The organism is Buchananella hordeovulneris (genome assembly GCF_001907235.1).
Lineage (GTDB): Bacteria > Actinomycetota > Actinomycetes > Actinomycetales > Actinomycetaceae > Buchananella > Buchananella hordeovulneris.
In genome coordinates this window covers 1-114,462 of sequence record NZ_MQVS01000009.1, presented here as the reverse complement: position 1 = coordinate 114,462, position 114,462 = coordinate 1, and the positions used below count along the sequence as shown (strand labels likewise).

The following is a 114,462-nucleotide window of genomic DNA, read 5'->3' as shown; positions in this document are numbered from 1 at the left end:
TGCAGGATGGCGCTGTTGTAGGAGCTGCCGTCGACGGGGTCGGCGTTGTAGTCGCCGAGGATCACGAAGTTGGCGTCCGACGGCAGGGTACCGGTGTTGCCGTTGTCGTCGTACAAGTAGGTTCCGGCCCCCGAAATGTAGTCGGCCCACAGGCGGATCTCGTCGTGGTTGCGTTTCTGGTTGCGGATCTCGGGCCCGTCGAAGGCGGGCGGGGTGGGGTGGGCAGCCAGCACGTGCACGATGGTGCCGTTGATGTCCACGGGAATGTCGGCGTGGGTCTTCGACGACAGCGGGAACTTGGCGATCTCTTCGGGCGCATACCAGGGGCTGCCGTCGGCCTGCTGCGGCAGTAGCGCCCCCGGCATGTCCTGCCAACGGAAGTTCTGGAACGTGCGCACCTGGTCGGCCTGGATCGGATACTTCGAGTAGACGACGAAGCCGTACTGGCCCGGGAAGAGCCCGAAGCCCCACGCGTCGTCACCGGGCTTGATTTCGCCGTCGTTGTTCAGGTCGAAACCGGAGGGCACGCCCGTGTTTACCGGCCCGGTCCACACGTAGGGGTATTCGACGGGGGCGGCACCGTTCTGGCTGACCTCCAGGTAGTTCTTCCGGAAGAGGTCGGCGGCCCGGTGGTCTGCGTCGTAGTCGAATTCGTTGACGAGAATGATGTCGGGGTTGATGCGCTGGATGGTTTCGGCGGCGTTGCGGGCCTGCTGGTTGTCGCCGGTGGCGAGGTGTTCCAACAGCTCACCGGCGCGTCCGCGGTTGAGGCTGGCGTTGAACGTGGCCACTGTGAGGGTGTCGGTGGTGGGGCCGGGGGCGGGCTCGTCCGCTGTCGCCGGGACGACGGCGGCCAGCGTCAGGCCCGCGGCCAGGGCCGCGCTCACCGTCAACTTGCGAAACTGCATCTAATTGTCCTTTCGCTCTTTGGCTGTTGGCCGCCGGGCGGGCCCGGCACTTGCCGCCGTGTGCGGCTGCGCCCTGCGGCAGCCCAGCGCGGGCGGGACCTCCGATTTGCAAAGCCCGTGGCGGCCACCGGCCAGGCGACTGTATCACCGCCCGGCCGCCGCTCGGGCGGGCACCCCGGGGTGGCTGGCGTGTTCCCGCGGCCCCGCCCCGGGCGGCCTCCCGGCGGTGCCCCCGCTCACCACCGTTCCAGGTTGCGGGCGTGCTTGGCAAGGTAGGCCTGGGTGAACTCCTGCGGACTGACGTCGTAGCACAGCAAAACATCGGTGAAGTACATGAGCACATCGCACATCTCCTCCACGAAGTGGGCGCGCGCGGGCCCGGCTTCCGTGATGGCGGCGTCGCCTTGTTTCTTCATCACGTCGGCGACCTCGCCTGCTTCGGCGAGCATCCACAGCAGCTGCTGTTTGCCCACTTCCGGGCGCAGTCCGCCCCACAGGTGGTCATATTTCGCGTGGATTTCCCGCTGGATTTCGTATAGGCGTGCCAGCCCGAGCTCGGCCATGCTTTCCCCTTCGTGTCGACGGTGCGGCCTCCACTGTAGGCCGCCCGCCCGCTAGCCGCGGGTGACCAGGAGGGTTCACCCCAAGCCCGGCCCCCATCAGGTCGCGCCTCAACCGCGGGTGACCTCGGTGAAGCGCTGGGCCGCCCCGCGCGGAATCTCGGGCGCGACCGCCGGGCCGGGGGTGGGGAACTGCGCAGCCACCTGGTAGTGACCGTCGGCGCGCTGCAACAGCCCATAGTCGACCAGTTCGCGGCGCAGGGAGGCGAAATCGTCGTGCACCTGCGCCAGGAGCTGGCTGACCTCCCGCTCGGAATAGACGACACCGGGGTTAAACAGGTCCAGCAGTTCGATCAGCACGACGACGCGGGCCCGCCGTTTAGCGGGCAGGTGCGGCAGGCGGTCGTCCCGGAGGAAGGTGGCCACGGTTTTGTCCCAAAACGCGGCCGCGGCGGCGGAATCTGCCCGCAGGGCGGCGCGGGCGGTGGTGTAGTTTTCCCCGGTTTGCAGCATGCGGGCGCGCACGAGCTTCTTGAAGTCTTTGTCGCTGGTCATCTTGCACCATCTCCGGCAGTGTCGACCCCAGTCATCGCTGCCAGTTGGTGATGTGGCTGCCCCAGAGAATGCGCTCCCCTTCGCGCTGAGTGCCGCCGGGACTGGGCCGGGGCGCGCTGGGCGGTGGGTCCGCCTGCCGGGCAGCCTAGCAGACCGGCCCGCCGCCCTGGTGGCCCCGCCTGACAGTCGGCCCGCCGCCCCGCGCCCCCTGCTCAGTCCGCTGGTTCGGTCGCGCCGGGGCTGGTCAGAACCCGCCGGGCCAAGGCGTGGGCGGCCCGCACGTGCCCCGCCAGGTCCGTGTTGGCGGCCACCAGGCTGACCAGGAATCCGGCGTTGAAGGCGTCCCCGGCCCCGGTGAGATCCTTGATCTCGGCCAGCGGCTCGACAGGCACGGTGCAGACCAGCCCGGCGGCCGTGAGCACCCGGGTGGGTTGTGCCCCGTGGCGGGCCAGCAGCGTCGTGCCGGGTAGTTGCGCGAGAAGTGGGCCGGGGCCGTCGCCCGCCACCAGCGCCAGGCGCGCGGTCTCGTCGGCGTTGGCGGACAGGTAGTCGGGGGCGATGGCCCGCACCGTGTCGCAATACAGCGCCAAGCCGACCTTGTCGATGGTGTAGAGGCTGGAGGCGTCGAGGCTGACCTGGCCGCCGTGGGCGTGCACCTGGGCGGCGGCGTCCACGACGGCCTGCCGCGTGCCCGGCGTCTCGAACGAGTAGGCGGTCAGGTGCAGCACCCGCAGGTCCCGCAGCCAGGCCGCCTCGATCGGCCCGAGCGCGCCGCTGGCCCCCCGCGAGGGGAACATGTGCCGCTCCCCCGTCGGGTCGATCTGCACCACGATCGTGCCGGTGGCCAGGTCGGGGCGCACCTGATTGCGCACCTCGACTCCCCGCCGCTGGAGATCTTGCGTCAGGGCGTAGCCTGCGATGTCGTCGCCGACGCAGCCAATGAACCGGGTGGGGGTGCGCGGCCCGGCGAACGCGGCGACGTTGGCGGCCGAGCCGCCCCGCTGCAGATAGATGTCCGAGGCGGTGTCGGTGGCGGGCCGCACCGGCTCGCGCTGCCAGACCACGACATCCTGCACGATGTCGCCGACGACTCCCAGCATTACCGCTGCCGCTCGGCCAGGGCGCGGGAGACCTGCGCGGCCAGCGCGATGTTGTTGCGGTACAGGGCGACGTTGGCGTCCAGGCTGCGCCCGTCGGTGGCCACCCGCAGGTAATCCAGCAGGTAGGGCGTGATGGCCTGGCCGCTGATGCCGTCGCGGTCGGCGTCGGCCCAGGCGCGCTCCAGGATCTCGTCGAAGCCTTCGGTGTCGAGCTGGTCTTCCAGAGGCACCGGGTTGGCGAGGTTGATGCCGGCGGGCACGCCCAGGGCCCGCTGGGTGAGCAGGAGGTCGGCGGCCTGTTCGGGGGTGTCGACGCGCTGGTTGAGGGTGTAGCCGGAGTCCGCCACGTAGAAGCCCGGGTATTGCAGGGTGCGGTAGCCGACGACGGGCACGCTCAGGGTTTCGAAACGCTCCAGGGTGGCGCCGATGTCGAGGATGGCCTTGGCCCCGGAGGACACGAGAATGAAGGAGGTGCGGGCCAGCGCGATGAGGTCGGCTGATTCGTCGAAGGTGGTGGCGGCGCCGTGGTGGACCCCGCCCAGCCCGCCGGTGGCGAAGACGTCGATGCCTGCCCGGTGGGCGAGGAAGGCGGTGGCGGCGATGGTGGTGCCGGCGCTCAGGCCGTGCACGTGGGCGTAGGCCAGTTCGCGGATGGAGGCCTTCAGCAGGCCGTCCGTGCGGGACAGTTCCGCGATCTCGTCCGGGGAGAGCCCGACGACGAGTTCGCCGCGGAAGACCCCGATGGTGGCGGGCACGGCGCCGTGGGCGCGGGCCACTTCTTCGCCCGCGAGCGCGACCTCCAGGTTGCGGGGCCGCGGCAGGCCGTGGGTGAAGATGGTTGATTCGAGGGCGACGACTGGCTCGCCTGCCGCCAGGGCGGCCTGGACGGTGTCGCTGATCCGGATGGGGCTGTTGGTCATGACTGCACCTTCTGCTTGGAGAGTTTGTTTCCACCCTAGTGAGCGGCGCATGCGGGAACAATATGCATTGTGGCATCGTTCGATAGCCTTTTGTTATGGGTGAGGTGCTGACGAGTCGGGTAACGCTCCGCCAGTTGGAGGCGTTCGCAGCCGTCGCTGACGCGGGCAGTTTCACGGCGGGGGCCGCGCGGCTAGGACGTTCCCAGCCGACGGTGAGCAAAGAGGTGCAGGCCCTGGAGCGGACGCTGCGCCGCCAGCTGGTGGACCGCTCACCGCGGCGCACTGGCCTGACGGCGGCGGGCAGGCAGCTGCTGGCGCAGGTGCGCCGAGTGCTGGCCGAGGCCGCCGAGCTGGAGCGAGTCGCCGCCGCCCCCACCGCTCGCCAGGCGGTCCGGGTTCGCCTGGCCTGCACCCCGAGTGTTTCCAACCGGCTCTTGCCGGTTTTGTTGCAGCGGGTCGAGGGCGGCCTGCCGGGGCATGAGATTGTCGTCAAGGAGGTCGAGACCGGCGAGGTGGAGGACCTAGTGGAGCAGGGCCGGGTGGATTTGGGGTTGTGTCACTATCCCCGTCACACGCCGGCCACCCGCATCGACGTGCTCGGCGACGACGAGCTCGTGCTGGTGGGGCAACGCCCGGTCTTGGCCGCCATCACCGACCCGGGCGACCTGCGCGCCCTCAGCGCCACCCCGCTGCTGCTATGGCCGCGGGAAAATCATCCGGAGTACTTCGACTCGTTGGTCTCCGTGTGTCGCGCGCGGGGCTTGTCTCCCCTCATTCTGATCGGTGCGGACCGCCTGTCGGGCGCCCGCAGCTACCTGCTGACCCAGGGGCGCGCCGTGAGCATCGTGCCGCGGGACGCCGCGCCCGCCCTGGACTCGGCCCTGGCGAGCCTGCCGCTGGGGCCCGACGCGCGGGCACCGCTGGGAGCGATCCTGCCGACCGCGCCGCGCCGGGCGGCGCTCGCCATCGTCGAGCTGGTGCGCCAACTGCGTGCCCAGCCCAGTTAGCACCGGGCGGCAGCGCGCCGGGCTCACTAGCGCGGCGGTGCCCCGCGTGCCGCCGCGGCCAGAGCCGCCGCCCGGCCGTCGCGGCGACCTTCCCGCAGGGCACGCACCAGAGCCGCCGCCCGACCTTCGCACCATATCTACCGCAGGGCGCGCACCGCCTGTTCGAGGCGGCGAGCGTCACGCACGCGGGCTTCGTAGGTGGTGGCCACGGTAACCAGAATCACCCCGGCGATGGACAGCCACACCCACCACGGCACCACGAGGTCGGGCAGCGCGGTGTGCACCGCGAAGATGGCGTGCCCTAGGCCGACGAAGGTGCCGAGCAGCAGGGGTGCCTGCAGGCGCCGCCAGGCCCCGACCACGATCGCGCTCACCACGGCCCCGGTCACTAGCGCGATGCGCCACCCGGCGGGCTCCGCCATCTCGCACAGCCACGGCGCCACCAGCACGGTGACCAGGCCGAGGCTGAGCGGGGTCCAGCTGCGCAGCTGGGGATCGAGGTGCAGGAAGCGGGCGCCGAGGGCCACGGCGACCAGCCCAAAGGGCAGGAGGAAGGTTTCGGGCGGGGCGGTCAGCTGGAGGGAGACCAGGCGTCCGTACACCAGGAGGTTGGCCCCGACCGCGAGTCCCACCAGCAGGAGGCTGGCGGGCCACTGCTGCCATATCCGCTCCAGCCCGCTATGGACGGCCGACGACTCCGGCGCGGCGACCGCGGGGGCAGGCAGACCCGCCGCCGCGCTCGCTCCGTTCGGGCGGGCCCAACCGGGCGCAGAGGCGGGCGCTGGTCCCGCCAGCGCCTCACCGCCCCCGGCAACCGCCGGGTGGGTCGGCGACGGCAGCGGGCTGCCGGGACGCGGCAGACGGACCCTGTGGGCGTCGGCGAGCGCCAGGGCGGGCAGGCTGATGAGGGTCAAACCAACAAGCAGCTGGGCGGCGCGCAGCCCGACGGGGTGGATGGCACCGAGCGCGTGCGCCGCCGAGGCGGTGCCGAGCAGCACCACACAGCAGCCGAGCAGGACGCGGTGGACGAGCCCGCGGCGGAGCCGCACTCCCAGGTGGGGCTGCCACGCGAGTACGAGGAAGAGCAGCGCCAGCGGGATGGTGACCGCCAGGGCGGCCCACGGCAGCGCCTGCCCGCCCGCCAACCGTGGGGTGAGGGGGAACAGCAGCAACTCCAGCGGGTCGGTCGCGTGGTTCCAGTCGGCTCCCTGGTGCACGCTCAGCAGGCCACAGCCACTCAGCGTCGTCAGCACGGCCGTGCCCGCGGCCCCGGCACTCAGGCTCCGCTGGGCCGCGCCGTCGGCGGACCCGGGGCGCCAGAGACCCGCCCCCACCACTAGCCCGCCGACGACGACAATGCCGAGCAACCAGGAAACCGGCACGTCCCGCCCGCTGAGCGTCAGGAGCGCCAAGCAGCTAAGGGGCGCGGCCGCGGCGTAGCGGGGCGCGTCACGTCTGACGGCGGCGGGGGCGCCCCGGTCAGCCAGGAGTCCGAGCGTCAAGGCGAGCAGCAGGCCAGCGGCCGCCATCCCGAGGAGGGGGAAAGTGGCGGCGGGCAGCTGCCAGGTCAGCAGGAGCGCCCCGCCCAGGCCGAGTAGCACCAAGACGAGGCGGAGGCCGCGCACTGCTTGACCTGCCCAGCGCGGCCCAGCAAAGAGCACCAGGTTGCCGACAACCGCCAGCAGTAGCAGGGCCGTGCCCACGTGGTCTTCGCGCACCTGCCCGAGCGCCAGGGCGAGGGCGGGCAGGCAGGCGGTGGTGGCGGCCGCGACGGGCAGCAGGGGCGGGCGGGTGGCCCGGAACCGGACCGCGAGTGCCCCCAGGACCAGGGCCAGCCCTCCGGCGAGTCCCAGCGGCCACCACAGGCTGCGGCCCCCGACGGGGAGCACGGCTAGGGCTGTCCAAGCGGCGGGCGGCACCGTGGCGGCCAGGAACAGCTGGTCGCGGCCGCTGGCGCGCCACAGCCCGACGGCGAGCAGGGCGGCGGCCAGCAACAGGAGCCCCACCAACAGCCCAGTGGGAGAGGTCAGGCTCCGCCACTGGCCGACCGTCACGCCCAGGGCGAGCGTCAGGGAGAGGCCCGGCAGGATGGTGCGGAGTCCACCCCAAGCGGCGGGCGTCGTCGAACGCGGTGGCCTGGCCGCGGCCAGGGTTTGCGACCGGGAGGTGAGCAGGCCGACGAGGGCCAGGCCGCAGGCGGCCCCCGCCGCGAGGACGGGGTGGGACGCGGCGGGCACAGTGGTGAGCACTGCCCCGGCCCAGACCAGTGCGAGCGTCAGCTCCAGGATTGGGCGGCTGGCGCCGGGCAGGCGCCGCAGGGGCGCAAACGCGGCCGCCGTCGCGCCTGCTAGCAGCGCTGCAACAACCCCGGCAGGCAGCTCCAGGACGGCGAGGAGGCGGGCGCTACTCACGCTAGTCAGGACGCTGCCGGTCAAGCTGAGGGCCAGGCAGGTGACCAGCGCCCGCCCGCGGACATTCACCCAGCTGCCGACGAGCGCGGCCAGGACGGAGGCGAGGGTGGCGGCCGCGGTCAGCGCGGGGGTGGCCCGCCAACCGGTGCTGCCCAGGGCGCTGCCCACCAGCAGGGCGAAAGCACCGCTGGTGAGCGCCGCGAGGGTGAGGCTGCCGGGCAGGGTGCGGGACCAGGCCCGGGTGGTCAGCGCCCCGGCCCCGATCAGGCCCGCCAGCACTGTGGGCAACGTGAGCAGCAGGGGCCACGGCTCGTTTACGTGGGTGTAGAGCAGCTGTCCGCCGCCCCAGCCCGCCACTATCCCGGCAAGCCAGGCGGTGGGGGCGCCGACGGGCAGGGCGGGCAGCAGGGTCAGGCCCAGCAGGCACAGGGTGGCGACGAGCGCCAGCAGGCTGGCGGTGTGCAGCCCCAACAGGTGGGGGCGCGTGGCGGCGACCGTGAACGCCAGGAGGCTGCCTGCCACCAGGGCCAGGGTCAAGCAGTTGGCCAGCAGCAGGACGGGGGCCGGGGCGCGGCGCACGCCCACCAGGACAACGGCCGCCACTAGGGCCGCCAGGGCCGCCACTAGTGTCAGCCGGTCGGCCTGCGGCACCGGGGCGTGGGCCCAGACATCGGACAAGCCGACGAGGTCAAAGGCGTGGCTGACGGTCAGCAGCGCGGCCGCGGGCACGTTCGCCAGGTGCAGGGCCCGCAGGGCGGGGCCTGCCGACGACCGGGTGGCCTGGCGGCGCGCGGCCAACGTCAGCCCGAGCAGGCCCAGCAGGGCCAGCCCGCCGGTGGCCAACAGCGCGGGGGCGTCGCCGGTGCTCGGCGGCAGGGCCCGCAGCCCGAGCAGGGCCGTCAGGTAGGTCAGGACGGTGCCGCCCGCCGCCAGGGCGAGCCTGTCTTGCGGGTGGGCGGTCTGCAGGCGGGCGGGTGCGTAGGCCGCCAGGACAATGAAGCCACTAACCGCCACCGCCAGCAGGTTCTCCCAGTAGCTGGGGGCAGACTGTGCCGCCACGACATGGATCGCCACCAGCAGCGTCGCCACCGCCGCGCCCACCAGGCCGAACGGGCAGCGGTGCCCATACGCCGTCGAGATCCGCCAAACCGCGAGCAGCAGCAGGCAGGCGGCCAAGACCAGGCCGGTCGCCGAACCGAAGGGGGCGCTCACGGCGAGGACGAGACCGACCGCCGCCAAGGCAATATCACTCGCCAGGACCCGGGCGGCCGGGCCGCCGCTCCGGCGCGCCCGGGCACCGAGCGCCAGGGCCAGCAGCGCGCAGGCCAACAGCGTCAGGCGGGCGGCGAGGCCGGGCAGAGCGTAGACGGCCAGGATCAGCCCACCGAGCGCCAGCCCGTAGGCGAACCAGCCACGCCACACCGGGGCCGGGCGGCCCCACCACCGGTCGACGGCGACCAGGGCGGCGGCGATCCCCACCAGGGTCAGCCCGTAACCAATCGTCCCCCAGTGGGCGGCGCCCAGGCCCGCCAGCCGCCCATCCACCAGCTTGACTAAGCCCGGCAGAGGACCGACCAGGAAGAAGCCAGCGCTGCCCAGGGCGAGCAGCAGGTGGCCGACCTCGCTCACCCCCCAGCCTGGCTCTGCCCCCGCAGGCGCGGCGCCGCGTGCGCGCTGCACCGTGGACCCCGGCAAGATCAACCCGCTGACAGGCAAGGCCAGGACGACTCCCCCGAGCCAATCGGGCAGTTCCGGCAGACGGGCCAGCCACGCCCAGCCGCTCAGCCACAGCAGCGCTGCCAACCCCACCCCGGTGAAGGAGAGCACGGTCCGCCCGTCGAACTGCACGGTGCCCTCAGTCTCCCGGTCGGCCAACACCCGCGCCAGGTACCAGTGGGCGGCGCCCAACAACAGCAGCCCCGGCCCGAAGACGACGGCGTCGGCGGGCACCCGCCCCCAGGCGGTCACGGCCAGCAACGCGGTGCTCAGTTGCGCCGAGACGCTCAAAAGTGGCGCCGCCAGAGACGCGGACGTGGCGGGCACCCGCCACGCAACCCCGGCCACTACCAGCGCGGCAACGGTGGGGGTGAGGGACGGCAGGTCCGCGCCCACCCCGACCAGCCCAATACCGAACAACACCAGGCCCGCGGGCAGCAGCGCCGGGGCAACCAACCGCGGGGTGCGCAGCTGGGAGCGGCGCGCCCAGCCGTAGCATCCCCCGGCGACGACGAGCAGGGCGGCACCCCAGTAGACCGCGCGGATCACGGCACCCAGCCCCAGGAGGTTAAGGGTCCGCACCGCCCAGGCGTCTAACCCCACCAGGATGAGCCCCAACACCGCCAGGCCCTCCCCGGAAGCTGCCAACCGGCGCCGCTGCAGCGCCTCGGCTCCCGCGAGGGTGCCCACCGTGACGGTTGCAGTGATGAGCGCCTTAATGGGCAACGTGTAAGTGACGAACGCGAAGGTTAAGAAGACCACGGCGGCCACCGCCAGGAAGGTGATCCCCGTGATCAGCAGCAGGTTTTGCGGACTGAAGTGCCGCGGCGCCGCACCAGACGCTGCCTGGCCCGCCGGAACCTCGACGCCCGTCGGTTCCGGGATCCCGGCCGCCACCGACGCCGAGTCCGTCGGCAACGGCCAGTCCGCCCCACTGCCGATGGCATCCGCCGGCTCCGCGGGCAGCAGCAGGGCCTCGCCATCGGCGGGTGGGGCGGGCAGTTCCTGCAGCTCCCACGGCTCGTCCGGCCCTGCCTGCGAGACGGGGGTCTGCGCGGGCAGCACGGGAGCCGCCACCGGCAGACCGGCAGGTGGGGTCAGCCACTCGGGCGGGGTCGCTGCGCCCGGCGGGACGGCCGCCTCCGCCGCGAGACGTTCCCGGTTGGCTTGCTGATGCAGGCGCTGCAGGATCCCGGAGCGCTCGTCGAGGAGGTCGGCAGCCTGGAGCGACAGACGCAGCACCTGGTGCAACTGCTGGTCGTGCAGGTTAATGCCGCAGACGGAACAGGTGGCGATATCAACGGCCGTGGCGAAACAGTATGGGCACTGCGTGCGCGAACGCAGAGCGGCAGTATCGCTGGGAAACTTGGCGCGCACCGTCGCCGGATTGTGATCCATGCTCTTCCTTCCGTCCTCGCCGACCCCCACCCTAGCTAGTTCCTGCTAGTTCATAGCAGTTATCCACAGTTCAGGCGGCAGACCGGACCGCTAGCTTGAAGTTACCTGAACCCCCGCGGGGAGAAGCGCCCCAACCCGCCCCGGAATTTCCCCGACCAGCACCCCACTCGCGGGCCCGCCACGCCCCCTCCCCCCGGGTCGGCGAGCAAAGCAGCCCAGCCCCCACCACCCCGACCGCGCCCCCTCCCCCGGGCCGGCGGGCAAAGTTGGCGAGCGGGAGAACCCCGCGCCAGGATGGGGCCGTGACTTTCCTGGCTTCCCCGACGCATGAGATCCCCGCCCGCCCCCCGCTACCACCGCCCGGGCCGGTGTGGTTCCCCAGCGTCATGGGCACCGGCATCCTGGCGACGCTGCTGCAGCTGCACGCCGGGCGCCTGCCGGGGGCGGGCGGCGCGGCCGTGGTCGCCCTGGCGGTGGCCTGGGGCCTGCTGCTGTTCCTCACCACCGCCTTCGCCGCCCGCAGCGTGGCGCGGCCGTCGTCGTTCGTCGCGACGCTGCGGCAGCCCGCCCTCGTGCCCTTCTGGGGCACGGTAGCGATGGGGATCCTCGCGGTTGGCTCCGCCACCGCCACCGTCCTGCCCGCCCACTTTCCCGCGCTCGCGGACTGGGCGTGGCGGGTCGACCGCGCCCTGTGGCTGACCGGCACCGCCATCGGGGTGGTGGCCGCCCTCGGGTTCGGGGTGCGGTTGGTGGGCACCGAGCTGGGGCGGCCGACGACGGGCTGGGGCCTAGCCGTCGTCGGCCCCATGGTCTCGGCCACCACCGGCGCCCTGCTGGTCCCCCACGTGCCCGCCTCCCAAGCCCCGTACTTCTGGTGCGCGGCGGCACTGTGCTTTTGCCTGTCCCTGTTCCTGGGGCTGGTGGTTTTCGCGTACGCCTACCACCACCATTGGCGGGTGGCGCCCGTGCCGCTGGTGGCGGCGTGCTCGTCCTGGATTCCGCTCGGCATGGTGGGCCAGTCCACCGCCGCCGTCCAGGCGCTCGCGGGCCAGGGCGCGGCCCTGACGACCCCGCCGCTCGGGGCGGCGCTGGCCCACCTGGCCAACTGGTACGGCTGGGGCATGTTCGCCCTCAGCATCCCGCTGGTGGCGTGGGCCAGCCTGGTGACGGTGCGCGGTTTTGCCCGCGGCATGCCGTTCACGCCCGGGTGGTGGGCGCTCACGTTCCCCATCGGCACGCTCGCGCTCGGCGCCACATTCCTCGCGGTCGGCACCGGCCTGCCGGCCCTCACGTGGCTGGGGGCGGCCGTGACGGTGGTGTTGACGGGCACCGTTTCCTTCTGCTTGGTGGCCAGCGGGATGGCGATCTGGCGCGCCTGGCACCGCTAGGGCGAAACACGGCCACCCACCACAGCTCGACGTCCTGCGTGTGGCACCCCTGGCGCCGCTAGGCGAAACCGGGAGCTGATTTGCGGGGCGCGGGCGCGGCCAGTGGCGTAGATTGGCCGCCAGGAGGCTAGCCACATGGACGACAAGCAGTGTCTCGCCCTCGATACCGAGGAACTGCAGCGGATGTTCAACTACAGCTCGGCCGGGTTCAACTAAATACCGGGGCGGGGAATGGGCATCTTGACAGCGGCATTGGTTGCGGTGCCGGGCGACGCCGATGCCGTGCTGGCGTTGGCCGCGCAGCTGCGGGAGCGGGCAAGGGAAAGCGCTGGGGCCGGGACAGACATTTATCAGGCCGTGCGGACAGCGCCGACATGGCAGGGGCAGTCGCAGTGGGCTTTCGCCGACGCTGCCGATCTGGCAATCAAGGATGTCAACGAGCTGACCGACGGCCTGGAGAGTGGAGCGCAGGCCCTGGAATCCTTCGGGTGGGAGATTCGGGCGGCCAAGAACCGAGTCGCCGACCTGAGACTGAGTGCCGAAAAGGCGGAGGCTTCGTATTGGGAGCACGGCCTGCAGCTCCGGGCCGGGCTGGTGGCGCAAATGTTTCAATCCGCCAACCTGCTGCGAAACGCCTCGGCCGAGATTGTCGAGACGCTGGCGCAGCGTGGCCGCGAGTGCGCGGCGGTGCTCTGCCAGGCCCTACACACCGAGCCGGTGGTGACGCGAGACGGCGAGAACATTGCCGAGCTCAGGCCGCTGGATGACAGACTCATTAAGCAGGCGCTGGCCGAGCTGGACCACATCGATTACCGCCGGATGAAGCAGCAGGACATCGGGGATTGCTACTTTCTGGCCGCCGTGATGGCGGTGGCGTCCACCGAGAACGGCCAGCAGTTGCTACGCGACAGCGTGCGCCCCCGCTACGACGCCGACGGGCGAGTTACGGGCTTCTACGTGCGGCTCTTTACGAACCCGCTGGCCCCCAACCCGGAGGGCAGCCGCGAGGTGTACGTCGAGTCGGTCTACACGCACGGGGCGAGCGCGGACACCTCCGCCCTCTTCGCGATCCTGGAGTCCGCCTACGGGCAGAGCGATCCCTACGGCGTGGCGAGCACCCTCCTCGGCGGGATCGAGGAAGGCACTACCGGCCAGGGATTGGAGATAATCACCGGACATGGCGGCACCTCGCTGCGTGGACACAACGGCATTGTCGACTGGGGCCCGGCCTACGATCCCGCGGAACGCGCCCAGATCATCCACGCACTGCGCTCTGGACAACCGGTGGTCACCGAGACCTACAGCGGCAACTGGTTAGAGTACGACGCAGGAAAAGCGGTAGCACAGGCTCAATTCGCCCACGGCGGCGAGAAGGTCGAGATCGCCCAAAAACACGTCTACATGGTGGAAGCCGCAGATGAAAAAGGAATCACACTGCGAAATCCCTGGGGATACAATATTCACCCCTCAACCCAAACAAAAACAGCTGCCTCATTTACTTTGACCTGGGAAGAATACTCGCGCCTATTCGCGAGTACACAAATAGGAACAATGCAACCATGAGAAAAATAACAGCTCTTAGCTTACTTATCACTGCAACAGTCTTCCTAAGTTCATGTGCCGCCGAAGAGTTCGCTGACGAAGAGATCGTCGCTTGCAAAAACGGCGATACCTTCCCCGCATCACCCAACACCGTAACCACCATATATAAATCAATACAACTAAACTGCAGCGGGGTTTATGACACTGATAGAGGTCTGGCATCAAAGATTAGCGTACACCCAGAACATGGTGAGTCGGCATGGGCAGAGCTGGCCGTCGGCGAGAGTTTCACCGTGGAGAATATCGGGAAGTTCACCTTGATTCGCGCCCGGGAAGAACCGAATCTCCCCTTCTTCCTCTCCTCGTCGGATAGCGTCGGCATCTGCTTCGAACCCGACCCCGACTTCACCTACGAACCTTAACTAAAAAGTCAGAAACTCGGCACGATGACAGGCACAATCCTCGCGCAGTCGAACAAGTTACCATCGCCCCAGCCGAAAGCTTTCTTCCTAGCCGCAGCAATCACTCTGCTGCTCACCTTGATAGGCTGCGCCGCCGAAGAGTTCGCCAACAAGGAGACAGCCTCCTGTGAACAGGGTGACATAATCTCAATCACCCCAAATACGCAGGCCAGACTCGCACCGGACGTCCACCTGAGATGTAGCGGGGTACGCGAAACTGCAGGCGGCCCAACCTCGAAAATACGGGTAGTCCCGAGCAGCGGACAGGGAGCACTATCAGAGCTGGCCGTGGGCGAGAGTTTCACCGTGGAGAATATCGGGAAGTTCACCTTGATTCGCGCCCGGGAAGAACCGGATCTTCCTTTCTTCCTCTCCTCGTCGGATAGCGTCGGCATCTGCTTCGAACCCGCCCCTGGCTTCACCTCCGAACCGTAACCAAACGAGCCATCACCCCGACACAATGATAGACACAATCCTCGCGCAGTCGAACAAGTTGCCATCGCCCCAGCCGAAAGCCTTCTTCCTAGCCGCAGCAATCACTCTGCTACTCACCTTGACAGCCTGTGCCGCCGAAGAGTTCGCTGACGAAGAAAAAGCAGCCTGCAATGACGGACACATATTCTCAGTCTCGTCCAATGATCCACCCGAGAACATATTTAACAAGCTGCAACTGAAATGCAGAGAGGTTCAAGATGCCGAGAAAGGCCTAACTTCCACAATTACCATATTTGCAGAAGGCAGCGATCTAAGCCAACAGGCGGAACTGGCAGTCGGGGAGAGCTTCACCATGGAGAACATCGGGAGATTCACCCTGATTCGCGCCCGGGAAGAACCGGACTTCGTATTCTTCCGCTCGCCATCGGACAACGTGTCTGTCTGCTTCGAACCCGCCCCCGACTTCACCTACGAGCCTTAAGGCTGCGGCACCAGGAGGGGAGACGTCGTGCGGCCGGAGGGCAACGTCGTCGTCCACCGGGACAGCTAAAGTAGCTACTCACACCCACTCAAACCAGCAGGGATACCACCGTGAGTTCTACCTGGCAGATAGACCCCACCACGTTGCAGCCGGTGATTCTGGACCCGGCGGGATTCCGGGCGGAGTTTCGCGCCGATCCGTACCTGCCCGTTATTGAAGCCCTGTGGGGCGGCCGGGCCGCGGAGGCACTAGCCCACCTAGAGCCGCAGGACGCGTCCTTCCGCGCGCGGGTGTTGCGGGCGGAATGCCTGGCGGCGAGCGGTAACACTCCGCAAGCCGAGCAAATGCTGCTCGCTCTGCTGCGGGAGGAGGCGGGCAGCCCGCGCGAAGCCGTACTCCGCCAGCACTACGGCAAGCTCTTGTTTCGTGCCGCCCGCTACCGGCAGGCACTCACCGAGTTCCGCCACGCCCTGCGGTTGCGGCAGCAAGCCCAGGCGCCACCCGACCAGCTCGCCTCCTCCCGCCTGGCGGTGGAGCGCACCACCGAGCTGCTGGCCACCGCCCGCCCCACCGACTAGCCAGCCCTCAGCCTTTTGCTGCGCCAGCAACTGGCCTTGCCCGCGACCGCCCAGGCGTGGCGTCCTGGCGGGACAACAACAGGAAGGACTCCCATGCTGGGCACAAAACAGGTATTCCAGGCGGCGGCAATCGGCGTCGGCGCCACCGCAGTCATGGACGGTGCGGCGGCGGTGCTGCGGCGCACCGTCGGTTGGCGTTCGCTCGACTACGCGCTGGTCGGCCGGTGGCTTGGGCACCTGCCCGCCGGACGCTGGTACCACCGCGACATTCGCGCCGCCGAACCGGTGACACGAGAGCGCGAACTCGGCTGGGCCGCCCACTACGCCATCGGCGCGGGCTTCGCTGTAGCCTTCGCGGCGGCCCGGCCCAGCTGGCTGACGCGCCCAAGTCTGGGGCCCGCCGTCGCCTACGGCGCGGCCACCGTGGCGGCCCCCTGGCTAGTTATGCAGCCGGCGTTCGGTATGGGGGTGGCGGCCGCCCGCACACCCCAGCCGACGCAGGCCCGCCTGCACAGCCTGCGCACCCACGCTACCTACGGGGTCGGCTTGTGGCTCGCGGCGCGCGCCGCAGCCGCCTGGCGGGCGCGGAGGCGCTAACTATTCCGAGCCGATCGGCGGGGGACTTGTCCGCAGCCGCCTGGCGGGCGCGCTGCTGTGGGCGGCCTGCCCGCACCACACACTGACATCGTCACGGGCCGACGGGCGGCGGGACGTCGTCGGCGGCCGCCGGGGAAGCCAAGTGGATGCGCTGCCCGGACCGCGACAGCAGACTCAACACCTCCACCGTCCCGGCCCCCGTCGACCCAAACCAGTGCGGGATGGCCGTGTTGAACTCTGCCGCCTGCCCCGCCGCCAGGCGCAGGTCCTGCTCGCCCAGGACCAGCCGCAACGTCCCGGCCAGCACATACAACCATTCGAAACCCGGGTGGCTGCGGGGACGCGGGCGGCAGTGCGCGGCCGGAATGACGAGCTTGATGGCCTGCTGCGGCCGCTGGACGGCCGACAGCGGAATAACCACCACCCCGTTGCGCAACCGCGGCTTGGGGAAAACTCGCGGGTCTGCCACGGGTGGGGCCGCCACTAGTTCGTCCAGGGGCAGGCGGTAGCAGCGTGACAGGGACAGCAGCAGTTCCAGGGTCGGCCGCCGTCGGCCCGCCTCCAGCCGCGACAGGGTCGACACGTTAACTCCGGTCGCGGCGCTGACGGCCGCCAAGGTCATGCCCCGCTCCTGCCTGATCAAGCGCAGGTGCGGCCCCACGTGGGTCAGGTCTTCCATGGCTGCAGTCTGCCCAGAAAACCTGGACGCTCGGCCTGCTAGCCTGAGCCCATGCTACCCCCGGACGAGGTCGCGGCCCTACCGCGCGGCGAATACGCACTGCCCGGCCCGCTGCGTGACCGCCTGGTCGCCGCGATCCTGACCGGTAAGAAGACCACCACCTCGTCCCTGGCGGCGGAGTACTCACTTACGCACACTCCCTTGCCGCGTCCCGGCGACCGGGAGGTTGTCGTCGATTCGGCAGGCCAGCCGGTGTGCGTCACCGAGAACGAACAGGTCGAGATCCGCCCCCTGGGGCAGGTCACGACCGCGCACGCGCTCGGCGAGGGCGAGGGCTTCGCGAACGTGGCCGAGTGGCGCGCCGCCCACGTGGAGTTCTGGCAGTCACTGGCCACCGAGCCCGTGCCGCTGGACGACGACACCGACGTGGTGTGCGTCCGTTTCCGCGTCGTGCAACGCCTGTAGCGGCGGGCCGGGCCTCGCCCGGCCGAGCTCACCAGCGGAGTGGCTGGCGGTGCTGGTAGGCGGCGGCCGCGCCCGCCACCAGCTCAGACACCGGGATTTCCTGCCGCCGCTGCCCGCTGACCTGGACGGTGCCAGCGTCCACCTCCCGCTGGCCCACCACCACCTGCAGGCTGGCGCGCCGCTGCCGCCCGGCCCGGATGCGCCCGCCCAGGGTGCCAACGAAGCTACCCTCCGCGCGCAGCCCCGCGGCCCGCAGCTGCTCGACGATGCTACGCGCCGCGGCGTCCTGCTCCTCACTCACCGGCAACACCAGCACCTGGAGGGGCGCCAGCCAGAACGGCAAACGTCCCTGATAGCGCTCCAGCAAGGCAGCAACGACGCGTTCCATCGCCCCGACGGTGCCCCGATGAATCATGACGACGCGCTGGCGCGAACCGTCGGCGGCCTGGTAGCCCAAGTCGAATCGCTCGGGCTGATTGAAATCGAGCTGGATGGTGGCGATGGTGCTCTCCCGCCCGGCCGCGTCCCGCACCTGCAAATCGAGCTTCGGGCCATAGAAGGCGGCCTCACCGGACGCGCGGCGCAACGCTAGCCCCGCCCCCGGCAAGACCTCCGCGGCAGCCGCCGCGAGCGCCGCCTGACTCGCCTCCCACTGGTTGGCGCTGCCGAGCCAGGCGCCGGAGTCGTCGCGCAGGGACAGGCGCACGTAGTCAACGTCCAGCCCCAACACCCGCTGCGCGTGCAGCGCTGACCGCAGGGCCCGCGCGGCCTCCTGCTGCACCTGGTCTGGACGGCAGAACACGTGGGTGTCGTCGAGACTGATCTGACGCACCCGCCCGAGCCCGCCGACAACCCCGGACCGCTCGGCCCGAAACATGGGGGCCAACTCGTTGAGCCGCACCGGCAGGTCACGGTAGGAGTGCTGCCGGGCCGCGTACACCAAGGCGTGGTGGGGGCAGTTGGCGGGCCGCAAGACCAGTTGCTCCCCGCCGAGTTCTAGGGGCGGGAACATGTCAGCGGCGAATTTGGCCCAGTGCCCGGAGCGCTCATACAGCTCCCGCTTGCCGAGAGCCGGGGTGTAGACGTCCTCGCAGCCGTCGGCGTGCGCGATTTCCTTAGCCAGGCGCTGCAGTTCGGTGCGGATCGCCGCCCCCGCTGGCAGCCACAGTGGCAGGCCCGCGCCCACGAGCGGGTGGGAGGCGAAGACGGCGAGGTCGTGGTTGAGGTCTTGGTGCGAGAGCGGGTTTTCCATGGGTTTGTCCAATGTGTGGGGAGCGAGACGGGCCCAGAAAAACGTGTGGCCCCGGATCGCTCCGGGGCCGATAAGAAATGCGCGCAGCCTATGCCACGCGGGCGCCGGAGGGCTCCGGCGGCGTCGTGAACTGGGGGCTGCGCATGGGGGCAGGCTACCAGCTCAGTTGTCGTCCCGCAGGCGTGCGAGCTTCACCGAGTCCCAGCGGCGGCCATCCCACAGGCGGGCCTGCGGGATGCGGGCGCACTCGGTGAAGCCGACCCGCTGGGCGCTGCGCACCATGCGCTCGTTGCCGCCCCACGTGGTCAGGGTCAACACGTGGGCGTTCGTTTGCGCGAACGTCTCCTGCGCCCACTGCGCCAGGGCCTGCCCGCCCAGGCCCTGCCCCCACCAGGCCGGGTCGTAGATAACGATGCCCAACTCCCACCAGCCGCCCCCGACGGGGTCTTCCTCGTAGCGACTAACCATGCCGATGGGCTGATCATCGACCACGATGAGACGTTGGTTTTCCCGCGGCAGGCTGTCGACGAACTGGGCGACGTACTCGTCGCGGGCGATGGGCTGGCCGTGATCGAAGTAGGGACCGTCCCACCGGCGCCACTGCGCCTGCGGGCTGCCGTGAATCCAGTGCCACAGGAAGTCGGCGTCAGCGGCGGTCAGGGGGCGCAGGCTCACGGAGGCGGGGGTCGGCATTGGCCCATGCTAACGGCTGCGGCGTGCAAGTGGCCGCCCGGGGCGGGCCACGCGACGAGCCAGACATGGGGTCGCGGTCCGTGTTGTTCCCAGTTGTCACCAGTGCGGTCTCATCTCGGCTGGAGCCGAGATGGCCCCGGCCTGGTGACAACTGGCGACAGGAAGGCCGGAGCCGGGGCCCCGTCAGGACCAGAGTGGCGGATCGTGGTAGCGGGCCGGGCCTGCGCGCTGCCCCGTGTTGTTCCCAGTTGTCACCAGCGCGGTCTCATCTCGGCTGGAGCCGAGATGGCCCCGGCCTGGTGACAACTGGCGACGGACGGGCACGGTATGGGTTGTGCGGACGTCAGGCAGGCGTCAGGCAGGCGTCAGGCGGGCACGGTGCGGGCCGATCCGCGCGGTACCCTCCGCCCGGAAGACTCCAGCCACTTGCCTCGCCAATCGGTCCCACGCCGAGCTTTCCCGGCGTCGCCCCCGGTGCCACAATCGCCAACATGGACCTGCAGGCCACCGAGATTCCCGTCGCCGCCCCCACGCTGTGCTGGTTGGGCAACCGCCTCTTCAGCGTCAACCCGTGGCGGCAGTTGTGGCCGTCCCTCGCCCCGGCCCCGAGTCGGCAAGGCAACGCACCCGGTGGCGACTGGGCGGTGTCTTCCCCGCAGGGCGACTGGGTGGCGGTCGTGGAATCGGTAGGCACGCGCGGCTGGCTGCTGGACGCCGACGGCAACGTGCACCGCGAGCTGACCCGCGACAGTTATCACGCCGAGGCCTACCGCTACCCGATCACCCTTTTCACACTCCCCGACGGCCGCACCGGCCTGGCCCACTGCCCCGAACTGTATTGCCGTCTGGAGATCGAGGTCGCGCAGACCGGCGAACGGTTGACCGCCTCATCGGAGCGGGCGCCTCGGGACATCTTCCACTCGCGATTGAGCGTGGATCCCTCGGGCCGCTGGCTGGTCTCGGCAGGCTGGCTGTGGCATCCCTGGAATGTGGTGTTTCTCTACGACATCGCTACCGCCCTGGCTGACCCGCGCCACCTGGACGGGTTTGGGCTCGCAGATGATTCGACTCGCTCGATGCTGCAGGCCGAACAGTCGGCGGCGTGCATCGTTGGCAACGACCTGTTTGTGGCCACCTCCAACGAGGAGCCCGACGCGGAGGAAGAAACCCCGGTCCTGCAGGCGCGTTCTCTGAACGCTTGCTCCCTGCATGACCACACGTGGCGCTGGCACCGCCAGTTGCCGCTGCTCGCCGGGGACCTCCTACCGTTCGCGGGCGGGGTGCTGGCCCTCTACGATCATCCTCGCCTGTACTCGGCCACCGGCGAGCTGCTGCACGACTGGCCAGACCTACCGACAGGCGAGGCGGTGTTCTCGATCGTGTGGCACAGACACTTCTCTGGCTTGGCCCGCGTAACAGTCAACCCCACAGGCGACAAGTTCGCCTACACCGACGGCCACCGAGTGGTCGTAGTGCAGACCACGAACTGACGCGGCGCCTCCGTCTAGTCAGTCGGACGCCCTGCCCAGCACCCAGACAGTTACCAGGCCCAGGCAGCAGCCGCTGGGATGAGAGATGGGTCCAAGGGACGCACGGCGGGCCCAGTAGCCGCAGGCACGGCCACTATGGCCGTCCACTTATCCCTTGGATCCGGGGATTTGCCAGGAAGGCCCGCCACCACCGTGCTTTCGTTCCGTTCGGTGACGTGGGAGTCGATCAGCAGAATGCTGCCGAGCGGCGAGGTGGCGTAGACGTGCGCCAGGCAGGCACGCAGATCACCATCCGCCGTGGTCCCCTCATAGGGCAGCGCCAGGAAGCTGACTTCTTGGCCATTTTCATCTGTTTCTTCGACAGGCCATACCAACGCTGCCGCCACGATCTGGCCTGCACGCCGCATGAGGCAGGAGCGGGATGGGTCGTAGCTGCCTGGTTGGTCGGCGGCAAAGTCTGGCTCCCACTGGTGCCGTAGGCTTGCGGAATCCGCCGGAGACCAGGCCGCGTGTTGGGCGCAGTAGTACTCAACGGCTGCCTCAAGGATTGCTTCCCTATCGATAGCGTAGATGGATTCAGTTGCGGCGGCGTGCCTGCGACCCCAAGCCTGCCCAGCCGCATCTACGACGTGCCGCCACGGCGGCATAAGTTGTTCGATGACGGCCCCGCACTGTCGCGCCGCTGCCAGTCCGACAGTGTCGTCTGCAGTGAGTTTCAAATGTAGTGGTCTTGTCGAAACCTGGGCTTGGGCAGCCAGCAGGGCCCGCCGGAGCGCCAACTCGTCACTTGGTTCCAGACCAGTGTTCACCTCAAGCACACAAGTTCGTGACAGGGGATGGACCGAGTTGTCGATACCCCGGCAGTGACCGAGCACCTGACCGGTGGGAGTGACAGCGACCAGCGAGCGCCGGTTTCCTCCGGAGTGCCACTGGTCAACCAGTACATCCAGACCGCAGGCTCGTTGCTTGTCGTCCGCGCGGGCCGACCGCACCGTAAAAGTGATCACAGTTGCCGCATCTTAGTCCGCCTCCACGTCGGGCAAGCCACCGACCTCACCTACCGGCGCAGGTACTGAGTCAGCAGCGGGGCCGCGTCGGCGGCCAGGTAGGACTCCACCAGCTGCGCGACCGGTAGGTCCGCCAGGTGCGAGTACTTCACGATGCGCATGCTGCGCCCACCCGATTCGCGCATCTGTAGCGGGATGACGCTGCCGTCGGGGCGGCGCAGCGAATACTCCCGCGTCCCCAACTCCTCCAGCGCGTAACCGGAGCGCACCTGGTCGCGCAGATAAGGGATCAGCAGCTCCGGCAGGCGGCGGGCCATCCGGTAGTTGCCGCCAACGAGGTAGATCAGCCAGCGTTCGGCCGCCTCCAGGTCCGGGCTCACGAGGTCGACGAAGGTCTTGTCGTCGTTGCGGGAACTCTGCCCCACCTGGAACTGTCCGTCTACACGCAGCAGGTGGTAGTGGAACTCGCCGAGGGAGTAGTGGAAGGTGTGGCCGTCTTGGGTGGGCGAGCCGGAGAAACCCGCGCCGTCGATTTCGTCCTCGTCAATGCGTAACTGCAACAGCAGCGGGTTTAGTGCAAAGCTTGCCATGTCTGCAAAGCTCCGTTCTCTACGAGGTTTTGGGCGCTAAGTACCTTGCCGTCCGGATCGAGGAACTGGACCTGGATGCCACCACCGCGGCCACCCCCAAACCGGCTCTGCTGCCCGCCCCAGGCCCGGCCTACGTCGGCAGGGCGAAGGCCTCGCGCTCGGGCGGGAAGGCGACCCGGAAGTAGGCCACCCGTTCGGGCCGCCAAGCGATCGTCAATCGCTGGCCCCAAGCCCCGGCCAGGGCGGCGGCGAAAACCTGGCAGGTGCGTTCCGGCTGGTAGGTCAGGAAGTGGAAGTCGGTGTCGGTGCGGCCGAGGCGGGTCTGGCTGAGCTGCCCGAGGTCGGCTAGCTCGGCGGCGGTGCGCTGCGGGTCGGTGGGGCCGTAGATGAAGTCGTCGCGCAGCGTGCCGTTGGGGTGGCGGCACTGGGCCGCTTCCGCGGGGTTGAGGTCCTTCACGTGCACCACCACCTCGCACAGTCCGCCCTCCGGTTCGAGGTCTAGCAGGCCATCGACGCGGGCGTACGCCTGGGGGGTGGTGGCCATCCACTCGATGAACTCGGTGCCGAGCCCCCGCAGCACCGTTTCGCCGTCGCCACGCCACGGCTCGTCCCAGAACGGCGGGACGGGCTCTTTCAGTTCCGGGTAGCGGTCGCGCAGGGCCGCGATTATCACGGGGTCGTCCAGTTCGACGACGCCGCCCGCCACCTCCGTGTCTAGCTCCCCGAGGGGGCCGCGCCGCGTGCCGCAGGCCGCCCCGACGAGGGTGTCTGAGAGCACGAGTCCCGCCAGCCACTGGCTGAGAGTGGCGGGCGGGGCTTCCATGCCTTCCAGCAGACAGATGGGGTCCTCCCCGGGTGGGGACCACAGCCGCCACACGTCCTGGTTTTCGGTCCACACCAGCACGTTGTCGCCGTCACGCACGATGGTGTCGGGGCGGCCGGGGATGTCTTGGACTTCCTGCAGGCGGTGCCCGACGAGTTCCAGCCATTCCCGCAGCACCCCGGGCAGGGGGCAGCCGAGCCGGGTTTGCAGGGCGGTGATTTCGTCGGGGGTGCAGCCGTGTTCGGCCATGAGCGGTTCGGCGTGCCAGTCCAGGGCGCGCCGCAGGGGGCGCCAGCGGGGGGACAGCAGCAGTTCGTCTTGCCGAGCAGAAGTCGTCATCGGTGCCCCTTCGTTGGCGTGGCCGCATGGCAGGCCGCCGATGCGGTGGGAACCTTTCCACGCTAACGCCTCGGCGCACGTTGCGGGCCCGGACTTACCTTGGGCTTTCCTGGATTTTTATTCCGGCCTGCAGCTGCTGGACGAGCTTGTCCAGGGCCCGCAGGACGTCGGCGCGGTGCTTGGCCGCCTTGATCCAGGCGGGCAGGCGGCTGGCCCACTGCAGGTGTCCCGGCGGTTGGGTGCGTTCCTGGGCGCCGACGTAGGCACGCAGTTCGGCCAGGTGGTCGCCGTTTAGGGCCCACAGCCAGCCGTGCCGGGTGCGGGTGGCCAGCCACAGCGGCAGGCCGAAGACGTAGTCCAATGGCGGGTCGTGCCGGAAGGGGTCGCCGGGGAGGAACTCGGCGACGACGTCGCCCTCCCACCGGCAGACCTCGCACCGCACGGGCAGGCGCCGCACTGCCTGCCGCCCGGTCACCAGCTGGCTGGCTTCCAACCAGGTGCGGCAGTTCCCGCAGCGACGCTTGCCGACCAGGCGGCCGGGTCCCTGCCAGTCGGTCACGGCCAGGCCACACCGCGCGCGGGGAGAACGGAAGCACCTCGGGGCCCATGCGGGCCGTCGTAGGCCGCCCGCGTCGGCTACACGTGCCCGCCCCGGCCGCTAGCGGGATTTCCGCTCGCCCCAGCCTTGTCCGTAGCGCGGGTGGGAGAGCAACCTGTCGGCGAGCTTGTCCAAGGCCCGCAGGACCTCGGCGCGGTGCTTGGCCGCCTTGATCCAGGCGGGCAGGCGGCTGGCCCAATGCACGTTGCCGGGCGGCAGTTGACGTACCTGGGCGCCGACGTAGGCGCGCAGCTTGGCCAGGTGGTCGCCGTTTAGGGCCCACAACCAACCGTGCCGGGTATGGGTGGCCAGCCACAGCGGCAGGCCGAACAAGTAGTCCAATGGCGGGTCGTGCCGGAAGGGGTCGCCGGGCACGAACTCGGCCTCGGCCTGCCCGTCCCACCGACAACCCTCGCACCGCACCGGCAGGTGCCGCTGACGCGGCGGGCCCGCCAAGGTGCGACGCGCCGTCAGCCACTGCCCGCAAGCGGCACAGCGGCGCCGCACCTCCAGGCAGCCAGGCCCCTGCCAGCGCTCGGCCCGCCAGCCGCACTGCAGGCACCCGAACGGTGCGGCTGGCTCGCTGAAGAGCGCTCCCCGCTGGCCCGCAGGCCACACCGTCCCGGGTGCCTGGCAGCGCGGGCAGCAAACGAGCACCGGGGTGAAACCGTAGATCCAGTTGTTGCGCGCGAAGTGGCGGCGCGCAACCGGGCCGGTGAGGGCCGCTGCGGGCGCTCGCTCCAGCAGGGTTCGCGCCCGCGCCGCGTAGCGGGGATCATCCAGCAGCGGCCACAGCAACTCGCGTGCCTCCTCGTGACCCCGAAACTGCGCCAGCCACAGCGCCGCCTCCGGGTCGCGGTGGGGGCCAAGCAGATAGGGGTAGAGGTATTTGTCCCCGGTAAAGCCGCCCCGCTGGTAAGCGTCCGCGGCTTCCTGGGCGGAAAACGGCGGCAGCTCAGGAGACATGCAGGCAATCATAACGGTGGCGCCGGGCGCGTTGTTAGGCTGGCGAGCATGACTCTGCCGCCGCTGCCAGCCCTGCTTACCTCCCTGCGGAAGCTGCCGCATTCCGAGCGGGTAAGCCAGGTGGTTTCCCTAGCCCTCGCCCACCGTGCCCGCCCAGAGTTGGCGGCCTGGCTCGACGCCCTGGCCGCGGAGTCGACCTACCACACGCGCCTGGTGCTGCCGGCGGCCGTGGCCCTCAACGATACCGCCCGCCTGCAGGCCCTGATTCACCACCCGAACGTCGGGGTGCAGGTGGTGGCCCGCCGGGCGGCGCCGCTGCCCGCCGACGCCACCGGTTTCGTCTCCCACTACCTCGCTCTGCCGCTGCTGCACCGCGGCAAACTGGCCGAGCGGCTGCGCCGCGAGCGCCGCAGCGACCTGGTGGAGGCGCTGCTGGCCGGGCCGCTCGGCGACAACGAGCGGGCCCGCCTGCTGGTGGGGGCGCGGGCGCAGGTGATCGCGGAGCTGCTGCCGGAGCTGGGCGACCTAGTGCCGAACCTGCGGCTGATCGCCCAGCTGCACCCGGACGTCGTGCTCGACGAATTGGCGCGCCGCCTGACCGGGCTGCCGCCCGCGGCCCGCCCCGCCGCCTGGCGGTGGGCGTCCCCGGCGTGGGAGCCGCTGACGCGCCTGCGCCCGGCCGCGGTGGTGGAGCTGGTGGCGGCCAGCCCGCCGCCGGAAGGCCTACCGGAGGCGCTGCGGCAATTCACGGCGCGGCTGCTGCGCACGGTGCCCGGGCCCACGGTCGCCGTGTTGACGGCCAACCCCGTGCCGGTGGGCCTGCGGCTGGGGCCGCGCCCGCACCTGACGCACGCGCTGCGGGTGGCGTTCGCGGGCCTGCCGCGGCAGTTGCAGGCGCAGCTGACGCGGGCGGTGCGCGACGACGACCGCCACGTGGCGGCCTACCTGGCGGCGGTGCCGCCCAGCGACCGGGCGGAGTTGTTCGCCGCCACCTACGCCGACGTGGAACTCGCCACCCGCGAGTGGGACGAGGCACTGCTGCACGTGCTACCGCACGCCGAGCGACTCGCCCAGGCCGACCGGCAGGCCCAGCTGCCGGACAACAGCGATCTGGCCAGGCAGTTGGCGTTAGCGGCCTTCCGCGCCCCGGCGGTGGCGTGGGAGGTGGCCGAGTCGCAGCTGCGGGCCGCCGACGCGGACGTGCGCTCCGCCGCCTGGCGGGCCCTGCTGGGGGCGGCCGGGCGTAGCCGCCGCCAGGCGGAGATGGACCGGGTGTGGGAGCTGTTGCCCCGCGCCGCCAATGAGCAGGATCCGGTGCGCCAAGCCATCGCGTCGGCCTTGAGTCTGCTCCCGGCGGCCAGCGTGGCGGCCGGGCCCGCCGCCCCGCTGGCGGCCTTCGTGCGCAGCGTTGCCGAGGCGCGCGACACCTCCGACTTGACCCGCGCTTCTCTGCGTCTGGCGTTGTGGCGGGCCGTCTTCGCGTCCGCCGCGGCGGGGCCGGTGCCGACCGGGCCGGACAGCCCGCTGGCGGGCCTGGCGCTGCTGGCCAACTCCGCGCTGCCCACCTCTATCCCACACTTGGCGCTGCCGCCCGCGGCCCGCGCCGCCGTCGTCGCCGCGCTGCTGCCGCCCGTGCGGGCTGCCGCCCGCCACGGCAAGTTCCGCCCCGCCCTGCTCCTGTGGGAGGCCCTCGGGCGCCACGCCTACCCCCTGATCCCCCTGGTAGACCTGGTGCACCAGGCGTTGGCGGCCCCGGAGCGGGCAGTGGCAGAGCAGGCAGCGCGCTACTGGTTGGCCGATCCTGCCACCCGGGCGGCCCGGCTGGGGCAACTAGTGCACGACGACGCCTCCTGGGTGGTGGTAGGCGCGGTGGCCGCGGCGCTAGCCGACTACCGACAAGACCTCGTGCCGCTCCTGTTGGCTCCCTCCAAATGGCGAGGACGGTTTGCCAACAAACACAACCAGCTTCCCCTGCTGACCGGCAGCTTTAGCGGCTGGTTGCCGCAGGATGTCGCGAAGTACGCCGCCCTGCTGCGACGGGAGGCGACAAACCAGAAGACGGCGTACTACCGCGCGGTAGCCGTAGCCAAGGTGGCGGTGCGGCTGCCGGAGGAGGGCATCGCCGTCGCCGAGGAACTGCTGGCCGCCCCCCAGGTGCAGCTGCAGGAGATCGCCTTGGCGGGCCTGGCCCACACCCACCGCCCGGAACCCGCCCTGGAGCTGCTGCTGACCCAGCGGGGCACCGACCGGGCGCGGGTGGCGATGTACTCGCTCGCCCCCGTGGTGGCCAAGCTACCGCCGGAGGTGGCGGCCCAGAAGATGGCCGAGCTGGCCTCCGACGAGCACGCCAAGCTCACCTCCCGCAAGGAGGCGGTGCGCCTGCTGGCGCGGCTGCGGCCGCCCACCGCCCCAGAGCTGCTGGCGGCGTGGGCGGGGGACGCCGCGGTGCCGGAGGACGTGCGCATCGCGGCCGCCCGCGCACTGCTGACATTCCTGGACTTCCCGGAGGCGTTCGGCCAGCTGGCGGCCGTGGCCGCCCTCAGCCCCGGGGCGGCCTGGCAGCTCAGCCGCACCCCGCCGACGCAACTCGCCCCCCGCCACCGGGCCCGCTTCGCCGAGTTTTTGACCACCTGCCCGGCGCGCACGGAGATCGTCAACAACCTGGCCCCGTGGGGCGTGCACTACCCGCCGCTGGCCGACTATTTGGCCAACCTCGCCCTGGGGGCGGACGTGCCGGTGGCGCGCCTGGCCCTGGAACAGCACGCCGCCTTGCTCGGCAGGCTGCCGGATTGGGCCAGCGCGTGGCGCCTGGCCCGCGCCCTCGCCGAGCGGGCCGCCGCCGGGCCGGACGTCGAACCGGTGGCGGGGCCGGTCAGCGACCTGCCGCACTGGCAGCGGCTGCGGCACTGGGTCGGTCGGCTGGTGCCCCGCACGCCGGTCGAGCGCCAGTGGCAGCGCGGCCACCTGACCCAGCTGGCCACCCAGCTGCAGGACTGGCCACTGGTGGCCGAGCTGGCCTGGCCCCTGCTGGCCGCGGCCATCGACTGGCAAGCGCCCGCGGCGCCGCTGCGGGCCCTGGCCGCGGCAATGCGCGACCCGCTGCGCGTCGGCGAGGCCCGCGCCCTGGTAACAGACAGCTGCCGCCTGACGCACGACAACGGCATCCTGCCGCCCGCCACCGAACTGGCGGCGCTGGTGGAGGACACCGACGCCGTGACGGCGGGCCTGGCGCTCGCGGTGGTCGCGGTCGCCGGGCCCGCCACCGGCTGGGCCGCGCCGTGGCGGGAGCACCTGGTGGCGCTGCGCTCCCACCCGGTGGCGGCGGTGCGGGCGTGGGCCCGCCACACCGTCACCGAGCTGTTCGTCGAGTACGACTACGGCTGGGAGTAGGCGATGCCGACAAGGGAAGAGCCCGCCGGACCCGGGTTGGTGGTGGCGGCCGCCGTTTTTCGGGCCGGGCGCCTGCTGGCGGCCCAACGCTCCTACCCGCCCGCGCTGCGCGGGCAGTGGGAGCTGCCGGGCGGGAAAGTCGAGCCGGGCGAGGAACCCGTGGCGGGCCTGGCGCGGGAGCTGCGCGAGGAGCTGGGGCTGGCGATCAGGATCGGCGAGGAGGTGCGGCCCCCGGACGCGGGGGAAAAGCCGGGGTGGCCCATTCTCGGCGGCCGCCGCATGCGCGTGTGGCTGGCCGCGCCGCTCAGCGAGGCCACGCCCGGCGACGACCACCTGGCGGTGCGGTGGGTGGGGCCCGGGGAGTGGCAGGAATTGGCGTGGTTGGCTCCCAACGTGCCCATCGTGGCGGCGGCTTTCGCCCAGCAGCCTCCTGGCGGCGGCTAGCCCGCCGGGACGCCGGTATGGCCTAGGGCAGCGGGGAGGCCAGGGGTCGACACCAGGACGCCAGCTGCCGCGCTACCGCCGCCAGTTCGAGTTGCTCCCCGCTGGCCACCGCCATGACGAGGGCGAAGGCGTCGTCGTCAGGTGCCTGCAGGTCGCAACCGTTGAGCCCCAGAAACACGACGGTGGCCAGCCAGCCCAGGCGCTTGTTACCGTCCAGCAGGGCGTCATTGCGCACTAGCGAATCCAGCAGGGCGGCGGCCTGGAGTGTCAGTGTGGGATAGGCCGGAGTGCCCCACAGTTCGGTCTGCGGGCGCCGCGCTGCGGCCTGCAACAGGCCCAAGTCGCGCACCGGCCCTACCCCCAGGTCGGCAGTCAGCTGGAGGAGGTCCTCCAATGTCAGAAAGTTGCTCACTGCCCGAGGCGGGCGAGCAACTTCGCGTACCGACTCCGGGCCGCCGCCGACAGAGCGGTTACCGACTGTTCGTGCCCCCGTCGGGCCGCCGCCTCGTGGATGGCCCGGATGGTAGCTTCGTGTTTGCTCACGCCCGCTTCCTGCGCCAGCCGGGTCAAAGCCACTTCATCTTCGGCAGAGAGCCGCAATGTCATCGCCATAGCCCGCACGATACCACTGTGGTATCACCATCGGCGTTTGCGGCGGCTTTCGCCCAGCAGCCCGTCACGTAAAACCTTCTGCCCGGCCGACGGCGCCGGATCGCCACCCCGCCGCCCGCCAGGCGCGCCCCCGCAAGGCTTTACAGCCCGCGCGCCACTCCCACCCGAGGCGACAAATTAGGGCAAATTGTCACCATCTGGCACGATGCGCCCATGCCCAAGATCATCGGCGCCTCGTTGGCGGAACACCGTGCCCGCACTCGCGACAAGTTGTTTGCGGCCCTGGCCGCCCTCATGGAGGAGCGCGGCTTCGACTCGATAACGCTCGCCGAGATCGCCACCCGCGCCGGGGTGGGACGCACCGCCGTCTACAACCACTTCAAGGACAAAGAGAGCCTGCTGCTGGGGCTGATCTCCCACCAGACCGCCGACTACCTCGCCAATCTGCAGGCCGCCCTGGCGGGCGTGACCGATCCGATCGAGCAGCTGCGCATCTACGTCGAACAGCAATTGAGCCTCCGCGCGTCCTACCACTGGGCCCCCGGCCCGGAACTGCGGCACGTCGTCAACGCCGAGACGTACCGCGAGTTCGCCAACCACGGGCGGGCCGTGGAGGCCCTGTTGCGGCAGATCCTCACCGCCGCCCACCAGGCGGAGCTGATCCCCGCTCCCGAACTGGACGTGCTCGTCCCTCTCGTCCACTCGTGCCTGGCCGCCCGCCCCATTCCGGTGGAGGCCGCCGCCCGCGCCCGCTTCATTCTCGGCACCGAACTGTTCGTCATGCGCGCTGTCGGGGTCGCCAGTCAGCGCGCCGAGGCCGCCGTGCGGCCCCACGTGGAGGAGGTCCACCGGGCAACCGCCCGCGAGCCCGTGCCGCCCCGCCAGTCCCAGCGGGGGCGCTGCCCCGTGCACGTTAGCGCTTAAGGGCCGCCCGCACCCGTGCCACAGGCACCTGCCCGGGGGCCGTGGCCAGCCCCACCGTGGCAAAGGTTGCCAGCGACCGGGTCAGCTCCGGGCAGCACCGCGCCGCCTGCCCGGCCTGCCCCATCGCAATGGCGATGGTGGGGCGGGGGCAAGTAGCCGCCGCGGCCGCCAGCGCCGCCACGTCGGCTGGACCGGCGGCCTGCACCGCGACCTTCACGACGTCGGGGTCGAGCGCCGCCAGCGCGGCAAAGACCTGCCCCAGCTGGGCGGGCAGCCCCGTGAAGTCATGGAATGAGACCACCACCTGGCAGGGTGCCCCGACGCGCCCCCGCGCGCCGAACCTCCCGCCCGCGTCGCCGCCCACCGCCGAGCCGCCACCCGCGCCGCCGCCCGCGGCAGCGGCGATTCCCCCCGTCGCCCCCGCCCGGGCGGCGGCCACCATTTCCGCCCCGAAGCGCCCCTCCACGTCGACAGCGGCGCACACGCTTGCCAACGTTTCCACGGCCTGCCGGTAGGTGGCGGGCGTGACCTCCGCCTGCCCGCCCTCGGGGCGCGTGCGCAGCGTACCGAGCACCGGCAGGCCCGCCCCGGCCACCGCCACCGCTCCCCGGGCCAGCGCCTCCGGCCGCCGCCACTGCACGTCGCTGAGGTCCACGCGCCACTCCACGAAGTCTGCCCCGGCCGCTCGGGCGGCAGCAGCGGCGGCCACGCACTGGTCGAGGCTGCCCGCCACAGGCACGATGATCGCGGGGGTGGCGGGCGAGAATGCGGTCAGCTGCGGGGTGGCCATAGGCTCATCGTAGGGGCGGTGTGAGGTGTCAGGCTTCATGCCGCCCGCATCGTAAAACGGGTACCGCTACCATGACACGGAGGATTGACGAAAGGTCGACACGATGACGCAATCGGAGCTGTTGCGACTCGCACAGGACCCCGGCACGCCGCTGCATACTTTGCAGCAGCTCGCGCAGGAGTACCCAGGCTTGCGCCCGGCCATTGCCTTAAACCCGTCGACGTACCCGGCGCTGCTGGAGTGGCTGGGCGCGCTCGGCGATCCGGCGGTGAACCAAGCCTTGGCGCAGCGCTCGGCCGGGGCGCCGCCCGGCGGTCCCTACGGCGCCCCGGTCGGTCCGCCCATCGATGTCTCCGAAAACGAGCCGCGCTCGGTGCTGCCGTGGCTGTTGGCCTTCTTGGCGCTCGCGTTTGTGGCCGCCGTGGTGTGGGTGTTGTTGACGTTCTTCTCCGGCCCGGCCCCGGCGCAGTCTGGTCCCGACGCGGGGGCCGTGACCGCGCCTGCCGCCCCGGCCCCGGCACCCGAGGAGGAGACACCTGCCCCCGCGGAGAGCCCCGTTGAGGAGGTGCGGCCCGCCCCGGAGGGTGCCTTCGACATTCAAAGTTTCCTCGCGCCGTCCGGCAACATCGGTTGTGTCTTTGGGGAAGACACCGTCAAGTGCACGATTGACGAGCACAGTTTTGTCCCCTCGCAGGGCCAGTGCGACGCCTCCTCCCCCGTTGAGGTGACCATCAATGCCGACGGTAAGCAGTCGGTTAAGTGCGTCAAAGACCTTGACGTGACGGGCACGACGCTGCAGTACGAGCAGTCAGCCGCCCGCGGCCCCTTCGCGTGCACGGCCCGCGAGACGGGTATCGAATGCTGGCACACCGTGTCCGGTGAGAGCTTCACCCTGAGCCGGGAGGCGCTCCGCTAACCCGCGCCCCCCTTGCCTGTGTCCGCGCCCTGCTTCCGCCGGGGCGGGCCCGGGCGGTGCTCCGGGCGCGGGCGGCTCAGCCCTGCTCGGCCGCCTCGGCCTGGGCGATCTGCTCGCGCACCACGTCCATGTCCAGACCCTTGACCTGCTCCACTAGGTCCCGCAGCTGCGGCTCACGCACCGCCCCGGCCTGGTGGAACACCAGCACCTTTTCCCGGAACACCATCAAGGTCGGGATGGAGACGATGCCGAACTGGGCGGACAGCTCCTGGTTGGCCTCAGTATCGATCTTGCCGAAGACGATGTCTTCGTAGTCGCGGGAGACCTTCTCGAACACCGGAGCGAACTGGCGGCAAGGGCCGCACCAGGTGGCCCAGAAGTCCAAAATGACGATGTCGTTGTTTTCCAGTGTCTCGGCGAAAGTTTCGCCGGTCAGGTCGACAAGCACGCGGCTCTCCTTTATTGATCTGTGCAACTTGCTGCCACATTAACCAGCTCACCCAGGTTTTTGTTCCCCCAGCGGGCAATGTGGCGGCAAACACGGGGCGGGGCACGCAGGTACCCCGCCCGCCCCGCCACCGCTCAGGCCGACAATTCGGCCGCCACGAGCCGCGCCAACTCGACGGCGTTCAGGGCCGCGCCCTTGCGCAGGTTGTCGCCGACGATGAACATGGCCAGTCCGCGCTCGTCCGGCACCGCTTGGTCTTGCCGCAGCCGCCCGACGAACACCCCGTCCCGCCCGGCCGCCTTCAACGGGGTGGGCACCTCGTCGTAGGTAACGCCCGGTGCCCCCGCCACCAGCTGGCGGGCCTGGGCAACGGGCAGGGGGGCGGCGAACTCGGCGTGCACCGCCAGCGCGTGCCCGGAAAAGACGGGGACCCGCACGCAGGTGCCGGAGACCGCGAGATCATCGACGTGCAGGATGCGGCGCGACTCGTTGCGCAGCTTCTGCTCCTCGTCGGTCTCGTTGGAGCCGTCGTCCACCAGTGCGCCCGCCAACGCCACCACGTTGAAGGCGATGGGCTCGACGTAGACCTGCGGGGCAGGCAGGTCGATCGCCTCGCCGTCGACCGCCAGGCCCTCCAACTGCTGTCCCACCCCGTGGCGCACCTGGTCCGCCAACTCCCGCACACCCGCCAGGCCCGAACCGGACACGGCCTGGTACGACGAAACGTGTAGGCGCCGTAGCCCGGCAGCGGCGTGCAGGGGTTGGAGCACCGGCATGGCCGCCATCGTGGTGCAGTTCGGGTTGGCGATGATGCCCTTGGGGCGGGCGGCGATGTCCTGCGGGTTGACCTCGGAGACCACCAACGGCACCTGCGGGTCCTTCCGCCAGGCCGAAGAGTTATCAATGACGACGGCGCCCGCGGCCGCGAATCGCGGCGCATACTCGCGGGAAGTGGCACCGCCCGCAGAGAAGATGGCGATGTCAATGTCGTGGAAGTCGGCGCTGGCCACGTCCTCCACCACCACGTCCTGGCCCCGCCACGGCAGGGTGGTGCCCGCCGAGCGGGCCGAAGCAAAGTAGCGCATCTGCGCTACCGGGGTGTCGTCCGCCTCCAGCAGGGCGCGCATAACCCGCCCCACCTGGCCGGTGGCGCCCACGATGGCGTACCGCAAAGCTTTCATCGTCCGGTCCCTCCGTACACGATCGCCTCGGCGCTGGCCGAGTCCAAGCCGAAGGCAGTGTGGGTGGCCCGCACCGCCGCATCCAGATCCGCCAGGGCGGTGACCACCGAGATGCGAATCTCGGAGGTGGAAATCATTTCAATGTTTATTCCCGCCTCGCTCAGGGCCCCGAAGAGCTTGGCCGAGACCCCCGGGTGGGAGCGCATGCCCGCCCCGACCAGCGACAGTTTGCCGATCTCGTCAGTCAGGAAGATACGACCGTAGCCGATCTCCTCCTTGGCGGCCTGCAGGGCAGCCAACGCCCCCGGACCGTCCGGGGTGGGCAGGGTGAAGGACAAGTCGGTGTGCCCGTCGTCGACCGAAACGTTCTGCACGATCATGTCGATGTTGGCCTCCGCAGCGGCCACGATCGCGAAGATGCGGGCGGCCAGGCCCGGCCGGTCGGGCACCTTGGTCAGGGTGATCTTCGACTGGGAGCGGTCGTGGGCGATACCGGTGATCAGGGGGGCTTCCACGGGGTCCTCCTTCGAGGCGGCGATGATGGTGTCAGCGAGACTGGGGGCGAGCAGGCGCACTAGGTCGGGGTTGACGGCGTGATCGGCGATCCAGGTGCCGTCCTTGTCGGAGAACGACGAGCGCACGTGCAGCGCCACGTGGTGACGGCGGGCATACTCCACGGCCCGCAGGTGCAGGATCTTGGCGCCGTGGGCCGCCAACTCAAGGGTCTCTTCCGCGGTGAGGGTGGTGATGCGGCGCGCGGAGGGCACCACCCGCGGGTCGGCAGTGAACAGGCCGTCCACGTCCGTGTATATCTCGCACACGTCGGCCCGCAGGGCAGCGGCGAGCGCCACGGCGGTGGTGTCGGAGCCGCCGCGGCCGAGCGTTGTGACGTCGTCGCGTTCCGACAGGCCTTGGAAACCGGCGACGATCGCGACGTTGCCCGCCTGGATGCAGCGCACCACCCGCTCCGGGACGACCCCCAAAATTGAGGCCTTGCCGAAGGCCGAGTCGGTGTGCACCCCCGCCTGGCGGCCCGTGAACGCGTGCGCCCCCACCCCTTGCGCTTCGATAGCCATGGCCAGCAGCGACATGGAGATGCGCTCCCCGGCGGACATGAGCAGGTCCATTTCCCGCGCGTGCGGGGACGGGTTGAGGGCCGCCGCCATGTCCAGCAGTTCGTCGGTAGTGTCGCCCATCGCCGAGACCACGACGACGACGTCGTGCCCGGCCTTCTTCGTCTCGACGATGCGCTTGGCTACCCGCTGCATCGCCGCCACGTCACTCACGGACGAGCCACCGAATTTCTGCACGATCAGGCTCATGGTGCTCCTGGGGGGTGGGCCGCCACCGCCCAGGGGTGGCGGCATCGGACACGTGTGGGCATTGTTTCACGACGTGGGCGGCCCGCCGCAGGGGCGTCCAGCATGTAAAGCCTCACAGGTGCGGCAACTTTCCTTGATTTCCCAATGCCACCGGGCATTTGTCCGCGCTTGGCCACCCGCACGCCCAGCACCGAGGACTGCCGCCCCACCCCCGTCGTCTCACTGACTGGACAGGTGGGGCTACTGGCCCACCAGGCGGCGGCCTTCGAAGGCCCGCCCCAAGGTCACTTCGTCGGCGTACTCTAGGTCTCCGCCCACCGGCAAGCCCGAAGCCAAACGGGAGACCGGCACCTCCAGGGTGCGCAACATGCGCACCAGGTAAGCGGCGGTAGCCTCGCCTTCGATGTTGGGATCGGTGGCGATGATGACCTCCGTGATGTTGCCGTCCCCCACGCGCCCCAGCAGTTGGCGGATCCGCAGCTGATCCGGCCCGATGCCGTTCATCGGATCTATCGCCCCGCCGAGCACGTGGTAGCGGCCCCGGAACTCGCGGGTGCGTTCGATCGCGACGACATCCTTGGGTTCCTCCACGACGCACAGCACATCGTCGGCCCGCCGCGGGTCCCGGCAAATCGCGCACAGTTCCGCCTCAGCGACATTGCCGCACACCTCGCAAAACCGCACCTTGGCTTTGACCTCCCGCAGGGCGGTGGCCAGTTGTTCTACCTCCGCTGGGTCCGCGCCCAGGATGTAAAAGGCGATACGTTGCGCGCTCTTGGGGCCGATCCCGGGCAGGCGTCCCAGTTCGTCAATGAGGTTTTGTACCGCGCCGTCGTACACGCTTTATCCTTCCTCCCGGCCCGCCTCCCAGCGGGACACTGCAGCCTACTGGGCGTCCGCGCCGGTCCGTTCCTCCAACACCCGCCCGCCAAGCACCCGCAGCAGCACGTGCACCCCGGCCTCGGTGGTGGTGTCGGCGCCCGGATCGTCGTAGCTGATCTCGTCCTCACCGTCCTGGAACGTCAGGTTCGCCGCCCGCCCTGCCGACGCCGGGCCCACCGGGGCGTACGGATCCTCCGGGCCGTAGGGGTCCTCCGGTTCGGGCGGGAGCGGCTCGTAGTCTGGCGCCGACAGGTGCCGCAACTGGCGGCCCGAGCGAATATCGTGCACCGTCGCGTGCGCGGGGCGCGGTGGTGCATCCACCACTGGCGGTGGCTCCGGGGCGGGGGTTGGGTGGGCGGGCGCCGCGGGCGCCCCTGGCTCGGCCGCAGGTGCAGCAGGTGGGGGCGTCGTCGGCTGCAAGGGCGCACCGGACGTTGACGACTGCGGGGGCGCCGCGGGAGCAGCGGGCGGCGCAACCGGGTGTTGCGCGGCCACCGCCGGGGCGGCGGGACGCGGCGCGGGGGCGGTCGGAGCGGCGGGCGGGCTGGTGGGACGCGCTTCTCCCGCGACGCTCGACGGCGCCGTACTCGCTTCCCCCGCGGATGCCGGGGCAGCTAGCTCCTGGTCGACGGCTGGGCTCTCCCACTGCGGCTCGCACGGGATGGCGGCCACCTCCGGCCACTCCACGTCGTCCCACGCCGCCGCCCCGCGCGCGCTGGTCGGGGCCGCGGGCGGTTGGGACTCCCGGTTGCGTGGCGGCGCGGGCGGTTGGGACTCCCGCCGGGCTGGCGGCGTGGGCGGTTGGGACTCCCGCCGGGCTGGCGGCGTGGGCGGTAAGGACTCCTGGCTGCCTGGCAGTGCGGGTGGTTGGGACCCCTGGTTGCCTGGCAGTGCGGGTGGTTGGGACCCCTGGTTGCCCGACAGCGCAGACGAGGGCACCGACTGGGGCGAGGACGCGGGACGCGCGTTGTCGGCGGCACGAGCGGCAGTGGCTGCGGTCGCCGCACTGTCCGCGGGCACCTCCGCCCGGGGGCCAGGAGCGGGGCGGACGGCCACCTGCGGCTGGGGGAAGTTGTCGCCTCGCCCGGGCGGGAGGTCGTAGCCGAAGTCCGGTTCGGGGCCGAAATCGGGGTCTTGCTCCGGCGGGGCGATAGGGGCGGCCTCAGCCGCGGGGGCTTTTGGGTCCCCCTTCACCTCACCCTCGCGCTGCCCCCGGGGCGCTGACTGGGCAGGCCGCGCCTGCGAGGGTGGTCCGGCTTGCACCGCCACCACCGTCAGTTCCAAGCCCAGTGTCTCGCGGAGGGCAGCCGCGACCGCACCTCCCATGTTGCGCGCTTCGAACGTGGACACCAGGCCCGCGGTCGGGATATGCACAGCAAAGCGGTCGGCTTCGATGGGGCCCGGGTGGGCGTTGGCGGACACCAGCGCCCACACCACCTGGCTCGTGCGGCGCAGCGCCTGCAGCACCTCGTCCCAGCGGTCCCGCACCATCTCGGCGTGCGCGGCGCTCGACGAGGCCTTACTCGGCTGCGGGCGGGCGGGGGCCGTCGCGGCCTCCGGGCGGGCGGGGGCCGACACCTCCGGCCCCGGAGCGGCCGCCGGGAGCGCTGAGGCTGTCGGCCTTGCTTCCGGGGCCGCCACCCGGGCGGGGGCCGCCGCGGGTTCCGGGCGGGCGGGAGCCCCGGCCTCCGGGCGCGGGGCAGCGGCGGCGACAGGGTGCGCAGGGGCGGCCGACGGTGCGCGGTCCCCCGTCGGGGCCGGGGCAGCAGCGGTCTGCCGCGCCTCGGCCTCCTCCAGACGTCGGGCGGCAGCAGGCGGGCGGGACGCGGTCCGGGCGGGCGCTGGCCCACCGGGGGCGGTTTCGGGCACCGGAGGGCCGGCGGGGCCGTCGTCTTCCCCCCAGTCGGCGGCCGCGGCGGCGAGGACGTCTGCGGCAGACCGCGACGGCAGCTCCGGCTGCGGCGCGGACTGGACCGGGGCTGCGGCGGGGGCGGGTCGCGTCGCCGCCGGGCGCCCTGGCCGCTCGCCCGGGGCCCGGCTTGCCTGCACAGGGGCGGGCCGCGTCACGGCCGGGCGGGTGACAGCGGGGGCCGTCCCGGCGGCGGGCGTCACCCCCGCTACCTCGCCCAGGGCCAGCAAAATGCGGGCACACAGCAGTTCCACGTGCAGCCGCGGCGAGGTCGCCCCTGTCATGGAAGTCAGCGCCGCGTTCGTCAGATCGGCGGCCCGCGACAAGGCGGCGGGCCCCAGAGAACGCGCCTGCTCCACCATGCGGGTAAAGACGTCGTCCGGCAGACCGGCCAGCGCGTGGCGTGCGTTCTCGCCCGTCACCGCGACCACCAGCAGGTCACGCAGCCGCTGCAACAGGTCCTCGACGAACCGGCGCGGCTCCTGCCCGGCCCCAATGACGCGCTCGACGACGCGGAAGACCCCGGCACCGTCGTCGGCCGCCAGGGCCGTCACCATCGAATCAAGCATCGCCTCGTCGGTGTAGCCGAGCAGGGCGACGGCCCGCTGATAGTCCAGGCCCCCGTCGACCGCGCCCGCGATCAGCTGGTCCAACACGGAAAGCGAATCACGCACCGACCCGCCCCCGGCCCGCACCACCAACGGCAGCACTCCCGGCGCGATGGCCACCCCCTCCCGGGCAGCCAGCTCCTCCAGAAACGCCGTCAATTCGTCCGGCGGAACGAGCCGGAACGGGTAATGGTGGGTGCGGGAGCGGATCGTGCCGATGACCTTCTCCGGCTCCGTGGTGGCAAAAATGAACTTCACGTGCTCCGGAGGCTCCTCCACCAGCTTCAGCAGCGCATTGAAGCCCTGCGGGGTGACCATGTGGGCCTCGTCCAGGATGAAGATCTTGTACCGGTCCCGCACCGGGGCGAAGGCGGCGCGCTCCCGCAACTCGCGGGCGTCGTCGACCCCGTTGTGGCTCGCCGCGTCAATCTCCACCACGTCCAGCGAGCCCGCCCCATCGCGCGCCAACTCACGGCACGAATCGCACTGGCCACACGGGGTGTCGGTCGGCCCCTGCGCGCAGTTCAAGCACCGCGCCAGAATGCGGGCGCTAGTGGTCTTGCCGCAGCCCCGCGGGCCAGAAAAGAGGTAAGCGTGCGTGACCCGATCGGCGCGCAAAGCCGCCATCAACGGCTCGGTCACGTGGGTCTGGCCGATGACGTCAGCGAAGGCCTCGGGGCGGTAGCGGCGGTACAGGGCAGTGGTCACTCCCCCGATGCTACTGGTGCCCGCCCACAATTTCCGCCCGTCCGTCGCCTGCTCCTGCGCAGGGAGGTGGATGCGGACACAGCCGCGGACGCAAAGGATCCTCCGCGCACCCAGCAGAGCAACCTTATCCTTGCTGCCTTCCGGCCCTGGGGAGGTTCGATTGATACCGTCACGCGGAGGATCGGACATCAGCATACACGCTCACGCAAGCGTGATGCGCCCCACCGTGCAGCCGGTGGCGCTGAGCGACTTGGAGGCGGTAGCATTTGCAGTCGTTGCCTGGAGGATTCGCCTAGTGGCCTATGGCGCACGCTTGGAAAGCGTGTTGGGTGCAAGCCCTCGGGGGTTCGAATCCCCCATCCTCCGCCAGAACAGTGTTACTCAAATCCCCCGAGGGCTTGTCCCTCGGGGGATTTGCTGTGGGCGCGGGCCGGGCTCGGGTTGGATCTCAGAGGCCGACGTCCGGGCAGCGTGGTCAGAATGCACTCGCTCGCGTCTCGTCCACCAGTACCGGCAAGATGAGCTCGCGCCACTGATCGCTTGAGCGGCTACCTGTGCACGGTCGGCCTCTGCCACGCATCGGCGGGTGAGCAGCGCGGTGACGGTGAGATTTGGGTTGCTGTGCTTGCGGCGCGCAGCGCTCTAGCTCACCAAATTGCGTCGTGTAGGCCCACGTACTCTCATCGCTGGCTTTCTTGCTGGTGCCGTACCGTTTCCCGCAGTATCTGCCGACGAACCACGAAGGCTTGAACGTTCAAAGCAGCGTGCAGGCGTAAGGCGCTTTGAAGCACACGGCGCTGCTTGGCTACCTGACGCAGCCGCCGGGACCGCAACCACCGCCATGACTGCTCAATGCACTGCCCGACAAATACCAGCAAAAAGAACACAGCAGGGGCGAACACATGGGCAACGTTCCCCTCACTGACGAACGACAAGAACTTCACTAGCACTCGCCCCACTGCCAGCAAGTCCCTCATATCGAGGGAAGCGACGACTCCACGAGGAGGGGCACTAACAAACCGAAACATGCCAACTCCTAGCACTAGGGAGGCGGTTACTGGAAACGCGCGATGGCTGCCGCTGCCCCGGCGGCGTAAGCCTTGAGCAACGCCTCGTAGTGCGCCACGCCCTCCGGCGCGACCTGCTTCAACGAATCGCAGGCGGAGACCAACGTGCCCACGTTCTGCATTGCCGCGTGCGTCAACGTCGCCCGCGCCGCATCCCGCATCAAAGCCACTTCAGCCCGCCCGGCCAGCAAGTCTGACTCCCGTCGCACAGGACGCGTCACTGCCCACGATAGCTGCAGGCACGCGGCCAGAGCTGTCTCCAAGGCAAACCCTTGCCCAATACCAAATTCGGTTTCCATTTCCATCTCCTTCTTCTGGTGGTTCGCGGGTAAATCACGTTGTCGTCAAGGTAGAAACTTGCGAGCTGCGAGCACCAGCCGGTTGCGCATAATTGGAGCCGCCACGGGGCAGAATTGGAGTTCACACGCTCACCTTGGCTTACGGAGGTAACGGCATGTACCAGCCAGAAGACCTGCGCGCTGACCTGCTGTACCTACGCAAGGGGGCTGGCTACACGCCGAAACGACTGGCCAGCCGCCCGGCGCTTGTCGCGGTGCTCGGCGGAAGGACGGAGCCACCGGAGCTGCTGGTTGAACGCCTAGAGTCAGCTATACGATCACTACACGACCCTGACAGTGAGCTGCTGCTTGGTATCTATGGCCTAGATTCAGCACATGGACCAGCCACGCTGGCTGCACGACGCGACGCAGCTGCTAGTCGCCTCGGCATCGGCAGGGAGGCCGTCGCCGACCGCGACACAGCCGCTGTAGAGCGACTTCTGCGCCAACTACTCACTGGCTGGTATCCGAAGTCTCCTGCTGGCATCCGCGTCCCGGAGTATCACAACGGCTTCATCCAGCACGCTGTCAACGTCACCACCTACGTGCGCGATCACCGCCACCTCGAATCCCAACACTCTTTCCGCCTATTCGCGCTCTTCGATGGTGTCCAGTACGTCACCTTCACGATGAGCTACCCCACCCCACCCAAACCTCTCGGCACTGGGTGGAGCGTTCGCACCGAAGAGATCCCCGGTGGCTGGCAACACGAGTTTTGGCGACAGGAATCAATGCGCCGCGGCCAAACCTATGACTTGGCCTACCGGCTGGTGAATCCAGACCCCAATGAGCCGTATTGGCTGCACGAGGAGTCCCTTGCCTTCCACGAGCCCACCCGGTTTGCCCGATTCACCGTGCACTTCCTAGGCCAACCACCCACGACCGCCTGGCAGTTCAGTGGCCTGACTGCCCTTCAGCGACCAGGCGCCCCCTCAGCGAACACCCAGCTCTCGGCTGAGACAGATGGAACGATCACCGCAACCTTCCGAGACATCTATGGCGGCCTCTACTGCGGACTGGCCTGGGAATGGAAGTAAAGAAGGTGACGCAAAGCACTGTCCAAGAGCAGGCAAAAGGCCTATAGTCGTTGCATGAGAGGTCAAGGCAGCCCAAGCCTAGGTCAGCCGTTTGCGACTGCCGCCCGGGACCGCACATTGTAGTCAATTTTACACCTAGCTTGAAGAAGGATTTAATATAAACACTTTTATCGAAGAACGCATACCCGCCAATACATTTGAGACCCGAAAGAGCAGAATGCAACTATTAGACAGCAATAGAAAACTATTTATACCGCAAGAATGACTGCAGCTCGGCGATTGCATTCACTCAACAAAAAGAGGTTTCAAGACGATGGAAAAGGACGCAACCCCCACCCCCCTACTATCCCCCGACGCCGTTAAGGACTGGGATGCAGATAAATTTGATGAGTTTTTCAACAATGGCTCTGACGGCACTATTAGAACGATCCCTGGATATCTAGAGATAATATACTAGAGCAATAGCCCACAGCACAATAGAGCAGTGACGTCACTGGAGGCAAGGTTGGTTCCCCCCTTAGAAATTACTAAATTGTGGCTTGACCGGTCTTGGTGCATCAGGAAAATCGTTAGACATGACTACGCTCAATTAAGCGGATATAAAGCCACCTGCACGACCTTCGACGTAGATGTCGAAAAAGTGATTGCCATCTCAGGCAATGCAACACCAGAGCCACTGGCGACCCGCGAGCACAACTTCTCGAATTCATCAACGATAGCACTGCCCTTGGAATGGCGCCCTAAGCGCTCTCTTTGCGGGTTAGATATACGCGACGAATCTAATAATTCTCTACACTCGATTAGGAGATCTCAAAGTTCAGCAGCCTGCCTCCTTATGCTTTCAGAGATGCTAGAGGGCATTATAGGCGAATCTCCCTTACCACAGTGCGTCAGTCAGGTCATAATTGCCCTAGTAATGACGGAAAATCCCCCATTTCAAGGCAGTAAAGATAAAGAAAAGCTTGATAGACACTCATGGTCTTCGGCAGAGTGGTTAACTTGGATGAGAAAAAAGTTGAGCAACCTTGACACTCACCACTTTTGGCCTTCCTGCAAAACCGCTAAAGAGCACTGCACATCAATTTGGAATAGAATTATAGCAAACGAAGAATTTTCTTCGACACTCGCACTATACAGCCTCGGCTATATTCGCACGGTAGAAATTTCGACTGACCAGAAAAGTAAAATACTCATTAAAACAGTCGAGGAATTTGCCTCCCCGGAAGCCCTTCTAGCGAATAGCAGTTTACCACGGCGCATAGTACGCAAACTGCTTTTAACCCACTGGGAGGTAGCAAAAACCTTACGCCTGGAATACTCTGCCGACTCACACCTATCCAAAGTTATTGCCCCGAAAGCTTGTGCAGTTTTACAATTAGAAAAGTCAAAGTCTGAGACTAGCATAATAAACACAGGTGGCGAGTGGGCCTACTGGGAGCCCAAAAGACGCCCTGAGCCACAGGACAAACTTCACACATCAAAAAAGTAAAGCGCGTCCTGTTTGTCGCGCGTCGCCACAATGCGATAGTTGCGGGACTATCCCTTTCTGCCATTATGGCACTGCTACAAATATTTCTATACTATTTATCTACGAAGGCAGGCATGAAGGGAGATGGCGTCGTATCCGGAGATGCGCTGACAGTAATTGCTGGTTTTATCGCGATTGCCCCAACAGTGATAGTTGGATTTAATAGCAAGTTATATCACGATAGAATTGCCGATCGACTAGTCAGAAGACACCTAAACCTCATCCGACTTGCAGCGGTCTCTCAACTGGTGGCAGTAATTCTAGCCCTGACAGTTAAAGATTTTAAAGTCCCACTCGCCGGGGATTACTACTTTTATCCACAGGCTGCAGGTGCTGTATTCTTCACGCTAGTCACCCTCGTATTTGCAGATGCTTACATGCAGCGACGAATTCTCTACTTTCAGTGGAGGCGAATATTAATCTGGCGCGCCAATAGCTGCTGGTGGGTGGAGAGCGAAGCTTCTGAGGACGATTTTAAAAGAGCTCGAAGCCACCCTTTGTCTTTTGCGGCAATAAAAGTCACCCTTCAATTAGCAAAGGGTTTTGTTCCACCGATTATGTCATTCGCCCTTGCAGCCACCACACTGTGGCTCAGCCTGATAGAGTTTGACTTAAGCTGGACAACTCGACTCCACGTGGACACCGCTTTATCTCGACTCTTTAACACCGTCGCTGTTCCGTTACTCCAGATCATAGCGACACTGACTATCATCCAGGCCTTGCCGCCACTGCTAACATTGATACAGGGCGCTTTTAAAGCCCTCATTTCACCATCTCGTGATGACAAACCGCAAAAATCAGGAACATGCGTTCTTTAGTCATTAACTTTCATGTGAGTGAGCTTATTAATAGAACCAGGTGCGGGTCATTAAAATCGCACTGGCTCTTTAGCGGGTGCACTTGCTGTAGGCAGTTCAATTGCGTTTTGGTGCTGTGGACTAGGTGATGATACCAACACACAACTTTAGTGTCCGGATAGGTGGCCTGCACCTATCTATAGGACCGTCACCGAACTGGAGTGAATCGCCCCGAAGCAACCGGCTCTTCATATATGTGGGTGTAGTTTGACTGCCATGTGGGGTTACCCGCAGCTGGCTCGCCCTAACTGGCTACCCACGCGCCTCATCCGGTGTATGCGGCAGCAGTTCTCCCCTGGCGGCCATCTAGGGCGAGACTCGGCCAGCGCCCCCCGGCTATTTAGGGCAGCTGTCGGTCACAGCACAAAGCAGCCGGGCCCGGCATCGCGGGTGAGCCCCCACCCAGCCAATCCCGTCTCAGCCCCGACGGGCGCGACGCCGCGTCAAGTGCCACCGGCAGCCGAGCCGCGCGCTCGCCCCCACCAGGGTCAGGGTCCAACCCACCAGAAAGCCGACATAGCCGATAGCGTGCACCCGCGCTCCGCCCCCGAGCACGGCTTGCACCAGCATTACCAACGCCCCACCAGCCAAGGCGCAGGTCACGAGCGCGGACACGGGCCAGCCCCACCAGGCCGGCCGACGGTGGGGCACGGCCGAATCGGCTACCGCCGAGGCCCGCCAACTGCGGAGGGCAAGCCCGACAGTCACGCAACCCGCTGCCAGGGCCCCGGCCCACGGCGCTCCGCCGCCAGACCACCCCAGCAACGCGGCCCGCCCGGCCAACAGTGCTCCTCCGCCCACCACCAACGCTGCCCCCAAGGCCCCAACTAGGCTGAGAGCAGCCGCATCTGGCCAGCCTCCCTTGCCGCTTGCCGTGTCGGCATCCTGCCCAGCTACCGCGCCACTGACTTTTCCGACCTCCCGCCCGTCTCCCGCAGCGGCACTCCACCCATCTCCCGCGTCGCTCACCGTGTCCACCTCCCCGGGCTCCCGCACGGCGGCGGCTCGGACTCCAGCCCTTCCCGGAACGCGGCCCGCTCCCCCGGCATCCCGCGCGGCGGCGGCCTGCAAACCGCCTGCGGCACCCAGCTCGTAGGCGACCGCGCCACCCAGCAGCAACACCAGCCCTAGCCCGGGCCCGTGACTGACGAGGCGTCCAAAGAGCGGACTCAGATCTATTACCGCCCAACCGACCAGCGCCGCCCCCACCGGCACCCGCAGCGCCACCCGCAGCAGGACGAAACGCTGCCAGGCGGCGGGCCGCGCCACGCCCCACCAGGCTGCTGCTAAGGCGACCAGCAGCACGCTAGCCACCAGCAGCTGCAGCACGGAAGCAAAAAGGGGCTCGGTCGGGTGCAGGTAGCCCAGTGGCAGACTCGCCGCACTGGCACCCAGCCCACCGCCCCGCAGCCACCGGGCCGCCCGGGCTGACAACCTTCCCGCCATCACCACTTCCTTTCCGCCCTGCCCCCAGGAGCAGGTTACGGTCCCGGCCCAGCATGCCTCGCCCGCGGGCATCTCTGCCTTGCCCGCGAGCGTCTCCGCCTGGTAAGCGGACATCTCCGCCTGGTCAACTACTAGGCACGAGTGTGCCAGCCCTGTCCCCACCGCGCCGCGCGCACCCAGGCCGCGGCTGTGCGCGCCATCTCCCCAACCTCCCCCTGCCGCCCAGCTACAACCCCCGGCATCGATATTTGTCAGACGAGACTCAGTCGGCAGGGGCGAGCGCCCCTAGTTCGCACCATGTGCCCCCTGACTGCTTGAACGTTTTCAGTGGGCCTCTCTATGGTCACCTAGACCGTTTTCGCACCAGGCGTGGCTTGGCTTGGCCTGGTGCCGACGTGAGGAATCCTGAATGTTGTACTCGCTTGTCTGTTTGGGTGGCCGTGCGGCGGCCGCTTGCGGCGTAGCGGCAACGGAAAGGCTGACGGTGTGACCCTTCCGGCTTGGTTGACTTCTTCCTGCCCTCACCAACGCACGCAACGACGCTTGCTGGCGAGTGCGGGAGCCCTCCTGCTCGTGATGCTCGGCACCGGGGTGTTGGCGGTGCGCATGTCCGCGTCGCAGGCAATCATTGATCCTTCCCCCCAAACGGCACTCCCGCCCGGAAATCGGGGGCTGCCGCTGAGCGATTTCGCAACCGTGGTGGCTTCGGCCGCCCCCGCCCCGACGTTGGGGGCGGACGGGCAGCCCACTCCCGCCCCGACAGCTATGACCGAGTCGAGCGAGCCTGCCGAGCCCGCCCCGGCGCCGTCGGACAATCGTTTGGCGTCGCAGACGACGCGCGTGCAGGCCTCCCAGCCGCGGTCGGGGGCTGACATTAAGGTCCCGCTGCGGTTGGACATCACGTCGCTGACGGTGGCCGACGGCGCCACCCTGCTGAACTTTTCTGTGCAGTTGGCCCCTGGCGAGGGCACGTGGAAGGTCGGCGATTTCTTTGCCGAGCCCGGCAGGGGGGACTCGACGAGCGGCGTGAAGCTGGTGGCTGATTCCCAGACCCTGACCCCGCGCTTGGATGGGGACGGCAACTGCTACTGCTCCAGCCAGCTCGGCGATCTCGTGTTGGCGGCGGGCGAGCCGCAGCTGTTCTTTGCTTCTTACCCGGCGCTGCCGCCGCACACTACCCACGCCGACGTGCACGTGCCCGGCTTCGCGCCCCTCACGGGCGTGCCGGTGCAGCACGCCGATGCCCCCGCGCCGTCGCCCACGCCGATTCCGCCCACTACGGAACCACCGTCGTCGGCCACCCCCAGCCCGACACCGGAAACCTCCCCGGAGCCGCCGCCCACGCCCAGCCCCAGCGCCCCACCTGCCGGTCACGACGGGCTGGTACCGGAGTCAGCGACGCCGACTGAGGGCACCGAATAGCGCGCCTGCGGCAAGGCGCGGCGAGTGGCCGGGAGTTTTCGACGAGCGCTGGCCGCCCGGCGCGCCCGCGGCTAGGGGGCGGCGAGGAATGCCAGCGTGTGGCTCACAGCTTGCGTGAATGATTCGCCGCTCGGATTGTGGGGACCGCCGGGCAGGATCGCCAGCCGTCCGGCGGGGTAGCGGGGCAGGGCGGCCTGGGAGTCGGCGAGGGGCAGCAGCGTGTCGGCGTCGCCGTGCACGATGAGGGTCGGCCCGGCAAACCCGAGGTCCGCGGCCCGCACCGCCCAGATGTCGTCGATGTACCGGCGGGAGACCACCAGCCCCAGCAGCACCGCCGTTTCCGGGGCGGCGCTGGCGGTGCCTATCTCGGTGCGCACCAGCTCCGGCAGCCCGAAGGCGGGGGCGAGCAGCACTAGGTTCGCCAGCTCGTCGGGGTGGGCGGCTGCGAACATGGCCGCCACCAAACCGCCTTGGCTGTGCCCGAAGATGGTCAGCCGCTGCGGGTCGGCGTAGTCCTGGTCCCGCACGTGCGCCACCACGGCCGCTAGGTCCGCCAGCTCGGTATTGACCGACATTTTCTGCATGTCGGGGTCGCTTTCGGAGCGCGGCGAGCCGCCCACGAAGTCGAAGACGACGGCGGCGTGCCCGCGCGCCGCCAGTTCGCGCGCGTAGCGGGCGAGGTCGTGCATGGAACCGCCGAAACCGTGCGCGAGGATGACGGTGGGGTGCGGCCCGGGCGTCGTCGGTACGAACGCGATGGCTTGGATGGTGTGCGCGTCCCGGGCGACGGCAAAGCGAGTCTCGGTGAAGTCGGTGACCGGGAGGTCCAGGGCGGCTAGGTCTGGCACTTGGCTGGTGATCCGGTCGGTGACGTCGGCGGGCACCGGGGGTGCGTCCGGCCCCGGGGTGGCGGACGACGACTGGTGGGGCCCTGCCCCCTCCCCTCCCGCTGGGGTGGCGGTTGCGGTAGCCGCGGGGGCGGCATCGATGTCCGCGGGGGCGGCCCCCGGCCCGGCGCAGGCGGTGACCGCGGCCGCGGTGAGGGCGGCCCACAGCACGTGCGTGGGTAGGCTCACGCGCGGGTGGGGGGAGGCAAAGTCAGGGCGCGGGAGGCGATCAGGCACGCGGCATCTCCTTCACGAGTCTCACTGGGCAGCAACGCCCCGGCACGGGCCGCTATTCCGCCGGGTCGGCGGCGGGCAGGCCGCCCACCCGCCTAGCAGCGGGCGGTTGCCGCCGGGCCGAGAGCGGAGCACTGCCCGAGGCCAGCGCCGATGGCCCAGTGGTGCGACGCCGCACCTGCCGGGCCTCCAACACGAGGGCCACCAGGTAGAGGGCGGTGCCGAGGCCGAAGACCCACACGGCCGCGGCCAGTTCGTTGCTGACCACCCCGCCGATAAGTTGGCCGTCGGGCGCCATGCCGTCCCAGTGGGCGATTTGTTGCGGGCAGGCCAGGCAGATGGGGACCAGCGGCAGGGCGGCGAGGGCCGCCACCAGGGACCAGACGCTGTGCCGCGGTTGCACGATGCCCCACAGGGTGCAACCGAGGCAGATGGCGACCAGACCGATGACGGTCCAGTTGTCACTGCCGCGCACGGTCAGTTCCTGCACCAGGCTCGCGGGGACGCCTGCCGTGTCCGCGACAGATCGAATGGGCACCCACAACCCACTTCCGACGATGAGTGCCGCGCCTCCGGCCACCACTCTTGCTTGCACGGCCCCAGGCTAGAGGCGGGTGGGGCGTGTCACTAGGGGCCGTCGCCCCCTTGCGCGCCTCATCGTCGCCGGTACGGGGGCTCCGGCCGGTGCGCTGTACAAGGGTGGGAGCGGCGGGTGACTATTGCCCGGTGAGAATATTGTTCAATCGTTTACGACAGGCGCTGGCGGCCCGGCTCTGGGCCTGGCCGCTGCTGGCGGGGGTAGTGGCGGCCTTGGCCGCTTCTATCCTGGGGCGCGTGGTGGTGCCTGCCGAGGGGGCGTTGGCGCAGTGGCTCTGGCCCGGCGACACGGAAGCCGCGGCCTCCATGTTGAGTTTTATCGCCTCCACCACGCTGACGGTGCTGACGACCACCATCTCGATGACCTTGATCGTCATCCAAGTTTCGGCCGGTAACTTCTCGCATCAGCTACCACGGGACTTCATTTCCTCCCCGGCGGTGCGCGGCATCATCTCGGTGTACGTCGGCGTGTTCATCTACGCGCTGCTGTTGCTGCGGTCGCTGGATACGAGCGTGAAGCGGCCACCGCAGCTGGCGATCACTTTGTCGATGGTGCTAGTGGTGGCCGCGGTGGCCACCTTCATCTGGTATGTCTCGCGGGTGGTAACCATGGTGCGGGCCGACAGCATCATCGCCGCCTCGGCCCGCCGCGTCGTCACGCGGGCCCGGGCCACGTTCAAGGAGGACGGCCAGGCGGTGGCGCGGCCGCAGGTGCCTGCCGACGCCCAGCTCCTGCGGGCGGGCCAGTTTGGTTACGTGCAGCAGGTGGACCTGGAGCACGCCGCCTCGTGGGCGAAGGAGCACGACGGCACGGTCGTCATCAACGTCTGCCCGGGCGACGTGGTGCTCGCCGGGGACGTGTTGGCTCACTACTGGTCGGCGGAGAACGACGAATTGCCCGCCGTGGTGTACCTGGCGATGGAGCGGGTCAGCGGGGCGGACTATTCCCTCGGCTTGCAGCAGCTGTTCGATATCGCGGTGCGGGCGCTCTCACCCGGCACCAACGACCCCACCACGGCGCGGCACGCGGTTTTGCAGGCGGCGGCCGTGCTGCAGGAGTTGACGGAGCTGCCGATGGTGCCGCATACCCGCTTCGCGGACGAGCGCCTGACGGTGTGGGCGCGGGTGCGGGACCAGCGCTATTTGGTGCACGAGTTTGTGCGCGGGGTGCGCCGCTACGCGGGCGGGGAACCGGACGTGCTGGTGGCCTTGCTGCGGCTGCTGAGCGTGGTGGGCGACAGCGACGACCCGCAGCTGCAGCAGGCGGTGGAAAAGGAACGGGAGAAGCTGCTGGCGGTGGCCGAGGCGAATCTGGACGACGTCGACGAGTTCGCCTGGGTGCGGCAAGCCGCCACCTGGTGACGGGCCCGCAGACGGCGGCCGGTGACGCCCCGCGCCCGGCTGCCTTTTGCTGCCCGCCCTAGTTCGTGTCCTGCCGGGCGTCAACGAGGGCGGCCACCGCTTGGGTGCAGCGGTGCTGAATCTGCGCTAGGGGCGCCCCGGCGTCGAGCTCGCTGAAACCGATCTCCAAGATGGCTTGGACGAACTGGGCCGTCAATTTAGCGCCGGTGGGGTCGAGGGCCTGACACTGTTCGCCCAGCAGGCGCGCGAGCGCGGCGTGCGCGGCCGCGACGGGGGCCAGGGCGGCGGCGGGCAGGCCGCGCGCCAGCTGGATGAGGGCGCCGTGCCCGGAGTCGGCCGCCTGGGACAGGTTGGCGTGCACGTAGGCCAGGAGCCGGGCCCGGGGGGTGGATGCTTGGGCGACGGCGGCGGTGACGGCCGCGGTCCAGGTCGGCAGGTAGCGGGCGACGACCTGCCCCCGGAGGGTGTCCATGGAGTCGACGTAGCGGTAGACGGAGTTGCGGGCGATGCCGACGGCGCCGGCGACGGCCGCAGCGGTGAGCGCGTGCGGCCCGGCGGTCAGCAGTAGCTCTTCCGCGGCGTCCAGCAGCTTGGTGCTCATGGACTGCCGATGTTCCTTCACGGTAGCGGCGTCGATCTTGGGCATGCCTCCGATCATCCCACATTGCGACAGGGTGTCGCCATATGGTTAACTCGACTTAGCGACACCCCGTCTCAAAAGGAGTTTGCATGGAAAAGCTACTGTTCCGCTCGGCCGCCGCCTGGGCCATCTTTGGCCTGCTCTCCGGCCTGTACTACCGCGAATTCACGCGCCTAAACGCCTGGGATCACCCGACCTTCACCCAACTGTCGACCGTCCACACCCACGCGCTGGCCCTCGGCTGCCTCTTCTTCCTGGTGATGCTCGCCCTAGAACGCACCTTCGCCGTGTCCCGACACTCCGCGCACGCCCGCCGCGCCTACCTCGCCTGGAACGTCGGCCTCGCCCTCACCGCCGGGATGCAACTGCTCAAAGGCTCCCTCCAGGTGGCAGGCGTGCCCGCCTACTCCCACCCCGCCCTCGCCGGCCTCTCCGGACTCGGCCATATAGTCATGACCGTGGCCTTCGCCCTGTACTTCCACTCCCTAGCCAAGGCCTTGCAAACCACCGAAAAGTAACCATGCCCCCTGCCTTCTCCTCGCGCCCCGCCGCCCGCTGGTGGTCCCTGACCTTCCTCGCGGCGGGGCTCGGCATGATCATCCTGGACGGCACGATCGTCGCCATCGCCCTGCCCAGCATCATGCGCGACCTCTCCCTCACCCTGCCCCAGGCCGAATGGGTCAACGCCCTATACGCGGTCGTCTTCGCCGCCCTGCTTCTGACAGCTGGCCGCCTGGCCGACCACTGGGGCCGACGCGCCCTGTTCCTCCTCGGCGTGGCAATCTTCACCGCGACCTCTGTCCTGGCCGCCCTCGCCCCCACCGCCGGGCTCCTCATCGCCGCCCGCGGCCTGCAGGGCGTCGGCGCGGCCCTGGTGTTGCCTTCCTCGCTAGCCACCCTCAGCGCTACCTTCACCGGCCGCGAGCGCGCCGCCGCCTTCGGCATCTGGGGCGCCATCACCGCCGGAGCGGCCGCCATCGGGCCAGTGTTGGGCGGCTGGCTCACCGCCACCTGGGGATGGCCCCTGATCTTTTGGGTCAATGTGCCGCTCGGCGCGCTCGTGCTGCTCGGGGTGCGCCTGACGACCCCCGAGACGCGGGGCCCGCGCACCGTCGGCTTCGACTACCTTGGTTTCGCCCTGTCCGCGTGGGCCGTGGCCAGCCTCATCTTCAGCCTGATCGAGGGCCCCACCCTCGGCTGGTTCACCCCCCGCCCCGCCGCCTCGACCCGCGGGGCACTCGCGGACCTACCGCTCTCCCCCATCCCGTTGCTACTGGCCAGCAGCGCGCTCGCCGGCGCGGCATTCCTCGTGCGGCAACACCGTCAGACCCGCCGGGGCGCCCCCGTCATCCTCGACCTGACACTTTTCCGCTTGCCAACCTTCACGTGGGGCAACGCCACGGCCGCGCTGGTGGCCGTCGGCCAGTTCGCTCTCGTCTTTGTTCTGCCCCTCTTCCTGCTGGCCGTGCGCGGTCTCGACCCGCTGGCCACCGGCCTGACGGTAGCGGCCATGGCCGGGGGTGCCTTCGCCTCGGGCATCTTCGCTCGTCACCTGGCGGCCCGACTGGGGGCAGCCCGGGTGGTGGTCGGCGGCCTGGCCCTGGAGGTGGGGGCGGTGGCCGGGCTCGCCCTCACCCTGCGCGCCGCCCCCCTGTGGACGCTGCCCGCATTCCTCGCCGCCTACGGCCTGGGCCTGGGCCTTGCCTCCGCCCAACTCACCTCCACCACCCTGGTCGACGTGCCGAGCGCCAACGCCGGGCAAGGCTCAGCCACCCAATCCACCGTCCGGCAAATCGGCTCCGCGCTCGGCACCGTGCTCGCAGGCGCCACCTTGTCCCTGGGGCTCGCCACCTACGTGCCGCCACCGCCGACCAGCGTGACAACGGCGGCGGCCGTCGTCATCCCCGCCGACCTGCAAACCACCGCCGGGATCGAACTGCCGCAGCTGCGGGAGGCCGCTGCCCGCGGCGAGCTTGGGCCAGACGGACCCCAGTGGGTAGCCGCTCTGACCTCCGCCACCGCCCGGGCCGCCACCCTCACCCTCGGAGTCACCCTGGCTTTCCTAACCCTCGGGCTGGCAAGCGCCTTGCAGCTGGCGCGCCGCAGTCGCCCCCATTCGACCACTGAACACGGTCTGTCCTCCGCCCGCGCCCGCCGTTAGCATGACGCGCGTGGACGCAGCGACACGCTGCGGCAGCGGGAAAGGACCAACATGAACGCGGTGGTCGTGGCCGTGCTGGTGATGCTCGCGTTGTCCCTGGTGCGGGTCAACGTCGTCCTGTCACTTTTCGTCGGCGCCATGACCGGCGGACTGCTGGCCGGGCTGGGGCTCGACCAAACGCTGGTCGCCTTCGAACAAGGCCTCGGCAACGGGGCCAAACTCGCCCTCTCTTACGCCCTGCTCGGGGCCTTCGCGATGGCGGTGGCCCACTCCGGCCTGCCCGCCCTGCTCGCCCACTGGCTGGTGTCGCACCTGCGCGGGCCCCAGGCCAGCGCCGGACGCTGGGTGCGCTGGGGCCTGATCGGCGGGGTCCTAGCCATGGCGATCATGAGCCAAAACCTCATCCCGGTGCACATCGCTTTCATCCCCCTACTCATTCCGCCGCTGCTGACGGTCATGGACAAGCTGCAGCTGGATCGGCGGCTACTGGCGTGCGTCATGACCTTCGGTCTGGTCACCACCTACATGTACCTGCCGGTCGGTTTCGGGCGCATCTATCTGGAAGACATCCTGCTGGGGCAAATCAGTCGGCAAGGCCTGGACGTCTCCGGGGTGAACGTGCTGCTCGCCATGGGGCTGCCTGCCCTAGGCATGCTGGTCGGGCTGTTGGTGGCCGTCTTCGTGACTTATCGGGCTCCCGTGGACTACTCCGTCGTCGCCGCGCGCGGCGCAGCTGGGGCCAGGGCGGGCGGCGCGCCGAACGACACCGCAAGTAGACAGGGCGAGGGGACCAGCGGGGCGGCCGAGTCTACCCCCGCCGCGCCGCCTGCCCCGCGCCTGTCGCGCTACAAGATCGCGGTGTCGGTGGCCGCGATCTTGGCCAGTTTCGTGCTGCAAACCGTCATGACCCTGCAAAACTCGCAGGCCAATCCGATGCTGATCTCCTCGCTGATCGGCCTGGTGCTGTTCGTGGCCACCGGGGTGGTGCGCTGGACGGAGGCCGATGCGGTGTTCTCCGGCGGGATGCGGATGATGGCCATGATCGGCCTGATCATGATCGCGGCCCAGGGCTTCGCGGAAGTCATGAACCGCACCGGCCACATCGAACCGCTCGTCCAGACAGCGGTGAGCGCGTTCGGCAACAGCCGGGCGCTGGCCGCCCTGTCCATGCTCGTCGTGGGGCTGATCGTCACGATGGGGATCGGATCTTCGTTTTCTACCCTGCCAATCATTGTCGCCATCTACGTGCCCCTCTGCGTCGAGCTAGGGTTTTCCCCGCTGGCGACGGTGGCGCTCGTCGGGACGGCCGGGGCCCTGGGCGACGCGGGCTCGCCCGCCTCCGACTCCACCCTCGGCCCAACGGCCGGGCTGAATGTCGACGGGAAACACGACCACATGCGCGGCACCGTAATTCCCACTTTCCTGCACTTCAACCTGCCGCTCCTGGCGGCCGGCTGGCTGGCAACGCTCGTGCTGTGACCAGGCGCGGTAACCGACTGCGGTACCGAACCGAGATGCACAACAGCTGCACTATTCACCCCGTCCCTTAGTTGGTCGCCCTGCCCTGCCCGCTCGCGTCAACCATTGCCTCCAACCCCAGCAGGGGCGCGGCTCCCAACGACACCCCACCCCGCTCCCGCAGACCGTTGCCTCCAACCCCAGCAGGAGCGCGGCTCCCAACGACACCCCACCCCGTTCGCGCAGACCGTTGCGCCAAAGGACAACCCCAAAAACCAAACACAAAACGCTGTGCGGTCAACGTTTGGCCATAATGGTCGACCTAGTGCAAAACGGTCAGTCCAACCAGGGCATCAGCCCTAGCACACGGGCACCCAACCGAGCATGACGGTCTCTGTCTGACATAACGGCCACAGTCACCACCAACAAGACCCCTCACGGCCCCACCATCATGCCCTTAATGCACCATCATGCCCTTGTGTCACCATCATGCTCTTAAAACACTGAATTAAGGACATGATGGTGCATTAAGAACATGATGGTGCGTAAAGGACATGATGGTCACGCAAAACGGCGGACGAAATGCCGCCTTAAGAACATGATGGTGCGTTAAGAACATGATGGTGCATTAAGGGCAAGGCGGTGCCACACGGGCAAGGCGACGCAGTAAAACCGGGGTGAAACCCTCCCGCCCAGGCGGCGCAGTCACCTCTATGAGCGCGACAGCTGAGGGGGTGGGGCGAGTATCTCGCCCCACCCCCTCAGGTGGTTAACGTCTACCGGCTAGTGCACTCGGCACTCGTCACGGCTTGGCGTTCATGATCTCTCCCACGGCCTTCTCGACTGCGGGGCTTACCACCTGCGGTCCCCCAAGGAGGACAGCGGTGTGCGGACGCAGCGATTCCAGCAATGTTTCGATCACCGGCGAGAGGTGGCCACGCGGGCTGAGCACCAGGACACCGTGCTTCTGGGCGGCCAGCGCGGCTCCTGCCAGCGCGTCCGGGAAGTTCTCCCCCGAGGCCACCACGATGTACTTGACATCGGCGGCGTACTCGCGGGCCAACCGGGCGTTGGTGGCGTAGCGGTTCTCCCCGGCGATGATCTTCAGGTTGATACCCGAAACCCAGCCCGCGGCGGTGGCGGCCCGCCCGGCGTTACCACCGACGGCAACGACCTTGGCTTGCGGGTGCTGCCGCAGGTACAGCTCGGTGGCGCGCGGCAGCTTGTTACCGTTGGACAGCACCATAACCGCGTTGGCGTACTCGGCTACCGACCCGGCCGCGAGACCGTCGGCGTAGTTCGTCCCGTCAACGATGAAGATGGTGGTGGGCGGCTTGACCTGCGCGGTACGCGCCGCGATGACCAACGCCGTGTCGAAGCGGTTGTCACCACCCAGGCGCTCGACCTTCATCCCCGCCTTTTCCAGCTCGCTCACGACCTGCGCCGAGATCGATCCCTCCGAGCCGGTCACGAACACCTCGGTGATCTTGCCTTCCCGCAAGGCCTGCAGCACCGCTGGTTCCAGGGTCTTGCCGCTGGTCAGCACCACCGGGGCGTCGAGCGCGGCCGCCAGCGGACCAGCCGCCAGGGCGTCGGCGAACGTGTTGGCGTTGGCCAAGACCGCCTTGCCCGAGGTGTAGTCGCCTGCCTTGAATGCCTCCAAGGCAGTCAGGACCCGGTTGCGTCCAAACACCCGCTCGGACGACGGCTCCTGGGGCTGCTCAGTCGGCTCTTCGGTCGGCTGCTCAGTCGGCTGCTCGGTCGGCTGCTCCGTGGGCTGCTCGGTCGGCTCTTCCGTCGGCTCTTCCGTCGGCTCTTCCGTCGGCTGCTCCGTGGGCTCTTCGGTCGGCTGCTCCGTCGGCTGCTCAGTCGGCTGCTCGGTTGGCTGCTCAGTCGGCTGCTCCGTCGGCTCCGTGGACGGAGCGGCCGGGGCGAAGAACTCCAGCTCGTTGATGAGGGTGAACTTGTCCGAGTTGTAGGCCGAGTCAATGTTCAACCACACGTGCTGGGCCTGCACGCCCGCCGGCAGCACGACGGTCGCGGTCGGATCGTCCGCGGCGGTCAGATCGGGGAGCACCGCACATCCGGCACTGCGGAAGTCCCGGCCGTTCTCCGAGTACATGACCTCCACGTTTTGCGGCTGGCCGGCGTAACCAGTCGGCGAGGCGGAGTCCTTCACGCGGTGCGTGAACTTGATGGCCCCCAGGTTGCCGGTCTGCCCCAGATCAATCGCCACCCAGTGCGGGAAGGTCATGTCCTGGTCGCTCACACCGTCGTTCTTCCGCCACGGGGTGTGCCAGTAGGTGGCAGGGTCACCATCCACCACGTTGGTGAACGCCCCATTCTGCTCGCCACCGACGCCGCCCACCGACTCGGTGTCGGCCGCGTACGCGGCCCACTGGCCGCCGAGGCGCTCGCCCTTGGCGCCATCAATGGTGGTCGCCTGGCAGGCGTCGGCCACGAACGTCCACCGCCACTCGGTGGTCGCATCAGCGGCCAGCTGGTAGCCGTCGGCGGCCCGGGCGGTTACCACCCGTTCCCCAGCGGCAGCTGGGTAGCTCCCGGCGGTCTTGACGACGTCGTCGAGCAGGTACTGCACCCCGGGCACTTCAGGCAGGTGCACGAAGTCCCGCTGCGAGCCTGCGGCGTCCGAGAAAGCAGGAGCCAACGGGGTGACCACCTGCGGGGTCGGCGGCTCCGGCTCCGGGTCCGGCACGTTGGCGGACGGCAGCGGCAGGGTGATCTGCTGCGTGAACTCGGAGTTAACGCCCTTGCCCTCGGTCAGCGACGTGCCCCGCCACTGCATGTTGAGCGTCACCTGCCCGGCGGCCAGGGCCTCGGGGGTCACGGTGTAGGTCGGGTAGCAGGTGTAGCCGTCGTTGCCCCGCACTCGCTCCCAGCCACACTGGGTGCGCTGCTGGTTGGAGTAGTTGCCGGTGAAGGTCTCCAGGCCCCCACCGTTTAGCGCCTCCACCTTGTACTGCACGTCGGCGGCCGACCGCAGCTGCACGCGCACCGGCACGACGATCTGCTCGCCCGCCGCGTAGGCGTCCTTGGGGGTGAAGCGGGCCTCGTCGAGCTCGGCAGTGAACGGGTTGAGCCACAAGCGGCTACCGGTGACCTCGGTGGAGGACAGCACCGACGCGCCGTTCTGGTCCGCGGTCGCATCCCACTGGGTGACGGGCTCGAAGTAGCCGCGCTGGCGGTCCTCCGCGGTCACCGTGTGGAACGGGGTGTTGTTGATGTTGGAGGTGAGGCAGGTGTAGTGCTGCCCGGCCTTCAGGTCCCGCCACCGGCAGTTCGGGGAGCTCGGCGGCAGCAGGTTGGCGAAGTCACCCTGGCGCGGGAAGACGGTCACTGCCCGGTCGGACCGGTTGCGGACGGTGAAGGTCCACCGCAGCTTGTCGCCTTCCGCGTAGGTGTTGAACGCGTCGGCGTTGGCGTCGGCACGCACCACCGAGTGCAGGCCGTTGTCCACCACTTCCAGGTGTCCCTGCGCCTGGGTGCCGCTCTTGCGCAGGCTCACCTCAGCGATCGAGACCCAGGCGTTCTCGGTGGTGCCGAAGGACGACGTCCCCACCACCTTGACGTAGCGCACCGGAGAACCGTCCAGCTCGACGATCTTGGGCGCCTTGGAGTTGTCCCACTGGCCGTCGGCCACCTTGCGCAGGTTCTCGGTGGTGGTGCCGGTCCACACCTCGAAGTTCCGGATCGTGCCGTTGTCCGAGTTGTCTTGGCGCGGCAGCACCGAGACGCTGGTGAGCGCGTGCTCGGCCCCGGCGTCAATGGTGATGGAGTGGGGCAGCGGGTGGCTGCCGTTCCAGCTGGTGTGCCAGGCGGTGCGCGGGTTGCCATCGATGGCCTTGGTGGCGGCGTTGCTGCCCGTGTCGTGCTGCGACGTGAAGGCCGCGACGCTCAGGTCCGTGTGCGGCAGGGCCACGTTCGGGAATTCGCCTTCGCGCAGTTGCAGGTTGAAGGTGATGGGCCGCTCGCTGGTGCTGCCCTCGGCGGTCAACAGCACCTTGCCGGGCACGGCGCCGGGGTCGGCGTAGCGGCTCGGGGTGACGGTGACCTGGACGGTCTGGCTGCCCCCGACCGGCACGGTCGGCACGGTCACGGCGTCCCCGAAGGTCCAGCCGTAGACCCCACCGAGCTGCACCGTGGCGTTCTCCAGCGGGGCCGGGCCCGGGTTGGTGACCGTCACGTTGACGGTGGCAGGCTCGCTGCGGTGCACCGTGACGTTGTCCGCCTGCGGCGCGGCCGAGGCGCAGGAGCCCCCCAGCCACGACAGGTTGAACTTGGAGAAGTAGATGTCGTTGTTCTCAGCCTCGTACAGGATGCCGATGTTGCCGTCGGCCAGCACCGCCATGTCGGAGTAGGCCATCGCCCCGGCCTTGAACTGCTTGGCCGCCGTCCAGGTCTCGCCGTTGTCGCAGCTCATCTTGATGGTGCCGTTAACACGCGAGGTGGGGTGCGCGGCGTTGGAGAACAGCAGCACCTTGGCCTTGGGGTCGCTCGGGTCAGCGTTCGGGAAGGCCCGAATGATGGAGGCGTTGTTGGCGGGGTCCACCAGGGTGCGGTCCCGGCGGAAGTCCCCGAAGGTGCGTCCGCCGTCCTCGGAGATGGCGACGTAACGGTCGCCTTCGCGCGCGGTCTGGCGCGAGTTGATCATGACGCGCCCGTCGTGCAGCTCCACCAGCTTGTTTTCGTCAAAGTTGGTGCCGAGCGGCTCACCGCGCTGCCAGGTGGCGCCCATGTCGTCGGAGAAGAGGGTAACGGCGATCTTGTTGCCGTGGATGTCCCAGACCGAGTACGGCTGCAGGAGCCGCCCGGCGTGGTCACCGTGCTGCAGCTGGATGCCGTTGCCCGAGGTGGCAAAGCGGCCCCGCCACTCTGCTTCCTTCCCCCGGGTGATCTCGCGGGTGACGAAGGTCGGCTGACTCCAGCTGGCGCCGCCGTCGGTCGACTTGACGTAGACGGCGTGCAGCACGTTGCGGTCGTTCTCGTCGGTGCCGGGGCGAGAGCCGCCGATGCCCTGGTCGTAGGACTTCACGAAGAAGCTGAACATGTGACCGTTGCGCCGGTCGATCACGATGGAGGGGTCGGAGTAGCCGTAACGTGCCGGTCCGGGATTGCCGGCAGCCACCGTCGTCACCCCTTCGAAGGTGGCTCCGTTGTCCTTCGAGACCCGCTGGATGATGTGGTTGGGTAGGGGTGCGTCACCACAGCCTTCCGGCCGCCCATCCCACTGGGCGACAACTTCACCCTTGTTGTTTACGCCGAGGGCGGGGATGCGGTGGCAGCGGAAGTTGTGCTGCCCGGCGCGGGCCAGCAGCACCTTGTTGGTGTCTAGGGTCGGGTCGACCGGCTCTGCCTCCCCCTTCGGGGTGGCGTCGAATGACTGCAGCTGCCCGTCGGGCAGCGGCACGGTGTTGCCGGCCGCATACGCCGTATGCGCAGGCAACATGAGGGGAGACAAGACGACGGCGAGCGCAGCACCAGTGGCTACAGCTCGCCACCGCCTAGGGCGGGATCGACTCATGGGATGCACCTTTCTTTCGCGGGCCACGATGCCCGTGCGAGGGGACTATATTTGTGCCATAGCGCACTTTCAACCACAGCTGACCCTCAGACTGCCCCGATGTCTGACAAATTTACCGCGAGAGCCAGGAACTGCCGCCAAATGCCCGCAATCCCCCCGACAACTGTGACTTCCCGCACATCGAGACCGGAGATGGGCATCCTGACCGCACGCCAGCCCCGCAGCATCCCGCACACCGGCGAACTTTGGGCTAGGTTCGTAGCGTGAAACTCGACCCGACTGACCCGCGCACCCGCCGCAAGCGGCGGCTACAGCAACGCCAAACTGTCATTTTTGGCAGCCTGCTGGCTGGCCTGGCCGTCTCCGGCCTGTTGTCGATCGCGGTTGCCTCCGGCACCATCGGCGGCCCGTTCCAGCGCGAATTCACGGGCAGCGAAGAAAAACACGGTTCCGGGATCGTGCCCTGTGCCCCACCCGACGCCGTCGGCGTGCCCTACCCGGAACTAGATGTGCGGATCTTCAACGGCTCCGAGCTGTCTGGACTGGCCCGCCTGTTGGGCGAGAACTTCACCGAACGCGGCATCAAGAACGACACCGGCGACTTCGACGGCGAGTACTCCGGCAGCGTGCTGATCACCTCAGGCGTTGAGGGCGTGCCGCACGCCTACACCCTGGCCCGCCTCTTTAAAGACCCGGTCATCAACGTCGACGCGCGGACCGGCACCATCGTCGACCTCGTGCTGGGGAAGAACATCACCTCCATGGTGGAGCAGAGCGCCGTCGAGGCCATTCCGGCCGACGCCAAACTCAAGTCGCTGCCCAACTGCAAACCGGCAGAGAAACTGGCGAAGGCCACCCTGCCGCCGGCACCCCCGCACGCGACCCCGACCGCGGAGGCACCAGCGGAGCAGCCTGCCCCGGAAGAACCGGTCGAGTAGCTGGGGCACACAGGAAGGGTGGGGCGGAAGTCGTTGACTTCCGCCCCACCCTTGTGGTGCCAGCAGCCCCGCCTTTAGGCGTGCCGCTCGCGGTAGGCCTCAGATTCCAGGTCCGTCCCGGCAGGCGCCGAGGCCGGAGTGGCGGCCTCAATGTAGGTGCCGCGCGCCCGCGAGATGCCGCGCATGACGTGGTAGACCAGCAGGGCGGCTGCAGTGCCAAGGGCGATGCCCTCAAACTTGGCACCGTGGAACACCACGGTGAAGTTGGCGATGCCCACGATGAGGGCGACAGCCGCGGTGTTGAGGTTGACCGGGTCAGCAAAGTCGACCTTGTTTTGCACCCAGATGCGGGCCCCAAGGATACCGATCATGCCGTACAGCACGGTCGCGGCCCCACCGAGCACCCCGGCAGGAATCGTATTGATCAGGGCCCCGAACTTCGGCGACATGGACAGCCCGAGGGCCGCCAGGCCGGCCACGACGTAGGCCGCCGTGGAGTAGACGCGGGTGGCGGCCATCACGCCAATGTTCTCGGCGTACGTCGTGGTGCCGGAACCGCCGCCGGTGCCCGCCAGGGCGGTGGCCAGACCGTCGGCGGCCAGCGCGCGCCCGGTCACCCCGTCCAGGTTGTCGCCCGTCATGGCGGCCACGGACTTCACGTGCCCAATGTTCTCCGCGATCAGCACCAACACCACGGGAATGAACAACCCGAAGGTGGCGGGGACGAACGTCGGGGCGGAGAACGTCGGCAGCCCGATCCAGTCAGCTTGCTGCACCGGCGCAAAGTCCACCTCACCGCGGATCACCGCCACGCCGTAGCCGAGGATGACCCCCAGCAGGATCGACAAGCGCCCCAAGATGCCCTTGAAAAGCACCGTGATGACGACGATGGCCACGATGGTGGTCAGGGCCGTCAGCGGAGCGACCTTGACGTTGCCCCACGCGGCAGGCGCCAGATTGAGGCCGATCAGGGCCACGATCGTGCCGGTCACGATCGGCGGCATCAGCGCATCGATCCAGCCCGTGCCGACGAAGTGCACGAAAACGCCCACCGCCGCCAGCAACAGCCCCACCACGATGATGCCGCCCTGGGCGGCGCTGTGCCCGTGGGTGGCGGTGGTGGCCGCGATCGGGGCAATGAGGGCGAACGACGAGCCCAGGTAGCTGGGCAGTTTGCCGCCCGTGAGCAGCAAGAAGCCGAGCGTGCCCACGGCGGAGAAGAACAAGGTGGTGGCGGGCGGGAAGCCCGTCAACAAGGGCACTAAAAAGGTGGCCCCAAACATGGCCACCACGTGCTGGGCGCCGATACCGATCGTGCGCGGCCAGGACAAGCGTTCACCGGGGCGCACCACCGCCCCCGCCGCAATCGAACGGCCATCCCCGTGAAGGGTCCACAGGCTGCGGGATGGAGAGGATTTTGTTTTTTGCACTTAAGGCTCCCGGATTCGTCTCGACCGCGCACACGCGGCGGTCCGGGATTCAAGCGTACCGCGCCCTGCGTGGCCCGCCCCACCCGAGTCCGCCCCATGTGCGCAGGCTCTCACGTAAGATGCTGGGGTCATGAGCGTGCTGAGCCAGTCCCCCGCCGCCCCTGCCCCCGCGCGTCCCGCCGACGAGGGGGAGTTCGTGCCGGGCCACACCCCCTTTCCGGGCACCGAGCTGGTTGACCGGGCGCACGTATTTTCTGTCCCTGGCTATCGCGCTCCCGCCCGCCACACCCCCCAGCTGGTGCTGGTGGCGTTTGTTTCCCTGCTGCTCAGCCCCATCGTGGCGATAGTGCTGGTCAACCAGATTGCCGTCGCCGCCCTGTTTCCGCTCCCGCTGCTGCTCGCCCCGACCTTGGCGTGGCTGGCCCGCAAGCAGGTGCAGCGGCCGGGACGCGGCGGGGCGCAACTGAATCACTTCACGCTGGTGGTCGGGCTCACCGTCTTGCTGGTGGCCACGCTTATTGTCATCACGGCCTACCTGACCGCCTCGTGAACGAGCAGGCGCCGCAGGGCTGTACTTCTCACTAGGATGGCGGGCATGAAACCGTTCCTGCTGCTGTCGCTGCGCCCTGAAGAAAGCCTGGTTCGTCGCGAGTGGGAACTGTTTCGCAGCTTAGGGGAGCTGCAAGCCGACGAATTGGAACAGGTGTGGCTGGAGGCCGCGCCCCTGCCCGAGCTGGAGTTGGGGCTCTACTCGGGGGTGATTATCGGCGGCTCGCCTTACCGACACACCACACCCGACGGTGCCCGCACCGCCACCCAGCAGCGGTTGGATCGCGATCTTGAGACCCTCCTGGGGCAGGTCATTGAACGGGCCGTGCCGTGCCTGGCCACCGGGTATGGGTTGCAGGCGCTGGTGCGGCACCTGGGCGGGACGGTCAGCCCTATCCCTGGCCGGGCGTTGGGCAGCGAGGAGATTTACTTGACCGCGGCGGGCCGCCAGGACCCGCTGCTGGCGGACCTGCCGGAGGTGTTCACCACTTTCGTCGCCCACCACGACGTGTGCGATACCGTCCCGGCGGGGGCGACAGTCCTGGCCGCCTCGCGCCGCTGCCCCGCGCAGATCCTGCGGTTCGGCACGGAGATTTACGGCATCCAGTTCAATCCGGAGGTCGACGCCACGGCGTTGGCCGCCCGCCTAGCCACCTACGAGGAGGCCGGGTTCTATCCCGACTTCGACGACGAACACGCCTCCCACTTCCGCACCTCCGAGCAGTCCGTCGACCTCCACCCGGCAGGTCGCATCATCCGCAACTTCGTGGAGCACAATGCCGAACTCGTCGACCTATCCCACTGACGGCCGGGGCCTGACCAAGCCCTTCGTGCTGCTAGCCACCCGCACCGACGACGTCGCCGCTGACGCCGAGTACGCCTCGTTCCTGGCTGCCGGGGGTCTGGCACCGCACGAACTGCGCCGGGTGCGGTTAGAGGCCGCCCCGATGCCCGACTTCGACCTGGCGGAGATCTCGGGTTTCATCGTGGGCGGTTCCCCGTTCTGCTTTTCGGACACGGAGAAATCTGCCACGCAGCAGCGAGTGGAGGCCGAGTTTGCCACCCTCCTGACCCGCCTGTACGCCGCGGACTTTCCCTTCCTCGGCGCCTGCTACGGCATCGGCACGCTGGGGGCGTTCATTGGGGCGCAGATCGGCACGCGGGTCGGTGAGGCGGTCTCGGCCCCCGAGATGACCATCACGGCCGCGGGCCTGGCCGACCCCCTGTTGGCGGGGCTGCCCAACCCGTTTCGCGCCTACGTCGCCCACAAGGAAGGCTGCGAGGTGCTACCCGCCACCGCCACCCTGCTGGTGACGACGCCTGGCTGCCAGGTGCAAATGATGCGGGTGCGGCAAAACTTGTACGCCACCCAGTTCCACGCCGAGCTCGACGGCGAAAACCTGGCCCAACGCCTGGCCCGCTACCGGGGGCACGGCTATTTCACCGACGACGAGCTCGACACCCTGCAAGCACAGGTGCGGGCGCAAGACGCCAAGGACTCCATGCGGATCGTGCGCAATTTCGTTGACCGATATGGGCGCTAAGCCGCGCGGCGTTTGGGCGAATCAAGCAGTCAAAATGGGGGCGGGCGGCGGTAGCCTCACACGAACCGCTCTCCGTGGGGACGGGCGCACTGCAGCAGCAGGTTGACCGCGGTGCTGAGCACTGACCGCTAGGGCCAATCCCCTTCCCGTCGCCCCTTTGGGTAACCACCATGCCTTTGGGTAACCACCACGCCCTTGCGTGACCGTCATGTCCTTAAGTCACCGCCATGTCCTTAAAACACCGAAATAAGGGCATGATGGTGCACCAAAGACATGGCGGTGCACTGAGGGCATGATGGTGCACCAAAAGCATGTTGGTGCGCCAAGGACATGATGGTGCGCCATGGACATGGCGGTGCGCCAAAGGCGAGAGGGCCAGACGACAAACACTCACCACGCCACGCCCAGTCGGTACACACATCCCTGCCGCTAACCCACGTTTGCGCCCACAACCCGCGGGGCACCCGACCACGCGGGCCCGGCTGCATGGCAGACAAAAGGCCCGGTCACTAAGACCGGGCCGGTGGCGGTAGCGCTGGGATTCGAACCCAGGGTGGCTGTTACACCACACAGCATTTCGAGTGCTGCACCTTCGGCCGCTCGGACACGCTACCTCGGTGGGCGAGCTTACCCCAACCACCCGCCTGGGCGCCAATCCGCGGCTATGGCACCCGCCACGTCGGCGGCGCCTGGCAGCAGGCGCGGCCCGCTAGCCCACCCGCGTTGGCCCCGTCACGGCCGCTGGGCCGCGAAGAAGTCGGTCAATAGCTGTTGGCATTGCTCCGCCAGCACCCCGCTGACCACCTGGGCTTGGTGATTCAGGCGGGCGTCCCGTACGACGTCGCGCAGCGACCCGCAGGCCCCGGCCTTGTCGTCCCACGCCCCGAAGACCACCCGCCCGACGCGGGCCAGCACCGCCGCGCCCGCGCACATGGTGCACGGCTCAAGCGTGACCACCAACGTGCAGTCGGTCAGCCGCCACTGCCCGGCCGCCTGCCCCGCAGCGCGCAAGGCGAGCACTTCGGCGTGGGCGCAGGGGTCGTGGTCTTGTTCCCGGCGGTTGTAGCCCTCACCGAGGATGCGGCCGTCAGGCCCCAACACGACGGCCCCGATCGGCACGTCGCCCCCTGCGGCGGCGTGGGCCGCCAGTTCCAGGGCGCGACGCATCGCGGATTCGAGTAGGGCATCGGGTTGCACCCTGCCACTGTAGGTCACCGACCCGGTCGGGGCATGCTCCAGCGACGTCTCTGCTCCGGGGCCCACCTCTGCTGGGCACCGGCCGGGTCAGGGCGTGCTCGGCGGTGGTGTGCACGTAACCCGGGTCCGGCGCGGTAAATTTTTAGGCATGCGCCTGCACACCGCGGACCACCCGCTCATCGCCCACAAGTTGACCGTTTTGCGTGACCAGAGCACGCCCTCGCCGATCTTCCGGCAGCTGACCGACGAATTGGTGACGCTGCTGGCCTACGAGGCGACCCGCGATATTCGCACCGAGGAGGTGGAGATAGTCACGCCCGTGGCTCCCACCACCGGTGTCGCGCTGGCCCAGCCCCGCCCGATCGTCGTGCCGATCTTGCGTGCCGGCCTCGGCATGCTTGACGGGATGTCCCGGATCCTGCCGACCGCGGAGGTGGGTTTCCTCGGCATGAAGCGCGACGAGGACACCCTTGAGATCGAAACCTACGCCAACCGCCTGCCACAGGATCTGTCTGGGCGGCAGTGCTACGTGCTCGACCCGATGCTGGCCACCGGCCACACCCTGATCGCGGCCATCAACTACCTGCTGGAGCGCGGGGCGACCGACGTGACCTGCATCTGCTTGCTGGCGGCCCCGGAGGGGCTGGCGGCCCTAGAGAAGGCGGTCGGGGACCGAGCCGAGGTCAGGATCGTCACCGCCTCCGTCGACGAGCGCCTCAACGAGCACGCCTACATCGTGCCGGGGCTGGGCGACGCCGGGGACCGGCTGTACGGGGTCGTCGACGCCTAGCGCGCGGCACCACTTTGCGTCCCGCCCGGCAGGTGGCGTCCCGCCCCGCACCGGGCGGGATGAGCTGCCGTGCCCGGCGGGATGAGCTGCCGTGCCCGGCGGGATGAGCTGCCGTGCCCGGCGGGACGAGCTGCCGTGCCCGGCGGGCGTGCCGCGACTGCGTGCGCCGGGCACCCGCCCAGCGCCGGGCGGGCACGCTACGGGGACAGGCGGGGGTAGGCGCGCCCGACAGCCTCAACACCTACCTCGGTGGGAATGGCACCGAAAAGGCCCGGCACCAGCGGCACCGTGGCGCGGGCCCGCAGGTGCACCGTGACCACTCCGGCGGCGTCGATGTGGGCGTTCACGAGGGTGACGTCGTGCAGATTGCCGGTCGGCCCTTGGGCATGCAGGTAGGTGGCGACGGAGGCCGAAATAGCCGCCGGATCTGCGGAGATGGTGCGCCGGGCCTGCGCAAGCGGGTCGCGATAGTAGGGCTGGGACACCGAGTCGGTGGCTGCGAAGGCCGCCGAGAGATCGGCCAGGCCCTGCAGCCGCTTGCGATCCAGGTGGACGCTCATTACCGCCACGGCAATGAACACCAGCACCAACACGATGCCGAGCAGGGCCGCTGACAGCAGGGCGATTCGCCCGGCGTCGGCGGGCAGGCGAGCGCCCGCGCCGTCTACCCGGCGGGCGCCACCGCCCCTGGCCTGCCGCGCCCGCCTCACGGCCCGCCCCGGGATTCGTATTGCCCGACCAGCACCGCGTAATGCGCGGATACGTCGATCCGGGCCGCCGACGGCAAGAACGCCCCTACCAGCGGAATCTCCACCGGGTAGCGGACGGTGGCGCGGAACTGGCCGCTCCCTTGCCCGCAGGCCTGCACGCATTCCACGGTCAGGAGCTGGGGGCCGGCCTCCGCGAAGCCGTGGTCGGCAAACGCCGTCTCCACCACCCTATGGGCGACGGGGAGGGCCGCAGGCCCGCCGAGCATGAGCACCCGGGCCGCATCGCGCGCGGCCGCCTCGGCGGCGAACTGGGCCGCCTCCACCCGCGCCAAGGTGTAAATCAACTGGACGAGAGCCACGAGCAACACCGCGCAGAAGGCCACGAACTCGACGATGGCATCGCCTCGCTCCCGCCCGTGCGCGGGCACCCCCGCCCTACTCACTGGCCCGCACCGCGGGCCACCCGTGCCGCCGCCTCGCACCATGCCGCCTTTCGGAGTGTGTGCTTCCAGCTGACGCTACCGGCCCGCCCCGCTTCCCGCAGCCCCTGTGGACAAAGAAATCTGAGTCAGGACACGAAGATGCCCCCGGCGGGCAACCGGGGGCATCCGCCGCTAGCCGCGGCTTAGAAGGCCGGGATGACCGAGCCGTCGTTCCACTTGCTGGTGATGAACTCCTTGACCTCCGGCGAGGTCAGCAGCTCGTTGAGCTTGACCAGCACCGGGTTCTTGGCGTCGGCCTCACGCACCACCAAGAGGTTGGAGTACGGCGAGTTCTCCCCCGCCTCCAACGCCAAGGCGTCCTTAGCGGGCACCTTGCCCGCCTCGATGGCGTAGTTACCGTTGATGACAGCGGCGTCGACGTCGGCCAGGGCCCGCGCCGTCTGTGCCCCGTCGACCAGCTGGAACTTCAAGTTCTTCGGGTTTTCAGTGATGTCGGTGTCAGTGGGCAACTCGACGTCGGCCAGCTTGATGAGCTTGTTGTCGGCCAGCAGCTTCAGGGCCCGCGCCGTGTTAGCCGGGTCGTTGTTGATGGCAATGGTGGCGCCGTTGGGCAGATCATCGATCTTCTTGTGCTTGTCGGAGTAGAAACCGAGCGGCTCAACGTGCACCCCGGGCGAGAAGGCCTCGAAGGTGTAGCCCTTCTCGTTCTCCTGCTGGGCGAGGAAGTTGGGGGTCTGGTAGAAGTTTCCGGCGATGTCGCCGCCCTGCAGGGCGGAGTTCGGCAGCTGATAGTCCGTGAACTCGACGACCTCGATCTTCAAATTGGCCGCCCCGGCCAGTTTCTCGTTGACGAAGTTCAGGATGTCGGCGTGCGGGACTGGCGTGGCGCCAATCTTGATGGTGGCCACCCCGTCGGCGATGGTGATGCCGTCGACGGCGTCGGCCTCGCTCCAGCCGCCAGCCGCCGCGCTGCCGCCCTCCTGGGGGGCGGAGGTGGTGGGGGCAGAGGCGTCGGTGCCGCCGCAGCCAGCCAGCACGAGGGCGGTGGCGGCGGTGAAGGTCAGCAGGGACTTACGCATGGTTTTTCCTTTCTGGGGGCGCCGCATGGCGCATGGCCACAGGGGCCAAAGTCTGGGTGCCACTACTGGGTGGCGGGGGAAGCAGGCTCCGGGGGTGGATTCCTTACCGGTGGTCCACCCACCGGCTGAGCATGTCTCCCGCAGACTGGATGACTTGGACGACGAGCACAATCAACACCACCGAGACGATCATGACGTCGAGCTGGTAGCGGTTGTAGCCGTAGAGAATCGCCAGGTTGCCGAGCCCGCCGGCGCCCACCACGCCGGCGATCGACGAGTAACCCACCAAGGTCACGGCAGTGACGGTCACCCCCTGAATGAGGGCGGGCAGGCTTTCGCGCACCCGGACCCCACCCATGATCTGGGTGGTGGAGGCCCCCATCATGAGGGCCGCCTCCACCTTGCCCTGCGACACTGACAGGAAGGCCGTCTCGCTCAGGCGGGCAAAGAAGGGGATCGCGCCGATGGACAGGGGCACGGTGGCGGCCTGCCAGCCGAGCGACGTGCCGACGATGGCGCGAGTGACCGGGATGAGGGCGATCAGCAGGATGATGAACGGCACCGACCGGCCGATGTTGATGATGATCGACAAGGTTTGGTGGGCCAGGCGGTTCGGGAACTGGCCGCGGGGCGAGGTGTCGACAAGCAACAGCCCTAGCGGCAGCCCGAAGAGCACCGCCACGAGCGTGGCCACCCCGGTCATTTGCAGCGTCTCCAGCAGGGCCGGCCACAGCTTTTGTTGAATCGCCGGGTTGTCGAACCACTGGTTGTCGTTGGCAAGGGCGAGCAAACCGAAACCGGTAAACGTGTTCATGCGCGCACCTCCGCGTGCAGGCCGTCCTGGCGCAGTGCCCGCGCTGTCGCGCGGGCCTTGCCGGGCGGCACCGTCAGGACTAGGCGGCCAATCTGCGTCGTGCCGAGAGTCTCGAAAACCCCGCCGGCGACGTCGGCCCCCAGGGAGGCGGCTAGGCCCATGACGTGGGAACCGGTTGGCTCACCCGGGTGCGAGGTGAAGGCGACGTCGATGACGTTTTCGGCCGGGTGGTCGGCGACGTTGACGGCCGGGATCGGCACGAGGTCGCGCGCCAGGCGCGAGTTGGGGTCCGCCACCACCTCGGAAAGCGTGCCGTGTTCAACGATCCGCCCTTCTTCCAGCAGCGTCACCGAGTCACACACCGACCGCACGACACTCATTTCGTGGGTGATGATGAGGACCGTGACGCCGTAACGGTCACGGACGTCCCGGATCAGCTCCAGCACCTGGCGTGTCGTGTCGGCGTCCAGGGCCGAGGTCGGCTCGTCACACAGCAGGACCGGCGGGTTGTCGGCCAGGGCGCGGGCAATGCCGACGCGCTGCCGCTGCCCCCCGGACAGTTCGGAGGGGTAGTGGTGGCCGCGGTCTGCCAACCCCACCAGCTCCAGCAGTTCCGCCACCCGCTGGCGCCGCACCCCGTGCGGCACGCCCGCCAGGGCGAGCGGGTAGGCGATATTGCGGGCGGTGGTCAGGGAATCGAGGAGCTCAGCGTGCTGGAAGACCATGCCGATGTTGCGGCGCGCCTCCCGCAGTTCGGCCCCCCGCAGTTGGGCGACGTCGCGCCCGTCGACCCACACCGAGCCTTCGGTGGGGTGCTCCAGGGCGGTCAGGCACCGCACGAGCGTCGACTTGCCCGCCCCGGATTGACCGACAATGCCGTGAATGGCTCCCGCTGGCACCCGCATGTCGATGCCGTCGAGGGCGACGACGGCGTTCTCGCCCCGGCCGTAGACCTTCCGCAGGCCTTCCAGGACGATGGCGTCGGCCGCTCGCGCGGACGACTGCGGCGGGGTTGCACTAATGCTCACTACGCTCCTCCATCGGTCCTGGCGGAAGCACCCGCACCCTTACCGGGGGGTTGCTGCAGCGTCACTGAGCCAGGTCTCTCGGCTGCTCTGGATGGTCGACTGAAGGCTAGGACAAAATGCCCAGCCCGGTCAATTGCATCTTGAACTATCTCAGCGTGCGGCTGCTCACACCCAAATCGGGCCCGCGGTGCCCGCAGACACATCATCATGACAGACACCATCCACGAAAGGCATAGTCAGGGCACAGGTTGTCGTGCCACTATGCGCACCGGGGGAAGGAGCCGCATGGACACGCGCCGCGATGACGAGCTGGGAGGCAACTGGCAGGCCACGCGCCTGCGCGTCCAACCGCACCCAGGGGTGCCGGGGGCGGACACGGCAGTTCTCACGCACCGAGAAGGCACCCTGACGCGAGACAGCCGCCCCGCTGGCCGGGCCGTGTTGTTCGTGCACGGCTACCTGGACTACTTCTTTCACCCGCACCTGGCAGAGGCTTGGGAGGCGGCCGGGTGGACGTTTTACGCCCTCGATCTGCGCGGCAACGGCCGAGCCTGGGACGGCCGCAGCGAACTGTCGTATTGCAGCGATCTGCACGCCTTCGGGGAGGAGCTGCAGCGGGCCATCTACCTGATCCGCCGCGCCGGGGCCCGGGAAGTGATCATCAACGCCCACTCCACCGGCGGGCTGCTGGCGTGCGTGTGGGCGCACGCCTTCCCGGGGGCAGTCGACGGGCTGGTGCTCAACTCGCCGTGGCTCGACCTAGCGGGCCCACGGCTACTGCGGGCCGGGGCCCGCACGACCGCGCGGGCGTTGGCCCGCGTCTCCCGCCGCAGCCTCATCGGCCGCCTGCCGGGAGCCTACGCGCACGCACTGCACGTCGACGGCGGCGGGGAGTTTAACTTCCGCCCGGATTGGAAACCCCTCGGCTCTCACCCGGTACGGGCGGGCTTCGTCGCGGCGGTGACGCGCGCCCAGGAGGCGGTGGCGCGCGGATTGGAGCTGGAGGTGCCGGTGCTGGTGTGCCATTCGGAGAAGTCCCGGCTCGGCCTGCACCGCCTCGGGCATTGCCCGGGGGACGCCGACGTCGTGCTGGACGTGAGCACAATGGCGGCGGCCGCCAGTCGGCTGGGGGAAGACGTCGAGATCGTGCCGATCACGGGGGCGGTGCACGACATTGCGCTCTCCGCTCCCCCGGTACGGCAGCGATACTTCGCGCTGATGACTGAATGGGCCGCCCGCAAGGTGCGCTGAGCCGATGAGCGGGCAACGGCGGCAGCGGGCGGCTACGCCTGCGCGCTGGCTGCTGGCGCTCGGAGTGGCGGCGCTGACCGTCGGATCGCTGGCTGTGGGGGTGGGCTGGCTGCTACCTGGGCGCGGTGGCGGGCAGGCCGTCGACGCCCGGGACGCCGGGGATGGGGCGGTTGCCCTCCGCGGGGTGACGGTGGAGCAGCTGATCGGCCCGGACCGTGCGCTGAGCTTTCTGGAGCAGGTGCCGGGCCGGGAGACTGTGCGAGTCGTGTTGGAGCCTGGCCGACCACTGGCCGACTATGCGCCGCTGGTGCGGGAGCTGGCCGCCCAGGCCGACGTCATGTTGCAGCTGGCGGATTCCAGCGAGTTGGCGGCGCTCAGCGAGGACGAGGTGGGGGCGCGGGCCCGGGCCGCGGTGAAGCTGTTTGGCGACCACGTCACCATCTGGGAGGTGGGCAACGAGCCGAACGGGCAGTGGGCGGGGAGCGACGCGAGCGAGATCGCCGGGAAGGTCAACGTCGCGGCGCAGATCGTGCGGGCGACCGGCGGGAAGACGGCTGTCACCTTTAACTACTGGGACCGGCCCGACTGCTACAGCGAGGACTGGGAGGATCCGCTCGCGTTCGCCCCGTTCCTGGATTTCGAGCCGGACTACGTGTTCTTGTCGGTGTACGAGACTGCCTGCGTGCCGCCGCAGCACCCGGACGCGGAGCCTCTCGGGGAGGTGCTTAACCAACTCGGGGCGCGCTTCCCCCGGGCACTGTTGGGGATAGGGGAGATCGGCGCCCAAGGGGCCGAGGACGGGCTGCCGGAACCCGACACCACCGAGAAGGAGCGAGTGGCGCGCTACTACCACGGACTAGACAGCAAGCTGCGGGAGATAGTTGGGAACCGGTATGTTGGCGGCTACTTCTGGTGGTATTTCGTGCGCGATGTTCTTACTGCGGAAGATCCGCGGTTCTGGGAGGTGCTGCGGGGCGAGTTAGCAAACTCTGGAGCAAGCACACAAGACCTATAAAATACCTTCCCCAAAACGCCAAAACAGCTGCATGCATTTGTGTAAAAACAGCACGAGAGGCATCCTTGCTACGCAGGGACAACGAAGGCTGATCGCCCTACCGACAGCAGCCCTCGGATTATCCACGCTACGCGCGGAGATGACGGGTCGTGGTCGCACGCTGATGGCGTTCGACACGGATTATCCACGCTACGCGCGGAGATGACCGGGACTTGACCTCGTCAATGGACGTGTCCCGGGGATTATCCACGCTACGCGCGGAGATGACTTGGGGTTGTGGGGCTTGCCCTTGTGGCGTCCCGGATTATCCACGCTACGCGCGGAGATGACGATTCGCCCGGCGTCTCGTGAGGAGGCCGACCGGGATTATCCACGCTACGCGCGGAGATGACGGACCGCGCCATCTCGGCCACCGACCCGGTCCAGGATTATCCACGCTACGCGCGGAGATGACAGTCTGGGGCACTACGAGCCCGAGCCGGGCGACGGATTATCCACGCTACGCGCGGAGATGACATATACCCCGTTCCCGACCGCTGTCCGGCTGGAGGATTATCCACGCTACGCGCGGAGATGACGCGCTAACTGGGAACGAGTAGCCAACAGCACTGGGATTATCCACGCTACGCGCGGAGATGACTTCATCACGTCCAGCTCATGGGCGCGGATCAGCGGATTATCCACGCTACGCGCGGAGATGACCGGTGGGGCCGCGCCCTGGAGCAGTCCGTCCTGGGATTATCCACGCTACGCGCGGAGATGACTTTTCGGCGTTGAATTTCGCCAGCTTCTCCCACGGATTATCCACGCTACGCGCGGAGATGACATGGCCATTGTCGCGACCTGGAAATAGATACCCGGATTATCCACGCTACGCGCGGAGATGACGTAGCGCCAGGCCCCCGGGTTGTAGGGGTCCAGGGATTATCCACGCTACGCGCGGAGATGACAATATCGGGACCGGGTGGGGTCGGTTTTCTGGGGGATTATCCACGCTACGCGCGGAGATGACTCGGGCGGCTCCATAAGCATCCCCAGCAGTTTCGGGATTATCCACGCTACGCGCGGAGATGACCGCCTGTATCGCGCGCCCCGAGGGATGACCCGGGGATTATCCACGCTACGCGCGGAGATGACTCAGCTCCCACGGAGACGCTGGGCGGACTGCGTGGATTATCCACGCTACGCGCGGAGATGACTTTTGTCCCCCTCAGGGTTCGTGGGAGTTTGGCGGATTATCCACGCTACGCGCGGAGATGACAACACCCCAGAAAGGAGGGGAAAATGGACAAGGGGATTATCCACGCTACGCGCGGAGATGACACGTGTTGGGCCGGGCCATCCCCTGCCCTTCCCGGATTATCCACGCTACGCGCGGAGATGACGCGCACTCACCTGCCGTCGTCCGTGCCCGCGCCGGATTATCCACGCTACGCGCGGAGATGACTCACCACCGAGCGGCCCGAAGACTGGGACGCCAGGATTATCCACGCTACGCGCGGAGATGACACTGGACGAGTCGCAGCGATCGATGCTCGCCCCGGATTATCCACGCTACGCGCGGAGATGACTGACTCCAGGGATCGACCCCGCGGCCTTCAGCCGGATTATCCACGCTACGCGCGGAGATGACACCACCGCGCTGGCCGACTGCAAGTCCTCGACGGGATTATCCACGCTACGCGCGGAGATGACTCTGGACCACGTGCTGTGGGAGCGGCTCTGGAGGGATTATCCACGCTACGCGCGGAGATGACTCCGCTCTCGTTTCCGATATTATGATTAAGCACGGATTATCCACGCTACGCGCGGAGATGACAAGCTGCAGCGGGTGCGGGTGAGTCTGGTTAACGGATTATCCACGCTACGCGCGGAGATGACTTCAAGGCCCACGGCTCGTCGGGCGCGTAGGCCGGATTATCCACGCTACGCGCGGAGATGACGTAAGAGACGGACAGGATGTCGCGCAGCCACGGGGATTATCCACGCTACGCGCGGAGATGACTCGAAGCAATCGCCAACGCCGTGCTGGGAGACCGGATTATCCACGCTACGCGCGGAGATGACGAGGCATACACGTTAAACGATCCGGGCTTCTTCGGATTATCCACGCTACGCGCGGAGATGACACGTGTAGGGCGTGGGGGTCGTCCAGCTCGCCCGGATTATCCACGCTACGCGCGGAGATGACCCGCCGATCTTCAGGGGGACCAGGCCCAGCGGGGGATTATCCACGCTACGCGCGGAGATGACTTCCAGCGCGCCCTCGTCGCCCCGTACCGCGTCGGATTATCCACGCTACGCGCGGAGATGACCTACACGGGATGAGGCTATTCAGCGGGAAATTGGGATTATCCACGCTACGCGCGGAGATGACACCTAGACCTACTGGCCTACGTCAAGCGTCTAGGGATTATCCACGCTACGCGCGGAGATGACCCGAAGCCGAAGCACTGACCGCCCGCCGGGAGAGGATTATCCACGCTACGCGCGGAGATGACCTGGTCGCCTTCCTGCGGATGAATGACAGGGACGGATTATCCACGCTACGCGCGGAGATGACGGCGTGACTGCCACGCGGTCCACCAGCGGACGGGGATTATCCACGCTACGCGCGGAGATGACCCCGACATCCAGCTGGACTTCCGCGACCTGCCGGGATTATCCACGCTACGCGCGGAGATGACATTCCCCGCCTCAGCCGAAACGTCAAGCGGGATGGATTATCCACGCTACGCGCGGAGATGACTTTCTCTCGCTGATCTCCATCGGCGCAGCGTCGGGATTATCCACGCTACGCGCGGAGATGACGATACTTCTCGCATTATACTATGCGAGAAGTGAGGATTATCCACGCTACGCGCGGAGATGACCTGTGCCGGAGCCAGAGCCTGCGCAAGGCGAACGGATTATCCACGCTACCCGCGGAGATGACCGACCTGGGCCCTGCCCATCAACCACCCGCAGCGGATTATCCACGCTACGCGCGGAGATGACGGCCAGGACATTGGAGGCGGTGCGACCGGCGGAGGATTATCCACGCTACGCGCGGAGATGACTGAGGCGGAGGGCCGGGCCTAGCCATGCCGCACGGATTATCCACGCTACGCGCGGAGATGACATCCGGTAGATGGGGACGATTATACGCTTGATAGGATTATCCACGCTACGCGCGGAGATGACCCCGAACAGCACAAGGACGACATGGAACAGCTCGGATTATCCACGCTACGCGCGGAGATGACGATGGGGCATTTATTCGCGAAGTTAACGGCCTTGGATTATCCACGCTACGCGCGGAGATGACCCTTAATGGTATCGACCTTAACAAACATGGCTGGGATTATCCACGCTACGCGCGGAGATGACATCGAGTTACGGTCCCACTTGCCCTCCCTCGACGGATTATCCACGCTACGCGCGGAGATGACCAGGACAGCGAGGTGTTCAACCTGACCGAAGGAGGATTATCCACGCTACGCGCGGAGATGACTTCAATGACTTCATAAACGGGATACGCAGCATCGGATTATCCACGCTACGCGCGGAGATGACTCGCGCCGGGCCGCCCGCAGCAGGCTATCGGTGGGATTATCCACGCTACGCGCGGAGATGACTTGCGTTGCCAAGCTTTTCTGGCGCTCCAATCCGGATTATCCACGCTACGCGCGGAGATGACCACGCTGATCCGGGATGACGACGAGGGATTCACGGATTATCCACGCTACGCGCGGAGATGACCGCCGCCTGACGGCGGCCAGCGAGGGCGGAGAGGGATTATCCACGCTACGCGCGGAGATGACTGGGCGGGGGGTGCGGGGATCAGGGCGGCGACGGGATTATCCACGCTACGCGCGGAGATGACGACCTGGGGTGCTACAGCTCGCTACCCGCGCGCGGATTATCCACGCTACGCGCGGAGATGACTGCTTCGGAATCCCACACCCCGCAGAAGTACTCGGATTATCCACGCTACGCGCGGAGATGACTTGGACGAACATTGCCTCGGGTAGCAGGGTTGCGGATTATCCACGCTACGCGCGGAGATGACGCCTGGTTCGGCACCGACGCCCCCACCGCCTGGGGATTATCCACGCTACGCGCGGAGATGACATGTAGTTGACGGTCACGTATGGGGGCAGGTTGGGATTATCCACGCTACGCGCGGAGATGACCCGTCCACGAAGGCCCGGAAACGGGCCGACCGCGGATTATCCACGCTACGCGCGGAGATGACCCCTGCGGGGCGGCGGCGGGCAGGCCGGGGACGGGATTATCCACGCTACGCGCGGAGATGACTATAACGAAGTTAACTGGGGCGGCCGCGGCGCGGGATTATCCACGCTACGCGCGGAGATGACGAGGGAGTCGGGTTCGCCGTCGATGGGGTTGGCGGATTATCCACGCTACGCGCGGAGATGACCCCGGACCCCTCAGGACAGCGACTGACTGAGGCGGATTATCCACGCTACGCGCGGAGATGACGCCACGAGCCCTGCTATGGCCGCCGTCCCCACCGGATTATCCACGCTACGCGCGGAGATGACGTTCCCGGGATATGATTTCCGCGTCAATGGCAAGGATTATCCACGCTACGCGCGGAGATGACTAAGAGACGTTTAGGACGGCGTACATCCAGGGCGGATTATCCACGCTACGCGCGGAGATGACCCCCTTGGGGCTGGGAACCGTGGCGTCACAGCCGGATTATCCACGCTACGCGCGGAGATGACGAAACGCTATGGCTTGCCGAGTCCCTGCCCGCCGGATTATCCACGCTACGCGCGGAGATGACCGATAATCCAAACTCATGTGGGGCCGCAAGCGGGGATTATCCACGCTACGCGCGGAGATGACGTGGTTGAAGAAATGATATATCCCGCGCTGCCCGGATTATCCACGCTACGCGCGGAGATGACTCGCTTGACAAGCGGCCGGGGATGCTGTTAGTGGGATTATCCACGCTACGCGCGGAGATGACACTGTGGCATCGTCGCCACCAAGCTAGTGTACGGGATTATCCACGCTACGCGCGGAGATGACATCCCACGGGTGCGGTCTTGGTGGGGGTGGCTGGGATTATCCACGCTACGCGCGGAGATGACGCAGGCGCTCAAAAACGTCCGGCAGGGGGAGCCGGATTATCCACGCTACGCGCGGAGATGACCGGGAGATCATCATCCCGATCGAAGCTAACGTGGGATTATCCACGCTACGCGCGGAGATGACAAATACGTTAACCCAAACTCATTAGCGTTAGGAGGATTATCCACGCTACGCGCGGAGATGACACTCCATCCCCGCCCTGGCCCGTCTCGCAGGCAGGATTATCCACGCTACGCGCGGAGATGACTCCAAATTGATCTTCACTTTAGGTCCATCCTTGGGATTATCCACGCTACGCGCGGAGATGACCACGGGGTCATCACTGGCGCTGAGCTATCGGCCGGATTATCCACGCTACGCGCGGAGATGACAGTTTAGGTACAGCATACATGTCATTCCCGTTCGGATTATCCACGCTACGCGCGGAGATGACGCAAGAACGATATTAAAGTCTACGTCTTTGGTGGGATTATCCACGCTACGCGCGGAGATGACGCCCGAAGGCTTTCAGGTTATTCCCAGCTAACCGGATTATCCACGCTACGCGCGGAGATGACTTCCGCGCCCGTCTCGGACATTGTGATTAAGCAGGATTATCCACGCTACGCGCGGAGATGACCCGGGGCCGCGTTCTCAGGTATTACACAGCGAAGGATTATCCACGCTACGCGCGGAGATGACGGTATAACCACCGTCGATATGACCTCTACGAGCGGATTATCCACGCTACGCGCGGAGATGACTCACCCGTCTGGGTGGCGGCCTCAACGGCGGCCGGATTATCCACGCTACGCGCGGAGATGACGTGCGGGGCCCCGGGGCATTAGTCGTCCAGGCCGGATTATCCACGCTACGCGCGGAGATGACGTTCGATGAGGTTTCGTTGGATGGCCCCTCGGGGGATTATCCACGCTACGCGCGGAGATGACCGGCGGTCCGGATGCGAGTTTGTAGGAGCTTGAGGATTATCCACGCTACGCGCGGAGATGACTCTCCGACGGCAGCCGGAGATAGTCATCTGCTAGGATTATCCACGCTACGCGCGGAGATGACGGCCTAAAGAACATGGAACAGCTGTTCCCCGGAGGATTATCCACGCTACGCGCGGAGATGACGGCAGCACCTCGTGGGTGAGCCACCGCTGAAACGGATTATCCACGCTACGCGCGGAGATGACGCAGCGGGATTGGCGGCACGCCCAGCGGGGGTAGGATTATCCACGCTACGCGCGGAGATGACAACTGAAAGCCTATATCGATAGGCTTACCATGTGGATTATCCACGCTACGCGCGGAGATGACATGAAAGGAAACAGCAATGAGTGAACTCATGAAGGATTATCCACGCTACGCGCGGAGATGACTTTTCGGCGTTGGATTTCGCCAGGCGCTCCCACGGATTATCCACGCTACGCGCGGAGATGACGGGTGGTGGATCGACAAGTTTTGGGCGCCGGACGGATTATCCACGCTACGCGCGGAGATGACTCGAGGAAAATCCCGGCCGGGCCCTCGGGCCGGGGATTATCCACGCTACGCGCGGAGATGACGGAAACCGGGTGCATGGAGGCACACCAAGGATAGGATTATCCACGCTACGCGCGGAGATGACAAAATATATCTCTTTGGTATAGCGAATGACGCAGGATTATCCACGCTACGCGCGGAGATGACGGTTCGTGGGAGTTTGGCTTTTTGCGACCTCCCGGATTATCCACGCTACGCGCGGAGATGACAGTAGTTCAAATTTGAAGCAACGCTGTCTTCCAGGATTATCCACGCTACGCGCGGAGATGACGTTTTCCATTTGGTTTCGGTCCTTTCAATGGGGGGATTATCCACGCTACGCGCGGAGATGACAGCTAAAAGGTCTGAACGCCAATGTCCTGGCTAGGATTATCCACGCTACGCGCGGAGATGACATACGCTGCCCTAAGTAGGATAGAGTAGGGGACGGATTATCCACGCTACGCGCGGAGATGACAACTCACAAGTACAACTACACGGGGAAGTACACGGATTATCCACGCTACGCGCGGAGATGACACTTCCAAATCGGCGAACTGCCAACACCTCAGCTCGGCAAGTTTTGCGTTTTCCTTTACTCGCTACCTGAGAACGGTTCGCAGCAACTGTCACGCTGAGGCGCAGCCTATCCTACTACCGTCTGCGGAATCGCCTCGCGCTACTCCACCCCTTCTTTGCGGTGACGGTAGTGGCCATCGGGTTGCCTCCTGTCACTGGGCGCCGGACCCCGAGGTGCCCGTCCAGGTCGACCGGCACCCAGTCGTGTCCCAAAGACTTCAAAGCGTAGCCTTGCTCCGTGGGCGCCGAGTGAACGAGCAGCGCCCGTCCGCCACCTAGTTCCTCAGCGACCATTTCCCAAAGCATGTCTCTCACTCGTCCCGACACGGACCCCACAAATACTCCCGGCGCTATCTCAAGCAGCCACCGTGTCAGGGCGCCCCGCAGTGATTTGGGAACGGCAGTTAGCACCAGCACCAGCATTGCTCACCACTCCCCCGCCGCATCCTCGGCGTAGTTCACTCCGGCAGGCACACTGTCTCGTTGGTAGTCCCACAGCGAAACCACATTGGTTTCCGTCGTCCCGTATGCCTCTTCACCACCGAGCAGCCACACAATATCTTTGACGATGCGCGGGATTAGGCGGCTCGTTCTAATATTGTCTCGCACTCGCCGCCGCACTGCTCCCGCAGGGTCATCGTCTTCGCCCGCGGCTACGATCTCGAAGGCTGCCGGAATCGATATCTCCGCCTTATACAGGTCCGCGATGTCGTACACGAACGCTCGCGAATGCCCCGTGTGGATAAAGCCCAGCCCTGGCGAACACCCCAATGCGGCAATAACGGCGTGGCACACCCCGTACAATGCCGCAGCCCCCGCGGAAAGCGCCTGGTTTATCGGGTCACCATCCTCGAAGTTATCTACGTCGTATGAGCGTCCTCGCCACTCAACCCCATAGCGTTCTGCCACTTCTCTATACAGCTGCCGTACTCGCACCCCTTCGCGCCCCCGCAACTGCTGCATGGTCAAATCATCGATGCTCTCGCCCGGGAAACGCATCGCATACATTTTTCGTGCCACGGCCAGGCGGGCGGACCGGTTGACGACCCGTCGTGCTTGTTGTTCCAACAACGCGGTATTCGTGGACAGAGGGCGTCCGCTCGCGTAAAAGCGGACGCCCTCCTCCCCAACCCACGCTGCAGAGGCACCACAGTCCCCCAGCAACGCCATGGCTTTGTGTGTAACCCGCACCCCCGGCCCAAAGAGGACGGCCAGCAGTGAGGCAGCAGGAATGTGCACTATGCCGTCGGCATCCTGCGCGGTGAGAGCGTAGTCCTCACAGTGGACTACACACCGTTCGAGATACACGAACGAACAGCGATCCTCCACCCGCGGCAGCGCCGAGACCGGCACCGGTTTCACCTCATCCTCCTAGCTACATCACCAACGTCATGAGTCCGCAGCCATAGGCCTTCGCCGGGCCTATGCCTTCCGTCAGCGCCCGCCAGAACTTGTCGAGGTCAACAATTTCCAACGCTCCTTCGAAGGTCGCGCGGTTGATGGTCACTGTCCGTTTCCGACCCTGGTGCGGATCGAAACGTTCAAAAGCCATTCGTGTACGCTCCACCACTCGCACTTCGGCTGCCTTGGTGGGGTCAGACTCGCCCGGGTGCTGCAAGAAACGCACCCCCAATTGCTCCGCCCGCTTCACCAGCCACTCTCGTTGATACTCAGCCGTGACATGCCCAACGACTTTGCCTCGCTTCGGTCGCTGCGCGAGCGGTTCGTTCGTCTTCATATCGACGGTGGTGGAAAGTGAACGAGTGGGGTTAGCAGTGAGTCGGAAGCGCCACTGCTGCCCCGCCGCTAGCTTCGCCCGCAATAGCTGATAGTTGCCCACCTGGGTCGAGCCGGCCACCCCGGCTTCCTCTTCCAAAGCCGCCAGGGCTGGTTGGCGGGGAGAAAGCAGTACCACAAACACCCGGTCGCCGAACTCGTCTATGCGCCACAACACCCGTCCCTGGTCGCCGTGCTGCGGAGCGGCGGCCTTCATGATGGCTGCGTGCAACGCCTGCGGTTTGCCCAAATACTTGCGAGCTTCTCGTTTACGCGGATCAACTTCGAACCTAGCCAGATACATCCGCGCCTCCCTCCAATGCACTGAACGGGTCGTGGGCAAGCTTTTGCGGTTCGCACAGAACGCAGGTACTGCGGCTCACGAAGCGCGTGGTGAATCGTCGTTGCACCTTACTAAATGACACCGGCTGGTCGTTGACCGCTGCCGTCCCCGGCGCACGATCAGTCTCTAACTCAAGAGTTGCCGCGTATCCGTCACGTGCAGACGCCCGTTGGAACCAGTCGGCAGCCTGCCACGCGCAACCAGTCAGGGCTTCCTCCAAAGAAGACTCCTCAATCCCCACCACCAGTGGCGCGGCAGGCGGGCAGGAACGCCGACCAAGGAACAGTGGAAATTTCGGCGTACGCAGCGCCTGCGCACACTCCTCCAACTGGTCGCGTTTCCCCTCCAAACCCACCACGAACACCGCGTCCTCCAGGTAGTAACGTTCGGACAGGCTGGTGTTCTTCTCCCCTGGCACGTGGGAGGTGTGGTAGTCCCGCAGCACTCGGCCTGGCTGATCCGTACGACTTCCAAAACGCAGTGCCGCCAGATCACTGATGTCTGCATCGCGCGGGCGGCCCTGCGCCCCCGCAAGCAGTCCCACTATCCCGCTCTTGGACGGGGCGAGACGGGTGTGCCGGGCACGAAACAGCGAGTCGCTCCCCCACGCCTGCAGCGGGGCGGCCAGGCGCAGGAGCAGTACGCTCACGATTCCTCCGGGAACCGCTGCTCCACCGCCTCCCGCAGCGCCGCAAGCAACGCCGGGAACGGTACCGTTTCCCCTAGGCCGTGCATACCATCAGCTGCCATGCCCGCCACGAGCTGTGCCTCTGGGGCCACGCCGTAGACGTCGGCAACCTTCGCCGCATACTGTGCGAGCTTTTCTACCGAGGCTGTCACATAGCCGGAGGTGCCGCGCACCGCCGTCTCGAACGCCCCCACCAGGGAGATCGGCTGATCCGAACGCACCGTGACGTAAACCAGTTCCGGCAGCGTCCGGTTAGCGAACGTGTTCTGCTTGCCGGTCGGCATCGAGCGCACGAAGGCCGACGCGAACGCTTCCACCGCGTCGACAGCCGCCCCGTTGGTACCCAGGTTTTGAGCCAGCTGGCCGACGTTGATGGTGGCGTACCGGTAGAGGGTCGCCGAGGAGAACTCGACAGTACCGATCATGCCCGCGCCGGCGTCCTCTTCTTCGGCGTCGTGCTTCTCGTCGTCTACCGCCGTGAAGTAGTCAAATTCGTTCTCGGCGGCGTGCGTGGACAGGGCGTGCGCCACTTGGCAGGCGGCATCCACGTTCAGGCTCGCGTCGTCGGCCAGCATGCGGCCAAAGAGCGCAATATCGATCGAGCTGTCCTCGCTGAAGGCCCGCTTGGCAGCCTTCTTGTCGATCTTGCCGTCCTCCGCCGCGCACGCCAACTCGGCCAGGCGGGTGAGCTGCTGGTCGGAGACGAACACCAGATAGCCGCTCTCCTTGGCAGCATCGTCGGCCTTCCCCTTAGGCACCTTCAGCTTGATGCCTGCCGCGTCGAAGGCTGCCTCGGCCAGCCCGCGAGCCTGCTCAGCCAGCTCCGGCTGCAGCTCGACGATGCGCCGCTCCAGCAGCTCCACCAGACGCTTGGTGCGCCGCCCTAGCCGCTCATTGCTGGCAACCTCAGCGAAAGCCAATCGGGTGGCACGCTTCCAGGCCTGGCTGGACACCCGCAAGCGTCGCACCCCGCCGTACAGCGCGCTCTTGGGGGAGCCGTTGTCGTCCCGGTTAACGCAGCTGGGTGGCAGCGACTGAATGACGTGGATGTCTACGTAGGTTCCCATTATTTGTTCTCTTTCTGGGCGGAAATTTCGTCTTGGTCAAGGTGCCGGAAGTCGCGCGCCCAGCGGCGACGCACTTCCTCTACACCGGTGTGGCTCCCCTGCGAGCCGTCCCGTTGCATGCCACGAGCCAGCGCACAGATGTCGTCGGCCAGAATCCCGTAATCGAAGCCGAGCCCTTCCCGCTTGAGCAGGGAGACTAGGCCCCGCAGGTGGTAGGGCACCGAAGTGAAAGTGGTGGCGGTTACTACCGCGTCAAACCGCGCGCGTAGCGACTTCTCGCCCACCGCGTCCTTGTGGCGGCGCACCAATTTGCCGAAGGCTCCCGCCAATGAACGGCCCGGCACGTGCATCGGCTGGCTCTCGGATTGCTGATGGACGGCGAAAAGCGTCAGAGCCACGTGCACCGCAGTTTCGGCGGGCGTCGCCGCGTCCCCACGCGCGATGTCTGAGCTGGGCGGCGCCGTCAGCTCCCAGATGTCGGGCAACTGTCCCGGTGCTTTGCCCACCCCCCGCCGCAGGCGTGCCAGATCAGCGGTGGCGGCGGGGCGTTGCGCCTGCAGCCCTGCCAACAGCTGGTTGACCCGTTGCCCCACCAGCTTTCCCACGTCCCCCAGCCTGCGCTGGTAGCGGTTTTCTGTGGGTTTCACTTCTTCCATAATTCCTCCTTTCAGTTAAGTCAGTTGCTTACTGCTCGACTTGCACCAGCTTCTTGAGGGCGGCACCGAACCAGGCCAGGGCAAGGCCCACGTCAACGTAGTTGTCCCCTACCTGCCGTCCTTTGTATGCCTGGGTGCCGACGTCGGCCACCAGTTCGTCCCGGATCTTCAGGGCCGTTCGACGAACGGTCGCTACCCACTGCACGCTCTCGTCCTCGTCTTCGCCCGTAATGGTGGGCAGCCACTTGTGGAACTCCCGCCCCATTTCGGCGAAGAAACGCGCGCGGGCGGCGTCTCGCGGCTTGTCGGAGGTCTCCTTATCGCCACCAGCGGCCTGGTAGAGGTTCTGTGCCAGCCTGCCGATTATCATCCCTACCGCGTCGGCCAAATTGAGGGACTCATCTACCAGGGAAGCAACTTGCTCCGCGGTCTCCCCGAAGGCGGCCAGGGGCAGGTCCAGTTGGTCGTGCAGCAGGCCGACGACGATCGCGTCCTGCGGCCCGTACTCCAAGCCCGTCACTTGCAGGGGGACTGCTCCTTGCCAATCCAAGATGTAGTTATTCCGCAGCACCTGGAAATTTTCGATGATGCCTGGCGGCCTCCCGCCGCTGGTTCCCTCTTTCGCCCCGTCTAGGGGTCGTTGCGGCAGTGCCGCGCTCAACCCACGCCAGAAGGCCTTCTCCGCGCTCAGTTTGCGGGGCATGTAGGTGGGGTAGCCAAGTTTCTTTGTTTGCGGCTCGGAGTAACGCCACACCGTCATGGGCTCGATCGGCATGCGGTTTTGCGGGGTGAGCTTATCCCCGTTGCAAATAAGAACCGAGGTGCACTGCGTTGCGTCCCCAGCTAATCGCACGCGTCGGGCTTGCCAAGTGTAGGCCCCGACCACGCCACGCGGGCCGTTGGCCATCTCGAGTTCTTCGCTGGCGGTAAGCGGCGGGCGTTCCCACGGCGGCAGATCCGTGACCGAAGTGATGCGAGTGGCCGAGTCAGGCACCACCATGTTCAGCAGGATTGTCTCTAGCAGGTTGCCGCCTACCAGGTTCACCACCCCTAGCTGCCCGCCCCAGCCGGTGCCGATCGGGTACCCGCGTCCGCCTTTAACCCGCGGATCGCCGACCGCGCCGGACTTGATACCGGAGTAGTCGAAGGCCTGCAGGTGCACGAGCCAACGCGCCGCCTCAGCCCACGGCAGGCCCGTCAAACCAGCCTCTGCCCGGTGCACGAAAATGGCGTCGGCCGCCTCGATGTCGCCGACCAGTTTGCTCACCGGGCTCATAGCGTTCTTGGACGTGTGTAGGTCAGCGACTTGGTAGAACGGGGCACTCGGGTGGCGCAGATCGAACCGTTCGCGGTGCCGCGTGAGGTATTCGTCGACGGCTACCAGTAAATTAGTACGATTGTTCCAGTTTTCTCCCCACTCCGTGAAACTGTTGGGCCCTTCAGCAGCGCGGTGGGCTATTGCTAGCAGCAGACGCAGTATCGCCACATCCTGCGTGGGGCTCTCCCCCGCCAAGCCTGTGATCTGTGCACCGCGCGCAAACACCTCCTGCAGCGACACTTCCGCGGTTCCGGAGGGTGTGAGCACCCGGATCCAGGGCTCATCCACCAGGTTAAATTCTTTAGCAGGTGAGGTCATCTTCGATCTCCTCTAGGCCGATGGCGCAATCATAGTGGACTTTCTTCTTTCCCAGCTCCGCCATTTCATTTTTTAACAACAGAATTAGTTGCCCGCGCAAGAGAGGTGAGCTCTGCCAGGCAGGACAGAAGTTGCATTCGAGCTTCTCGATGAGCTCGTCACCCAGTTTGCCGATGGTAAGCGACTTCGGCAGACGGACTACCGAGGCAGCCAGCTTCTGCAACAACGTAAAATCAGGCACCTGATCCGTCGGCAGGACCTCTCCCCTCCCCGGCCCCGCACTATCCACCAGCCGCCAGTTTCCCTCGTCGGTCTCGTCGACCACCAACACCTCGAAGGAATCGTCACCGAGCCGCACCCGCCCCTGCATCAGCTTCTCTCTCCCGCCCTCATCGTTCGGGTTGGTCACCAGCGGCAACCAATTCTCCAACGAGGGGAGGGGGAGGGTGTTGCGCGGTTCCCCTAGCAGAAATTGGTAGGCCTCGGCGCTCTGCTCGTGGCGCAACTTAGCTAGTTTTTCCTGCGCCGCCTGCAGTTCTTCCGGCCATGCTTCAACCGTGCCCTCAGCGCGGGAAAACACGGCGGTCATGCACGAAGCAATGTCATCGGGCAGTGTCACGGTCAGCATCCCGCCCGTGGCCCGCTCCCGCAGGGCTTGGGCGGTGCGCAACAGCAGATAGTCCCCGTACACCGCACCACTACCACTCTCCAACGCGGGCTCAAGAGTCAGTTCGGGCACGTTTACCACCAGCACACCGGGAGTATTCAAAGCAGCCGGACGATGGGGGCGGGCGTGCCGGTGCACGCGCCCGACGCGTTGCAGCAGCACATCCAGCGGCGCCAGGTCGCTGACGAGATAGTCGAAGTCGATGTCCAGCGACTGCTCAACCACCTGGGTGGCCACCACGATCGCCCGTGCGGGCCGCTGCGCTTTCTCTGGCGGCCCAAACTGCTCCCGCAGTCGCTTCTCGGCAGCCTGCCGGTCGCGCAGCAAGAAGCGCGAGTGCAGCAGCGTCACCTCGGCTCCGAAGTGGGCCCGCAATTCCCGGTAGGTCTCCTGCGCCCGCCGCACCGTGTTGCGCACGACCAGCACGCATCCGCCGTCTACCAGCAGCTCGTCCAGGAGCGGAACCAGATCCGGATCCGCAGCTGTCAGCTCCATCCGGGCAGCCACTGACGGCCGGGCCTGTTCCACGGCCTGCCCGAAGACACCGGTGGCCGTCGCCGCACTCAGCAGCGGGTAGCCGGTCTCCAGCAGCCGCGGGGTGTTCGCCTCCTCCTCAGCCCCCAGCCCACGGCGATACGCGGCTAGCAAGCCGTGGCGGACGTCGTCGTTCAGCGTGGCGGATAGCAAAACCACCGGCACGCCGTAGGCCCCTAACCATTCCAGGGCCCGTTCCAGGAAGTGGGACATGTACCAGTCCGAAGCGTGCACCTCGTCGATGACGATCACCTTCTTTGCCAGCCCCAAGTGCCGCAATGCCAGGTGCTTGGAGCACAGCGCCGCAAAGAGGACGTGGTCGATGGTTGAGACCGCGAAGTCGGCAAGAATGGACTTCTTGCGGCCCGTGAACCAGCTGGCGATCTCCGCGCCGTGCGGCTGACCGTCGTCCCGACCAATATCAGGAGTCCCGGTGTTGAGCTCCGGCCCGCGAAACGCCCGTTCCGAGCCAAGCAGACTGGCGCGCCGCAACTGGCGCAGATCCTCGTTGAAATTGGAACGTCCATGCAGCAGCTGGGTGGGAAAACGCTGGGCCTCGCCCTGCACACTCGACTCGTCATCCAGACTGCCCAGCCAGGTCAACAACCGTTTGAACATGGCATCTGCCGTGGCCTGGGTGGGCAGCGCCACCAGGCAGCCCTGCCGACCCGTACGAGCCGCCAACACCTCAGCGGCCAGGAACGCGGCCTCGGTCTTGCCTGCCCCCATGAGGTCCTCGATGACGAGCAGCCCCGGCAATTCCATGTCGCGGGCCGCTTGCAGGGCGGCACGCTGCATGGGGCGAGGTTGCGCGTCGGCAGGCAAATCGAAGCGAGCGGCCAACAGTTCACTCGCGTCCCGCCCGGTGTCACGCGGCCGCCAACCGGCAGGCAAATCGAAGGTTCGCCATCCTGCCTCCACCCGTTCCGCATGCACCTCCGGAACTAGGAAACGGGCACCGTCACTGCGCACGTTCAGCAGGGGGAAGAATTCGTCGGCCGAGGCGATCCAGTCCGCCATAATCAGCAGTCCCTCGGCGAGCACCAGGAACGGAATCGACCACTCCAGTTCCTTCCACCCTGCCAGCCGGGGGGCCACCTCCGGCAGCGCCGCAGCACGGTTTATCAGCTCTGAGCGCACCTGTGCCCACTTCGGCCCTCCATAGGCACCGCCTGGCCGCTTAAGCGCCCCTCGCTCGCGCTGCAGACGGCTACTGGAGGCTGGGATACCGTGGTGGCCGCCGACGACGCTCGCGAGCGCCTTCGGATTCTTCCATTGCCACTTCCGCGCCTCTTCCTCAACAGCCAGCTGCCCAACTACGCCGTGGGTCGGCGGCGGAACAGGGATTCTCTGCGATTTTGGCAGCCCCGCCTCACTACACCGGTCATATAGCTCCCCCACCTGGTGCGAAAAACCCGGCGAGACTTTGCCGACGTCGTGCACGGCGCCCAGGAATTGCATGACCGCCCGCAGGTGGCCCAACGGATCGTCGTCACCGAACTGGCGACGTGCCGCCGCCTCCAAGCTCGGGCCGTAGGCATCCACGAGGCGTCCGGCCACTGCTGCCGTGTCCTCCAGGTGCAGCCACAGCGGCAACCAGTGCGTGATCGCCGAGCCGTCCCGGGGCATCGACTTGCCCCACACCGACATCGCTGCGGGGGAGAGTGTGCGTCTAATTTGCATCAAGGTACCTCTTGAGGGGATCGACCGGGAGGGGTTTGGCAGCAAGCTGACAAGAACGACACGCCGATCATATCAACTAACGGTGCAAGGCATGTAGAGAGTGTGCTAGTCTGTTCCATGTCGCCGATCGGATGTGAGGCAGACAACTGAGGAAGTGAGGTGACTATGCCAAGGGGTTTTTGTCTCGAGTGGACAAACCGTTAAGCCGGAGGGCGGCAGACCATAGCTCGAATCCCTGCAGCGGCAGGGATGATCCTGGTGCAAGGCAGGGGAAAAAGTCCTACCCGCGTAGCGGGTTGCCCCCAGATCTACGTCGACTAAGGAGGTGAAACTTATGCACACGTTTAAAACGTCTTTCACACTCACATCGGGTGGCTTGTATGCCCCGACGGAAGTGGTGGAGGAGGTAGTCCTTGGGAACCAGGGCGAAACTGATCCCCAAGGACTCACGAAGAGCACCACGTAACCAAACACCTGGGAGCTCCTTCGTTGAGCATATATGGTAGGGGCCTAGCTTTCCAAGCTAGGCCCCTATCTCCTAGGCGGAGCAGCAGGGCCACTCAAGAAGAAGCCAAATCTAAATCATCCAACTAAAGGCCCCAGGAGGAAGTCATGCTAGTCGCGTTCTCCGTTGCCCCCTCCGGGGTGGGCAGCAAGGGTCCCGCCTGCGACGATGCGGGTTCGGTATCGCCCGCCGTAGCGGCGGCGGTGCGTGTCGTGCGGGAGTCGGGGCTGCCGCATCGCACCGATGCCATGTTCACCACGATTGAGGGCGAGTGGGACGAGGTGATGGACGTGGTCAAGCGCGCCACTGAGGCCGTGGGCGAGTACGGGTCCCGCGTCTCCCTAGTGTTGAAGGCCGACATTCGCCCCGGGCATGTGGGCGAATTGGATGGCAAGCTGGCGCGCCTGGAGCGGGTAATCGCCGCGCAGGATGCCGCGGCCCAGACAGCCTGACCACGCGAGCACTCGGGGCGCGGCCAGTCGGCCCCGCCCCGGGTTTCACGCATAAGCAAAGGCCCCGCACCTGTTGGTGCGGGGCCTGTTGCGCGCCTGGAGGGACTCGAACCCCCAACCTTCTGATCCGTAGTCAGATGCTCTATCCATTGAGCCACAGGCGCTTGCCTTGCGACACGGGAACTCTACCGTGTAACCGCCCCTTCTGCCAAATCGAGATCACTGTTCGCTACACCACACCGTCTGCGGGGCCAAAATCATTCGCCGCCTAGCTCCTCCGGGGCTCTGCCCGCCGAGCCATCGCCCTATTTGGCAACCCAGAGGGCACAAGAGGACGTATGCGTCGGCTGTCGCTCCCCCAGAGCCATCTAGGGCGACCACTACCCGCACCCGCCCCGCCGCGCGCCCCGCAACCCCGCCTCCACGCCACCCCGCGCACGCAAAAGTCCCGCCCCCGGGCGGCGGGGGCGGGACAGAAGCGGAGACGGAGGGATTTGAACCCTCGAGGGGCGTGAACCCCTACCTCCTTAGCAGGGAGGCGCACTCGACCTGGCTATGCGACGTCTCCAGACCCACCCAGCGTAGCTGACCAGGGCAGGTGGAAGCAAACCGGCCTCTGGCCACGCCGCGCGGCAGAAATTACTGGAAGATGCGATGCCCCCACTGGCTACAACCTGGTGGCCTCTCCCCGGCCCCACCAAGACAACTGACTGCCCTCAGCCAGGGCATCTTGGGCCCCGGCCTCGCCCCGGCCCCACTGAGGCAACCTGGCTACCAAACTCACCTCCGACGGCGAGACCGACCTCGCCCAGGCCCCACCAAAAGAACAGTGCTGCTCCCGACGCGAACGCCGGGAGCAGCGGTAGCGGAGAGTAAGGGATTCGAACCCTTGGTGCGGGGTTACCGCACAACGGTTTTCAAGACCGTCACCTTCGGCCGCTCGGACAACTCTCCTCTGCCGCCATTGTCGCAGGCTGCCCAGCGAATGCCAAACGAGGGCTGGCCGCGTCGATCGACGCACAGCACGCGGATTAGCCGCCCGCGGCCGACGCGCAGGCCACTCGAACCGCCGCGCCCGCCTCACGCGGCGCCACTCCGCCCCCGGTCACCGCCCGACAACAGCCGGACCTTCGGCCCGCTGCAGTTGCCCCGCCCGCGGCCGACGCGCAAGCCGCTCGGCCCGCTGCAGTTGCCGCGCTCGCCTCGCGCGGCGCTACTCCACCCCCGGGGACAGCCCGACGGCAGCCAAGCGTTCGGCCCGCAGGTCTGCTATCCCGGCGATCTCCAACGGCTCCAGCGCGTCCACATGCACACCGAGGGCGCGGGCGAGCAAGGCGTCAGCCAACTGCGGGTTGCGGGCCAGGACGGGACCGTGCGCGTAGGTGGCGATGACCGATCCGTGCACCGCCCCATCCACCAGGCTCCCGGCCGCCTCGCCGCGCCCACCGGCCGCCCCGCCGCGCCCGGTAGCGCTGCCTCCGGCCGCCCCACCGTGCCCAGCGGCGCTCAGCCCGTTGCCGTACCCGGCACACACCTCCCCGAGGGGCGCAACGCCCTCCCCCAGCTCGGTCAATCCGCCGTGGTTCTCGAAGCCGGTGATGGGGCTGGTCAGCCCCCACTGCTCGGCAGCCGCCGACGGCGCCAGCACCAGTTCCCCGATCATGCGGCTGCCGCGGGGCCGGGTGCGCACGTCGAGGATGCCGCAACCGGGCACTTGCGCATCTTCGGCGTCAATGAACCACTCCCCCAACACCTGCAGCCCGGCGCAGATGGCCAGCAGGGGCGCGCCGCGCTCGACTGCCCGCCCGAGCCCGCCGTCGGCCCGCAGGTGGGCGGCACCGAGCGACTGGGCGATGTCTTCGCCGCCGCCGAGGGTGTAGATGTCGAGGCTGTCGGGAACGGCCTGGCCGAGGTGCACGGTGACGATTTCGGCGTCGATCCCGCGGCGGCGGGCCCGCTCCCGTAACACCACCGCGTTGCCGGAGTCGCCGTACGTGCCAAGCACGTCGGGCAGGATCAGACCGATCGCTAACTTGTTCACTTCTCCCCTTCCGTGCGGGCCAGGTGCCGCCGGTAGTCGCGAAATGCCGTGTAGTTGGCCAGCAGGTCCACTTCGCCTGCCGGGCAGGCGGCGATGGCGGCCGCGGGGGTGTCGTACAGCGTGTGCGGGATCCCGGCGTAGTCGAGGCGCACGGCGAGGTCCGCGCCCCGCTCGCCGCAGGCGAGGATTTGCCCGGGCAGCGCGGCGAGCCCCGCAAAGTCGACGTCCCACAGCCAGGAGAGGTCTTCCCCGTCGGGGATCTGCCCATTGACGGCGACGACGGTGGCGGCCGCGGCCGGATTGAGCACGCTCATGGCTTCCTGCCACCCGGCCGGGTTTTTGGCCAGCAGCATCCGTACGCTCCGCGGCCCGACCTGCACGCTGGCGTAGCGGCCCGCTACCTCCCGCACGGTGCCGATGGCGGTGGCGGCGGCCTGCGGTTGCGCCCCGAGGGCCACGGCCACCGCCACGGCCTGGGCGGCATTGCCGCGGTTGGCGCGCCCCGGCAGGGACAGCGCGACGTCGACCCGCTGGCCGTCGAGTTGTAGGGGCACCCGGGTGGCGGTGGCGGCGGCGTGGTCGACGACGACGCTCGGCTGCGGCCGCCGGAATTCGGTGGCGGGCAGCAGCCCGGGCCGGGCAGGCTGGTGGGTGTCGACGGCGTACCAGTCGTCGCCCTCCCACAGCACGGGTGTGCCAGTGCGGGGCGAGGTGACGGAGTCGTGGGCCCAGCCCGCCCCGGCCCCGACCCACAGCTTGCGGGGGGCGTCCCAGGCGGCGGAGGCCACGAGGGGGTCATCGGCGTTGGCCACGACGACTGCCCCCGGGTGTTCGTTGACGGCTTGGCGCAGGCGCCGCTCGATGGCTCCGATTTCGCCGACGCGGTCGAGTTGGTCGCGGGACAGGTTCAGGAGCACCAGCGCCGCGGGCCGGGTCTGGGCGGCCACCTGCGGCAGGTGCATTTCGTCTACTTCCAGCACCGCGTACGGGGCGCGCGGGGCGGCCATGAGAGCGGCCGCCAGCCCGTCTTCCATGTTGTCGCCGCCGTCGTTGGTGGCCACCTCGGCGCGGGTGGCGAGGGCGGCCACGGTCATGCGGGTGGTGGTTGATTTGCCGTTGGTGCCGGTCACCAGCACTACTTGACGGCCTTCCGTCAGGCGGGTCAGCAGGTCGGGGGCCAGCAGGCGGGCAACCTTGCCGCCAATCATGCCGCCCGAGCCCCGGCCGGTAACCCGGCTCGTCCACGCGGCCGCCCGGCCCACCGCGCACGCCAGCCGGGTGCGCAGGTTCGGGCGCGGCACCGCTGGCAGCGCAGAGGATGCGAGATCAGTCATGGGCAAGATCCTAGGCCCGTCGGGCCGGGCCGGGGACGCAACCGCCCCCGCCCGGCCGTCTGCTCGCTAGAACCAGCGGCGTTTCTTGCCGTCACCGCCCTTTTGTACGCACCATTCGGTCTCGTCGAGCATGCCGGAGGCGAGCGCCGTCGCGAAGGACGGGGCGAGGGACAGGCGCGGCATGAGGGTGGCTTGCAGGGCGTGGTAGATGTCCGGCTTGCCGCCCCACGTGGTGGTTGCCTCCTCGTTGCGCGGCGACAGCTCGTGGATCCACGCCCCGGGGGCTTCGCGCACGAACTCTTCTACATAGTCGAGCCAGGAGCGGTAGCAGTGCGTGTAGTGCTCGACGGCCCCAGCGTCACGGCCGTCGTCGAGCAGCGCCCGCCGCATGGCCGCTGCCGCCGCGATCCCTTCGCACGCCACCCAGTGCATGCGCTGGGACACGATTGGCTTGCCCGCAAAGTCCGTGGTGTAGACGAAACCGGGGGCGCCATCGACCCGCCAGCCGTCGGTGCGGGCCCGCTCGAACAGCTCCTCGGCGGCCTCCAGCAACCAGGCGGGGGCCTCAGCGCCGACGACGCGCAGCGACGCCCGCAGGTGCACGAGCAGCCGAGCCCACTCCAGGGCGTGGCCGATGGTGGCTCCGTAGGGGCGGAAGGGGTCGCTGGGCTTGTCTTTGTTGAACTCTAGGTCGACCTCGTAGGTCTCGGTGTAGTGCTCGGGGATGCGCCACTGGTGGGCGCGGGCACCCACGTTAATGACCCGGTCAGCCATGCGCAGGGCCCGGAAGAGCCACACGGTGTCGCCGGTGACGTCAGCGGCCGCCAGGTAGGCCTCCACCGTGTGCATGGCGGCGTTAGCACCCCGGTAGGGCTCACACTCGGTGAAGTCCCGGTTGAAGCTTTCGCGCACCATCCCGGCCTCTTCGTCCCACCAGTGCAGCTCCTGGTCCTCCAGGGCCTCCATCAGCAGATCGTGGGCACCGGGCCGGTTGGCGGCCGTGGCCGACGCGGCGGCCAGCAGCACGAACGCGGCCGCGTAGGCGGACTTCCGCTCCCCGGCGGGCCCGGCGGGCACCCCGTTGCCGTCGGCGTCGGGGGCGTGCTCGATGGCACTGAACCAGCCCCCAAACTCTGGGTCCTTGAAGCGGGTGCGCAGGGTGCGCACGCCGTGGTCGGCGTACCGGCGGCAGCCCGGCAGCCCCAACAGGGTGCCGAGGGAGTAGCAGTGCGTCATCCGGCAGTTGATGTACAGCTCGAGGGGCTGGTGCAGGTCGACATCCCCGTCGGCATCCATATACCCGAACCCGGTGTCTGTTTGCGCCCCGCGCCCAAACTCCAGCAGCGCCGCGGTCTCGTTTCCTAGCCAGCGGCGATGTTCAATTGCGTTAAACCAGCCCACCGATCCTCCTTGATCGCGCGTAGTTGGGGTCATCTTGGCCCTGTCGCAAGCCTAACGTGCCCCCGACGGGACGGGAAGCGGGCGGGCAGAGGCAAACCCCCTGCCCGCCCGCCGGTGGGCGCCGCCTAGCCCTTAACGGACCCGGCCATGAGGCCGCGTACGAAGAAGCGTTGCAGCGATAGGAAGACCACGAGCGGCACCACCATGGAGACGAACGCCCCGGCGGTCAGCAGCTCCCAGGCCTGTCCGCGCGAACCGGCAAGGTTCGCCAGGTAGGCGGTCATCGGTTGGGTGACCGCACTGCCACCCGAGAAGGTGATACCAACGAGCAGGTCGTTCCACACCCACAGGAACTGGAAGATGGCGAACGACGCAATGGCCGGCAGCATCAGCGGCAGCATGATGCGGATGAAGACCTTCACGTGCCCAGCCCCGTCCACTTGGGCGGCCTCGATCAGCTCCCGCGGCACCTCCGCCATGAAGTTGTGGATGAGGAAGATGGCTAGCGGCAGGGCGAAGATTGAGTGGGCTATCCAGATGGACAGGAACGGGAAGGTACTGGAGAGTTTGGTGTCCCCGATTTGCACGCTGGAGAAGAACCGCAGCAGCGGGATGAGGGCCATTTGCAGCGGCACGATCTGCAGGGCAAAGACGATCACGAAGACGGTGTCCCGGCCCCGCCACTTCAGCACCGAGAAAGCATAGGCCGCCATCGTGGCGAGCAGCAGCGGGATGAGGGTGGCCGGGATCGCGATGACCAGGGAGTTCATGAAGAACGACGCCAACTGGTCGGAGGAGGTGCGGCCCTGCAACACCCGCTGGTAGTTAGCGAATGTCACCTGCGGGTCGGTGAAGAAGTTCCACCACCCGGAGGTCTTGATCTGCTGGGCGGGACGCACCGAGGAAATCAACAGCCCGAAGGTGGGCAGGGTCCACAACACGGCGATGATGACGGCGACGGCGGAGCCGATCCGCGAGGTCAGCATCTTCCGGGCGCGCCCGGCGCCCCGGACAGCGGTCTCGGCGCTCATCCGCGCACCTCCTTGTTCTTGAGCATCTGCCTGACGTTGAAGGCGATGACGGGGACGACCAGCAGGAAGATGATGACCGACATCGCCGACCCCGTGCCGCTATTGCCGTGGGTGAAGGACTGGTCGTACATCATGTTGGCCAGCACCTGAGTGTCGTACTTCGCCCCCGTCATGGTCTGCGTGATGTCGAAGATCTTCAGGGTGGCGATCATGATCGTGGTGATGACGACGACGAGGGTCGGCCGGATGGCGGGCACCGTGATGTTGCGGAACATCTGCCAGGCGCTGACCCCGTCCAGGCGGGCGGCCTCCACGATGTCGGTGGGAATGGCCTTGATGGCGGCCGACAGCAGCACCATCGCGTACCCAGCCTGCACCCACACCATCACGACGATCAGGAAGAGCGTGTTCAGCGGGCTGTCTTGCAGGAAGCGGATCGGCTCCCCGCCCAGGGAGGTCCAGACGAAGTTCAACAAGCCGATGTCGGACTTGTAGTCGTACATGAACTTCCAGATGATGCCGGCGCCCACGAAGGAGATGGCCATCGGCATGAACAGCAGCGACTTAGCGAGCTTCTCCAGTTTCTTGCCGTCAATGAGGATGGCGTACAGCAGCCCAATGATCGTGGAGACCGTGGGCACGAGGGCCACCCACAGGAACGTATTGACGAAAGATCTGAGGGAATCGGCGCTGGTGAAAACCCACTCGTAGTTGGCTGTCCCGACCGATTCCGCAGCGTTGCGGTCCATGAAGGACATCATGATGGTGCGAATTGCGGGATAAACCAGCCCACCGAGCAGGAAGATGGCGGCGGGCGAGAAGAAGATAACCACCATCCAGAAGGTGCGGGTGCGGTGGGTGACACGGTCAGCCAACCAGGCCAACGCAATTAGCGCCAGCACGATGAGGCTGATGACCAGCATCGCCAACACCATCTGCCCGAGCTTGGTCCCCAAGAAAAAGTTCATTGGCTTGTCCTATCTAGTGCAGGTGGGGGCCGGACCGTCAGGCCCGACCCCCGCCCCCGGCAACCTAGTTCTTCGGCCAGGAGGCTTCGATGTCACTCAAAGCCGTAGCGCTATCGCGTTTGTCGTCGATCCACTGGGTCATCGACTTCCAGAACGAACCGGCACCCACCTCGGAGGGCATGATGTCGGATCCGTCAAAGCGGGAGACGGCCTTGTCGTCCTGCAACAGCTCGATGGCTAGGCGCAGCACGTCGGAGGAGGCGTTGGCCGGGTCCACGCCCTTGTTAGCGGAGGTGACCCCACCCAGGCTCACCCGCGAGTTGGCCCAGTGCGCGGAAGACAGGTAGGTCTGCAGGGCCTGGGTAGCGGGCCGGTCATTGAAAGCCCCGACGAACTCCCCTGCCACCAGCAGCGGCTTCTCCTCGGCGTTCTTGCCCGGCAGGTAGAAGGCGAAGACGTCGCCGTCCGGGCCGACCTTGGTGCCCTCCGGCCACTGCACTTCGTAGAACGAGGCCTGGCGGTGCATGAAGCACTGGCCATCCAGGATCGGCAGCCCGCCGTCGTTGAACGTGGTGGCGGCAATCGTGCGGAAGTCACCGATGCCCCCGTTGGCGAACTTGTCGTTCTTCAGGTACGAGCCCACCTTGTCGAGCGATTCCACGATCTGCGGGTCGTTGAAGGGGATCTCGTGCTTGACCCACTTGTCGTAGGTCTCCGGCCCCGCCGTGCGCAGCACGAAGTCTTCCACCCAGTCGGTCAGCGGCCAGCCGGTGGCCCCGCCGGACTCGATACCGGCGCACCATGCCTTGGTGTTGCCGTCCGGGTTGTCGGCCGCGATCTTCTCCGTCAGCGCGGTCAGCTCGTCCAGCGTCTTCGGCACCTCGTAGCCGGCTTCCTTGAACTTCGACGGCGAGTACCAAACGAACGACTTCACCGACGCCATCAGCGGGGCGCCGTAGAACGTGCCGTCCACGGTGGCGTAATCGGCCCATTCGGGCGACCAGCCCTCGTCGGTGTTCTTCTTCACGGCCTCCGGGGCGGGCTTCAAGTGACCCCCCTTGGCGAGCCGGGCCAGCAGGCCGGGCTGGGGGAAGAACGCCAGGTCGGGGGCGTTGTTGCCCTCCACCTGCACCACGATCTGGGACTCAAACTCTCCCACCCCGTTGTGCACGATCTTCATGCCGGTGCAGCGCGCGAAGTCTTCCCACGACTTGTCCAGCAGCTCCGCTTCCACGTCGCGAATGGAGGAGAAGATATTTACCGTCTCGCCCTCGAACTTGCCGTACTGCTCAAACTCGGCGCAGTCCGCACTGCCTTCGGTTTTGTCCTGGCTGGTGGTTCCCTTGGAGCCACCGTCGCTGGAACCTCCGCCCAGGTCGTTGGCCCCACCGCATGCCGCGAGGAGCAGCGCCAGAGATGAGACAGAAGCGAGAAGCGCCGGACGCAAACGCCTGTTGTGCATATGTGACTCCTTTGCCTACTTAACCGATGCCGTTATCGACACCACGTTGCTGCCACCATAGGGCGATCTGGGTCACAAACTTGCGCGGTTCGAGGTAACCGTTCGGTAACGATGGGGACTAACGCGCCAATAAAGCCTGCAATATCAAGGCCGCGCCGTCCTCCCGCACCGGGGCGGTCACGAAGTCTGCGGCGCGTTGCACGTGCGCGCTGGCCTGCCCCATCGCCACCGCCCACTGCGCCCAGGCGAACATGTCCAGGTCGTTGGCCCCGTCCCCGATGGCGACGGTGGCCCGCCGGTCGATTCCGAGCCGGGTCCGCAGCGCCTCGCAGCCCGAGGCCTTGGTCACCCCGGGGGGCGCAACGTCGAGCCAGGATTCCCACCCGATCGCGTACGTCACCGCCTCCAGCCCCAGCTGGTGCACCCGCTGGGTGAACTCCGCTACCCCCATTTCGGGGGCCCGCACCACCACCCGGGACACCATCTCCTCGCACAAGCGCGAAAATGGCACCACCACGGTCGGCTCTTGCATCTCGCCCTCCGGCCAGGGAGCAGACACCAGCATCCCGCACTGGGAGGACTGCGCCCCGAAGATCGCCTCCGGCAGGCAGGTCCGTAACTGCTGGAGCGCCACCGCCGGGGAGAACAGCTCCTCCGAGAAGACGACAAAACCCCGGTCGCTGGCCGCCTGCTTGTCCCCGGTCAGGCGCGCGGTAACCGCGCCGTTGGAGGTCACGGCCCAGCACTGGGTGTGCCCCACCTCCTCGGCCGCGATCCGGGTGCCGGCCGGTCCGCGCCCCGTGGCCAGCACCACCCGCGTCCCGGCGCGCTGGTGGGCCGCTAATGCCTGCCGCACCGCCTGCGAGGCGGTGCCGTCGTGCTGCAGCAGGGTGCCGTCAATGTCGAGGCACACCAGCAACTCCGGCCCGGCAGGCGGCAGGCTGGCGGGCAGCGCGGCGGCAATCCACTGCCGCCACTGGGCCGCGTCGTGCCCGGACTGGGCGTCAAGGTTGTGCAGGTGGTCGGCGACGCTCACGGAGTCACCGCACCGGTTCCATCACCTCAAGGCCCCCCAGGTAGGGCCGCAGCCCCTGCGGCACCCGCACCGAGCCGTCGGGCAGCTGGTGATTTTCCAGGATCGCCACCAGCCACCGGGTGGTGGCCAGGGTGCCGTTGAGGGTGGCCACCGGCCGGGTGCCTCCCGCGTGCCGCTCCCGCACCCCCAGGCGCCGGGCCTGGAAGGTGGTGCAGTTCGAGGTGGACGTGACCTCCATGTAGCGCTCCTGCGTTGGCAACCACGCCTCGCAGTCGAACTTGCGGGCCGCCGACGAGCCCAGGTCCCCGGCCGCCACGTCGATCACCCGGTAGGGCAACTCGACCTTGGCCAGCATTTCCTCCTCCAGGGCCAGCAGCCGCTCGTGCTCGGCGGCGGCGTCCTCCACCTGAGTGAAAGAGAACATTTCCACCTTGTTGAACTGGTGGACCCGGATGATGCCGCGCGTGTCCTTGCCGTAGCTGCCGGCCTCGCGGCGGTAGCACGACGACCAGCCACAGTAGCGGCGCGGCCCGGCGTCCACGTCGATGATCTCGTCGGCGTGGTAGCCGGCCAGGGCCACCTCGCTGGTCCCCACCAGGTACAGCTCGTCGGCGGGCAGATAGTAGATCTCGTCGGCGTGCGCGCCCAGGAACCCGGTGCCGGCCATCACCTCGGGCTTGACCAGGGTGGGAGTAATCATGGGGGTGAAGCCGTGTTGCAACGCGAGATCCTGGGCGGCGGTCAGCATCGCCAATTCGAGGCGCGCCCCGATACCGGTCAGGTAATAGAACCGGGCCCCCGACACCTTCGTGCCGCGTTTGACGTCCAGCGCCCCCAGGCCCTCGCCCAGGTCGAGGTGATCCTGCAGCTCGGTCACGCCCTCGGCCGAAAAGTCGCGGCGCTGGCCCACGTGCCGCACCACCACATAGTCGTCCTCGCCGCCTGCGGGCGCCCCCTCGATCAGGTTCGGCAACTGGCGGGCCAGCTCCTCCGCCCGGGCAGCCGCCGCGTCGGCCGCCCCGTTGGCAGCCTTCACCTGCTCGGCTAACTCCTTGGCCCGCGCCAACACTGCCGGGCGCTCCTCCGCGCTGGCCTTGCCCACCGAGCTAGAGACCCGTTTCTGCTCGGCCCGCAACTCCTCGAAAGCCGTCAACGCTTGGCGGCGCGCAGCGTCGGCTGCCAGCACCGCATCCACCAGGGATTCGTCCGCCCCGCGGGCACGCTGGGAGGCACGAGCAAGTTCCGGGTTTTCGCGAAGAGCGCGCAGATCGATCATGACTTACAGCGTAGTGCGCCCCCAGCAGCGATGCACCCGTGGTTGACTTGTGCCACGTTGACACGGGAGGCAACGATGGCAAGCGAGCCACAGTGGGTGGGGCACACATCTTTCTGGCACGTCTTTCCCCTCGGCATGGCCGGGGCCTTGTACGGGCCGGGTTGGAAAGAGGGAGAACCGGGGGGCCTGGATTTAGTGTCCTCTTGGCTGGATCACCCCCGCGGCCTGGGGCTGAGCGGCCTGGCGCTAGGCCCCATCTTCGCCTCCACCTCCCACGGCTACGACACGACCGACTACTACCGCATCGATCCGCGCCTGGGAGACGACCACACGTTCGGGCGGCTAGTGGACGCCGTGCACCATCGCTCCATGCGGTTGGTGCTCGACGGGGTTTTCAACCACGTGGGGGCCGAGCACCCGTTCGTCACCGACGTGCGCCTGCACGGCCGGGACTCCCGCTACTACGACTACTTCCACGTCACGTGGGACGAGGCCACCGGGCAGGGCCCCTACTTCCACAATTTCGAGGGGCACACGGGGCTGATCACCCTCAACCACGGCTGCCCGGCCGTGCAGGACATGATCGTCGACGTCATGTGTCACTGGTTGGCCCGCGGCGCCGACGGCTGGCGCCTGGATGCGGCCTACGCGATGGATCCGGCCGCGTGGGCGGCCATCACGGCCCGCGTGAAGGAGGTCTTCCCGGATGCTTTCCTGTTCGGGGAGATGATCCACGGGGACTATCGGGAGTTCGTCGCCGCCAGCGGCCTGGATTCGGTGACTCAGTACGAGTTATGGAAGTCGATCCGCAGTTCCATTGCCGAGCGCAACCTGTTTGAGTTGGATTGGAACCTGCGGCGGCACAACGACTTCCTCGCCTCGTTCGTGCCGGTCACCTTTGTGTCGAACCACGATGTCACCCGCCTCAACTCGGCCCTGCCCGATCCGCGCGACGCTGCCATCGCCACCGTGCTGCTGCTGACGGTGGGCGGTACTCCCTGCGTCTACTACGGCGACGAGTACGGGTTCGGTGGGGTCAAGGAGGAGCGGCCCGGCGGGGACGACGTGCTGCGGCCCGCCTTTCCGGCCCCGTGGAACTTCCATGCCCGGCCCGAGCAGGATGCCGCCGCGGGCCTGCACCACCACCTGCTCACGTGGCGTAATGCCCACGCCTGGGCCCACCGGGCGCAGGCATCGTTCACGGAACTGACCAAAACCACGGGGGTGTTGGAGCTGCGCTACGGCGCCCACGCGGCGCAGGTGGCGCTCAATTTGACCGACGAGGTGCAGGAGTTGCCGGTGCCCGCCGCCCACTCGATCGCCGCCGGTTTCCACGCCGAGCTGCTCGATCCGGGGCTGGCGGGCACGCGCGTGCGCCTGCCCGCCCACGGCTGGGCCATTTTGGCTGTGTCTTAGGAGGAACATGATCGCGCTGGTTATCGCCTGTTTGGCCCTGCTAGTGGCCCTGATCGCGTTGGGGTTCGCGGTGGTGGCCTGGCATCGCCTCACGCCCGCCGGGCAGCTGCGCCCGGGCGGCGGGGCGCGTGCACAGGCAGGGCAGTCGTCCGCCGGGGCGGCGGCGGAGGTCCCCGGCCCGGCGACGGCGGCCGCCGCCCCGTACCTGATCTACAACCCGGTCAAGGTCGAGCGCACCGCCGAGTTGGAGGAGCTGGCGGCGCGCCGGGCGGCTGACGGCGGGCTGGGCCGCCCGGTGTGGGTGGCCACCACCCAGGCCGAGCCGGGCACCAGCCAGGCGCGGGCCGCCGTTGCCGCGGGCGCAAGCGTGGTGGTGGCCCTCGGTGGGGACGGCACGGTGCGGGCGGTGGCGGCGGGCTTGGCGGGCAGTGACGTGCCACTGGGGATCGTGCCGTGCGGGACCGGCAACCTGCTGGCCCGCAACTTGGAGGTGCCGCTGGATGGCCTGGCCGACCAGTTCACCACCGCGTTCACCGGACAGGATCGCGCCATGGACATGGCGTGGCTGGCCGCCGACATGGTTGACAGCGCCGACGTGCCCCCGACACCCGCCCCAGCGGGCCTTGACTTCGCGTTCACGGGCGGGCAGGTCCACGGTTTCACGGTGCTGGCCGGGGTTGGCTTTGATGCCGCCATGATCGAGGGCGTCGACTCCCACCTGAAGGGCAAGCTCGGGTGGGGGGCCTACGTCGTGTCCGGGGTGAAGAACTCTTTCAGCAGTCGCTTCCACGCCCGCCTGGCACTCGGCACGGGCGGCAGCGAGCGCCTGGCAGCCCGCACCATCTTTGCGGCCAACTGCGGCAAACTGCAGGGCGGGGTCACCCTGGTCAAGGACGCGCAGCTCGACGACGGCTGGCTCGACCTGGTGGCGCTGGACACGAGGCGCGGCATCCTCGGGGTGGTGGCCCTCGGCCGCCAACTGCTGCGCCACCGTTGGGGCCGCTCCAACGGGGAGCAGGGCACTGCGGCCTCCTCCACTTTCCGCCGCACCCGCGCCGCCGACATCCGCCTGGAAGAACCAGTCATGGCGCAGGTCGACGGCGAATACATCGGGTTGGTGCGGGCTGTGTCCATCCGCATCCAGCCCGGCGCCCTGACCGTGCGGGTGCCGTAGGGCCGCGCCCGGTCAGGGCGCCGGGCTGGGGCTGCTTAACGCTCCACCACCTCGGCGGCTGTCTTATTCAGTATGTCGACGTTGGCCTGCTCGTTTTCGTCGAACGCGTTGCAGGCCGCCACCAGGTTGGCACCCCCAACCCGCATCTCGTCGGCCAGCTCTTTCAGGTAATCCAGGAAGTACCACATGGTGTCCCAGTAGCCCCCGGAGATGCCTACCGCCCCCACCCCGACAGAGGCGTGCCGGGTGATGGCAGGCCGCGGGTTGATTCCGAGTGCTCGATCGTGCATGGCCTGCAGGGTGTCGGCGACGGCGGGCATGTGCACCGAGCCAGTGACGCGGGCCGCCGAGGTGTCGATGGCGATGCCGCCCTTAGCCACATGCTTGCTTTCCCGCTGACGGTCCCGTTCAACCCCTTCTGCGTTCAGTGCCATTACCTGGATATCGAAGTTGGCGGGGTTAGCCCCAGCGCGGCGAACCAGCCCCTTCAGGTGATTCTCGCAGGCAGTCTCAATGTGCGAGATCTCCTCATTCAAGCCGCTGAATATGGCCTGCAGCCGGGCCATGCCCGCCTCGTACGAGCCGCCCCCAGCCACGTTTGCCCCCGCACCCTGCACGATAGCTGTCACTAGTTCTTTGGCCGCTGCCCCGGCATCTATCAACGCCCACGGGTTCTTTTTGAAGAAGGCCTCGACGACCCCCTTGGCGATCCGTCCCACGTTAAGGATTCCCTCGGCGACCGCCACCCCATCGACCCCACCCCCTTCAGCGAAGCCGCCGATCGCGTCTTCCATCAACTGCGGGAGGCAGACGCGCGTCCCCTCGAACATACCCAGTTCGGCTGCGATTACCCCACCGCACGACTTGAAAGCATTGAAGAGATTGCCAGCGACCACCTGGGCGCGGGAAACGTACTTGGCTTGGAAGGTGGCGAAAGTTTCCCCCCGCCATTTTTCTTCACCGCCCATTTGCCGCAAATCGGACCAAACCACCGCTGTCACATCCGAACTGGTCAGCGGCGGTAGCTGAAGATTCGTCTCTCCTTTGTTGTCTCCAGCTGTCACCGGTGTGCCCGCCACGGCCGCGTCTTCGTCCGGTCGGAGCTGATCGAGGAACTCTTGGAAAGCTGACTCGACCGCACTGATCTCGCTCACTTCCGGCAGGTCAACCCAGGGGGTGACAACCGCGTCGATGTTGTAGCGGATAGTGTCGAAGTGAGCGACTAGCTCGTCGTTCTCCTGCTTCAGGATGCCGCCCTGGTTCGGCATGGTGTTGGTGTAGGTGCGGTGACCACCCCCGATGCCGGCCTCGTTGGGCCTCGTCACCCGATCGGTTACAAAAGTAGATTCCAAACGATACACATACTCATTGCCGATGACCATGAAGTCCTGATCCCGCATGTAAGCATCAATGGCTGCCTGCTTGAGCTTGCCAATCGCCTCCGGGGAGATCGCTTTACCCACGCTGGTTCCTTTCCCTACTTTTAGCTTCGCCTGTGAAGATGAACCCGAGTTTGCCAGAGCCGCCCACTGGGCACTACCGACCACCGCCCACCCGAAGGCCGGTCGGGGCGAAAACAGGGCAGCGGGCCCGCTACTGGCTGAGCAGGGAGCCCACCCAGGCCCGTCCGGCGGCGAAGTCGGCGTCCCGCGTGCCGGGCAGCACGGTGGTGACTTGCCCGTCGCAGCGCGGGTAGGACCCGAGGAAGGTCACGCGCGGGCAGGTGCGGTGCAGGCCGATGAGGGCCGCCTGGACGCGTTCCTCCGCCAGGTGTCCCTCCACGTCGATGGAGAACGCGTAGCGGCCCAGGCGGTCGCCGGTCGGGCGGGACTCGATGCGCGAGAGGTTGACCCCGCGGGCCGCGAACTGTTCGAGCATGGTCAGCAGGGCCCCGGCCTCGTTGTCGGGCAGCTGCACCATGAGGGTGGTCTTGTCCGCGCCGGTGGCCACCGGCAGCGGGCCGGGGCGCGTGACCCGCACGAAGCGGGTGCGGGCGTCGGGATTGTCGGCGGCGTCGTCCGCCAGGACCGCCAGCCCGTACTGCTCGGCCGACAGGCGGTTACACAGGGCCGCCTCGTAGCCGGGGTCGTCGGCGTCGGCCAGCAGCTCAGCGGCCGCCGCGGTGGAGGTAGCGGGCAGGTGCGTGGCACCGGGCAGGTTCTTGGCCACCCATTTGCGGCACTGGGCCCAGGCGTGCGGGTGAGTCGCCACCCGGCGGATATCGCGCAACTGGGTGCCGGGCCGGGCCGCGAGCACGAACGCAATGTTCACGACCATCTCCCGGTCGATCCACAGTTCCGCGCCGCCGGTGAGCGCGTCCAGCGTCGCGTTCACACCCCCCTCGATGGAGTTTTCGATGGGGACGACGGCGTAGCGGGCGCGCCCCTGCCGCACTGCGTCCAGCGCCCCGGCCACCGAGATGCATGGCTCAACCTGCGCGTCGCTGCCTGCCACCTGCCGCAACGCGATCTCTGTGAAGGTGCCGAACGGACCCAAGAACGCGTAGTCGTTCACTTGCTCCCGATCTGGTAGGGGATCCCGGGCTGCGGCTCGGACTGGATTGAGCGGGGCGCGGCCGGGGGCGGGCGGAAGAAACGCCGCGTGAGGATGGCGGTGGCCACCTCCCGCTGGTGGGCGAAGGCTCCCCGGTGTTGTTTGGAGCCGCGCCGCCCGGCGGGCATGTCGCATTCGACCTCCATTACCGTGAGCCCGGCGGCGAGCACGTCGATCGTGATGCCGGGCTCTAGCCCCCACCCGCCGGCCAGCGGCATGGCGGCGTTGGCGGCCTCCCGTGTCAGGCAGCGGTGCGGTGCCAGCGGTTGCACCGATTGCAGACCGGTCAGCCGGGCGATGCCGCTGCGGGCAAAGGCCTCGGCGCGCCCGGCGGGCGTGTGGGACAGTGACACTGCGATCGCGCAGTCCGCCTGACCGTCCAGGACTGCCTGCACGGCGGGGGCGCATTCGGCGGCCGCGTCGCCCAGCCAGGCGTCGATGACCAGCACGTGCCGCGGCGGCAGATCCGGCAAGTCCCGCATTGCCACCACCTTGATGCCCGTCTCTACTGCCGAGGCTTTGCCCCGGTTGACGCTGTGGCGCACGACGACGGCGCCGGCTCCCCGGGCGGCGTGCTGCGTCTTGTCCACCGAGCCGTCGTCCACCACGACCACCAGGTCGACGGCGGGGATGGCGCGGCAGGCGCGGACGGTAGCCGCAATGATGGGGGCCTCATCGAATGCAGGAATGACTACCGCCACACGCTGGGCGTCGCGGAGGGTGTCAGGCCCATCAGTCACAAGCACAGCCTAACGCCTCGCGTGCGGGCCAGCCGCCGCCCCCACGCGATTCTCAGCGAAGCGTTACCTGCCGGGAAACCAGGCCCGCGCGGGCGCGCCGCTGGGCATCGTCCAGCTCTCCCCCGGCGGCCAGGGCGTCCGCCAGCCGCTCACCGAGCGCGTGCGCGGGGGCAGTCACGCCCTCCGCCCCCGTGCCGGGTGCCAATTCCCATACCGGCACCAGCAGCCCGCAGGTGCGGAAGGCGCCCACGAACCGCGTGCCCTCGCCCAGGTGCGACTCTCCCGCGGCGTGCAGGCGCGCCAAGGCATCCCAGACGTCATCCTCGTCCTCGCTGCGCACCCAGCGCAGGAACTCGTTGTTCATCGAACACCAGAAAGCCCCCGGGGCGTCTGCGACCGCTGCCGACGGCACCATGCCCTGCGCGGATTCCTCCAGGGCGGCGGTGACCTCTTCGGTGCGTTCCGTGTCGGCGTCGAGCCAGAACTCAAAGTTCGGGTGGATCTCGGCGGCCACCGGCACCGCCGGGTCGAGCACGTCTTGCAGGCGCGGCCCGGGCTCAACGATGCCGAGGGTGCCAAGCGCCTGCCCCGGCTCCAGCTCCAGGCCCGCCAGGATCGCGGCGGCGTAGTCCCGGGAGGCGTCGCCGGACTTGGCCTGGATCTGCATGCCGACCACCAGCACCCCGTCCTTGCGCACCATCACGGGCGACATGTTCGGCAGCACCGTCACCAGCAGCACCTCGCGCCCGCCGTACTCGGCCGTGGTGCGCACGCGCGCGCTCGCACACGGCAGCAGCTCGCGCATCGCCACCAGGTCAGCTTCGCCACCGAGCCCTTCGAAAGGCCGGTCGACGTACTTCACGCGCTGCCGCTTCGGCGCGCCGTCTTTGCGGTTCTTCTTACCCATGGGCGTCACCTTACCGCCCGCGCCGCCCGCCGCGCCGCGCCGCCCGCGAGCGCCGGGCCGCCGCAGTAACCTGCGGGCGGTGCCCGCTACGGAGGAACGCCCGCTCGCGAGCGCCGGGCGGGGCCTAGTCGACGGTGGGAATGTCGCCGTCTTCGGCTACCAGTTCGAAGCCTGCGGCGGCCCAGGCCCGCATCCCACCGTCCAGGTTCAGGGCGTCGATGCCTTGCGAGGCCAGCCACTGCACGGCGCGAGCGGAGCGGCCGCCGCCGCGGCAGACGACGATGAGTTCGGCGTCGGGCAGCTCGTCGAGCCGGTCGGCTAGTTCCCCGGAGGGGATGTGGACGGCACCGGGGGCGTGCCCGGCCTCCCACTCGTCGTCCTCGCGCACGTCGAGCAGGGCGTAGCCGTCCGGGATGGGCTGGTCGGGGTCCAGGTTGTTGATGGTGATGTTGGCGGGGCCGCTTGGAAGAGTCATGACTAAACCTTAAAGGTCTTAGTCGGCAAACCCCAGCTTTCCACTATGCGATGGCCCCTAACCAAATGGCGAACAAGTTTGAGAAGATCGATACATGCATGCACGCGCTGGCCAAAAGGCCCTGGAAGAAGACCTGATTGACGTCGACGCCCTCCTGTCCGCGTACTACGACCTCACCCCCGACGCCCACGAACCTACCCAACAGGTGGTTTTCGGCACCTCGGGGCACCGCGGCTCCTCCCTGGACCACGCTTTCAACGAGGCGCATATCGTCTCCACGACCGCCGCGATCGTCGAGTATCGCCGCCTGCAGGGCACTGACGGGATGCTCTACCTGGGGCGGGACACCCACGCCCTGTCCGAGCCCGCGTGGATCACCGCCGTTGAGGTGCTGGTGGGAGCCGGGGTCCACGTCGCGATCGATGCGCGCGGCTCCTTCACCCCCACCCCGGCCGTCTCGCACGCCATCTTGACGGCCAACGGGGCCGGACAGGGGCCGGTGCGCCTGACTGGGGCGGGCTTGGCCGACGGCATCGTCATTACGCCGTCCCACAATCCGCCGCGCGACGGCGGTTTCAAGTACAACCCGCCGCACGGCGGGCCGGCTGACACCGACGCCACGCAGTGGATTGCGGCGCGCGCCAACGAGCTGCTGGCCGGGGGCTGGCGGGAGGTGCCGCGGGTGCCGGTGGCTCGCGCGCAGGAGTCGGAGTTTGTGCACCGGTACGACTTCCTGGCGGCCTACGTTGAGGATTTGGTCAACGTCGTCGACCTGGAGGCTATCCGGGCCGCCGGGGTGCGGATCGGGGCGGACCCGATGGGCGGGGCGAGTGTCGACTATTGGGGTGCGATAGCGGAGCGGTACGGCTTGCAGTTGGAGGTCGTCAACCCGCGCGTGGATCCCGCCTTCAGTTTCATGACGCTGGACCGCGACGGCAAGATCCGCATGGATTGCTCCTCGCCGTGGGCGATGGCTTCGTTGCTGGAGATCATGCAGCCGGGTGGGGACGGGCAAGCCCGTTTCGACATCGCTACCGGCAATGACGCGGATTCCGACCGGCACGGCATAGTCACCGCTGACGGGCTAATGAACCCCAACCACTACCTAGCGGCAGCCATCCAGTACCTCTTTGGGCATCGCCCGCAGTGGCCCGCGGGGGCGGCCATCGGCAAGACCCTGGTCTCTTCGGCCCTCATCGACAAGGTGGCGGCCGGGCTGGGGCGGCAGCTGCTGGAGGTGCCGGTCGGGTTCAAGTACTTCGTGCCGGGACTGCTGGACGGCTCGGTGGGCTTCGGGGGCGAGGAGAGCGCGGGCGCATCGTTCCTGCGGCACGACGGCACCGTATGGACCACCGACAAGGACGGGTTGATCCTGGGCTTGCTGGCCTCCGAGATGACGGCGGTGACTGGCAAGACACCCTCCCAGCTGCACGCCGAGCTGGTCGAACGCTACGGGGTCTCGCACTACGCCCGCATCGACGCGCCCGCTTCGAAGGCCGAGAAGGCCAAGCTGGCCCAGTTGTCTCCCGCCGACGTCACAGCCACCGTGCTCGCGGGGGACGAGATCACGGCGCGCCTGGTCGCGGCGCCCGGCAATGGGGCACCCATCGGGGGGTTGAAGGTGGCCACCGAGGCGGCGTGGTTTGCTGCCCGGCCGTCGGGGACAGAGGACGTGTACAAGATCTACGCCGAGTCCTTCCGCAGTGAGGAGCACCTGCACCGGGTGCAGGACGAGGCCAAGGACGTGGTGTCCGCCGCGTTGCAGGCCTGAGCGGCTCACCAAAGGGGGGTCTGGGCAGTTAGCAAACTGCCCAGACCCCTCGTTGTAAGGGCGCTCCGCGGTGGCTTACCGCCCTGCCGGGCGGCCGCTCACACCCGCTTGGCGGCCAGCGACTTCAGGCCCACCACCGTCAGCGCCGAGATCACGGTGCCCACCACGATCGACAGCACGAACCACAGCACCGGGTTGATGGCGAAGAACACGAAGATGCCGCCGTGCGGGGCCCGGGACTGCACGTCGAAGGCCATGCACATGGCGCCGGTGACCGCGCCCCCGGCCATCATTGAGGGGATGACCCGCAGCGGGTCGGCGGCCGCGAACGGGATCGCCCCCTCCGAGATGAACGACGCCCCCAGCAGCCAGGCCGCCGCGCCGTTCTCCCGCTCGGCCACCGTGAAGAGCTTGCGCCGGATCAACGTGGCCAGGGCCATGGCCAGCGGCGGCACCATCCCGGCGGCCATGACGGCCGCCATGATCCGCAGGTTCGCCTGCCCGCCCTGCTCTAGGGCCGCCACCGCGAAGGTGTAGGCCGTCTTGTTGACCGGCCCGCCCAGGTCGAAGCACATCATCAGGCCGAGGATCAGCCCCAGGACGATGGCCGACGAGCCCGACATGTCCTGCAGCCAGGACTGCAACTGCGTCATCAACCAGGCGATGGGGCGCCCCAGCACGGTCAGCATCAACCCGCCCGCCAGCAGCGAACCGAACAGCGGAATGATGACCACCGGCATGAGCCCGGCTAGCCACCGCGGCGGCTTGAAGCTCGACAGCCACGCCGCGATCAGCCCGGCCAACAGGCCGCCGACGATCCCGCCGAGGAACCCGGCGTTGACCGCCACCGCCACCGCCCCAGCGGTAAAACCGGGGGCGATGCCCGGGCGATCCGCGAGCGCGAAGGCGATGTACCCGGCCAGGGCTGCCACGAGGAAGCCCATCGACAGCCCACCGATCTTCATGAAGACGGCGCCCAGGTAGTAGTTCAGGCCCTGCGGCGGCAGGTCGAAGAAGGAGTGCCGCAGCGCCACTTCGGGGTCGACGTCGTAGCCGCCCAAGAGGAAGGCCAAGGCGATGAGCAACCCGCCGGCGGCGACGAACGGGATCATGTATGACACCCCGGTCATCAGGACCTGGCGCAGGCGGGTGCCGAACCCGATGGCCGCGTCGTGCTCTTCGGCCGCCTCCGGCCCGCCCTCCCCGCTGGGCAGTCGGTAGCCGGCCGGGTTGTCGGCGTGCGCGAGGGCCTCGGCGATCATGACCGCGGGCTCGTTGATGGCCCGCTTGACCCCGGAGACGACGGCGGGCTTGCCCGCGAATCGCTCCTTGCCCTTGACGCCGACATCGGTGGCGAGAATGACGGCGTCGGCGGCCGCGATCACCTCGGCAGCCAGCCGCTCGCCCTTCGCCGAGCCCTGGGTCTCCACCAGCACCTCTACCCCGGCCTCGGCTCCGGCCCGCTCCAGCGACTCGGCCGCCATGTAGGTGTGGGCGATACCGGTTGGGCAGGCAGTGACGGCCACGATGCGCCGCTTAGCGGCACCCGCCCCGGCAGCGGGCGCGGCAGCGGGCGTGGGCGCGGCAGGAGCGGGCTCGGACGCGACCGCGTCCGGTGCCACCGACTCCAACAGTTCGGGCTGCACCTGGGCCGTGACCAGCTCGGCCACCTCGGCGGGCGTGGCGGCCTGCCGCAGGGCCGCGGTGAACTCCTGCCGCATCAAACCGCGCGCAAGTTTGGCCAACAGCTGCAGGTGCATGTCGTCGGCGCCGTCTGGGGCCGCGATCATGAACACCAGATCGGCCGGGCCGTCCTTCGCCCCGAAGTCGACGGGGGCGGCCAGGCGGGCAAAGCCAAGCGAAGCGACCGACACGTGGGCGGACCGGCAATGCGGGATACCGATCCCGCCGGGAATACCGGTGGGAGCCTGGGCCTCGCGGGCGAGCGCGTCGGCGGCCAGCCCGCTCGCCTCGGCCCGGCCCGCGGCCGCGATGACCTGCGCCAGCTCGGTGATGACGTCTTGTTTGGTCGGCCCGTAGGCCGCGTCCAGGACCACCAGGTCGGGGACGATCAGAGGGGTAGACATTGCGAAAGCTCCTGTCTGGGCAGCGGTTAGAACAGGTGGGTGACGGTGGAGTCTTCCGGGGCGGTCAGCTCCGGGGTGGGCAGGCCCGTGCCGGGCAGGGCAGCGGCGGCTGCCCCGTAGGCCACGGCGCTGCGCAGGCGCGCGGGAGCGTCGGCGGCGGCGCTCTCGGCGATGAGGTATCCAGCGAGGGACGAATCTCCCGCCCCCACGGTCGAGCGGACCTCAACATCGGGCGAGGTGGCGAACCAGGCGCCCTCGGGGGTGACCAGCACCGCCCCCGCCCCACCGAGGGTGGCCAGCACCGCCCCCACGCCCTGGTCCACGAGGCGCCGGGCCACCTGCGCCACCGGGAGCGGGTCGCCGGCGCTCGCGGCTTGGTCGAGGGCCACGGGGTCGGCGTCCGTCAGTTGCGCTAGTTCGAAGGTGTTGGGTTTGAGGAGGTGCGGGGCGGCCGCAGGCAGCCGGGGAGCGAGGGCGCGGAGGGGGGCGTCGGAGGTATCGAGCGCGACCTTGACCCCGGCAGCGGTGGCCTCGGCACTCACGTCGGCGTACCAGGCGGGATCCATGCCGGGGGGCAGCGAGCCGGCGAGCACAAGCCAGGTTAGGTCGGGCAAGCGCCGGGTGATTTCGGCGCGGAGCGCGGCCGTGGTGGTGGCGGTGGCAGGCGCCCCCGCCCCGTTGAGTTTGGTGGTTTGGCCGTCCGGGGAGGAGACGGTCAGGTTGAGGCGCGCGGGACCGGCGGCGGGGGCGAGCACGTAGGGCAGTCCTATTTCACTCAGGCCGCCGACGATGGGGTCTGCGGCCGCAGCGGGTAGCAGGGCCAGGGCCTCCAGCCCGGCCCCGGTCAGGACACGGGCCACGTTGATGCCTTTGCCGCCGGGTTGCGAGATGACGGCCTGCACCCGGTGGACGTCGCCGGGTACGAGGGCGGAGTCGAGTTGGAGGGTGCGATCTTCGGACGGGTTGGGGGTGACGGTCAGGATCATGGGGTGACGATCTCCATTCCGTGGGGGTTTTCGCTGGGGGCCTGGTCGGTCACCAGCAGGTCAGTGGTAGTGGGGCTGAGGAAGCTCACCAGGTGTTCCTGGCCGAACTTGGAAGAGTCGGTGACGACGACGGTGCGGCGGGCGGCGGCCGCGAATGCCTGCTTGACGGCGGCCTCGTCAGGGTCCGGGGTGGTGAATCCGCGGGCGGGGGTGTAGCCGTTGGTGCCCAGCACGGCCAGGTCTACCCGCAGGGCGGTGGCGGCCAGTACGGTGCTGGCTCCCACGGCCGCCTGGGTGACGCCCCGGATGCGGCCGCCGAGCATGATGATGTCCCAAGGGTGGGCGGTGGGGTTGGCGCGACGGACCGCGGTGGCGGCCAGTTCGTGGGCGACGATCGGTGAGTTGGTGATGATGGTCAGCGGCAGGTCCGGGGGCAGGCAGCGGGCCACCGCTTGGGTGGTGGAGCCAGCGTCGAGGATGAGAGAGGTGCCCGGAGGCAGCTGCAGGGCTGTCACCGTCGCGGCAGCGATGGCGGCTTTCTCGGCGGCCGCCTGTTGTTGGCGCTGCCGGAGGTCGGTTTCCGGCACGGTAGCAGCGCGGGGCAGCAAGGCCCCGCCGTGGACGCGGTCGATGCGTCCTTCCCGCTCCAGCATCGCCAGGTCGCGGCGGACGGTCTCGGTGGTGACGTTCAGTTCGGCGGCCAGCTGGGTAACCGACACCCGCCCGGCGCGCGCTAACAGGGCGACGATAGCGTCGTGACGGGCGAGCTTGTCCATGTTCCGGTTCCTTCCGCGGCTGCCTTCCTGTGGCTTTTCTAGCCCGAAATCACTATTCACTGTGGGTTTCGGGGCGGAAATAGTTGCTTTGTTATTGTTTTGTTATTTGAATGCGTGGGGGCTGGCCCGCAACTTGACGGCCGAGTCGGTGCAGAGCTCCGGAGAGAGAACCGCACGGTGAGGCATGGCGGGTCGCCGTCCACGCTGATCTCCAGCCTCCACTTGCTGCTGCCCGTTACGCCAAACACTGCCCGTGGCGCACGCCCCACCCACCCACACCCCGCTTTTCACTGCCCGTTACACCAAACCCTGCCCACCGCGCACCGCTTGCACACCCGCCGCCCGCAGCGGCGGATGGGGCATACTGCGGCCATGCCGCTGGAAATTGCCGTCCAAGATGTCGCTGGCGTCCGCATCGCCGCCGCCGCCGGGGCCGACCGCGTCGAGCTGTGCAGCGCCCTGCAACTGGGCGGGCTCACCCCGAGCCTGGCCACCATTGAACAGTGCGTGGGGGCGGGCCTGCCGGTGCAGGTGCTCATCCGGCCGCGGGGCGGCGGTTTTGTCCACACCCCAGCAGAGATCGACCTCGTGACCGCCGATATTCGCGCGGCGCGCACGGCGGGGGCGGCCGGGGTGGTGGTCGGAGGCCTGGTGCCCGCGTCGGCACCCGGCGGCTATCAGCTCGACCTGACCGCCTTGGCGACCTGGCGGCGTGCGGCAGGGGCAGCGGACTTCGTGGTGCACCGTTGCGTGGACGTGCTACTGGCCGCCGACCCCGCCGCCATCGACCAGCTAGGCCAGCAGCTCGCGAACCTCGGGGTGACACGGGTGTTGACCTCGGGGGGCGCGGCGCGCGTGGGCGAGGGCTTGGCACAGTTGGCGGCCCTGGTCCAGGCCGCGCCCGGCGTGGAGGTGCAGGCCGGCGGCGGGGCTCGTCTGGAGGACTTCGCTGCTCTGGCCACCGCCGGGGTGCCCTCGGTGCACCTGTCGTGCCGCGCCACCAGCACCGCCGCGGGCCCGGCCGGGCCGGGCGGCGGCCCCGCCGCCTACGACACCACCGACCCCGAGCAGGTCGCCGCGGCCGTGGCCGCCGCGCGGGCGGCAGGCCTGAGCGGGCGGCGAGCCTGGGCGGGCGGCGAGCCTGGGCGGCAGACCTGAGCACTCCGCCCGCAGGGCGCCCCCGCCAGCCCTCACGCAGAGCGCGCCCTGACGCGCCCGCCACGCCGCCAACCGCCCTAACTGGCTATCCACGCGCCTCATCCGGTGTATAGGTGGTGTCAAGTGGTGAGTGCAACAGCTAGTTTTTCGGTGGGGTTGAGCCAGTTGAGGGTTTGGCGGGGGCGGATGTTGAGGAGGTATTCCATTTGGGCGATC

The 114,462-nt window shown here is 67.9% G+C and carries 93 protein-coding genes, 5 tRNA genes, 1 other RNA gene, 1 CRISPR repeat array and 1 riboswitch (1 of these 101 only partly in view); of the genes, 35 read left to right on the top strand and 64 right to left on the bottom strand.

The window, feature by feature from the left end; translation table 11 throughout:
- The 5 genes from BSZ40_RS09005 to BSZ40_RS08985 form a co-directional block, all read right to left on the bottom strand.
- A protein-coding gene (locus BSZ40_RS09005) for an endonuclease/exonuclease/phosphatase family protein (RefSeq protein WP_073825461.1) crosses the window boundary here: on the bottom strand, nt 1–908 show its 5' portion. The gene continues 652 nt to the left of window position 1, outside the view; only the first 908 of its 1,560 coding nucleotides appear in the window; it begins with the start codon at nt 906–908; the stop codon falls past the left edge of the window.
- Nucleotides 909–1,144: 236 nt separating this feature from the next.
- Nucleotides 1,145–1,471, bottom strand: a complete 327-nt coding sequence (locus tag BSZ40_RS09000; RefSeq protein WP_073825459.1) for a nucleotide pyrophosphohydrolase — start codon at nt 1,469–1,471, stop codon at nt 1,145–1,147.
- A gap of 108 nt (nt 1,472–1,579) precedes the next feature.
- Nucleotides 1,580–2,023, bottom strand: coding sequence for a DUF2087 domain-containing protein (locus BSZ40_RS08995; protein ID WP_073825457.1), 444 nt, complete (start codon nt 2,021–2,023; stop codon nt 1,580–1,582).
- A gap of 212 nt (nt 2,024–2,235) precedes the next feature.
- Nucleotides 2,236–3,123, bottom strand: coding sequence for a carbohydrate kinase family protein (locus BSZ40_RS08990; protein WP_073825455.1), 888 nt, complete (start codon nt 3,121–3,123; stop codon nt 2,236–2,238).
- Nucleotides 3,123–4,043 (bottom strand): pseudouridine-5'-phosphate glycosidase, encoded by a 921-nt coding sequence (locus BSZ40_RS08985; protein WP_073825452.1) that lies wholly within the window; start codon nt 4,041–4,043, stop codon nt 3,123–3,125. Before BSZ40_RS08985 ends, BSZ40_RS08990 begins: the two co-directional genes overlap by 1 nt.
- Nucleotides 4,044–4,138: 95 nt before the next feature.
- Here BSZ40_RS08985 and BSZ40_RS08980 point away from each other — a divergent pair, with 95 nt between their 5' ends.
- A complete protein-coding gene (locus BSZ40_RS08980) occupies nt 4,139–5,050 on the top strand; it encodes a LysR family transcriptional regulator (RefSeq protein ID WP_073825450.1) in 912 nt (303 codons plus the stop codon).
- A gap of 137 nt (nt 5,051–5,187) precedes the next feature.
- Here BSZ40_RS08980 and BSZ40_RS08975 read toward each other — a convergent pair whose 3' ends face one another.
- A complete protein-coding gene (locus tag BSZ40_RS08975; RefSeq protein ID WP_073825448.1) occupies nt 5,188–10,575 on the bottom strand; it encodes an SCO7613 C-terminal domain-containing membrane protein in 5,388 nt (1,795 codons plus the stop codon).
- Nucleotides 10,576–10,877: 302 nt separating this feature from the next.
- Here BSZ40_RS08975 and BSZ40_RS08970 point away from each other — a divergent pair, with 302 nt between their 5' ends.
- The 7 genes from BSZ40_RS08970 (at nt 10,878) to BSZ40_RS08950 (ending at nt 16,057) form a co-directional block, all read left to right on the top strand.
- Complete coding sequence (locus BSZ40_RS08970) at nt 10,878–11,963, top strand: TDT family transporter (protein ID WP_073825445.1); 1,086 nt, start codon at nt 10,878–10,880, stop codon at nt 11,961–11,963.
- A 231-nt stretch (nt 11,964–12,194) separates the two neighbouring features.
- The gene (locus BSZ40_RS08965; protein WP_073825442.1) at nt 12,195–13,526 is read left to right on the top strand and encodes a calpain family cysteine peptidase; all 1,332 of its coding nucleotides are present in this window, start codon (nt 12,195–12,197) and stop codon (nt 13,524–13,526) included.
- Nucleotides 13,523–13,927 carry a hypothetical protein gene (locus BSZ40_RS11655; protein ID WP_143180931.1) on the top strand — a complete coding sequence of 135 codons (405 nt, stop codon included), beginning with the start codon at nt 13,523–13,525 and terminating at the stop codon, nt 13,925–13,927. The genes BSZ40_RS08965 and BSZ40_RS11655 overlap by 4 nt, the downstream gene beginning before the upstream one ends.
- A gap of 24 nt (nt 13,928–13,951) precedes the next feature.
- Entirely contained in the window at nt 13,952–14,401 is a 450-nt protein-coding gene (locus tag BSZ40_RS11650) for a hypothetical protein (protein WP_143180930.1), read from the top strand.
- 25 nt (nt 14,402–14,426) lie between these two features.
- Nucleotides 14,427–14,882, top strand: a complete 456-nt coding sequence (locus tag BSZ40_RS08960; protein ID WP_073825439.1) for a hypothetical protein — start codon at nt 14,427–14,429, stop codon at nt 14,880–14,882.
- A 110-nt stretch (nt 14,883–14,992) separates the two neighbouring features.
- Nucleotides 14,993–15,460: a hypothetical protein gene (locus BSZ40_RS08955; protein ID WP_073825436.1), complete on the top strand. Its 468-nt coding sequence runs from the start codon at nt 14,993–14,995 to the stop codon at nt 15,458–15,460.
- Nucleotides 15,461–15,553: 93 nt separating this feature from the next.
- The gene (locus BSZ40_RS08950; RefSeq protein ID WP_073825433.1) at nt 15,554–16,057 is read left to right on the top strand and encodes a DUF2938 family protein; all 504 of its coding nucleotides are present in this window, start codon (nt 15,554–15,556) and stop codon (nt 16,055–16,057) included.
- 91 nt (nt 16,058–16,148) lie between these two features.
- On the opposite strand, the gene BSZ40_RS08945 is transcribed toward BSZ40_RS08950, so the two are convergent.
- Nucleotides 16,149–16,736, bottom strand: a complete 588-nt coding sequence (locus tag BSZ40_RS08945) for a helix-turn-helix domain-containing protein (protein ID WP_073825432.1) — start codon at nt 16,734–16,736, stop codon at nt 16,149–16,151.
- Nucleotides 16,737–16,787: 51 nt separating this feature from the next.
- On the opposite strand from BSZ40_RS08945, the gene BSZ40_RS08940 reads away from it, so the two are divergent.
- The gene (locus BSZ40_RS08940) at nt 16,788–17,201 is read left to right on the top strand and encodes an ASCH domain-containing protein (RefSeq protein ID WP_073825429.1); all 414 of its coding nucleotides are present in this window, start codon (nt 16,788–16,790) and stop codon (nt 17,199–17,201) included.
- A gap of 28 nt (nt 17,202–17,229) precedes the next feature.
- Here the strand turns inward: BSZ40_RS08940 and thrS are convergent, their stop codons facing one another.
- Both thrS and BSZ40_RS08930 read right to left on the bottom strand, forming a co-directional pair.
- Entirely contained in the window at nt 17,230–18,453 is a 1,224-nt protein-coding gene (gene thrS, locus BSZ40_RS08935) for a threonine--tRNA ligase (RefSeq protein WP_073825425.1), read from the bottom strand.
- A 162-nt stretch (nt 18,454–18,615) separates the two neighbouring features.
- Nucleotides 18,616–19,146: a GNAT family N-acetyltransferase gene (locus BSZ40_RS08930; protein ID WP_073825422.1), complete on the bottom strand. Its 531-nt coding sequence runs from the start codon at nt 19,144–19,146 to the stop codon at nt 18,616–18,618.
- Between the two features lie 491 nt (nt 19,147–19,637).
- Between BSZ40_RS08930 and BSZ40_RS08925 the strand changes: the two genes are divergently transcribed.
- Complete coding sequence (locus BSZ40_RS08925) at nt 19,638–20,636, top strand: hypothetical protein (RefSeq protein WP_073825419.1); 999 nt, start codon at nt 19,638–19,640, stop codon at nt 20,634–20,636.
- Between the two features lie 50 nt (nt 20,637–20,686).
- Here the strand turns inward: BSZ40_RS08925 and BSZ40_RS11645 are convergent, their stop codons facing one another.
- The 5 genes from BSZ40_RS11645 to BSZ40_RS08900 all read right to left on the bottom strand — a co-directional run bounded on the left by BSZ40_RS11645 (nt 20,687) and on the right by BSZ40_RS08900 (nt 24,959).
- Nucleotides 20,687–21,643: a hypothetical protein gene (locus BSZ40_RS11645; RefSeq protein ID WP_124853071.1), complete on the bottom strand. Its 957-nt coding sequence runs from the start codon at nt 21,641–21,643 to the stop codon at nt 20,687–20,689.
- A 50-nt stretch (nt 21,644–21,693) separates the two neighbouring features.
- Nucleotides 21,694–22,233, bottom strand: coding sequence for an Imm61 family immunity protein (locus BSZ40_RS08915; protein WP_073825413.1), 540 nt, complete (start codon nt 22,231–22,233; stop codon nt 21,694–21,696).
- 130 nt (nt 22,234–22,363) lie between these two features.
- The gene (locus BSZ40_RS08910; RefSeq protein WP_073825410.1) at nt 22,364–23,395 is read right to left on the bottom strand and encodes an SMI1/KNR4 family protein; all 1,032 of its coding nucleotides are present in this window, start codon (nt 23,393–23,395) and stop codon (nt 22,364–22,366) included.
- Nucleotides 23,396–23,489: 94 nt separating this feature from the next.
- A complete protein-coding gene (locus tag BSZ40_RS08905; protein ID WP_073825408.1) occupies nt 23,490–23,954 on the bottom strand; it encodes a hypothetical protein in 465 nt (154 codons plus the stop codon).
- Nucleotides 23,955–24,053: 99 nt separating this feature from the next.
- A complete protein-coding gene (locus tag BSZ40_RS08900) occupies nt 24,054–24,959 on the bottom strand; it encodes a hypothetical protein (RefSeq protein ID WP_073825406.1) in 906 nt (301 codons plus the stop codon).
- A 48-nt stretch (nt 24,960–25,007) separates the two neighbouring features.
- On the opposite strand from BSZ40_RS08900, the gene BSZ40_RS12035 reads away from it, so the two are divergent.
- Together BSZ40_RS12035 and BSZ40_RS08890 are read left to right on the top strand one after the other, a co-directional pair.
- Nucleotides 25,008–28,349 carry a hypothetical protein gene (locus BSZ40_RS12035; protein ID WP_073825404.1) on the top strand — a complete coding sequence of 1,114 codons (3,342 nt, stop codon included), beginning with the start codon at nt 25,008–25,010 and terminating at the stop codon, nt 28,347–28,349.
- Nucleotides 28,350–28,352: 3 nt separating this feature from the next.
- On the top strand, nt 28,353–28,793 hold the full coding sequence (locus BSZ40_RS08890; RefSeq protein WP_073825402.1) for a (deoxy)nucleoside triphosphate pyrophosphohydrolase: 441 nt from the start codon (nt 28,353–28,355) through the stop codon (nt 28,791–28,793).
- Nucleotides 28,794–28,815: 22 nt separating this feature from the next.
- On the opposite strand, the gene BSZ40_RS08885 is transcribed toward BSZ40_RS08890, so the two are convergent.
- Both BSZ40_RS08885 and BSZ40_RS08880 read right to left on the bottom strand, forming a co-directional pair.
- Nucleotides 28,816–29,205 carry a type II toxin-antitoxin system death-on-curing family toxin gene (locus BSZ40_RS08885; RefSeq protein ID WP_073825400.1) on the bottom strand — a complete coding sequence of 130 codons (390 nt, stop codon included), beginning with the start codon at nt 29,203–29,205 and terminating at the stop codon, nt 28,816–28,818.
- Nucleotides 29,202–29,405, bottom strand: coding sequence for a CopG family transcriptional regulator (locus BSZ40_RS08880; protein ID WP_073825398.1), 204 nt, complete (start codon nt 29,403–29,405; stop codon nt 29,202–29,204). The genes BSZ40_RS08885 and BSZ40_RS08880 overlap by 4 nt, the downstream gene beginning before the upstream one ends.
- A 213-nt stretch (nt 29,406–29,618) precedes the next feature.
- Here BSZ40_RS08880 and BSZ40_RS08875 point away from each other — a divergent pair, with 213 nt between their 5' ends.
- Nucleotides 29,619–30,329, top strand: a complete 711-nt coding sequence (locus tag BSZ40_RS08875) for a TetR/AcrR family transcriptional regulator (protein ID WP_073825396.1) — start codon at nt 29,619–29,621, stop codon at nt 30,327–30,329.
- Here the strand turns inward: BSZ40_RS08875 and BSZ40_RS08870 are convergent.
- Nucleotides 30,319–31,119, bottom strand: a complete 801-nt coding sequence (locus tag BSZ40_RS08870; protein ID WP_073825394.1) for a type I 3-dehydroquinate dehydratase — start codon at nt 31,117–31,119, stop codon at nt 30,319–30,321. The genes BSZ40_RS08875 and BSZ40_RS08870 overlap by 11 nt on opposite strands.
- Nucleotides 31,120–31,222: 103 nt before the next feature.
- Between BSZ40_RS08870 and BSZ40_RS08865 the strand changes: the two genes are divergently transcribed.
- A complete protein-coding gene (locus tag BSZ40_RS08865; protein WP_073825392.1) occupies nt 31,223–32,035 on the top strand; it encodes a variant leucine-rich repeat-containing protein in 813 nt (270 codons plus the stop codon).
- Nucleotides 32,036–32,111: 76 nt separating this feature from the next.
- Here the strand turns inward: BSZ40_RS08865 and trxA are convergent, their stop codons facing one another.
- The 6 genes from trxA to ffs form a co-directional block, all read right to left on the bottom strand.
- Entirely contained in the window at nt 32,112–32,483 is a 372-nt protein-coding gene (gene trxA, locus BSZ40_RS08860; RefSeq protein ID WP_073825390.1) for a thioredoxin, read from the bottom strand.
- 134 nt (nt 32,484–32,617) lie between these two features.
- Nucleotides 32,618–33,664: an aspartate-semialdehyde dehydrogenase gene (locus tag BSZ40_RS08855; RefSeq protein ID WP_073825388.1), complete on the bottom strand. Its 1,047-nt coding sequence runs from the start codon at nt 33,662–33,664 to the stop codon at nt 32,618–32,620.
- Nucleotides 33,661–34,986: an aspartate kinase gene (locus BSZ40_RS08850; protein ID WP_073825386.1), complete on the bottom strand. Its 1,326-nt coding sequence runs from the start codon at nt 34,984–34,986 to the stop codon at nt 33,661–33,663. Before BSZ40_RS08850 ends, BSZ40_RS08855 begins: the two co-directional genes overlap by 4 nt.
- Before the next feature lie 240 nt (nt 34,987–35,226).
- A complete protein-coding gene (recR, locus tag BSZ40_RS08845) occupies nt 35,227–35,826 on the bottom strand; it encodes a recombination mediator RecR (protein WP_073825383.1) in 600 nt (199 codons plus the stop codon).
- A 45-nt stretch (nt 35,827–35,871) separates the two neighbouring features.
- Nucleotides 35,872–39,093 carry a DNA polymerase III subunit gamma and tau gene (locus BSZ40_RS08840; RefSeq protein ID WP_073825500.1) on the bottom strand — a complete coding sequence of 1,074 codons (3,222 nt, stop codon included), beginning with the start codon at nt 39,091–39,093 and terminating at the stop codon, nt 35,872–35,874.
- 90 nt (nt 39,094–39,183) lie between these two features.
- An RNA gene (ffs, locus tag BSZ40_RS08835) (signal recognition particle sRNA small type) lies at nt 39,184–39,279 on the bottom strand.
- Between the two features lie 95 nt (nt 39,280–39,374).
- On the opposite strand from ffs, the gene BSZ40_RS08830 reads away from it, so the two are divergent.
- A tRNA-Ser gene (locus BSZ40_RS08830) sits at nt 39,375–39,462 on the top strand.
- Nucleotides 39,463–40,147: 685 nt separating this feature from the next.
- Here BSZ40_RS08830 and BSZ40_RS08820 read toward each other — a convergent pair.
- Nucleotides 40,148–40,459 carry a hypothetical protein gene (locus tag BSZ40_RS08820; protein ID WP_084542767.1) on the bottom strand — a complete coding sequence of 104 codons (312 nt, stop codon included), beginning with the start codon at nt 40,457–40,459 and terminating at the stop codon, nt 40,148–40,150.
- A 155-nt stretch (nt 40,460–40,614) separates the two neighbouring features.
- On the opposite strand from BSZ40_RS08820, the gene BSZ40_RS08815 reads away from it, so the two are divergent.
- From BSZ40_RS08815 to BSZ40_RS11630, 3 genes are all read left to right on the top strand, one after another.
- Complete coding sequence (locus BSZ40_RS08815; protein ID WP_073825377.1) at nt 40,615–41,535, top strand: hypothetical protein; 921 nt, start codon at nt 40,615–40,617, stop codon at nt 41,533–41,535.
- 484 nt (nt 41,536–42,019) lie between these two features.
- On the top strand, nt 42,020–43,024 hold the full coding sequence (locus BSZ40_RS11635; protein WP_143180929.1) for a hypothetical protein: 1,005 nt from the start codon (nt 42,020–42,022) through the stop codon (nt 43,022–43,024).
- Between the two features lie 113 nt (nt 43,025–43,137).
- Complete coding sequence (locus BSZ40_RS11630; protein ID WP_143180928.1) at nt 43,138–43,881, top strand: hypothetical protein; 744 nt, start codon at nt 43,138–43,140, stop codon at nt 43,879–43,881.
- Between the two features lie 456 nt (nt 43,882–44,337).
- Here the strand turns inward: BSZ40_RS11630 and BSZ40_RS08810 are convergent, their stop codons facing one another.
- On the bottom strand, nt 44,338–45,480 hold the full coding sequence (locus BSZ40_RS08810; protein WP_143180927.1) for a hypothetical protein: 1,143 nt from the start codon (nt 45,478–45,480) through the stop codon (nt 44,338–44,340).
- Between the two features lie 372 nt (nt 45,481–45,852).
- Between BSZ40_RS08810 and BSZ40_RS08805 the strand changes: the two genes are divergently transcribed.
- The gene (locus tag BSZ40_RS08805) at nt 45,853–46,788 is read left to right on the top strand and encodes a hypothetical protein (protein WP_143180926.1); all 936 of its coding nucleotides are present in this window, start codon (nt 45,853–45,855) and stop codon (nt 46,786–46,788) included.
- Nucleotides 46,789–46,859: 71 nt separating this feature from the next.
- Here the strand turns inward: BSZ40_RS08805 and BSZ40_RS08800 are convergent, their stop codons facing one another.
- Nucleotides 46,860–47,912 (bottom strand): alpha/beta hydrolase family protein, encoded by a 1,053-nt coding sequence (locus BSZ40_RS08800; protein ID WP_073825371.1) that lies wholly within the window; start codon nt 47,910–47,912, stop codon nt 46,860–46,862.
- Between the two features lie 52 nt (nt 47,913–47,964).
- Nucleotides 47,965–48,504: a hypothetical protein gene (locus BSZ40_RS11625; protein WP_143180925.1), complete on the bottom strand. Its 540-nt coding sequence runs from the start codon at nt 48,502–48,504 to the stop codon at nt 47,965–47,967.
- A gap of 131 nt (nt 48,505–48,635) precedes the next feature.
- Between BSZ40_RS11625 and BSZ40_RS08790 the strand changes: the two genes are divergently transcribed.
- On the top strand, nt 48,636–49,868 hold the full coding sequence (locus BSZ40_RS08790) for a DUF2254 domain-containing protein (protein WP_158020885.1): 1,233 nt from the start codon (nt 48,636–48,638) through the stop codon (nt 49,866–49,868).
- Between the two features lie 58 nt (nt 49,869–49,926).
- Here BSZ40_RS08790 and BSZ40_RS08785 read toward each other — a convergent pair whose 3' ends face one another.
- Nucleotides 49,927–50,514 carry a TetR family transcriptional regulator gene (locus tag BSZ40_RS08785; RefSeq protein WP_073825497.1) on the bottom strand — a complete coding sequence of 196 codons (588 nt, stop codon included), beginning with the start codon at nt 50,512–50,514 and terminating at the stop codon, nt 49,927–49,929.
- Between the two features lie 83 nt (nt 50,515–50,597).
- Between BSZ40_RS08785 and BSZ40_RS08780 the strand changes: the two genes are divergently transcribed.
- From BSZ40_RS08780 to BSZ40_RS08770, 3 genes are read left to right on the top strand one after another with little or no spacing between them, the layout of a single operon-like run.
- Nucleotides 50,598–51,026 carry a DUF2871 domain-containing protein gene (locus BSZ40_RS08780; protein WP_073825364.1) on the top strand — a complete coding sequence of 143 codons (429 nt, stop codon included), beginning with the start codon at nt 50,598–50,600 and terminating at the stop codon, nt 51,024–51,026.
- A gap of 2 nt (nt 51,027–51,028) precedes the next feature.
- On the top strand, nt 51,029–52,669 hold the full coding sequence (locus BSZ40_RS08775) for an MFS transporter (protein WP_073825362.1): 1,641 nt from the start codon (nt 51,029–51,031) through the stop codon (nt 52,667–52,669).
- A gap of 51 nt (nt 52,670–52,720) precedes the next feature.
- On the top strand, nt 52,721–54,148 hold the full coding sequence (locus tag BSZ40_RS08770; RefSeq protein WP_073825360.1) for a Na+/H+ antiporter family protein: 1,428 nt from the start codon (nt 52,721–52,723) through the stop codon (nt 54,146–54,148).
- 781 nt (nt 54,149–54,929) lie between these two features.
- Here BSZ40_RS08770 and BSZ40_RS08765 read toward each other — a convergent pair.
- Nucleotides 54,930–59,669 carry a cell wall-binding repeat-containing protein gene (locus BSZ40_RS08765; protein ID WP_084542762.1) on the bottom strand — a complete coding sequence of 1,580 codons (4,740 nt, stop codon included), beginning with the start codon at nt 59,667–59,669 and terminating at the stop codon, nt 54,930–54,932.
- A 263-nt stretch (nt 59,670–59,932) separates the two neighbouring features.
- On the opposite strand from BSZ40_RS08765, the gene BSZ40_RS08760 reads away from it, so the two are divergent.
- The gene (locus tag BSZ40_RS08760; protein WP_073825354.1) at nt 59,933–60,607 is read left to right on the top strand and encodes a LytR C-terminal domain-containing protein; all 675 of its coding nucleotides are present in this window, start codon (nt 59,933–59,935) and stop codon (nt 60,605–60,607) included.
- Between the two features lie 74 nt (nt 60,608–60,681).
- On the opposite strand, the gene BSZ40_RS08755 is transcribed toward BSZ40_RS08760, so the two are convergent.
- Complete coding sequence (locus BSZ40_RS08755) at nt 60,682–62,037, bottom strand: uracil-xanthine permease family protein (RefSeq protein WP_073825352.1); 1,356 nt, start codon at nt 62,035–62,037, stop codon at nt 60,682–60,684.
- Between the two features lie 130 nt (nt 62,038–62,167).
- Here BSZ40_RS08755 and BSZ40_RS08750 point away from each other — a divergent pair, with 130 nt between their 5' ends.
- The 3 genes from BSZ40_RS08750 to BSZ40_RS08740 are packed head-to-tail and all read left to right on the top strand — an operon-like array spanning nt 62,168 to nt 64,130.
- Entirely contained in the window at nt 62,168–62,587 is a 420-nt protein-coding gene (locus BSZ40_RS08750; RefSeq protein ID WP_073825350.1) for a hypothetical protein, read from the top strand.
- Nucleotides 62,588–62,632: 45 nt separating this feature from the next.
- Entirely contained in the window at nt 62,633–63,391 is a 759-nt protein-coding gene (locus BSZ40_RS08745) for a glutamine amidotransferase-related protein (protein ID WP_073825348.1), read from the top strand.
- Nucleotides 63,363–64,130 carry a glutamine amidotransferase gene (locus BSZ40_RS08740; protein WP_073825346.1) on the top strand — a complete coding sequence of 256 codons (768 nt, stop codon included), beginning with the start codon at nt 63,363–63,365 and terminating at the stop codon, nt 64,128–64,130. Before BSZ40_RS08745 ends, BSZ40_RS08740 begins: the two co-directional genes overlap by 29 nt.
- 524 nt (nt 64,131–64,654) lie before the next feature.
- Here the strand turns inward: BSZ40_RS08740 and BSZ40_RS08735 are convergent.
- Both BSZ40_RS08735 and tadA read right to left on the bottom strand, forming a co-directional pair.
- A tRNA-Ser gene (locus BSZ40_RS08735) sits at nt 64,655–64,744 on the bottom strand.
- Nucleotides 64,745–64,862: 118 nt separating this feature from the next.
- A complete protein-coding gene (tadA, locus tag BSZ40_RS08730) occupies nt 64,863–65,327 on the bottom strand; it encodes a tRNA adenosine(34) deaminase TadA (RefSeq protein WP_245793983.1) in 465 nt (154 codons plus the stop codon).
- Between the two features lie 148 nt (nt 65,328–65,475).
- Here tadA and upp point away from each other — a divergent pair, with 148 nt between their 5' ends.
- Entirely contained in the window at nt 65,476–66,117 is a 642-nt protein-coding gene (gene upp / locus BSZ40_RS08725; RefSeq protein ID WP_073825342.1) for a uracil phosphoribosyltransferase, read from the top strand.
- A gap of 197 nt (nt 66,118–66,314) precedes the next feature.
- Here the strand turns inward: upp and BSZ40_RS08720 are convergent, their stop codons facing one another.
- The 5 genes from BSZ40_RS08720 to BSZ40_RS08700 all read right to left on the bottom strand — a co-directional run bounded on the left by BSZ40_RS08720 (nt 66,315) and on the right by BSZ40_RS08700 (nt 70,191).
- Nucleotides 66,315–66,827: a pilus assembly protein TadG-related protein gene (locus BSZ40_RS08720; RefSeq protein ID WP_073825339.1), complete on the bottom strand. Its 513-nt coding sequence runs from the start codon at nt 66,825–66,827 to the stop codon at nt 66,315–66,317.
- Nucleotides 66,824–67,270 (bottom strand): pilus assembly protein, encoded by a 447-nt coding sequence (locus tag BSZ40_RS08715; protein WP_143180924.1) that lies wholly within the window; start codon nt 67,268–67,270, stop codon nt 66,824–66,826. Before BSZ40_RS08715 ends, BSZ40_RS08720 begins: the two co-directional genes overlap by 4 nt.
- 182 nt (nt 67,271–67,452) lie before the next feature.
- Nucleotides 67,453–68,349 (bottom strand): MetQ/NlpA family ABC transporter substrate-binding protein, encoded by an 897-nt coding sequence (locus BSZ40_RS08710; RefSeq protein WP_143180923.1) that lies wholly within the window; start codon nt 68,347–68,349, stop codon nt 67,453–67,455.
- 103 nt (nt 68,350–68,452) lie between these two features.
- Nucleotides 68,453–69,163 (bottom strand): methionine ABC transporter permease, encoded by a 711-nt coding sequence (locus BSZ40_RS08705; RefSeq protein ID WP_073825335.1) that lies wholly within the window; start codon nt 69,161–69,163, stop codon nt 68,453–68,455.
- Nucleotides 69,160–70,191 carry a methionine ABC transporter ATP-binding protein gene (locus tag BSZ40_RS08700; protein WP_425425651.1) on the bottom strand — a complete coding sequence of 344 codons (1,032 nt, stop codon included), beginning with the start codon at nt 70,189–70,191 and terminating at the stop codon, nt 69,160–69,162. The genes BSZ40_RS08705 and BSZ40_RS08700 overlap by 4 nt, the downstream gene beginning before the upstream one ends.
- A 6-nt stretch (nt 70,192–70,197) precedes the next feature.
- A riboswitch (SAM riboswitch) is annotated at nt 70,198–70,289 on the bottom strand.
- A gap of 187 nt (nt 70,290–70,476) precedes the next feature.
- On the opposite strand from BSZ40_RS08700, the gene BSZ40_RS08695 reads away from it, so the two are divergent.
- Nucleotides 70,477–71,442 carry an alpha/beta hydrolase gene (locus BSZ40_RS08695; RefSeq protein WP_158020884.1) on the top strand — a complete coding sequence of 322 codons (966 nt, stop codon included), beginning with the start codon at nt 70,477–70,479 and terminating at the stop codon, nt 71,440–71,442.
- Between the two features lie 4 nt (nt 71,443–71,446).
- Entirely contained in the window at nt 71,447–72,457 is a 1,011-nt protein-coding gene (locus BSZ40_RS08690) for a hypothetical protein (protein ID WP_073825333.1), read from the top strand.
- 115 nt (nt 72,458–72,572) lie between these two features.
- A CRISPR array of direct repeats spans nt 72,573–79,608; the repeat unit is 29 nt; unit sequence GGATTATCCACGCTACGCGCGGAGATGAC.
- Between the two features lie 114 nt (nt 79,609–79,722).
- On the opposite strand, the gene cas2e is transcribed toward BSZ40_RS08690, so the two are convergent.
- Genes cas2e through BSZ40_RS08650 form a run of 8 tightly spaced genes read right to left on the bottom strand, consistent with a single transcriptional unit; the run spans nt 79,723 to nt 88,697 of the window.
- A complete protein-coding gene (gene cas2e / locus BSZ40_RS08685; protein WP_073825331.1) occupies nt 79,723–80,070 on the bottom strand; it encodes a type I-E CRISPR-associated endoribonuclease Cas2e in 348 nt (115 codons plus the stop codon).
- Between the two features lie 3 nt (nt 80,071–80,073).
- Nucleotides 80,074–81,009 (bottom strand): type I-E CRISPR-associated endonuclease Cas1e, encoded by a 936-nt coding sequence (gene cas1e / locus BSZ40_RS08680; protein WP_073825329.1) that lies wholly within the window; start codon nt 81,007–81,009, stop codon nt 80,074–80,076.
- A gap of 13 nt (nt 81,010–81,022) precedes the next feature.
- Nucleotides 81,023–81,727 carry a type I-E CRISPR-associated protein Cas6/Cse3/CasE gene (cas6e, locus tag BSZ40_RS08675; protein ID WP_073825327.1) on the bottom strand — a complete coding sequence of 235 codons (705 nt, stop codon included), beginning with the start codon at nt 81,725–81,727 and terminating at the stop codon, nt 81,023–81,025.
- A complete protein-coding gene (gene cas5e, locus BSZ40_RS08670) occupies nt 81,714–82,415 on the bottom strand; it encodes a type I-E CRISPR-associated protein Cas5/CasD (RefSeq protein WP_073825324.1) in 702 nt (233 codons plus the stop codon). The genes cas6e and cas5e overlap by 14 nt, the downstream gene beginning before the upstream one ends.
- A complete protein-coding gene (gene cas7e / locus BSZ40_RS08665; RefSeq protein ID WP_073825323.1) occupies nt 82,412–83,521 on the bottom strand; it encodes a type I-E CRISPR-associated protein Cas7/Cse4/CasC in 1,110 nt (369 codons plus the stop codon). Before cas7e ends, cas5e begins: the two co-directional genes overlap by 4 nt.
- Nucleotides 83,521–84,177 carry a type I-E CRISPR-associated protein Cse2/CasB gene (gene casB / locus BSZ40_RS08660; protein ID WP_073825320.1) on the bottom strand — a complete coding sequence of 219 codons (657 nt, stop codon included), beginning with the start codon at nt 84,175–84,177 and terminating at the stop codon, nt 83,521–83,523. The genes cas7e and casB overlap by 1 nt, the downstream gene beginning before the upstream one ends.
- Before the next feature lie 28 nt (nt 84,178–84,205).
- Complete coding sequence (casA, locus tag BSZ40_RS08655; RefSeq protein ID WP_073825319.1) at nt 84,206–85,813, bottom strand: type I-E CRISPR-associated protein Cse1/CasA; 1,608 nt, start codon at nt 85,811–85,813, stop codon at nt 84,206–84,208.
- Nucleotides 85,797–88,697 (bottom strand): CRISPR-associated helicase/endonuclease Cas3, encoded by a 2,901-nt coding sequence (locus BSZ40_RS08650; RefSeq protein ID WP_084542755.1) that lies wholly within the window; start codon nt 88,695–88,697, stop codon nt 85,797–85,799. The genes casA and BSZ40_RS08650 overlap by 17 nt, the downstream gene beginning before the upstream one ends.
- Before the next feature lie 612 nt (nt 88,698–89,309).
- On the opposite strand from BSZ40_RS08650, the gene BSZ40_RS08645 reads away from it, so the two are divergent.
- A complete protein-coding gene (locus tag BSZ40_RS08645; protein WP_073825316.1) occupies nt 89,310–89,654 on the top strand; it encodes a thiamine-binding protein in 345 nt (114 codons plus the stop codon).
- A 91-nt stretch (nt 89,655–89,745) separates the two neighbouring features.
- On the opposite strand, the gene BSZ40_RS08640 is transcribed toward BSZ40_RS08645, so the two are convergent.
- The 11 genes from BSZ40_RS08640 to serS all read right to left on the bottom strand — a co-directional run bounded on the left by BSZ40_RS08640 (nt 89,746) and on the right by serS (nt 100,203).
- Nucleotides 89,746–89,818 (bottom strand) — tRNA-Arg (locus BSZ40_RS08640).
- Nucleotides 89,819–90,133: 315 nt separating this feature from the next.
- Nucleotides 90,134–90,222 (bottom strand) — tRNA-Ser (locus BSZ40_RS08635).
- Between the two features lie 298 nt (nt 90,223–90,520).
- Nucleotides 90,521–90,608, bottom strand: a tRNA-Ser gene (locus BSZ40_RS08630).
- A gap of 259 nt (nt 90,609–90,867) precedes the next feature.
- Nucleotides 90,868–91,695, bottom strand: a complete 828-nt coding sequence (locus BSZ40_RS08625; protein ID WP_073825314.1) for a type 1 glutamine amidotransferase — start codon at nt 91,693–91,695, stop codon at nt 90,868–90,870.
- Nucleotides 91,692–93,029 (bottom strand): MurT ligase domain-containing protein, encoded by a 1,338-nt coding sequence (locus tag BSZ40_RS08620; RefSeq protein ID WP_073825312.1) that lies wholly within the window; start codon nt 93,027–93,029, stop codon nt 91,692–91,694. Before BSZ40_RS08620 ends, BSZ40_RS08625 begins: the two co-directional genes overlap by 4 nt.
- Nucleotides 93,030–93,095: 66 nt before the next feature.
- Nucleotides 93,096–94,463, bottom strand: a complete 1,368-nt coding sequence (locus tag BSZ40_RS08615) for an AGE family epimerase/isomerase (protein WP_073825310.1) — start codon at nt 94,461–94,463, stop codon at nt 93,096–93,098.
- A gap of 92 nt (nt 94,464–94,555) precedes the next feature.
- A complete protein-coding gene (locus BSZ40_RS08610; RefSeq protein WP_073825308.1) occupies nt 94,556–95,461 on the bottom strand; it encodes a carbohydrate ABC transporter permease in 906 nt (301 codons plus the stop codon).
- Complete coding sequence (locus tag BSZ40_RS08605; protein ID WP_073825305.1) at nt 95,458–96,429, bottom strand: carbohydrate ABC transporter permease; 972 nt, start codon at nt 96,427–96,429, stop codon at nt 95,458–95,460. The genes BSZ40_RS08610 and BSZ40_RS08605 overlap by 4 nt, the downstream gene beginning before the upstream one ends.
- Nucleotides 96,430–96,493: 64 nt before the next feature.
- Entirely contained in the window at nt 96,494–97,891 is a 1,398-nt protein-coding gene (locus BSZ40_RS08600) for an ABC transporter substrate-binding protein (protein ID WP_073825303.1), read from the bottom strand.
- A gap of 118 nt (nt 97,892–98,009) precedes the next feature.
- Entirely contained in the window at nt 98,010–98,927 is a 918-nt protein-coding gene (locus tag BSZ40_RS08595; protein WP_084542754.1) for an HAD family hydrolase, read from the bottom strand.
- 4 nt (nt 98,928–98,931) lie between these two features.
- The gene (gene serS, locus BSZ40_RS08590) at nt 98,932–100,203 is read right to left on the bottom strand and encodes a serine--tRNA ligase (RefSeq protein WP_073825301.1); all 1,272 of its coding nucleotides are present in this window, start codon (nt 100,201–100,203) and stop codon (nt 98,932–98,934) included.
- Between the two features lie 75 nt (nt 100,204–100,278).
- On the opposite strand from serS, the gene BSZ40_RS08585 reads away from it, so the two are divergent.
- Both BSZ40_RS08585 and BSZ40_RS08580 read left to right on the top strand, forming a co-directional pair.
- Nucleotides 100,279–101,619: an alpha-amylase family glycosyl hydrolase gene (locus BSZ40_RS08585; RefSeq protein ID WP_073825299.1), complete on the top strand. Its 1,341-nt coding sequence runs from the start codon at nt 100,279–100,281 to the stop codon at nt 101,617–101,619.
- Between the two features lie 7 nt (nt 101,620–101,626).
- The gene (locus BSZ40_RS08580; protein WP_073825296.1) at nt 101,627–102,793 is read left to right on the top strand and encodes a diacylglycerol/lipid kinase family protein; all 1,167 of its coding nucleotides are present in this window, start codon (nt 101,627–101,629) and stop codon (nt 102,791–102,793) included.
- Nucleotides 102,794–102,828: 35 nt separating this feature from the next.
- Here BSZ40_RS08580 and BSZ40_RS08575 read toward each other — a convergent pair whose 3' ends face one another.
- The 5 genes from BSZ40_RS08575 to BSZ40_RS08555 form a co-directional block, all read right to left on the bottom strand.
- Complete coding sequence (locus BSZ40_RS08575; RefSeq protein WP_073825293.1) at nt 102,829–104,256, bottom strand: hypothetical protein; 1,428 nt, start codon at nt 104,254–104,256, stop codon at nt 102,829–102,831.
- A gap of 130 nt (nt 104,257–104,386) precedes the next feature.
- Nucleotides 104,387–105,307 (bottom strand): prephenate dehydratase, encoded by a 921-nt coding sequence (gene pheA, locus BSZ40_RS08570; RefSeq protein ID WP_073825290.1) that lies wholly within the window; start codon nt 105,305–105,307, stop codon nt 104,387–104,389.
- Entirely contained in the window at nt 105,304–106,086 is a 783-nt protein-coding gene (locus BSZ40_RS08565; RefSeq protein ID WP_073825483.1) for a glycosyltransferase, read from the bottom strand. Before BSZ40_RS08565 ends, pheA begins: the two co-directional genes overlap by 4 nt.
- A 52-nt stretch (nt 106,087–106,138) precedes the next feature.
- Nucleotides 106,139–106,993 (bottom strand): DUF5926 family protein, encoded by an 855-nt coding sequence (locus BSZ40_RS08560; RefSeq protein WP_073825287.1) that lies wholly within the window; start codon nt 106,991–106,993, stop codon nt 106,139–106,141.
- Between the two features lie 124 nt (nt 106,994–107,117).
- Complete coding sequence (locus BSZ40_RS08555; protein WP_073825284.1) at nt 107,118–107,468, bottom strand: rhodanese-like domain-containing protein; 351 nt, start codon at nt 107,466–107,468, stop codon at nt 107,118–107,120.
- Nucleotides 107,469–107,562: 94 nt separating this feature from the next.
- On the opposite strand from BSZ40_RS08555, the gene pgm reads away from it, so the two are divergent.
- Nucleotides 107,563–109,239 (top strand): phosphoglucomutase (alpha-D-glucose-1,6-bisphosphate-dependent), encoded by a 1,677-nt coding sequence (gene pgm / locus BSZ40_RS08550; protein WP_073825282.1) that lies wholly within the window; start codon nt 107,563–107,565, stop codon nt 109,237–109,239.
- A 98-nt stretch (nt 109,240–109,337) separates the two neighbouring features.
- Here the strand turns inward: pgm and BSZ40_RS08545 are convergent, their stop codons facing one another.
- Genes BSZ40_RS08545 through BSZ40_RS08535 form a run of 3 tightly spaced genes read right to left on the bottom strand, consistent with a single transcriptional unit; the run spans nt 109,338 to nt 113,088 of the window.
- Complete coding sequence (locus tag BSZ40_RS08545; RefSeq protein ID WP_073825280.1) at nt 109,338–111,326, bottom strand: PTS fructose transporter subunit IIABC; 1,989 nt, start codon at nt 111,324–111,326, stop codon at nt 109,338–109,340.
- Between the two features lie 26 nt (nt 111,327–111,352).
- The gene (locus BSZ40_RS08540; protein ID WP_073825278.1) at nt 111,353–112,312 is read right to left on the bottom strand and encodes a hexose kinase; all 960 of its coding nucleotides are present in this window, start codon (nt 112,310–112,312) and stop codon (nt 111,353–111,355) included.
- Nucleotides 112,309–113,088 (bottom strand): DeoR/GlpR family DNA-binding transcription regulator, encoded by a 780-nt coding sequence (locus BSZ40_RS08535; RefSeq protein ID WP_073825276.1) that lies wholly within the window; start codon nt 113,086–113,088, stop codon nt 112,309–112,311. Before BSZ40_RS08535 ends, BSZ40_RS08540 begins: the two co-directional genes overlap by 4 nt.
- 372 nt (nt 113,089–113,460) lie before the next feature.
- Here BSZ40_RS08535 and BSZ40_RS08530 point away from each other — a divergent pair, with 372 nt between their 5' ends.
- Complete coding sequence (locus BSZ40_RS08530; protein ID WP_073825273.1) at nt 113,461–114,246, top strand: copper homeostasis protein CutC; 786 nt, start codon at nt 113,461–113,463, stop codon at nt 114,244–114,246.
- The last annotated feature ends 216 nt before the right edge of the window (nt 114,247–114,462 follow it).

What these genes read in the sequence shown, in the direction of transcription:
- BSZ40_RS09000 (WP_073825459.1), bottom strand. Translation starts at nt 1,471, where the DNA reads ATGGCCGAGCTCGGGCTGGCACGCCTATACGAAATCCAGCGGGAAATC.
- BSZ40_RS08995 (WP_073825457.1), bottom strand. Translation starts at nt 2,023, where the DNA reads ATGACCAGCGACAAAGACTTCAAGAAGCTCGTGCGCGCCCGCATGCTG.
- BSZ40_RS08990 (WP_073825455.1), bottom strand. Translation starts at nt 3,123, where the DNA reads ATGCTGGGAGTCGTCGGCGACATCGTGCAGGATGTCGTGGTCTGGCAG.
- BSZ40_RS08985 (WP_073825452.1), bottom strand. Translation starts at nt 4,043, where the DNA reads ATGACCAACAGCCCCATCCGGATCAGCGACACCGTCCAGGCCGCCCTG.
- BSZ40_RS08980 (WP_073825450.1), top strand. Translation starts at nt 4,139, where the DNA reads ATGGGTGAGGTGCTGACGAGTCGGGTAACGCTCCGCCAGTTGGAGGCG.
- BSZ40_RS08975 (WP_073825448.1), bottom strand. Translation starts at nt 10,575, where the DNA reads ATGGATCACAATCCGGCGACGGTGCGCGCCAAGTTTCCCAGCGATACT.
- BSZ40_RS08965 (WP_073825442.1), top strand. Translation starts at nt 12,195, where the DNA reads ATGGGCATCTTGACAGCGGCATTGGTTGCGGTGCCGGGCGACGCCGAT.
- BSZ40_RS11655 (WP_143180931.1), top strand. Translation starts at nt 13,523, where the DNA reads ATGAGAAAAATAACAGCTCTTAGCTTACTTATCACTGCAACAGTCTTC.
- BSZ40_RS11650 (WP_143180930.1), top strand. Translation starts at nt 13,952, where the DNA reads ATGACAGGCACAATCCTCGCGCAGTCGAACAAGTTACCATCGCCCCAG.
- BSZ40_RS08960 (WP_073825439.1), top strand. Translation starts at nt 14,427, where the DNA reads ATGATAGACACAATCCTCGCGCAGTCGAACAAGTTGCCATCGCCCCAG.
- BSZ40_RS08950 (WP_073825433.1), top strand. Translation starts at nt 15,554, where the DNA reads ATGCTGGGCACAAAACAGGTATTCCAGGCGGCGGCAATCGGCGTCGGC.
- BSZ40_RS08945 (WP_073825432.1), bottom strand. Translation starts at nt 16,736, where the DNA reads ATGGAAGACCTGACCCACGTGGGGCCGCACCTGCGCTTGATCAGGCAG.
- BSZ40_RS08940 (WP_073825429.1), top strand. Translation starts at nt 16,788, where the DNA reads ATGCTACCCCCGGACGAGGTCGCGGCCCTACCGCGCGGCGAATACGCA.
- thrS (WP_073825425.1), bottom strand. Translation starts at nt 18,453, where the DNA reads ATGGAAAACCCGCTCTCGCACCAAGACCTCAACCACGACCTCGCCGTC.
- BSZ40_RS08930 (WP_073825422.1), bottom strand. Translation starts at nt 19,146, where the DNA reads ATGCCGACCCCCGCCTCCGTGAGCCTGCGCCCCCTGACCGCCGCTGAC.
- BSZ40_RS08925 (WP_073825419.1), top strand. Translation starts at nt 19,638, where the DNA reads ATGGACCTGCAGGCCACCGAGATTCCCGTCGCCGCCCCCACGCTGTGC.
- BSZ40_RS08915 (WP_073825413.1), bottom strand. Translation starts at nt 22,233, where the DNA reads ATGGCAAGCTTTGCACTAAACCCGCTGCTGTTGCAGTTACGCATTGAC.
- BSZ40_RS08910 (WP_073825410.1), bottom strand. Translation starts at nt 23,395, where the DNA reads ATGACGACTTCTGCTCGGCAAGACGAACTGCTGCTGTCCCCCCGCTGG.
- BSZ40_RS08900 (WP_073825406.1), bottom strand. Translation starts at nt 24,959, where the DNA reads ATGTCTCCTGAGCTGCCGCCGTTTTCCGCCCAGGAAGCCGCGGACGCT.
- BSZ40_RS12035 (WP_073825404.1), top strand. Translation starts at nt 25,008, where the DNA reads ATGACTCTGCCGCCGCTGCCAGCCCTGCTTACCTCCCTGCGGAAGCTG.
- BSZ40_RS08890 (WP_073825402.1), top strand. Translation starts at nt 28,353, where the DNA reads ATGCCGACAAGGGAAGAGCCCGCCGGACCCGGGTTGGTGGTGGCGGCC.
- BSZ40_RS08880 (WP_073825398.1), bottom strand. Translation starts at nt 29,405, where the DNA reads ATGGCGATGACATTGCGGCTCTCTGCCGAAGATGAAGTGGCTTTGACC.
- BSZ40_RS08875 (WP_073825396.1), top strand. Translation starts at nt 29,619, where the DNA reads ATGCCCAAGATCATCGGCGCCTCGTTGGCGGAACACCGTGCCCGCACT.
- BSZ40_RS08870 (WP_073825394.1), bottom strand. Translation starts at nt 31,119, where the DNA reads ATGGCCACCCCGCAGCTGACCGCATTCTCGCCCGCCACCCCCGCGATC.
- BSZ40_RS08865 (WP_073825392.1), top strand. Translation starts at nt 31,223, where the DNA reads ATGACGCAATCGGAGCTGTTGCGACTCGCACAGGACCCCGGCACGCCG.
- BSZ40_RS08855 (WP_073825388.1), bottom strand. Translation starts at nt 33,664, where the DNA reads ATGAAAGCTTTGCGGTACGCCATCGTGGGCGCCACCGGCCAGGTGGGG.
- BSZ40_RS08850 (WP_073825386.1), bottom strand. Translation starts at nt 34,986, where the DNA reads ATGAGCCTGATCGTGCAGAAATTCGGTGGCTCGTCCGTGAGTGACGTG.
- BSZ40_RS08820 (WP_084542767.1), bottom strand. Translation starts at nt 40,459, where the DNA reads ATGGAAACCGAATTTGGTATTGGGCAAGGGTTTGCCTTGGAGACAGCT.
- BSZ40_RS08815 (WP_073825377.1), top strand. Translation starts at nt 40,615, where the DNA reads ATGTACCAGCCAGAAGACCTGCGCGCTGACCTGCTGTACCTACGCAAG.
- BSZ40_RS11630 (WP_143180928.1), top strand. Translation starts at nt 43,138, where the DNA reads ATGAAGGGAGATGGCGTCGTATCCGGAGATGCGCTGACAGTAATTGCT.
- BSZ40_RS08810 (WP_143180927.1), bottom strand. Translation starts at nt 45,480, where the DNA reads ATGTCCGCTTACCAGGCGGAGACGCTCGCGGGCAAGGCAGAGATGCCC.
- BSZ40_RS08785 (WP_073825497.1), bottom strand. Translation starts at nt 50,514, where the DNA reads ATGCCCAAGATCGACGCCGCTACCGTGAAGGAACATCGGCAGTCCATG.
- BSZ40_RS08780 (WP_073825364.1), top strand. Translation starts at nt 50,598, where the DNA reads ATGGAAAAGCTACTGTTCCGCTCGGCCGCCGCCTGGGCCATCTTTGGC.
- BSZ40_RS08775 (WP_073825362.1), top strand. Translation starts at nt 51,029, where the DNA reads ATGCCCCCTGCCTTCTCCTCGCGCCCCGCCGCCCGCTGGTGGTCCCTG.
- BSZ40_RS08770 (WP_073825360.1), top strand. Translation starts at nt 52,721, where the DNA reads ATGAACGCGGTGGTCGTGGCCGTGCTGGTGATGCTCGCGTTGTCCCTG.
- BSZ40_RS08765 (WP_084542762.1), bottom strand. Translation starts at nt 59,669, where the DNA reads ATGAGTCGATCCCGCCCTAGGCGGTGGCGAGCTGTAGCCACTGGTGCT.
- BSZ40_RS08750 (WP_073825350.1), top strand. Translation starts at nt 62,168, where the DNA reads ATGAGCGTGCTGAGCCAGTCCCCCGCCGCCCCTGCCCCCGCGCGTCCC.
- BSZ40_RS08745 (WP_073825348.1), top strand. Translation starts at nt 62,633, where the DNA reads ATGAAACCGTTCCTGCTGCTGTCGCTGCGCCCTGAAGAAAGCCTGGTT.
- BSZ40_RS08740 (WP_073825346.1), top strand. Translation starts at nt 63,363, where the DNA reads ATGCCGAACTCGTCGACCTATCCCACTGACGGCCGGGGCCTGACCAAG.
- upp (WP_073825342.1), top strand. Translation starts at nt 65,476, where the DNA reads ATGCGCCTGCACACCGCGGACCACCCGCTCATCGCCCACAAGTTGACC.
- BSZ40_RS08710 (WP_143180923.1), bottom strand. Translation starts at nt 68,349, where the DNA reads ATGCGTAAGTCCCTGCTGACCTTCACCGCCGCCACCGCCCTCGTGCTG.
- BSZ40_RS08705 (WP_073825335.1), bottom strand. Translation starts at nt 69,163, where the DNA reads ATGAACACGTTTACCGGTTTCGGTTTGCTCGCCCTTGCCAACGACAAC.
- BSZ40_RS08695 (WP_158020884.1), top strand. Translation starts at nt 70,477, where the DNA reads ATGGACACGCGCCGCGATGACGAGCTGGGAGGCAACTGGCAGGCCACG.
- BSZ40_RS08690 (WP_073825333.1), top strand. Translation starts at nt 71,447, where the DNA reads ATGAGCGGGCAACGGCGGCAGCGGGCGGCTACGCCTGCGCGCTGGCTG.
- cas2e (WP_073825331.1), bottom strand. Translation starts at nt 80,070, where the DNA reads ATGCTGGTGCTGGTGCTAACTGCCGTTCCCAAATCACTGCGGGGCGCC.
- cas6e (WP_073825327.1), bottom strand. Translation starts at nt 81,727, where the DNA reads ATGTATCTGGCTAGGTTCGAAGTTGATCCGCGTAAACGAGAAGCTCGC.
- cas7e (WP_073825323.1), bottom strand. Translation starts at nt 83,521, where the DNA reads ATGGGAACCTACGTAGACATCCACGTCATTCAGTCGCTGCCACCCAGC.
- casB (WP_073825320.1), bottom strand. Translation starts at nt 84,177, where the DNA reads ATGGAAGAAGTGAAACCCACAGAAAACCGCTACCAGCGCAGGCTGGGG.
- casA (WP_073825319.1), bottom strand. Translation starts at nt 85,813, where the DNA reads ATGACCTCACCTGCTAAAGAATTTAACCTGGTGGATGAGCCCTGGATC.
- BSZ40_RS08650 (WP_084542755.1), bottom strand. Translation starts at nt 88,697, where the DNA reads ATGCAAATTAGACGCACACTCTCCCCCGCAGCGATGTCGGTGTGGGGC.
- BSZ40_RS08645 (WP_073825316.1), top strand. Translation starts at nt 89,310, where the DNA reads ATGCTAGTCGCGTTCTCCGTTGCCCCCTCCGGGGTGGGCAGCAAGGGT.
- BSZ40_RS08620 (WP_073825312.1), bottom strand. Translation starts at nt 93,029, where the DNA reads ATGACTGATCTCGCATCCTCTGCGCTGCCAGCGGTGCCGCGCCCGAAC.
- BSZ40_RS08615 (WP_073825310.1), bottom strand. Translation starts at nt 94,463, where the DNA reads ATGACCCCAACTACGCGCGATCAAGGAGGATCGGTGGGCTGGTTTAAC.
- BSZ40_RS08610 (WP_073825308.1), bottom strand. Translation starts at nt 95,461, where the DNA reads ATGAGCGCCGAGACCGCTGTCCGGGGCGCCGGGCGCGCCCGGAAGATG.
- BSZ40_RS08605 (WP_073825305.1), bottom strand. Translation starts at nt 96,429, where the DNA reads ATGAACTTTTTCTTGGGGACCAAGCTCGGGCAGATGGTGTTGGCGATG.
- BSZ40_RS08600 (WP_073825303.1), bottom strand. Translation starts at nt 97,891, where the DNA reads ATGCACAACAGGCGTTTGCGTCCGGCGCTTCTCGCTTCTGTCTCATCT.
- serS (WP_073825301.1), bottom strand. Translation starts at nt 100,203, where the DNA reads ATGATCGATCTGCGCGCTCTTCGCGAAAACCCGGAACTTGCTCGTGCC.
- BSZ40_RS08585 (WP_073825299.1), top strand. Translation starts at nt 100,279, where the DNA reads ATGGCAAGCGAGCCACAGTGGGTGGGGCACACATCTTTCTGGCACGTC.
- BSZ40_RS08580 (WP_073825296.1), top strand. Translation starts at nt 101,627, where the DNA reads ATGATCGCGCTGGTTATCGCCTGTTTGGCCCTGCTAGTGGCCCTGATC.
- BSZ40_RS08560 (WP_073825287.1), bottom strand. Translation starts at nt 106,993, where the DNA reads ATGGGTAAGAAGAACCGCAAAGACGGCGCGCCGAAGCGGCAGCGCGTG.
- BSZ40_RS08555 (WP_073825284.1), bottom strand. Translation starts at nt 107,468, where the DNA reads ATGACTCTTCCAAGCGGCCCCGCCAACATCACCATCAACAACCTGGAC.
- pgm (WP_073825282.1), top strand. Translation starts at nt 107,563, where the DNA reads ATGCATGCACGCGCTGGCCAAAAGGCCCTGGAAGAAGACCTGATTGAC.
- BSZ40_RS08545 (WP_073825280.1), bottom strand. Translation starts at nt 111,326, where the DNA reads ATGTCTACCCCTCTGATCGTCCCCGACCTGGTGGTCCTGGACGCGGCC.
- BSZ40_RS08540 (WP_073825278.1), bottom strand. Translation starts at nt 112,312, where the DNA reads ATGATCCTGACCGTCACCCCCAACCCGTCCGAAGATCGCACCCTCCAA.
- BSZ40_RS08535 (WP_073825276.1), bottom strand. Translation starts at nt 113,088, where the DNA reads ATGGACAAGCTCGCCCGTCACGACGCTATCGTCGCCCTGTTAGCGCGC.
- BSZ40_RS08530 (WP_073825273.1), top strand. Translation starts at nt 113,461, where the DNA reads ATGCCGCTGGAAATTGCCGTCCAAGATGTCGCTGGCGTCCGCATCGCC.